This window comes from Tomitella biformata AHU 1821 (assembly GCF_000524475.1).
GTDB lineage: Bacteria > Actinomycetota > Actinomycetes > Mycobacteriales > Mycobacteriaceae > Tomitella > Tomitella biformata.
Genome location: NZ_BAVQ01000007.1, coordinates 55660 through 163162 on the forward strand (window position 1 = coordinate 55660; position 107503 = coordinate 163162).

A 107503-nucleotide genomic window follows, 5' to 3' on the forward strand; every position below is an offset into this window, starting at 1 on the left:
GCCAGGTAGGCGCCCACCCCCGCGGCGGCGGTGTTGGGGGAGTCGAGCAGGGCGCCGGCCGTCGCCGCGGCGATGCCTGCCAGCAGGATGCCCAGTGCCGGCAGTGCGCGGCCCCGGCCGGGGACCTCCGCCCGGAGCAGCCGCGGATACACGATTAGAAGGGTGCCCGCCGCGGCTAGGCCCAGAAAGCCGAGCAGGTTCATCGCCTGATGCGCGAGCAGGAACCCCGCCTGTGTGGTGTCGGTGAACCCGTAGGCGAGAGCGGCGCCGAAACCCGCCCCAACGGGGAGTAGGAAGGCCGATCCCACGTAGAACCACACCCCGGCGCGATTCCAGCCGCCTTTGGCCGCGCTGATCTGCTGGAGCAGCCCGACACCATGCCACGCGACCGCCGCACCGATGATCACGGAGCCGGAGACGGTGACGTGCCACCAATCGGCGAGCACTCCGACGATGGCAGCCACGATGCCAAGGTTCAGCACATAGATCCGGATCAACTGCGTGCGTCGGCGGCTCTCTGGCAGGGGCGAGCCGAGGAAGCCCTCGGTGAAGTGCTGGGACCACACCACGACCGAGTTCGTCACCGCGCCCAGGGTGAACAGGTGCACCAGGAGCCAGCGGGAGTCCGGCAGGTATCGATGGAAGATTCCGGCCAGGATGATCAGCCCGAACCAGACTCGGACGGGCTTGCCTGCACGCTGATGCCAGGTGGGTGGGCGCCTCGTGGGTTTTGGCTGCACAGCAGTCATGTTATAGCGCAGCGGCCCACCCGCCGTCAGCGCCGCAGAGAAGTTCGGTTAATTCACAGGCTGGTAGGCGCGGCTGGGACGTCGCGGCACGCAGAGGGTGAATGCGATGGCGGCGAACGACGCTACGAGCGAGATCGCCGCGGCCGCCCGGAACGCGCCGATCGTGGGGAACTCGAGGACACCGACGGTGACCGTCATGCCCGCGAGCACCGCACTGGTGACCGCCGACGAGGTGGAGGTGCCGATAGCCCGCATCAGCGAGTTCAGGCTGTTGGCGGCGGCCGTCTCCGCGTTCGGCACTGCGCCCATGATGAGCGATGGCATCGAGGCGTACGAGATGCCGATACCGGTGCTGACGATGAGATTCGCTGCGGTGATCTGCAGGATCGACATGGGCACGGCCATCACGACGGCGTAGCCGAGGCCGATGACGGTGGAGCCGGCGACCAGCGTGATGCGGGCGCCCAAGCGGTCGATCAGGCGCGCGGAGATCGGCGAGCACATCAGCATGATCAGGCCGCCCGGCGCGAGCAGAAGGCCGGTCTGAGTCATCGTCAGGCCTAACCCATATCCGGTGTCGGTGGGCGCCATCATCACCTGTGGGGGGATCAGCGCCATGCCGAACATGCCGAAGCCGACGGCGATGGAGGCGAGGTTGGTGAACAGCACCTGTGGGCGGGCGCTGATCCGCAGATTGACCAGGGGGTTCCGGGCGCGCATCTGATACCAACCCCAGCCCAGGAACAGCGCGAGCGAGGCGACAAGCAGGGCGATAGTGAGCGGGCTGGCCCACCCCCATTGACCGCTCTTGGTGATGGGCACCAGCAGCGCCAGGAGGGCCAGCGCCAGCCCCAGCGCGCCCACATAGTCGAATCGGCCCCCGCTGCGCACGGCAGACTCCGGGACGACGGCTAGGACGCACGCCAGCGTGGCCAACGCGAGCGCCGCGACGACGATGAACACCACATGCCAGTCGGCGTACTCGGAGATGATGGCGGAGACCGGCAGGCCCACGGCGCCGCCGACACCGAGCGTCGCGCTCATGACGGCGATCGCCGCGGTGAACCGCTCGGCTGGCAACTCGTCTCGCATGATGCTGATGCCAATCGGGATGATGCCCATTGCCAGGCCCTGCAGGGCTCGGCCCGTTGTCATCGGGACCAGGGTGCTGCTGGCCGCGCAGACGGCGGAGCCGATGGCCAGGGCCGCCAGGCTGATCACGAGGATGCGCCGCTTGCCGTACATGTCGCCGAGCCGGCCCGCGATCGGCATGATCGCCGCGCCGGCGAGCAAGGTCGCGGTCACGGCCCAGGCGGCGTCGGACGGCGTTGTGCTCAAGATCGTGGGCAGCAGGGGGATCAGCGGGATGATGATCGTCTGCACCAGCGCGGCCATGATGCCGGACAAGCAGAGCACTGCGATGAGGAGTGCGGGCCGGCGCGCGGACACGTGCGCCGGCTGCGCGAGCGCCGGGCCCAGACGTCGGGTGAAGGTCACGGTCTTCCCAGCGTCCTTCCTGGCGTTGGGTGTGCCCGCCGTCTCGCATCCGAGTGGGTGAGGGGGCGGGTCACACGTAGGATTAGCACGTTACACATCCCCTTGTGCATCATGCACAAGGGCCTGGCGCAGCGAGTTGTGCCGGACGGCGGGGCATCGATCGGAAGGTGGGACGTGTGGAGAGCCAGGAGTTGATCCCTCGGCGGCCGGGGGACGGGCGCGACGACGAGCGCGACGTGTCCAGCCTGGAATACGAGCTGATCCTGCTCTCCCGGCACTCCTTGCAGCGCGGGCGACTTCAGGAGATGGACCGTTCGGCCTACATTCTGCTCGGGCGGCTCGAGCTGGCGGACGCGATGAGCCTGAAAGAGCTTGCCGTCGCCTGCAGGGTGGACGTCTCCACGATCAACCGTCAGGTGGGGATGCTAGAGCGCAAGAGCCTCGTGGAGCGCGTCAAAGACCCGGACGGCGGAGTGGCGAGGAAGGTCCGGCCGACGCGGCTCGGTCTGGAGCGCCTGCGCGCCGACCGGGAGATCAGTTGCGACGGTGTGCGCAAGGTGGTGCGTGATTGGCCAGACGAGCGGGTGGGGCAACTCCGACAATTGCTGCGGGAGTTCAACGGTGGCATCGAGCACCTCGAGGGGCAGCGCTGGCCCCGGCCGGGGGACTCGTAGTGCAAATGGCCCCGGGCCCGCTGTGTGCGGGCCCGGGGCCATTTGAGCACCTGCAGTCAGGCGGCGACCTTCACGCGGCGGCGGGACAGGATCGAGCGCTTCGAGTTGCGCAGCGCGGTGGCCAGGCCCTGGCGGCGGCCGGTGGCGGGATCGATGGTGGTCGTGGTGTCGACGAACATGGCCTCCGAGCGGGTCTCGGGCGCGTTGTCCCGGCTGTCCTTGAGATACTTGTTCGGCAGCGACATCTTGGCGATGGTGCGCCACGTCTGCCCGTACTGGACCAGCATGGGGCCGGTGGTGTACGGCAGGTCGTACTTTTCGGCGAGCTCGCGCACCCGCACCGCGATCTCGCCGTAGCGGTTGCTCGGCAGGTCCGGAAACAGGTGGTGCTCAATCTGGTAGCTGAGGTTGCCGCTCATGAAGTGCATGGCCTTGCCGCCGGAGATGTTGGCGCTGCCGAGCATCTGGCGCAGGTACCACTCGGCCTGAGTCTCGCTGTCGACATCAGACTTCGTGAACTTCTCCGCGCCGTCGGGGAAGTGGCCGCAGAAGATGATGGCATTGGTCCAGACATTGCGGATGACGTTGGCCGTCAGGTTCGCGGTCAGCGTGGTCTTCCACCGCGGGCCCGTCAGCGCCGGATACATCACGTAGTCCTTGAGGATCTGCTTGCCCATCTTGCGCAGTGCCGGCTTGGACTTGGCGCGCAGCTCACCGTCGGCCAGCCGGCCCTGGGCGGCCTTGCCCAGCTCCAGGTCCTGAATAGCGACGCCCCACTCGAACAGCGCCTGGAGAATAGCGTTGTAGGCGATGTTGCCGAGGTAGAAGGGCTTCCAGCGCTGGTCGCGCGTCACCCGCAGGAGTCCATAGCCGACATCGCCGTCCATGCCCAGCACGTTGGTGTACTTGTGGTGCATGTAGTTGTGGGTCTGCTTCCAGTTGTCGGCGGTGCCGACGATGTCCCACTCCCAGTTGGTGGAGTGGATCTCCGGATCGTTCATCCAGTCCCACTGGCCGTGCATGACGTTGTGGCCGATCTCCATGTTCTCGATGATCTTGGCGACGCCCAACATGCCGGTGCCGAGCCACCACGCGGTCCGCTTGTTGCTGGCGACAAGGGTGGCGCGGGCGGCAAGCTCGAGGGCCCGCTGGGCGCGGATCGTGTTGCGGATATAGCGCGCGTCGCGCTCGCCGCGAGAGTTCTCGATGTCCCGGCGGATCGCGTCGAATTCGCGGCCCAGGGCCTCGATGTCCTCTGCGGTCAGGTGGGTGTATTCCTGCACGTCCGAAATTGCCATAGCCCTACGATACCGTAAGTTACGGTCCGGTAGGTTGGTGTTTTAGAAGTGATCTACGCCACTTGACGTCAGCTCGGGCCTCTGTCACAATTCGCCGAAATCGCAGCCGCTATGGCGTTGACCAGTCTATTCGCAGGCGATCCCATCTTTATCCCCGTCCATCTGCGGGCGATAGCCAGGCTCGCCCACATGAAGCGGCGTGACGCCGGCGGCGCGGGCGGCCGCGCAATTGGCGTAGTAAAGGTCGGGATTGGCGGGTAGCGGCGCCGTCCTGGTCTCTGGCGCCGCAGCCGGGGCGGGGCTCGGCTCGGCGGGTGCCAAAGGAGCGGGAGCGGGTGGCCCGCAACTGAGCAGGACACGCTCGATGGCATCTCGCTCGGCGGCGGTCACCCACAGCCCATACGCCGACTTCACCTCCACCTGCCGCGCCACGTAGGTGCACCGGTAGGCGTTGTTCGGGGGCAGCCAGGTGGCGGCGTCGCCGTCGCCCTTCTGCTGATTCGCCCGGCCCTGGGTCGCCTGCAGGTTGCGGGGATCATTCGCGAAGTCCTGGCGGGTGGCGGCGTCGAGCTGCTGGGCGCCCTTCTGCCATGCGTCCGACAGCGCCACCACATGGTCGATCTGCACCTCCGACGAGGTGGCGGCGCCGCGCTGGAAGGCGATGGTGGTCCCGGTGTACGGATCCGCCAGCACGCCCGTGAGCACGGCGCAGTCACGCGAGCCCGGCTTGAAGGTCAGCTCGGTCAGATCCCGGCGCAGGATGTCGTTACGAGTATCGCAGCCGTTGCGGCCACCCTCGACGGAGACGGCGTCCGTCCAGGCCGAGCCGAACAGGTCGCGGCTGTACCCGGTTTTGGGTGCGCGGCCCTTGACCGCCAGTGTCGAGAGCTGGGCGAGGGCGGCCGCCGCTGATGCCGCGGGCGCAGGCTCGACGGTGGGTGGCGCATCGGTCGGCGGTGCTGCGGGGCTCTCCGCCGCGGCCGCGGGAGGGCTCGCCGACGGCGGGGCCTCGGAGACGATGGCGGTGGCGCCGGACGTGGTGTGGGCGGTGGCGGTGCTGGTGGGTTCGGGTGTGGAGCACGCTGCGCCGAGGCTGGCAGCCAGGAGCACCACGGGGAGGGTGCGAGCAAGGACCACTAGACGGCGGCGCGCCCCTCGGCCGATGGCAGAGGGGCGCGACGAGAGAGAATTCTGGGTTACGGCAATGCCTGCTTCGCTAGTGGACTACGCCAAGGCCGACGGTCGGCAGGATGGTGCAGCTGATCGGCGCTGCGCCGTCATCGCCCTGGCTGACAATCGAGCCGTACATCGTGGAGACGATGCGGCCAGAGCCGGTGTTGGCGATGGTGCTGAGCGTGGTGGGGCCTTCGGCCGCGTTCATCCCCGCCTCGTTCGTCATGGCCTGTGTGCCCTGCGCGCCGGTGTCGAGGTTGATCCACGAGACCATGAGCTGCTCGGCCGGGTTGGGCTGAGCGGGGTTGGTGCCCAGCGCGGTGAAGACGTACCCTGCCTGGCCGCCGGGGACGCCGGGGGCTGGCGCCTCGGTGGGGCCGGAGACCATCAGCGCCATGCCGACGGAGTCCTGATCGCCGCCGATGCAGCCCTTGCCGATGGTGGGGTAGAGGAACTGCTGGATGGGAACAGCGCCAGACTCGGGGATATCGGGTCCGCCGCCGCCGCTGCCATCGAGGAAGGTGATGACACGATCGAGCGTGCCCTTCATCTCCTCGGACAGGCTGGAGTCCTGGAGCATCTGCTTGGCCTGGGCCAGCAGGTCATTGTTCGTGCCAGCGGCCGGCACCTGCGCCTGGCTCGCGATGGCGCCGATGATGGCGGGCAGGAACGACTGCATTGCAGCGAGTTCCTCATTGGAGGGCAACTGTGCGTCACCGTTCAGGATGCCGGCGAGGAAATCCTCGCTGACGGCGGGAACCGGGGCGGGCGACTCGTCGGCCGCGGCGGTGGCAGGCAGAATAATGGCGGCTGCGGAGGCGAGCGCCAGGGCCATCATGGGCTTGCGTGATCCTCGGAAACTAAGCACCGGTTAATCCGTTCTGGTCGGTTGTGCACGTGCCAGGCATACATGTAGTCGCACGGCCAGTTGGTTAAGTTACGTGAACGGGTGGCCAACTCGCCAATCGCGGCGCGCCGCAACTGCACCTATTGACCTCACAATGTCACAGCACTGTGGCGCTGACCCTACCTGGGCGGGTGACTTTGACCAGGGGTGGTGATGCAAATGTTACAAATGTATACGCGAGGGGCCTGTGGTGCTGAAGTGACTGCTGAGACTTTTACGGCTGACTGCTATCCTTTGCCGGTCAAAGCTGGGGCATCCCGGTAAGTGTGAGCGGGAATGTGCGAGCGGGAGTTTACGCATGATGTCAGAGCGACTGCGTGGAATTTTGCTACGCCATGCAGCACTGTTCTGGACTCTGCTGGGGATATCGGTGGCTGTGCGAATGGTCCTCGAGCTGGTCTTGCCCAATGGTTTCGACCTGATCGACCTGCATGTCTATGTGGACGGCTCGGCGTCACTGTCCGGGGGCGGGCTATATAGCTTCGCCTACGACGGCGCCTCGGCCGACTTCCCGCTGCCCTTCACCTATCCGCCGTTCGCCGCCTTCGTCTTCTACCCCCTGCATTGGCTGCCTTTCACCCTCGTCGTGATCGTGTGGCAGCTCCTGACGATCGCGGCGCTGTACGGCGTCGTCCGGCTCTCGCAGCAGCTCCTGTGGGGCACAGCGGCCACCGGGCCGGAGCTGCGTGTCGCCGCGGCACTGTGGACTGGCGTGGCCATGTGGATGGAGCCCGTGCGGGCCACCCTGGATTTCGGCCAGGTCAACATGTTCCTGGTGTTGGCGCTGATGTGGGCCGTCAAGAGCACACGCTGGTGGGTCTCGGGGCTCCTGGTGGGCCTTACCGCGGGCATCAAACTGACCCCCGCGATCACCGGAATGTACTTCCTGGCGCGCGGGCAGTGGCGTGTGGTGATCTCCTCGGCGCTGGCCTTCGGCGCGACGGTACTTTTGGGCTGGGCGCTGATCGGGGATCAGGCACGCAGCTACTTCACCGACCTGCTGGGCGACACCGCGCGGGTCGGACCTATCGGCTCGGTGAACAATCAGTCGCTGCGCGGTGCGCTGAGCCGGCTCGCAGGCCACGACGTGGGCTCCACCGCTGTCTTCGCCGTCGCAATGCTCGTGGCGGCGGTGTTGTGTGTGCTTGCGTGGCGGGCGATCGACGCCGAGGACCGGCTGGGCCAGCTTCTCATCGTGCAGTTCTTCGGCCTGCTCGCGTCGCCGATCTCCTGGGAGCACCACTGGGTGTGGGTGGTGCCGCTACTGATCTGGCTGGTCCACGGACCACTGTGGTCGAAGCTCGGTACCAAGATCCTGTGCGGGCTGTGGGCCCTGTCGATGTTCGTGGGCGTCTCGACGGTGCTCTTCCGGGTGCAGCCGGATCCGCTGGAGTTCAGCCGACCGGCCTACCTGGCCTGGCTGGGCACGGTCAATGCCCTGCTCACGTTGAGCACGCTCGTGTGGGTCGCGCTGACAGGTCGCCGCCGTTCGTCTTTGCCGGCCGGGCCCGAGGCTGTCGCCGCGCCGCGTGGGGGCCAGGCTAACGCGGAGCCGCAAGCCGGTTGATCTCCCGCGCTAGCAGCACATCGAGCTCGGTGACGCCGCCTGCGGAGTGCGTGGTGCAGTTGTAGGTGACCTTCCGCCACCGGATATCGATATCTGGATGGTGGTCCAGGTGCTCGGCGGCCTGTGCCACCCGCTGCACCAGCACGATCGCTGCGGGGAACGATGCCGACTCGATGGTCCGGCGCAGGCCAGACTCGGTCAGCTGCCAGCCGTCGAGATCCATCAGCGCGGTGGTGATGTCCGCGACGCCCATGAGTTCCGACATGCCTCCATGGTGCCATCGGATCGGCCTTTCGGCACGCATTGCCCAACGGGATAGGGTTTGCAGGGCGCTGCGGCCAGCAGTGGTCCTCGAGAGGAAGACACACATGTCGAAGGTGCAGTTGGGTTTCGCGGGAATTGCGATGATGGTCGCGGCGGGCTTGGCGCTCTCGTCCTGCTCGGCGGGCGCGGGGGGCGGAGACGCGAAGGCGGACGTCATCCTGGTCACCCATGACTCCTTCGCACTCTCCGACGAGGTGTTGGCGCAGTTCACCGAGCAGACGGGACTCACCGTCGAGGTGCGCGGCAGCGGCGACGCCGGAGCACTCACCAGCCAGTTGGCGCTGACGAAGGAAAACCCGTTGGGGGATGTCGCGTTCGGCGTGGACAACGCCTTCGCGTCGCGGGCCATCGAGGAGGGCGTGTTCGCGGACTACACCTCCCCGGCCGCGGCCGGGGGGTCGGCGGACTACGCCTATCCGGGCTCGTCCGCGCTCACGGCCGTCGACTACGGCGACGTGTGCCTGAACATCGACACCCGCTACTTCACGGAGCGCCAGCTTGCTGAGCCGGCGACGATCACTGACCTCATCAAGCCCGAGTACAAGGACCTGACGGTGGTGGAGAGCCCCGCGACGTCCTCGCCCGGCCTGGCGTTCCTGCTGGCCACGATCGCCGCGGATGGCGACGGCTGGCAGCAGTACTGGAAGGCGCTGGCGGACAACGGGGTCCAGGTCACCGATGGCTGGACGCAGGCCTACAACGTCGAATTCTCCGGTTCGGCTGGCGCGGGCAGCCGGCCGATTGTCGTGTCCTACGCGTCGTCGCCGCCGGCGGAGGTGGGCGCCGATGGCTCCGCGCCGCCCACGAAGGCGTTGCCGGACACGTGCTTTCGGCAGATTGAGTATGCGGGGGTGCTGACCGGCGCGGCCAACCCCGAAGGCGCGCAGAAGCTGATCGACTTCCTGCTGAGCCCCGCGGTCCAGGCGGACCTGCCCGGCCAGATGTATGTGTTCCCCGTGCAGCGGGACACGCCGTTGCCCGACGCGTTCGCGCGGTACGCGGCCAAGCCGGAGGCACCGCTCACCCTGGCGCCGAGCGTGATCGGCGAACATCGCGATGAGTGGATCGCAGAGTGGCGCACTCTCGTCCAAGGCTGATGCCCAGGACCAGCCGAATCTCTAGTCCTGCCCGGGCCAGGGGGCCACTGCTGCTCGGCGCGCTGCCGATTCTGTTCATGCTCGTATTCTTCGCGTGGCCGGTGCTCGCCATCCTGCGGCGCGGACTGCTAGATAAGAGCGGCGCCTTCGACCCGCTGGGGACCCTGGCCCTGTGGTGGAGCCCCGAGGTGGGCTCGCTGGTCGCTTTCACCCTGGGACAGGCGGCGGCCTCGACGGCGCTGACCCTGGCCGTCGGCATGCCGATCGCCTGGTTGTTGGCCCGCGTCGAGATCCCCGGGCGCACCCTGCTGCGGGTGGGGGTGACGGTTCCGTTCGTACTGCCGACGGTGGTGGTGGGGGTGGCGTTCCGCCTGCTCCTGGCCGAGGGCGGCCCGTTCGCCTGGACCGGGCTCGACGGGACCGTGTGGGCGATCCTGCTGGCGCACGCGTTCTTTAACGTCGCGGTGGTCGCCCGCACCGTCGGCGGCGTCTGGGCGCACCTGGATCCGCGGGCCGAGCAGGCGGCCCGGACCCTGGGGGCCGGCCGGGCCCGCGCGTTCGCGACGGTGACGCTGCCCGCCCTGGCGCCGGCGATCGCTTCCGCGGCGGCTGTGGTGTTCCTGTTCTGCGCCACCAGCTTTGGCGTGGTCCTGGTGCTGGGCGGCACCAGGTACCGGACTCTGGAGACCGAGATCTACCTCCAAACTGTGCAGGTGTTCGACCTGCGGATGGCGGCCGCTCTCTCCATCCTGCAGATGCTGGCGGTTGCCGCGGCCCTGGCCGTGGGCGCAGTGGCCCGGCGTCGCCGCCAACACTCGATGACGCTCAGCCCGGCTGCGGTGACGGCGGTGCGCCCCAGTGGTTGGCAGTGGCTGCCGGTGGGCGCCGTGCTCGCGCTGATCGCCGCGCTGCTGCTCACCCCGCCCATGGTGATGGCGCTCAAGTCGGTGCGCGTCGACGGGCGCTGGACCCTGGCCGCCTATCGGCTGCTGGGCACGACGATCGAGGGGGTGCGACCGGTCGATGCCGCGCTCACCTCGCTGCGCACGGCCAGCGACGCGGCGGCCATCGCCCTCGTGTTGGGGCTGCTCGCGGCGGTGGCGTTGAGCCGAGCACGGGGGCGGGCGGCGGGCGTCGCAGACGCGTTCATGATGCTGCCGCTGGGCGTCAGCGCTGTCACCGTCGGCTTCGGACTGCTGATCACGATGGGTTCGCTGCCCGGTGATCTCCGCAGCTCGCCGATGCTGATCGCGTTCGCGCAGGCGCTGGTCGCGTTTCCGCTGGTGGTGCGGACCCTGCTGCCCGCGTTGCAGGCCATCGACCAGCGGCTGCGTCAGGCGGCCGGGGTGCTGGGCGCTGCGCCGCTGCGGGTCTGGTGGTCGGTGGACCTGCCGTTGATCGCGCGCTCGCTGGCCGCGTCGGCGGGCTTCGCGTTCGTGGTGGCGCTCGGGGAGTTCGGGGCCACCTCGTTCCTGGCCCGCCCCAACAACCCCACGCTGCCGGTGTTGATCGGGAAGCTGATCGGCCGCCCGGGCGCGGACAACCTGACCGCGGCCCTGGCGTGCTCTGTGCTGCTGGCACTGGTCACGGCGGCCGTCGTGGTGATCATTGAGACTGTGCGGTTGGGAGATATCGGTGAGTTCTGAAAGGACCGTCGCGGTGGGCGGCGTGTTGACGGTCAAGGCCGCCAGCGTCGATTACGGGCAGACCCGGGCGGTGGACGAGGTGACCCTGGCGGTGGGTGGGCCAGGCAATCAGGTGCTGGCGCTGCTGGGCCCCTCGGGCTGTGGCAAGTCCACGCTGCTGCGCGCGGTCGCGGGCCTGGAGCCGCTCGCCGCCGGCCGCGTGCTGTTCGACGGCGCGGACTTGGCGCGGGTGCCCACACACCGCCGGGAGTTCGGCCTCGTGTTCCAGGACGGCCAGCTGTTCCCGCACCGGACCGTGGCGGGGAATATCGGGTATGGGCTGCCCGGCCCGGGCCTCGCTCGCGGCAGGGCAGCCCGGGCCGCCCGGATGGAGCGGATCGAGGAGCTGCTGGTCCTGGTGGGGCTGGAGGGCTTCGGGGAGCGGCGGGTGCGGGAGCTCTCCGGCGGGCAGGCTCAGCGTGTCGCGCTGGCCCGGGCCCTGGCCCCGCGGCCCCGGCTGTTGCTACTCGATGAGCCGCTGTCGGCCCTGGACCGGGAACTGCGGGATCGGCTCACCGTGGACATCGCCCATGTGCTGCGGGTGACGGGCACTCCGGCGCTGTTGGTGACCCATGACCATGGCGAGGCCGCGGCGCTGGCGGATCGGATCGCCGTGATGCAGGACGGGCAGATCGCGCAGACGGCCACGGCGCGCGAGCTGTGGCGGCACCCGCGGGACGAGCGCGTGGCCGCCTTCCTGGGCTACCCGGTGGTGCTGCCCGGGCGAGTGCGAGCAGGGCTGGCGGAGTGCGAGCTCGGCACGCTGCCCCTGGCGCGTCCCGACGGGCCCGTGCGGCTGGGACTACGGCCGGAATCGGTGCTGGCCCACAAGGACCCAGACGGGACGGCCGAGGTGGTGTCGGTGACCGAGCTGCCCGCCGAGGTCCGGCTGCTGGTGCGGCCTGACTCTGCGCCAGACTCAGGGCGGGCCGGCGTGGCGGCGATCGCGGCCATCGCGGAGGCAGGCGCGGACCTCGTGGTGGGGGACCGCGTCAGAATCGCGCTCATCTCTGGACAGGTCGCAGTGCTCGAGCCCCGTGAGGTGGCCGCGGCGGCCATCCTCCGGGGCGGGCGGCTGCTGTTGGCCCAGCGCCGGTACCCGCCGGAGCTGGCCGGGCAATGGGAACTGCCCGGCGGCAAGCTGGAGCCGGGGGAGACGCCGCAGCGCGGCTTGGCACGGGAACTTCGCGAGGAGCTCGGGGTCCGGGCCGAGGTGGGTTCCCGGGTTGGGGCGGAGGTGCCGCTGCCGGGCGGCATGGTGCTGCGGGCATATGAAGCCCAGATCGTGGGCGGCGCCGGTGCGGGGGACCGGGGCGGGGAGCCGACGGCGCGCGAGCACGCGGCGCTGGAGTGGGTCGACGCCCAGGGCCTGCGCGACGCGATCCTGGTCGCCAACGACCGGGCTTGGGAGCCGCAACTTGTGGCGCTGCTGGAACGGTCGCGGCCCGGCGCTGACTGCGATGGGGGAGACCTGCCGCACACAGATGGGGAAAAATAGGCGCGAGCGAGTAGCCTAGTACAGGCTGCGTGTATTTTGCGTGCGAATCTGAACATTCTTAGACGGGTGCTCCGATCGTGTGAATGCCGCGGCCGCAGCGTTCGGCAACCCGATCGTTGACCACCATGCACGTCCGTCGCCGTCGAACACGGCAGCGCCGGCCGCAGTATCCAGCCAGGAGTACGCCCCGCGTGACCACGCCCCGCATCGATTTCCGTAACGTCGCCATTGTCGCCCACGTCGACCATGGCAAGACCACCCTCGTCGACGCACTGCTGCGTCAGTCGGGTGCCTTCGCGGAGCGTGCGGAGCCAATAGACCGGGTGATGGACTCCGGTGACCTCGAGCGCGAGAAGGGCATCACGATTCTCGCGAAGAACACCGCAGTCCACAAGATGCACGAGGACGGCTCCATGACCGTCATCAACGTCATCGACACCCCCGGCCACGCCGACTTCGGCGGCGAGGTCGAGCGCGCGTTGTCGATGGTCGAGGCCGTCGTGCTGCTGGTCGACGCGTCCGAGGGCCCGCTGCCCCAGACCCGCTTCGTGCTGCGCAAGGCGCTTTCCGCCATGCTGCCCGTGATCCTGGTCGTCAACAAGACGGACCGCCCGGACGCCCGCATCGCCGAGGTCGTCGAGGAGAGCCACGACCTCCTGCTGGACCTCGCCTCGGACCTGCCCGAGGAGGCCGCGGCCGCCGCCGAGCTGGTCCTGGACCTCCCGGTCCTCTACGCCTCCGGGCGTGAGGGCAAGGCCTCCTGGAACCGCCCCGAGAACGGCCAGGCTCCCGACCGCGAGAACCTGGACGACCTGTTCGAGGTTCTCCTGGACAAGGTGCCCGCGCCCATCTCCAACTCCGAGGCCCCCCTGCAAGCCCACGTCGTCAACCTCGACGCCTCCGCCTTCCTCGGCCGCCTGGCGCTTGTCCGCATCTACGCGGGCGAGCTGCACAAGGGCCAGCAGGTCGCCTGGATGCACGAGGACGGTGTTAAGCAGGTCAAGATCACCGAGCTGCTCCGCACGGTTGGCGTCTCCCGCGAGCCCGCGGAATCGGCCATCGCCGGCGACATCTGCGCCGTGGCCGGCATCCCCGAGATCATGATTGGCGACACCCTCGCCGACCTTGAGAACCCGGTGGCGCTGCCCCGCATCGACATCGACGAGCCCGCCATCTCGGTGACCATCGGCACCAACACGTCGCCGCTGGCCGGCCGTGTCTCGGGCCATAAGCTGACCGCCCGCATGATCAAGGCCCGCCTGGACGCCGAGCTCGTCGGCAACGTCTCGCTCCGGGTCCTCGACATCGGCCGCCCCGACGCGTGGGAGGTCCAGGGCCGTGGCGAGCTGGCACTGGCCATCCTCGTCGAGCAGATGCGCCGCGAGGGCTTCGAGCTGACCGTCGGCAAGCCGCAGGTGGTTCTGCGCAAGGTCGACGGCAAGACCCACGAGCCCTACGAGGACCTGACCGTCGACAGCCCCGAGGAGTACCTCGGCGCGATCACCCAGCTGCTCGCCGGCCGCAAGGGCCGCATGGTCGAGATGACCAACAACGGCCACGGCTGGGTCCGCCTCGAGTTCCACGTCCCGTCGCGCGGCCTGATCGGCTTCCGTAATGAGTTCCTGACGACCACGCGCGGCACCGGCATCGCCAACGCGGTGTTCGCCGGCTACGAGCCGTGGGCCGGGGAGATCCGCGCCCGCCACACTGGCTCGCTCGTCTCGGACCGCTCCGGCTCGGTCACCCCGTATGCGATGATCCAGCTCTCGGACCGCGGCACCTTCTTCGTCAACCCCGGCGCCGACTCGTACGAGGGCATGGTCGTGGGCATCAACCCGCGCTCCGAGGACCTCGACATCAACGTCACCCGCGAGAAGAAGCTCACCAACATGCGCGCCGCCAGCTCTGACACCACGGAGACCCTGGCCAAGCCCATCGAGCTGGACCTCGAGGCGGCCATGGAGTTCTGTGCCGTCGACGAGTGCGTCGAGGTGACCCCCGAGATCACCCGCGTGCGTAAGCTCCACCTGAACGCGAACGAGCGCGCACGCGAGCGCTCGCGCAGCAAGTCGCGGGACCAGGCGTCGGTCTAGCGGCCTGCCTTAGGCGACACACTCGCGGACCCGAGGGGGAGTGCGAGCACCGGACTCGGGAGGGTGAGTGGATCGACCGTTGAGAACTCGTCGGATCGTCGGCGGCCGTGCTGGCCGCCGGCGATCCGCCGTTTTTGCCACCTACGGCGCCGCGTGCGGGCTCGTCGCCGTGCTGCTCGCGGGCTGTGTCGCGAATCCGCCGTCGGCGGTGGAGAACCCCACTGAGGCCCAGCCGGCGACGCCCGCGCGGACCGCCACCACGGTCACTGTCGCGATGGACGGCATCGGCCGGGGATTCAACCCGCATCTGCTGGCCGACCAGTCGCCGACCACTGCCGCAGTGGCGAGCCTCGTGCTGCCGAGCGCATTCCGGTACCAGCCCGACCCGGCGGATCCGGCGATCGCCACGCTCATGATGGACACGTCGGTGCTCGAGTCCGCGCACGTCGTCTCCGAGTCGCCCTTCGCAGTGGAGTACCAGCTGCAGAACGCGGCCCAGTGGTCCGACGGCGCGCCCATCGCCGTCGAGGACTTCCGCTACCTGTGGCAGCGCATGATCAGCGAGCCCGGCGTTGTCGACCCGGCGGGGTACGCGTTGATCTCCGATGTGGCCGCCTCCGGCGAGGGCGGCAAGACAGTCAAGGTCACCTTCGACGCGCCGTACCCCGCGTGGGAGGAGTTGTTCACGAACCTGGTGCCCGCACACCTGGTGAAGGACTCCCTGGGCGGTTTCGCCAACGCGCTCAAGGACAAGATCGCGGTCTCTGGCGGCCAGTTCAAGGTCACCACCGTCGATCGCGGCCGCAACGAGATTGTGCTGGACCGCAACGACCGGTTCTGGGGCGATGTGGCGACGCCGGACCGCCTCGTGTTCCGGCGCGGTGGGGGATCCGGCCCCGTGACGAGCTCGCTGCGGGTGGGCGACACCCAGCTGACGGCGATGCGCGGCGGCGGCGCGCTGCTCGCGCAGCTGTCCACCATCCCCGGCGTGCAGGTGGCCCGTGAGCTGCAGCCGCGAGTGCTGGCGTTGACCCTGAACTCCCGCGACCCGCAACTCGCCGACCCTCGGGTTCGAGAGGGCCTGCTGGGGCTGCTGGACCCGGAACTGCTCGCGGTGATCGGCGCACACAGCGAGTCGGCCGTCATCGCGGTGCGTGCCCAGCTGCTGGCCCCGTCCGATCCCGATTACGCGGAGACCGCGCCCGCCCGGATCGGCGGCGCCGCGGCGCTGGCCCTGCTGACCGACGCCGGATATCAGATGGGCGCCGGCGAGACGGGGAAGCAGTTGTCCCTCGTCATCGCCGCACCCGCCGGCGATGACAGCGGCACCTCGGTCGCCAACGCCGTCGCGGATACCTGGCGCGCGGCCGGCGTGGATGTGACGGTCTCCGGCAGCACCGACTCCGACCAAATTTACGGCGCAGGCCTCCTCGACGGCTCGATCAGCGCAATCGTGGGCTGGCAGAGCGTGGGCGGAGATATCGCGACGGGGGCCGCGTCGCGGTTCGGCTGCGAGCGCCCCCCGGAGTCCGGCACCGTGCCCACTGAGACCGCAACGCCGAGCCCGACCAGTACTGAGGGCGAGACTGCCAGCGCACCCGATGAGCGGCCCCCCAGCAACCTGGGCGGAGTCTGCGATCCTGCCGCGCAGGAGCTGCTCGACGGCGCGCTCTCCGGCGACCCGCAGGGCACGGCACTGGCCCGCGAGTTGGAGCCCCGGCTCTGGGGCCTGCACAGCACCCTGCCGATCCTGCAGGATAGCGCGGTCGTCGCGATCGGGGACACCGTCACCGGGGCGGTGGCGCGACAGCCGATCGTCGCGGGGCTGTTCGTCAATGTCGGCGGCTGGGCCCGCCAGCCCGAGTAACAGGAGACACGGATGAGCACGACGGCAGCTGCTAGGCAGCACGGCGGCGGACGGCGACGGATGTTGCTGGTGCACGCCCACCCCGATGACGAGACCATCACCACTGGCGGTGTCATCGCCCGATATCTCGCCGAGGGCGTGGAGGTCACTGTGGTGACCTGCACGCTGGGGGAGGAGGGCGAGGTCATCGGCCGGCGGTGGGCCGGTCTGGTCGTGGCGGAGGCGGACCAGCTGGGCGGGTACCGCGTCCTCGAATTGACGAATGCGCTCGCGGAGCTGGGCGGCGTCGAGCCGGTGTTCCTGGGCGGTGCGGGCCGCTGGCGGGACTCCGGCATGGCCGGCACCCCGGCGGCCGCCAACCCGCGCGCGTTCGTGAACGCGGACCGGGCCCAGGCCGAGGAACAGCTGGCGGAGATCATCAGAGAGCGCCGCCCGCACGTGGTGATCACCTACGACGCGGACGGCGGCTACGGCCACCCCGACCACATCGAGGCGCATCGACTAACGATGGCGGCCCTCGAGTCTGCGGCCGTGGGCCCCGGCAGTTGGCAGACGCCCAAGGTGTATCTGACCGTCACGGAGGACGACGCGCTGGCCGCAGGGCTGGCCCGGATGGGAGAGCTGCCCGCGGGCTGGACCACCCCGGCCGCGGCCGAGCTGCCCGCCCACCCCGCCGCCACGATCACCACGGAGGTCGATATCTCGGTCGCACTGAATGGCAAACTCCGTGCCCTGGCCGCGCACGCCACCCAGGTCGAGGTGGCGCCGGGCGGGCGCGCCTTCACCCTGTCGAACCTCGTGGCGCAGCCGGTCCTGGATCGCGAGCACTTCATCCTCGTCCGTGGCGCACTGGGCGAGCGCGACGCGAGGGGCCGGGAGTCCGACCTCTTCGGCGGACTCGAGTTCCCCGCCGCCCCGTGAATCCCGTTAGAGTGTGACGAGCGACACGACGTGCATGCCGGGGGTCTCGGGGGACTGACTCGGGTGACGCGGCGCGCGACGTCGGCTGGAACTCCCCGGCCGGCAATGAGCATGGGAGGCAGCTCGTGGTTGATCCAGTGACCCAGATATTGCGAATGATCTATCCGAACGACGACGCGATCAGGTCCGCGTACATGGGCTCGGTCGTGGGGATCGCGGAAAGTCAGTCGCATCTGTTGACGCTGCTCGGCTACCCGCCGGTCCCGTGATGCCGTGCCGTCAGGCCCCGGGAACTACCGGCCCGACGGCGTGCGCCAGCGGGGACCTGCCGTGGCTCGGGCCCAGTGGATAGCGCATTATCGACCTATGAAATTCGGCCAAGAGGTGTGGGACCGCCTGGTGCTGGCGCTGCTGATCGTCGACGGCGCGGCGGTGGGCATCCTGTCGGTGTTCTTCCTGCCGCTGACCCTGGGATCGGTGCCCTTCCCGATCTCCGCATTCATCGCTGGTGGCGTGAACCTGCTGCTGGTGCGCACCGCGGCTCGGGACACCCAACAGACCATGCTGATCGCGGCCCCGCTGATCGCCTGGGGCGCTGTGTACCTCGTCTTCGCGCTCGGCCGGATCGGTGGCAGCGGTGTGGTGCCGGGGGATTGGCGCGGCGCGCTACTGGTGTTCGTGGGCGCGATGCCAGCCGTGATGTGGCTGACCACGTCCGCGATGGGCCGGGCGGCCGCGCGCGGCACCGCCTAGCCCACCGTTTACGCGATGTCGATGGGCGTTCCGCACCGAGGGCACGTGGGTGCGGTCATGTCCTCCAGAAACAGCCCGCACTCGGTGCACACTCGGTTGAGCCAGCAGACTGGGTCACCGCCCTCGTCCTTCGCGCTTGATTCCATGCTCATGGCTCCATGATGCCCCTTCCAGCGGCGTGCAGGGCGGGTCTCGCGGCTAGCCCCGCACCCAGATGTCGCCGGCGCCGGGGGTGACCCGCTCGATCAGGCCCCAGGCCTGCTCGACGGGAAGGTCGTGCACGTCGTATCGCCCATTCCCCGCAGGTGTCGCCGCGATGATGGTGGCCAGGCCGGCGCGGCGTTGGAAGATCGTCTGGCGCACCGTCCAGCCGACGATTCCGTTGGCGACGAGGTGGTCCTGGCTGCGGTTGAGGGAGCCCGATCGGGTAATAAGCCAGCCCGGGGGAGTCGCGTGGCCCAGTGACCGGGCACGGTCGACTGCGACGGCGAGCATCGCGGCGGCCAACGCCGCCATGATGGCCCACGTCCACCTGGGCCAACCGGGGACCACCACGTGCAGGACCGTCAGGGCGACCGCGAGCCCGGCGACGGGGACCAGGGCGCGGAAGTAGCGTCGGCGGGTGGCGGCGGCGCCATGGCTTCGCAAGGCGGTACCGGTCGGCAATGACGGCAGCACCTGGGCCAGCACCCGGCGGGCGTGGCGAGCGGGGGACTGCGGGAGGAGGATCGCGTCGCCAGTCAGGCGTCGGCGGCGCACGCCGGTCATGATGGCGATCGTCTTGGCTCCGCCGACCAAGCGCAGCAACAGCGGATCCTGCAGTGATGCGCCGCGCAGGCGAGCCCGGTCGTAGGAGCGCTGGGTGCGCTTGAGCAGGCCGGACTCGACATAGAGCACGGGGCCGGTGTCCAGTAGTTGGAACCGCGCATAGGCCAACAGGTAGCCGAACACGGCCAGCACGCTCGACACCGCCAGCGACACGACGCCGACAGTCGCGATCACCTCGAGAGGGTTGGCGTGGCTGGCCCACCGATAGGCTTCCCCGGGGGCGTCGGAGCGCAGAACCCGAGTGGCGGTCGGTCCCATCGCGCCGGCCATGGCGGCGAGGGCGACCACGCCCATGAGTGAGAACGGGGCGAAGCGCACCCAGCGCGCGGACCAGCGGGCAAGATCGACCGCGCCTTCCATCTGCTCGGAAGCGACGGGACCCTGGGCATGCGGTGCCCGGCCGCGGGCCGCGGACAGCACTGCGTCCCGCAGTTCGGCGGCCGCGGTGGCGTCCAGGCCGTCCAGTTCGAAGCCAGACCGGCCGCCGTCGCCGTGGGCGGCCGGCTGCCCGGTCCCGATGCGCAACAGGGAGATGTGCAGGATGCGGTGCAGCGCGTCCGCGTCGACCTCCACGGACCGCACCCGGGCTAAGGGCACCGAAAGCAACCGGCGGCGCAGCAGGCCGCGGCGCAACTGCACGTGCAGCGGCCCAATCCGGTACTGCGTGGTCAAGTAGCGCAGCGCCGCCGCAGGCACCACGAGGGCGAACGCGTAGAGGCTGTAATAGGACGCGCCGGTGGCGGTGCCGATGAGGACGGTGAGCACGAGGAATGGCAGCAGCCGGATGGCCTCCTTCACCGGATAGATCAAGAGCATCCGGCGATCCAGTCGCTGCCACGGCAGCGCCTCCTCGGCCGCTAACACAGGGTCCACCACCACAGGGTCTGTCTGAGCAGGATCGGCCACCTCGGCGGAGTCGATCATGTGGCGTCGTCTGACAGCTCGCCGACGATCACGGCCAGCTGAGCGGCCATGGCGTCGGCCACCGGCTTGTCGAGAGCGCTGATGCGGACCTTCCCCGCGGACGACGCGGTGGTGATGGTGACAGTGGACAGGCCCAGAAGCTGTTCTACCGGGCCGCGTTCGGTGTCGACAGTTTGGATCCGTGCGATCGGTGCGATGCGGCGCTCCTGGGTGAGCCAACCACTGCGGGTGTAGATGGCGGTGGCGCCGATCTCCCAGCGGTGGATCTGGTAACGCCACGCCGGCATGATCAGCAGTCCGGCCACGCCGAGGGCCGCCAGCGCGGCGACGGCGACCCACCGCCAATCTCGAGCCGGACCGTGGAAGAAGACAAACCACACCACGATGCTCAACGGGATCCACCACAGCGTCGACGTCAGGGCCCACGCGTACGGTGCCTTGGCGCTCGGCCGGTGCCCGGGATCGAGGATCGTCAGCCGCGTCTCGGGGGCGTCGGCGGCAATGGGTTCGGGCATTGGGTGAGCGTAGCGAACGGCCGGCGGAGGCCGCGCGACCTCAGTGTCGGGGAGTGCGGTGGCAGCGGCGGATGCCGATGGCGCATGATCGGGTGGTGACCCCTTCGCCAGAGCGTTTGCCTGATCTCGCTGTGCACGTCGCCTCCGCACCTGCGTCCGACGTCCACACCCCGACGCCCCACATCCCGGCCCCGCAGCCCACACCAGCGGCGATGCGACGGGCCCTGCGGCGGGCACACGACGGCGTCACGCTGAATGTGGACGAGTCCGCGGTGCTGCTGCAGGCCACCGGCGCGGATCTGGACTCGCTGTGCGAGGCCGCGGCGCGGGTGCGCGATGCCGGGCTGCTCGCCGAGGGGCGCGTCGGCGCGTCGGGCATCGGCCTCATCACGTATTCGCGAAAGGTGTTCATCCCCCTGACGCGGCTATGCCGGGACAAGTGCCACTACTGCACCTTCGTCACCGTGCCGGGCAAGCTGCGCGCCGAGGGCCACGGCATGTACCTGGAGCCCGACGAGGTGCTGAAGATCGCCCGCGACGGCGCGGCACTCGGCTGCAAGGAGGCGCTGTTCACTCTGGGGGACCGGCCGGAGGATCGCTGGCCCGAGGCCCGCCAGTGGCTCGACGAGCGCGGCTACGACTCGACTCTCGACTACGTGCGCGCCATGGCGATCCGCGTGCTCGAGGACACCGGGCTGTTGCCACACCTGAACCCCGGTGTCATGAGCTGGGAGGAGCTCTCCCGGCTCAAGCCTGTCGCGCCGTCGATGGGCATGATGCTCGAGACCACGGCGACGCGGCTGTTCACCGACAAGGGGGAGGCGCACTACGGCAGCCCCGACAAGGATCCGGCCGTGCGCCTGCGCACCCTGACCGACGCGGGCCGGCTCACCGTGCCGTTCACCACCGGCATCCTCGTGGGCATCGGGGAGGACGCGGCCGAGCGGGCGGACTCCATTCACGAGATCCGCAAGTCGCACAAGGCCTTCGGCCATATCCAAGAGGTCATCGTCCAGAACTTCCGGGCCAAGCCGGACACCGCGATGCGGACCACGCCGGACGCGGGGCTCGAGGAGTACCGTGCCGCGATCGCCGTCGCCCGCCTCGTCCTCGGCCCCGCCATGCGGATCCAGGCGCCGCCGAACCTCGTCTCCGCGCAGGAGTGCGCGGCACTGCTGCGCGCCGGCGTCGACGACTGGGGCGGCGTCTCCCCCCTGACTCCGGACCACGTCAACCCCGAGCGGCCTTGGCCGAACCTCGAGGCCCTCGCGCAGATCACCGCGGACTCGGGCTTCGAGCTCGGCGAGCGGCTCACCGCCCAGCCGAAGTACGTTCTGGCCGGCCAGCCGTGGATCGACCCCCGCATCGCCCGGCACGTCGCCGCCCTAGAGGACCCGGCCACCGGACTGGCCCGGCCCGACGCGATGCCCGTCGGCCTGCCCTGGCAGGAGCCCGACGCGGAGTGGGTGTCCTCCGGCCGCGTGGACCTGAACACCGAGATCGACACCACCGGCCGCAACACCGAGACCCGCAGCGACCTGGGTAGCGCGTTCGGGGACTGGGACACGGTCCGCGAGCAGGTCCTGGAGCTCGCCGGCGCGCCGGAGCGCCTCGGCGGCGACGTGCTGGCGGCGCTGCGCAACGCTGAGAAGGACCCGGCGGGCTGCTCCGACGCGGACTACATCGCCCTCGCCAACGCAGACGGCGCCGGCCTGGAGGCCCTCGTCGCTCTCGCGGATCGGCTGCGCCGGGACGTCGTCGGCGACGACGTCACCTACGTCGTCAACCGCAACATCAACTTCACCAACATCTGCTACACCGGCTGCCGGTTCTGCGCGTTCGCGCAGCGCAAGGGCGACGACGACGCGTTCACGCTCTCCACGTCCGAGGTCGCGGACCGGGCCTGGGAGGCGCACGTCGCCGGGGCCACCGAGGTCTGCATGCAGGGCGGCATCGACCCCGAGCTGCCCGTCACCGGCTACGCGGACATCGTCCGCGCGGTCAAGGAGCGGGTGCCGAGCATGCACGTGCACGCCTTTAGCCCCATGGAGGTCGTCAACGGCGCCTCGCGCGGCGGCGAGAGCGTGCGGGATTGGCTTCTCGCGCTCAAGGAGGCGGGCCTGGACACCATTCCCGGCACCGCCGCGGAGATCCTCGATGATGAGGTCCGTTGGGTGCTGACCAAGGGCAAGCTGCCGACGGCGAGTTGGATCGACGTCATCACCACCGCGCACGAGGTGGGCCTGCCGTCGAGCTCGACGATGATGTACGGCCACGTGGACCAGCCGCACCACTGGGTGGGCCACCTCAATGTGCTGCGCGGCATCCAGGACCAGACGGGCGGGCTCACGGAGTTCGTGCTGCTGCCGTTCGTGCACCAGTCCTCGCCGCTGTACTTGGCCGGCGCGTCGCGGCCCGGGCCGACCCAGCGGGAGAACCGCGCCGCACACGCGCTCGCCCGTGTCATGTTGCACGGGCGCATCGACAACATTCAGACCAGCTGGGTCAAGCTCGGTGTCGCCGGGACCCAGGCGATGCTCCAGGGCGGCGCGAACGACCTCGGCGGTACGCTGATGGAGGAGACGATCTCCCGGATGGCGGGCTCGCAGCATGGCTCCGAGAAGACGGTCGCGGAGCTGCGGGAGATCGCCGAGGGCATCGGGCGGTCGGTGCACGAGCGGACCACGCTGTACGGTCGGCCGGAACGTTCGGGCATCCCCGTAAGCCAAGTTTGCACACCCTGACTAGGCCGCGGCTACGCTCAGCGGCATAATTGAATGACCATGCGCATTTTGCGTGAGCTTTCCGGTGCCTCGCACCGGAATCCGCGCGGGTGGCACGGCAGATCTGGCTGCAAAGCCGACATCGAATAGGGAGGGCACGCGGCAGTGACCTACGTGATCGCTGAACCATGCGTAGATGTGTTGGACCGGGCATGCGTCGAAGAATGTCCCGTTGACTGCATCTATGAGGGCAAACGAATGCTCTACATCCAGCCGGATGAATGCGTGGACTGTGGCGCGTGTGAGCCCGTCTGTCCGGTTGAGGCCATTTTCTACGAGGACGACGTCCCGGATGAGTGGGAGCGTTATACCGTCGCCAACGTCGAGTTCTTCGACGAGCTGGGATCTCCGGGGGGCGCCTCCAAGGTGGGCGCCACCGAGCACGATCCGGACTGGATCAAGGCGCTCCCGCCCATGGGCGAGGAGTAAATTGCCCCGCATCCCGGTGGCGCGCAAACTGCCCGACTTCCCCTGGGATTCGCTCGCGGCCGCCAAAGCGGTGGCCGCGGCGCATCCCGGGGGGATCGTCGACTTGTCCGTCGGCACCCCAGTGGACCCTGTGGCCCCCGTGATCCAGGCTGCGCTGTCCGCGGTGGCTGCGGTCCCGGGCTATCCGCTAACCGCTGGCACCGATGAGCTGCGGGCGGCGGCGGTCTCCGGACTTGCCCGGCGCTACGGCATCCGCGGCATCGACGAGTCGGCGGTGCTGCCCGTCATCGGCACCAAGGAGCTCATCGCGTGGATCCCGACGCTGCTTGGCCTTGGCGCCACTGAGACCGTCGTGATCCCAGAGCTGGCGTACCCCACCTATGAGGTGGGGGCACTGCTCGCAGGCACGAATGTGCTCCGCGCCGACGGCACCGCACAGGTCGGGCCGGCCCGAGTCGACTTGGTCTACATCAACTCTCCGGCCAACCCCAGCGGCAAGATTCTCGGGGTGGACCACCTGCGCAAGGTCATCGAATGGGCCCGTCACCGCGGCGCCATTGTCGTCTCGGACGAGTGCTACCTGGGCCTGGCCTGGGATGCCGAGGCGATCTCGGTGCTCGACGAGCGGGTCAACGGCGGCAGTTTCGACAACCTCCTTGCTGTCCACTCGCTGTCGAAGACCTCGAGCCTGGCCAGCTACCGGGCTGGCTTCGTCACCGGTGATCCGGCGCTCGTTTCCGAACTACTGGCGGCGCGCAAGCACGCCGGCATGATGGTGCCGCTGCCGATCCAGGCCGCCATGACCGCGGCGCTCTCCGACGACGAGCACGAGAAGGTCCAGCGGGAGCGCTACCGCGCGCGCCGCGAGGTCCTGCTGGCCGCCGTTCAGCGGGCGGGCTTCACCGTCGAGAACTCGGAGGCCGGGCTGTACCTGTGGATCACCCGCGGTGAGGCCTGCCGGGACACCGTGGACTGGTTCGCCGAACGCGGCATCCTCGTCGCGCCCGGCGAGTTCTACGGACCGCGGGGCCACGAGCACGTGCGGATGGCGTTGACGGCGACCGACGAGCGGATTGCCGCGGCGGCCGCGCGGCTCTGACCGGTTGGTTCGACCGAGTCGCCGCGGTTTCGCAGCGCCACCGCGATTGCAACCGCGGTGGCTCTGCGTAGCCGCAGCGAACTTGACCTCGCCCTGGAACTCGAACTCGAACGTGAGTTAGCCGAGGTCGATCCGCAGGATCCGCCCCGACCGGTGCTCGCGTGAGGTTGCGGGATCCCAATGCTCCGACGCGCAGACATACAGGTGCTCGCCCGCCTCTCCGCCGAGTGCCACGGCGAACGGCCGGGGCGCGGACAGCGTGCGGATCGTGTGCCCATCCCGCCCATCGATGAGGATCACCTCACTGGTGGCGGGGGAGGCCACCCAGATGTTGTCGTCCGTGTCGACCGCGATGCCGTCGGGGAACACCATGGACCCGAACTCGCGCAGAGTCTGCCGGCCGGAAAGGGCACCGTCCGCCGCGACCGCGAAGGTGCTGATACGGCCCGGGGCCGAGCGAGTCTCAGCGACGAAGAGCCGCCTCCCATCGCGGGTGGGCGCGATGCCATTGGCGAACAGCAGCGGGTCCCCGACGGCGCGGGCGCTGCCGTCGGGCTCGATCAGCACCAGGCTCGCCGGGCGCGGGGGCGTCGGCATCGACGAGGCATCGCCGTAGTTGCCGACATACGTCCGGCCCAGGTGGTCGGTGAACATGTCGTTGAGATGCCAGGTCGCGAGGTCGGCCAAGTCCGCGTGGACGCTGAGTGTCCCGTCCGCAGTGCGACGGTAGACCTTGCGGTCCTTGACACCGGCGATGAGCAGGTCGCCGTCTGGGAGGAATCCGAGTCCGCCGGGGCCACCGGGGATATGCGCCATCTCCGCCGCCTCGCCGGTGCGCGGGTCGAGCCGGATCACCTTCTCGCCGAAGATGTCTGAGAACCACAGGGCGCCGTCCCGCCAGCGCGGGCATTCGGGGAAGCAGAGCCCGTCGAGGACGGTCTGAGGTGATGTCGTCATGGCTCCGAGTATCGCCGTCCACCCGGCCTTGCGTATAGCTCTGGGCTCGTTGGGCGGTAGCGGGGTCGGCCAGATGGCTCAGGCGGCGGTGCTCCCGTGGTCCGCGGGCAGAGTCCCGAGCAGATGCCCCCGGCCGGCGGCGACCTCCGACTCCAACATGATGAGCGCGGCCTTCGCCTCGAGCCCGCCGGGATATCCGCCCAGTGCCCCGTCGAGCCTGTGCACCCGATGGCACGGCAGCACGATGGGCAGTGAGTTCGTGGCACACGCGACGTCCACAGCCAGGACCGTTTTGGGGCTGCCGACCAGGCGCGCGAGCTGTGGATAGTTGGCGGTGTGACCGTACTCGATCAGCGGCAGGTGGTCCTGGACCCTGCGCTGAAACGGTGCGGACAGCGATAGGTCGAGGGGCAGCGCAATGCTCTGACGCCGCCGGGCGAAGTACTCGTCGAGCTGCCGGCGCGCGGTGTCGAGAAGGCGGCGGGGTCTCCTTAGCGGAGCTGCACCGAGCGCGGCGGACACGGTCTCGAGGACCAGGGCGTGATTCTCCGACTCGAAGGCGACCCGGATCAGTCCGCGACTGCTTGCGGCAATCAGGAGGGGACCTAGCGGACTCGCGGTGACCGCATAGCTCCAGTCGCGGCTGTCGGTGGCGGATGGGCCGGAATCGGATGGAGACACAGGCTCAGCCATACCTGCGGGGGCGGTGCTGGTGGCGATCATCTGGGGCTCCATTCCATGCGGGACTCTGACACTGTGCAGACGTCCCGGCGGGCCGGAATGTGAGGTGCCGTGCCGCGGGGCGCTAACCTGACGGGCAATCAACGATGGATACAGGAGCGCGGATGTCGACAGTGGTGGGCCAGAAGCCGAGGATGCCGATCGTGGCCAGGACCGGGCGCGATGAGCATGAGGCGCTCCGCATTGGGGACACGGTGTTCTCCGAGCGGGACCTGCTCGCGGCCGCCACCTCGGTGGCGGAGCGCATCCGCGGGGCCGCACGGGTGGCGGTGTGGGCCGAGCCGACGCCGGAGACCGTGTTGGCCGTGCTGGGCTGCCTTATCGGCGGGGTCACCGTGGTGCCCGTGCCGCCGGACTCCGGCCGGGCCGAGCTGCGCCACATCCTCGCCGACTCGGGCGCGCAGGCCTGGCTCGGCTCGGCGCCGGACAGCCACGCCGGGGCAGGGCTGCCGGAGCTGCCGGTGATCCCCGTCCGCCGCCATTCCCGCTCCTACCATGTGCTGCCGCAGCCGCACCCGGACTCGGCAGCGATGATCGTCTACACCTCGGGCACCACCGGCGCGCCCAAGGGCGTGGTGCACAGCCACCGGGCGATCGCCGCCGATCTCGACGCGCTCGCCGACGCCTGGGCATGGACTTCCGAAGACGTGCTGGTGCACGGGCTCCCGTTGTTCCACGTGCACGGCCTGGTCCTTGGCATCTTGGGCCCGCTGCGCCGCGGCGGGCGGGTGGTCCACACCGTGCGGCCAGACCCCAAGGCCTATGCGGCCGCGGCGGGCACCATGTATTTCGGGGTGCCGACGGTGTGGTCCCGTGTGGTCGCCGACCCCGAGTCGGCGGCGGCCCTCTCGGGCGCCAGGCTGCTCATCTCTGGCAGCGCGCCACTGCCAGTCCCGGTGTTCGACGGGCTGCGGGCGCTGACCGGACTGGCGCCGGTGGAGCGCTACGGCATGTCGGAGACGCTGATCACCATCTCCACCCGCGCGGACGGCGAACGCCGCCCCGGCTGGGTGGGGATGGCGGTGGCGGGAGTCCAGACGAGGCTGCGCGATGAGGCCGGGGCCGAGGTGCCCGCGGACGGCGAGAGCATCGGCCGGCTACAGGTGCGCGGCGCGACGTTGTTCAGCGGCTACCTGAACAACCCGGAGGCGACGGCGGAGTCGTTCACCGAGGACGGCTGGTTCAACACCGGCGACATCGCGATCCTCGACGCCGAGGGCTTCCACCGGATCGTCGGCCGCGAGTCGACGGACCTGATCAAGTCCGGCGGCTACCGCGTCGGCGCGGGTGAGGTCGAGACGGTGCTGCTGGGGCACCCTGGCGTCGCGGAGGCGGCGGTGATCGGGGTGCCCGATGCGGACCTCGGACAGCGGATCGTGGGCTGCGTCGTTGCCCGTGAGGGCCTGCTCAGCGCGGACGGTGGGGAGCTGATCGACTTCGTGGCCGCGGAGCTCTCGGTCCACAAACGACCCCGGGAGATCTGGGTGCTCGACGCGCTGCCGCGCAACGCGATGGGGAAGGTGCAGAAGGCACAGCTGGTGCGGCCGCGGTAAACCCACTCAGGGGCGCAGGACCGCGCTGAGGGCGGCGTGTGGCCTCCTGCCGGGATCTTGGCGTGTCTGCACGGCGAGGACTGCGAACCCAGATTCGTTGAGCAGACGGCCCAGCTGCTGGGCGGACCAGCAGTAGGCGGTCGTGACCACGGGTGGGAAGGCCTCCGCCGCGACTCCGTCGAAATAGCCGATGAGTAGCCGCCCGCCCGGGGCGAGGGCACGGGCGAACTCCGCGAGGATGGCTGGCAGCTCGTCCGGGGGGACGTGGATCAACGAGTACCAGGCCAGCACTCCGCCCAGTGTCCCATCGGGGACGCTGAGGTCCCGAAGCGACGCGACTCGAAAGGGCACCTCGGGGAAACGATCTTGCGCGCCCGCGATGAATTCAGGCACGAGGTCGATGCCCTCGATGTTGACACCGCGCTGATGCAGGAAATTCGTCCAGTGCCCGGGTCCACAGCCTGCGTCGAGCAGATAGCCGCAGACCTCGTTGGACCAGCTTTCGACACAGCGCCGATCGAGCGGATGCAGGTCCTCGAGGGAGCCGAGCAGACGCGTGTACTCGTCTGCTCGCTGTGCGTATGCGGCGCGGATGTGCCAATCGGCCATGTTCACCAGAATTCGGGGACTCGGTTGTGCGGTGGGCTCATTCGTGAACTCGGGGTGAGAACAGCCGCGGGAAAGTACCGTAGAATTATGAGCCTTAATTTTCAGCGGCAACTCGAGGAGTTGTTCCACGATCAGGGCATCGGCACGCTGGTGACCTTGAAGGACGATGGCCGCCCACAGGTGTCGAACGTGCTCTACTACTTCGACCGCGGGCAACAGAAGTTCTTGATCTCGGTGACGGACACCAGGGCCAAGACCAAGAACATCCGCAGAGACAATCGTGTCAGCATGCACATCAACGGCAAGGACGGCTGGTCGTACGCGGTGGCCGAGGGGCGGGCTCTGCTGAGCACCATCGCCGCGGACCCGCACGACGGCACGGTGGGCGCGCTGGTCGAGCTCTACCAGCGGCTGCAGGGGGAACATCCGGACTGGGATGAGTTCCGCATGGCGATGATCCGCGAGCGGAGGGTCCTGCTGACCGTGCAGATCGAGCGGGTCTACGGCATGTCTGGCGACTAGGGTTTGCCTACTCCCGAGCCTCGAGGACGAAGACTGGGATCAGCCGGTCCGTGTTCTCCTGGTATTCGGCATAGGGCGGGTAGGCGGCGACGGCGCGCTCCCACCACAGCGACCGCTCGTCGCCGGTGATCTCCCGTGCGCGATAGGCCCTGCGTTCGGTGCCGTCCTGCAAGTCTAGGTCAGGGTTGGCGACCAGGTTGTTGTACCAGACCGGGTTGGTCGGGGCGCCGCCCTTGGAGGCGACGGCGGCATAGGCGCCGTCGTGCTCGACGCGCATGAGGGGCACCTTGCGCAGTTTGCCGGTCTTGGCACCGAGCGTGAACATCAAGATCACCGGCATGCCCATCAGCACGGTGCCGTCGGTGCCGCCCGAGGTCTCGATCAGCTCGACTTGGTCCCGCACCCATTTGGTTGGGCTGGGCGCGTATTCGGGTTGCTGTGTGGTCATCGGTCTATCTCCTCAATTTCGCATCACGGTCTGGAAGATTTGCCGTTATCAGCGTAGGCCGAATCGGGGTGGTGGTGGTTGCGTCGCCATCTCGCGTTGACTTGCGAGAGCGCGATGATGATCAGGAACAGCACGAATGTGGAGATGAGCTGGTTGCGTGCCGTCTCATTGGTGAGCATCAGCGCGATCAGGCCACCGAGTCCGGCGAGCGTCGCCCACGTCAGGTACGGGAACAGCCACATCTTGAGCTTGAGCTTGTTCTCCGCGACGAGGATGGGGCGCAGCCGCAGTTGCGAGACGCACACGAAGATCCACACGACCAGCAGCACAGAGCCGACGGCGTTGAGCAGGAGCGAGAGCAGCTCGTCTGGTAGCAGCCAGTTCAGCAGCACCGCGACGAAGGCGAAGAAGACCGACACGAGCACTGCGGTGCGCGGGGTGCCGTTGGGGGCCACTTGGGTCAAGGCCCGCGGCCCGTCGCCGCGCTTGGCGAGCGCGAACGCCATCCGGGTGGAGCCATAGATGTTCGCGTTGAACGCCGAGAGCAGGGCGATCACGACGACCAGCTCCATGAAGCCCGACGCCAACGGGATCGCGGCCTCGTCCAGCACCGCCACGAACGGGCTCTCGTGCAGCACCGACGACGTCCAGGGCAGTGCCAAAACCATGATGGCGACCGAGCCGACGTAGAAGATCCCGATCCGCCAGATGACGTTGCGCACCGCTATGACGATCCCGCGCTCCGGCTCGGCGGACTCCGCGGCCGCGATGGTGACGATCTCGATGCCGCCGAAGGCGAACGCCACCACCAGCAGGCCGGCCGCGACGCCGCCGATGCCGTTGGGCATGAACCCGTCCCCGTCCCCCCTGAGATGGACGAGCCCGACGGGGTCCGTGCCGGGGAGCAGGCCGAAGACCAGCAGGACGCCGAGGATGATGAACGCGACGATGACCGTCACCTTGATGGCGGCGAACCAGAACTCGAACTCGCCGAAATTTGCCACCTTGGACAGGTTGACCACGGCGAAGAAAGTCACGAAGACGAGCGCTATCACCCACTGCGGCACCCCGGGCAGCCAGCCCTGCACGATCTGCGAGGCCCCGGTGATCTCCGCGCCCAGCACCATGATCAGCATCGCCCAATAGATCCAGCCCATGGTGAAGCCGGCCCAGTTGCCGATGCCCATCCGCGCGTACTCGGCGAACGAGCCGCTGGACGGGATGGCGGAGCCCATCTCGCCGAGCATCCGCATCACGAAGATGACGATGATCCCGGCGATCACATAGGACAGCAGGACTGCGGGCCCGGCCTCCTTGATGCCCTGGCCGCTGCCGAGGAACAGGCCGGCGCCGATGGCGCTGCCGAGTCCCATCATGGTGATGTGGCGAACCTTCAGCCCATTGCCGAGGACACTCCCAGGCGAGTCGGCCTTCTCGCCCTGATCTACTGGCTCGCTCGCCATTGCTGGTCCCGCCTCTGTCCCGCCGCTGGATGTGGTCACGTGTTAATTCGCATGCAACTGGGCGTTCAAGGCGACGCCCGCCCCGCTGCGTGGGACCACCTCGACTGCTCCGCTGGTGGAGTTGCGGCGGAACAGCAGCCCGTCGACCCCGGACAGCTCCGCGGCCTTGACGACCTCGCCGCCGGGCAGCCGCGTCACCTTGGTCCCGGCGGTGACATACAGCCCGGCCTCGATCACGCAGTCGTCCCCTAGGGAGATGCCCGCGCCGGAGTTCGCGCCCAGCAGGCAGCGCTCGCCCAGCGAGATCACCTGTGTGCCGCCACCGGAGAGCGTGCCCATGATCGACGCGCCGCCGCCGACGTCCGTGCCGTCGCCGACAACGACGCCCGCAGAGATCCGCCCCTCCACCATCGAGTCGCCGAGGGTGCCGGCGTTGAAGTTCACGAAGCCCTCGTGCATGACCGTGGTGCCGCTGGCCAGGTGCGCGCCGAGGCGCACACGGCCGCCGTCGGCCACCCGGACGCCGGACGGGACCACGTAGTCGAGCATGCGTGGGAACTTGTCGACGCCGTAGACGGTGACCGGGCCGTGCTGGCGGAGGGCGGCCCGGACCAGCTCGAAGCCCTCGACGGCGCAGGGGCCGAAATTGGTCCAGGCCACGTTGGCGAGCAGGCCGAAGAGGCCGTCGAGGTTGGCCTGGTGGGGCTGGATAAGGCGGTGGGAGAGCAGGTGCAGCCGCAGGTACGCGTCGTGGGTGTCGGCGGGCGGGGCAGCGAGGGACGCGATGGTGGTGCGCACGGCCACCGTGTGCACCTGCCGGCGTGCGTCGGGTCCGGTCAGCGCGGCGAGCCCGGCGGGCGCGTCGTCTGTGGACAGCGCCACGGTGCCCGGGTCGTCGAACTCGCCCAGCGCAGGATTAGGAAACCACGTGTCCAGGACGACGTTGGCGGAGTAGATGGTGGCGAGGCCGTATGCCTGGGCGCCTGCGTTGAGATACGTCACGATTGTCCAGGCTACCGAGGGCCTGCGCTGGCCGTTGGACTACCTGGCCCCTAGCCTGGGTGGGTGAGTGATCAACTGGACCTTTTCGCAGACGTGGTGACTCTGGCCGCGGCGCTGGTGGACATCCCCAGCGTCTCGCGGGACGAGCGCCGCCTGGCCGACGCGGTCGAGTCCGCGCTGCGCCGGCAGGCCCCGCACCTGGAGGTGCTTCGCCACGGCGACGCTGTGCTGGCGCGCACGAGGCTGGGGCGGGGCCGGCGCGTGCTGCTGGCCGGGCATCTCGACACGGTGCCGATCGCGGACAACGTGCCGAGCCGCCTACACGACAGCGAAGACGGGGAAGGCCCGATCCTGCACGGTTGCGGGACCGTCGACATGAAGTCCGGCGACGCGGTGTTCCTGCACCTGGCCGCGACCATCGCCGAGCCCGTCCACGACCTGACATTGATTTTTTACGACTGCGAGGAGATCGCCGCCCGGTACAACGGACTGGGCCGCATCGAGCGGGAGCTGCCGGAGTGGCTCGAGGCCGATGTGGCCATCCTCGGGGAGCCGACCGGCGGACTCATTGAGGCCGGCTGCCAGGGCACGCTGCGGATGCGGATCAGCGCCACCGGAGTGCGGGCGCACTCGGCCCGGTCGTGGCTGGGGGACAACGCGATCCATCGGCTGGGCGCCGTGCTGGACCGGCTGGCCGCATACGACGCCCGGGCCGTGGATATCGACGGCTGCCGCTACCGGGAGGGCCTGCAGGCGGTGCGCATCGAGGGCGGGGTGGCGGGCAACGTCGTGCCCGACGCCGCGGAGCTGGAGGTGAACTTCAGGTTCGCGCCCGACCGCACCATCGCCCAGGCGGAGGAACACGTGCGGGAGGTGTTCGCGGGCCTCGCCGTGGAGTGCGAGGTGACGGACTCGTCGGCGGGCGCGTTGCCTGGCCTGTCGGCGCCGGCCGCAGCAGAGCTGGTCGCGGCGGCGGGCGGGCAGTTCCGGGCGAAATACGGGTGGACGGACGTGTCTCGGTTCGCCGCGCTGGGGATTCCCGCCGTGAACTACGGCCCCGGCGATCCCAACCTGGCGCACAAGCGCGACGAGCGGGTGCCGGTCTGCCAGATCCATCTCGTGGAGCGGGTGCTGCGCGGATATCTGAGCAGCTAACCTTGGCGCCATGATCAGTAAGAGAGCATCGGCGCGTCGCGAGCGCCTCATGGGCCCAGTGACCGTCCGTGGCGAGTGGCAGGGCGACCAGCAGACCACCGATCAGCGGCTGCTGGACCGTCGCGGCGCGGGCGACTGGGTGCACACCGACCCGTGGCGGGTGCTGCGAATCCACAGCGAGTTCATCGAGGGCTTCGGCGCGCTCGCGGAGCTGCCGAAGGCGGTGTCGATTTTCGGCTCGGCGCGCACCGGCCCCGAGACGGAGGTCTATCAGAAGACCGTGGAGATCGCGAAGCTCCTGGCAGACGCCGGCTACGTGATCGTCACCGGCGGCGGTCCCGGCGTGATGGAGGCCGGGAACCGTGGCGCGTTCGAACAGGACGGCTATTCCGTGGGCCTAGGCATCGAGCTGCCCCACGAGCAGGGCCTGAACAGCTACGCCGACCTGGGCATCAATTTCCGGTACTTCTTCACCCGCAAGGTGATGTTCATCAAGTACTCGCAGGCGTTCGTGTGCATGGAGGGCGGCTTCGGCACCCTCGATGAGCTGTCCGAGGCGCTGACCCTGGTGCAGACTGGCAAGATCACCCGCTTCCCGATCATCTTGTTCGGATCGAAGTTCTGGGGCGGCCTCGTGGACTGGTTCCGCGACACGCTGGTGGAACAGGGCACGATCTCGCCGGAGGACATGGACCTGTTCCACGTGACGGACTCACCGGCGGAGGTCGTCCGGATCATCGCCGAGGCCGAATCCGCAGCGGCCATCGCAGACAGGCCCGGGAAGCCATGAGCAGGCGCGAGGTCGCCGGCAACGGACACGACATGCTCGAGGGACGCTGGAATAAGTTCGCCGTGTGCGTCTACTGCGCGTCCGGCCCGGTGGCGCCGGAGTTCGAGGCGCTGGCCGCGGAGGTGGGGGCCGAGATCGGCCGTCGCGGTTGGACGTTGGTCTCCGGCGGCGGCCGCGTCTCGATGATGGGCGCCGTCGCGCGGGCGGCACGCGAGACGGGCGCGCGCTCCATCGGAGTGATCCCGAAGGCCCTGATGGACCTCGAGGTCGCGGATATCGAGGCGGACGACCTGCTGATCACCGATAACATGCGGGACCGCAAGGGGCTCATGGACGCGCACGCGGACGCGTTCCTGGCGCTGCCCGGCGGCCTCGGCACCCTCGAGGAGCTCACCGAGGTGTGGACTTCGCTGGGCCTGGGCATGCACAACAAGCCCGTCGTGCTGCTGGACCCAGCGGGGCACTACACCGGCTTGCTCGACTGGCTGTCCGGGATGGTGGCAACGGGATTCGTCAGCCAGTCGATGCTCGACGTCCTGCCGGTGGCCACCACTGTGGAGGATGCGCTGAACCTGTGCGCCGATGGGACGCGGTTCCCCGGCGTGGACACGGGGGAACCCCGCACCTGAGGCCGGTGCGGGCGGGCGCCCGTGCCACGATGGAGACCATGCACCCGCCGTGTGAGCCTCATCGCCCCCCAGCGCCTGCGGCAGGACCAGCGCCTGCGGCGGGATCACCAGCTGCGGCCACTCTGTGCGGGCGGCCAGTGACGACCGCGCGGGCCCTGGTCATGGCGATCATCAACCGCACCCCGGACTCGTTCTACGACCAAGGCGCGACCTTCACCGACGGGGCCGCGATGGATGCGGTCCGCAAGGCCGTCGACGATGGCGCGGACGTGGTCGATATCGGCGGCGTCAAAGCTGGGCCCGGCGACGAGGTGGACGAGGCGCAGGAGATCGAGCGCGTTATTCCGTTTATCGCGTGGGCGCGAGAAGCGTTCCCGGGCTTGCTGATCAGCGTCGACACCTATCGTCCCGGCGTTGCGCGGCGCGCCCGCGCGGCGGGCGTGGACCTGATCAACGACACCTGGGGTGGGTCCAACCCCGAGCTGTTGGAGGTCGTCGCGGAGATCGGCGCGGGCCTGGTGTGCTCGCACACCGGCGGCGCGGTGCCGCGTACCCGCCCGCACCGGGTCCGCTACGCCGATGTGGTGCAGGACGTCGTGGAGAAGGTCGTCGGCGACGCGGAGCGCGCTGTCGCGGCGGGCGTCGCGCGGGACTCGATCTTGATCGATCCCACCCACGACTTCGGCAAGAACACCTTCCACGGGTTGGCGCTGCTGCGCCATGTCGATGTGCTGGTGGACACCGGTTGGCCGGTGCTGATGGCGCTGAGCAACAAGGACTTTATCGGGGAGACACTGGGTGTGGGATTGCAGGAGCGCCTAGAAGGGACGCTGGCGGCCACCGCGCTGGCGGCCGCGGCCGGCGCCCGGGTCTTCCGGGTGCACGAGGTGGCGCAGACGCGCCGCGTGCTGGAGATGGTCGGCGCAATAGTGGGCACGGCGTCGCCGGCCCGAACAGTGAGAGGCTTGGCATGAGCGACGGCGGCGTTATCCGCACCTGGCATGATCCGAATTGGACTGTGCCACAATTAATTTCCGCCAAACGTGGTCGCACCGTATCGGTTGTGCTCCCCGCGTTGAACGAGGAGGCCACCGTCGCCGGGGTCCTGGACACCATCCGCCCGCTGCTCGGCGGCTCGGCGGGCGAGGGTCTGGTGGATGAGCTGGTGGTCCTGGACTCGGGCTCCACCGACCGCACCGCGGAATGCGCGCGGATGGCCGGCGCCCGGGTGATCAGCCGCGAGGAGGCCGTGCCCGGGCTCGAGCCGGTGCCGGGCAAGGGCGAGGCGCTGTGGCGCTCAATCGCGGCCACCACCGGGGACTTCATTGTGTTCATCGACTCCGACCTGATCGACCCGGACCCCAACTACGTCCCCAACCTCCTGGGCCCGCTGCTCACCGAGGACGGGATCCACCACGTCAAGGGCTTCTACCGCCGGCCGCTGCGGATCAACGAGACCGAGGACCCCCGCGGCGGCGGCAGGGTCACGGAGCTCGTGGCGCGGCCCATGCTCGCGGCGCTGCGGCCCGAGCTCCGGGGCATCGTGCAACCGCTCGGCGGGGAGTACTCGGGAACTCGGGAGCTCCTGGCCAGCGTGCCCTTCGCCCCTGGCTACGGCGTCGAGATCGGGCTGCTGCTCGACACCTACGCCCGCTACGGCGCGGCGGGGTTGGGGCAGGTGAACCTGTCCGTGCGCAAGCACCGCAATCGCGACCTGATGGAGCTGGGCGTGATGAGCCGCCAGATCATCGGAACCATGCTGCGCCGCTGCGGGATTGACGATCAGGGCGAGGGTCTGACCCAGTACTACGCCAAGGAGGGCTCCTTCGCGCCGCGCACCAGCGACGTGGACCTGGTCGACCGCCCGCCGATCGACAGCCTGACGCGCACGCACGCGCCCATGTGAGGATTGGGGCATGATCACCGCGCTGCTCTACATCGTTGTGCTGGCCGTGGTCGCGGGGGCGCTGTTCTTCCTCGCCTCTGCGATCTTCGGCCGCGGCGAGGAACTGGACCCTCTGCCCAGGGGGCTAACCCTGGCGACCCTGCCGGCCGCGGACCTCGCGGGTGAGGATGTGCGGGCGCTTCGGTTTCAGCAGGTGGTGCGGGGATATAAGACGAGTGAGGTCGATTGGGCTCTGGCCCGGCTTGCCGCGGAGATCGACCGTCTGCGTGACCTCGCCGGGCAGGGCGAAGGGGGCAGTGGCCAGCCAGAATAGCCCTCCCCGCCACAGACACCCGTCCTGTTGGGAGTGGGTCGAATAACGGTTTCCCCCTCCGATAGGGAAGAATGGTGATGGTCGGCACTAGTTTTGCCGCGCAACACTGATTCGGACGCGGACCGGCAGATGCCCGGTCCGAGAAGATCTGGAGGGAGCACACGATGGCGGCCATGAAGCCCCGGACCGGGGACGGTCCCCTCGAAGCAACCAAAGAGGGACGCGGAATTGTAATGCGGGTTCCGCTTGAGGGTGGCGGGCGTTTGGTCGTAGAGCTGACGCCAGATGAGGCGGCTGCACTCGGCGAAGAGCTGCGTGGAGTCACCGCTTAGCTCTCTGAGGAGGGGATTCTGCGGCGAGTAGTTCGCTGGCAGTATGCCCCGTACAGCTGGAAGATCGAGAACCCCGCCTGTCGACCTGACACGGCGGGGTTCTGTTTTGTGCGCGGGTATGGGCGAGAGAGGTGCGAGATGGCGGATCACACCGCTGCGGGGATGACGGCGCTCATCGAGGTCGCGGACGCACTGCGCTGCCCGGTCTGCGAGGGCCAGGTGTCCGTCGAGGGGCGGGCCGTGCGCTGCGCAGCGGGGCACAGCTTCGACATCGCGCGGCAAGGCTACGTTGGATTGACGGGCGGGGCGCTCAAGTTCACGGGGGACTCCCCGGACATGGTCGCCGCGCGGGAGCGCTTCCTTGGCGCCGGCCACTTCGAGGCGCTGCTGGCAGCGGTCGCTGAGACCTCGGCGCGAGTGCTGCCCCACTGGGGCGCGGAGGGCGTGCCGGGCCCGGTCGTCGTCGAGCTTGGGGCGGGCACCGGCCACTATCTCGCGCGGGTCCTAGATGGCGCGCCGTCGGCCCGCGGCGTGGCAGTCGACGCCTCAAAGCCTGCGGCCCGACGCGCCGCGCGGGCACACCCGCGGGCTGCGTCCGTGTTGACCGACGCGTGGGCGCGGCTGCCCGTGGCCGATGGCGCTGCCGACTTGGTCATGTCGGTGTTCGCGCCCCGCAACGCGGAGGAGTCCGCCCGGATGCTCCGACCCGGTGGCACGGTGCTGGTCCTCACCCCGGGGCCGGGCCACCTGGGCGAGTTGGTGGGGCCACTGGGCCTGGTCAACGTGGACGAGCGGAAGGCAGAGCGACTTGAGGCCACCATGGCCGGACACTTCGAGGCCGCCGAGATGGTGCACATCGAGAGCCGGATGAACCTGTCCCACAAGGACATCGAGAACGTGATCGGAATGGGTCCATCTGCCCGGCATGGCGACCCCGCACAGCGCGCCGCGGCGATCGCGGCGCTGCCAGAGCGCGTCACGGTCACCGCGGCGGCGATCGTGACTGTGTTCAGAAGCGTCTAGGCCTTCGCCGCGCAGACCAAGCCGCCGCCGAGCGGCAGCAACACGGGGATGAGAGTCGGATCCTCGGCGATCGCGCGCAGGGCGTCGCGAGCCGAGACCGCGGCCAGGTCCCGGCGGCCGGCCTCCGGGGGCGCGCCGTTGGCCAGGACGCCGTTGAGGACGATCACGCCGCCCGGGCGCAGCAGCCGAACTCCCTCGGTGAGGAAGCTCAGGTGGTCTACGCCAGCGGTGTCGATGAAGACGAGGTCATAGGAGGCGTCGGCCAGCCGGGGGAGCACCTCGAGCGCGCGGCCGTTGATCAGCCGAGTGCGGGAGGGCGCGATGCCCGCGGCAACGAACGCCTGCTTGGCGGCCCGCTGGTATTCGGGCTCGGTGTCGATAGTGGTGAGCACGCCATCGGAGCGCATGCCGCGAAGCAGCCACAGTCCGCTGACGCCGGCTCCCGTGCCGATCTCCACGATCGTCCGCGCGTCGAGCATTCGGGCGAACATGCTCAGGGCCGTGCCCACGGACGGCGCCACGGCGTCGACGCCTAGGTCGCCAGCCCGCTCCCGGGCGGCGGCCAGGCCAGAGTCGCCGCCAACCGCGGCTGCGGAGTCCATCGCGAGGTTGGTGATCCAGTCGGTGGCAAAGGCCTCGGCCGTGGATTCAGAGTTGCGGGCATCAGGAGTCACGCTGTGAAGACTATCGCTGGTGCCTGCCTACGGCGGCTAGGCGCACCGGATCGACATTCTCAGGTGCCGCTCAGGTATCTCATACAGTCGGCACATTCGACTGCGAAAGAGTAAGGGCACTGAATCTCGGGAAGTCGCGCTTCGGGGGTCGGGAACATAAAATGGTGCACGGGTGTTATCAGGGCTGTGTTGTAAGGACAGCAGGCCTGACGAGCCCGACGGCACGCAATGGTGGCGATGCAGGATCAGGAGGCTCGAGAATGAACAATGTGCGGACTCGCGCAGGATCAACTGACGGCGCCCCTGTCGGCGAACCCCAGGGCACGGCGGCGTTCGACGAGACGGGCGACCGCTCGGCCATGCCCAGCTGGGACAACTTGGTCCGTGAGCATGCCGACCGCGTCTACCGACTGGCCTACCGACTTTCCGGCAACGCACAGGACGCCGAGGACCTGACCCAGGACACCTTCATCAGGGTCTTCCGGTCGCTGTCGAACTACCAGGCGGGGACGTTCGAGGGCTGGCTGCACCGCATCACCACGAACCTGTTCCTGGACATGGTGCGCCGCCGGAATCGAATCCGGATGGAGGCGCTGCCGGAGGACTACGACCGGGTGCCATCCAACACGCCCGACCCGGAGCAGATCTATCACGACGCGCGCCTTGATCCCACGCTGCAGCTGGCGCTGGACTCGCTGGCCCCGGATTTCCGGGCCGCGGTGGTCCTGTGCGATATCGAGGGCCTTTCCTATGAGGAGATCGGCACCACCCTCGGCGTGAAATTGGGTACCGTTCGAAGCAGGATCCATCGTGGCAGGCATGCGATCCGCGAGTATTTAGCGGCAGCACCGGATCATGAACTGGGACGGAACTGAGGGAGCGGCACGTGGTGAACGGGGACGAGTCATGACCGAACAGATCGGGCCATTTCGCGGGCGCGGCACCGATTCCTCCTTCTCGCTGGGCAGCGCACGCATGACCAGCGTCGGCCACCTCACCACGGAGGCTGTGGCCGCGTATGCGGACGGCGAGTTGCGGATGGGCCCGCATCTGCGCGCGTCCGCGCATCTCGGCAGCTGCCCGCAGTGTGCCGCGGAGGTCGAGGCACAACGCCGGATCCGCGCAGACCTGCAGGGCTGCGCAAAGCCCGCGATGTCGGACTCCCTCCTGAGCACCCTCCGCTCCATCCCGCTGTCTCCGTCGGGGGCGTCAGACACCACCGATCGCCCGGCCGAGCAGGCAGGCGGGCATGGGGGACTCGAGGGGCGGGGCAAGCTGCGCTGGCGGTGGCCGTTCTAACGCCACCCCGCAACTCGCGCTGGCCCGCCCTACCCGCCGACGCGCGGTAGGCTCCTGCACGGCGTTCATTGCGACGGTCTCTACTGTGGGGTGAATACTGCGGGGTGTGAATACCGTGCGGTGTGAATACTGAGGGGTGCCAATCCAGTCGCCAGTGAGGGGAACTAAGTGAATCCGGAGACGCCCGGCCCGGGGGAGGGCCAGCCGCGGATGGCACCACGCCCCGTGCGACGACCAACTGTGGATCCCGCCGCAACGCAGGTGTTCGGGCGGCCCACCGGTGTGGAGGGCTCCTTCACTAAGGGCACCGGAATCGAATCGGAGTTCAATCCTGTTGCGGCCCCGCCCAACCCGGTTTTCGAGCAGGCCTTCGGCCGTCCGCTTGGGGCAGAGGGAGATCTGCAGCGCGGCCCAGACGACACTCGCCGAGATCCGGCGACTACCGGGTCCACTGGCACAGTGCCCCCGGGTGGCGTGCCGGTCGACCCGTGGCGGGATCCGGGCTCGCAGGCGAGCCTGACCCCTGCGGAGCCCCAGCCGACTGCACGCGATCGCCCGGCCGCGACTCCTCTGGGCGTGCGCGACGTGCTCTTCGGCCGCAAGGTCGCGCCGCGGGCCCTCGCTGTGCTGGGCGTCCTGGCCCTGCTGGTGGGCGTCTCCGGCGGCGTTATCGGGCGGGTCACCGCCGAGGTGAGCCAATCCCTGACCAGTTCCAAGGTGCGCCTGGTGCAGCCGGATGAAACGCCAGACCAGCCCACCAACGAGTCCGTAGAGGTCGCTTCGGCGGTGCTGCCGGCAGTGGTCTCCATCGAGGTGCAGTCGAAGGACCAGATGGGGTCGGGCTCCGGCGTGGTCATCGACGGCCGGGGCTACATCGTCACCAACAACCACGTGGTCTCTTCGGCGGCCAACAACCCCGACACCCAACTCCGCGTCACGTTCTCCGATGGCCAGACGGTCCCGGCACAGATCGTGGGCCGGGATATCAAGACCGACCTCGCCGTCCTCAAGGTTGAGGGGGTCGACAACATGAAGGTCGCGAACCTCGGCAATTCCGACTCCATCCAGGTGGGCGAGGACGTGGTGGCGTTCGGCTCCCCGCTGGGATTGAACCGGACGGTCACCAAGGGCATCGTGAGCGCTCTGAATCGCCCGGTGCGGCTCGCTGGGGAGGACTCCGACACCAACGCCGTTATCGATGCGGTGCAGACGGACGCGGCCATCAACCCCGGCAATTCGGGCGGGCCGTTGATCAATGCCCGCGGTGAGGTGATCGGTATCAACTCCGCGATCCGCTCCGAGAGCGGCGGGTCGGTGGGGTTGGGCTTCGCCATCCCGGTCAACACCGTCGCCGAGGTCGCAGGCCGACTCATCGAGAGCGGCGAGATGCACCACCCGGAGATCGGCGTCAACGCGCGGACGGTCAGCAACGACCAGGTCACCGGCGCCGAGATCGCGAACGTCATCGCTGACGGACCCGCGCAGAAGGCTGGCATCATCGAGGGCGACGTGGTGGTGCGGGTCGGCGACAGGGCGGTCACCAGTGCGGACGAGCTCGTGGTCGCCGTGCACGCCCTCGATATCGGCCAGGAGGCCCCGGTCGAGATCGTCCGCGCGGGCCAAACTATCGGTGTGAATGTGACCCCGCAGACCGACTAACGGCCCTTCCGTGCGGGGGAATTCCCGCGTGGCCGGGCAGGCACGTACTCTGTCACTGTGTTCAGCAACATTGGATGGGGCGAGATGGCGATCCTGGTGATCGCGGCCCTCATCATTTTGGGACCCGAGCGGCTACCGAGCGCGATGTCTTGGGTGGCCAAGGCGTTGAAGCAGGCCCGCGAGTACGCGACCGGCGCCCAGACTCAGCTCAAGGACGAGCTGGGTCCGGAGTTTGAGGAATTCAAGAAGCCGTTCGAGGAGTTACGCGGGATGCGGGGGATGACGCCGAAGGGTGTCATCACCAAGCATCTGTTCGACGGCGACGACTCCATCTTCACCGGCAACTTCGACTCGAAGCCCAACCCTCCAGCACCGCTGCCCCCCGCCCAGAGCCCCTCAGCCCAGAGCCCCTCAGCCCAGAACCCGCCGGCCCAGATCCCTTCGGCTGGACCCGATCCTGCCCCGGGCGCGCCCACGCGGTACGACTCCGAGGCGACCTGACCACAGACCACAACGCCGGGCCTCCCCTCAGGGCGGCCCGGCGTTGTGGTCTGTTCAGGTCGGTGGGCTAGCCGCCCGCGGGATTGATGTTCAGTGACATGCCCACGAGGCCCTTGCGGCGGACGGCGAGCTTGTCCGCCACCGCGATCAGTGCGGCTCCGGCTGGCGACTCGGGTGCGCTGAGCACGATCGGAACACCGGCATCGCCGGACTCGCGGACCGCGGTCTCGAGGGGGATCTGGCCGAGCAGGGGCACGTCCGCGCCCACCGCCCTGGTCAGGCTCGCCGCCACGGCCTCGCCGCCGCCGGCGCCGAAGATCTCCATGCGGGTGCCATCGGGCAGCTCCAGCCAGGACATGTTCTCGATGACGCCAGCGATCCGCTGACGGGTTTGCAGCGCGATCGCCCCGGCCCGCTCGGCGACCTCGGCGGCCGCCTGCTGTGGCGTGGTGACCACGAGGATCTCCGCGCCCGGGATCAGCTGTGCGACGGAGATGGCGATGTCGCCGGTACCCGGCGGCAGATCCAGCAGCAACACGTCAAGATCGCCCCAAAACACATCAGCCAGGAACTGTTGCAGCGCGCGGTGCAACATCGGGCCGCGCCAGACCACCGGCGCGTTGCCGGTGGTGAACTGGGCGATCGAGATCAGCTTCACCTCATGCGAGATGGGCGGCATGATCATCTTCTCGACCTGAGTCGGCTTGGCGTCGGTGCCGAGCATGCGAGGCACCGAGTGGCCGTAGATATCCGCGTCGAGGACGCCGACGTTCAGGCCCTTGGCCGCGAGCGCGGCCGCCAGGTTGACCGTCACGCTGGACTTGCCCACGCCGCCCTTGCCGGAGGCCACCGCGTACACCCGGGTCATGGACCCTGGCTGTGCGAACGGGATGATCGGTTCCTCGGAATTGCCGCGCAGGCTGCGGCGCAACTCGGTGCGCTGCTCGTCGCTCATCACGTCGAGCTCCACCTTGATGGCGCTCACCCCGGGCACATCGGCGACAGCCTTGGTGACCCGCTCGGTGATCTCAGAGCGCATCGGGCACCCGGCAATGGTGAGGTAGATACCAATGTCGACGCTTCCATCGGGATGGATATCGACACTTTTAACCATCCCGAGTTCCGTAATTGGCTTGCGGATCTCAGGATCATCGACACGGGCTAACGCCGTTCGGACTGCGGAATCAGTGAGCTCAGACATCGCTTCCGATCATAGGCTGAGCGATCTTGCCACGCGAACCTCGCAGCCGCATCGCTTAACGGGAATGAACATACAGCTTATGTCTACCCCACGCCCCGGTCATTGGCTTGCGGTGGCCTTCAGGCGGGTGGCGCGGGGCAATCGATAAAGCACGGCAGTTCGGGGATGGGGATGCTGATCCCGGGTGCTATGTCGATGTGTTTGACGTCGTCGACCGTGGGCGCGGGCGTGTCCTCCGGTGGCGGCAGCACGTCGGGCGTCGGGGCCGGTGTGAGGTCGGGCTGCGCGTCGATGGACTTCTCGCCCTCGCCGATCGGCGGAAGGTCGGATTCGGTCGGGTATGCCCCGGTACCATAGCCGATGGCCCAGGACTGCACGTTCTGGACGTATGCGGCGGAGTGGTTGTAGCGGAGGATCGCGGCCGCGGTCTGGCCGATATCGGACAGGTTGATGCCGGCCGAGCACAGGAGGCGGCCCGCCGCGAACGCCGCGTCGTAGACGTTGTTGGGGTCGACGATCCCGTCGTTATTGCCGTCGGCGCCGAAGGTGGACCAGGTGCCCGGCATGAACTGCATGGGTCCGACAGCGCGGTCAAAGGCGGCGTCGCCGTCGAGAGCGCCGCCGTCGCTGTCGGTGATGACCGCGTTGCCCGGGAGATGTCCGTCCAGGACTGGGCCGAGGATGCGGGTGGTCGTGTTGCCGTTGATGTCCGCCCGGCCGCCGCTGGCATGGCCGGACTCGACCTTGCCGATACCCGCGAGCAGGTTCCACGGCAGCGCGCAGACGGGCTGGACCGTGGCCATCAGGTCGGCGGCGTGCTGATAGGCGTGCATTATGATGCCCGGGATGCCGAGGGGTCCGGGGGCGAGCTGCGCCAGCGGGCCAGGCAGGGCGGCGGGATTCGCCGAGCCGGCGGCGACAACTGGCACAGCGGCAGTCCGATATTCCGGGATGGGCCGCAACGCCGACGGCACGATGCCCACGTGCTCGGTGACTGCGGGCTCGGTGACTGTGGGCAGGGCGATGAGGGGGCCGGCGCTCCCGGAGGCTGGAGCGCTGAGCAGCTGCAGCAGATTGACCGGCTGCTGCTGGGCGCCCTCGGAGGCGACGGGAGCGGCCGCAGCCAGGCCCGTCAGGCCCAGGGGCAACAGTGCGATCAGCGCGAGAGTGGACGTGCGTCGACCAAAAGTGAACAACCAGGATTTGGCCACCGGCACGACCCCCAAGCATCGATGTGAAGCGACTGTCACTCAACTGTGACTGAGGATACATACCGGCGCGGCGGCGCGGGGCCCTATCCCGGAGCCGGGGCTATTCGTGTGCGCTCGGCGGGGCCGAGGCCGGCGGGGGACCAGGATTGTTCTGAGCTACCAGCAGCTCGCGAATCTCGTCGAGCTCCCGGCGCAGATAGTCGCGGGTGGCGACCTCGCCCACCGCCAGCCGCAGCGCCGCGAGCTCGCGGGCCAGGAACTCGGTGTCGGCCTTGGTTTGGGCCGCGCGGGTGCGATCCTCCTTGAGGGAGACCTTGTCCCGGTTCTCCTGCCGGTTCTGCGCCAGCAGGATGAGCGGGGCGGCGTAGGCGGCCTGGGTGGAGAAGGCCAGGTTGAGGAGGATGAACGGGTACGGGTCCCAGCGGAGGGTGACCGCGAAAACGTTCAAGAGGATCCACACGATCACGATCACGGTCTGGATCGCCAGGTAGCGGACGGTCCCGAAGAAGCGGGCCACCCCCTCGATGGTGCGGCCGGCGGCCTCGGGGTCCAGGTGCAGCTGCAGCCGGTGGCGATCGCGCGGTGTATCCAGGCGCTGGGAGGTGGTGCTGACCTTCTTCTCAGCCATTGATTGCGCCTCCGCTCTTGATCTCGTGCACCGTCGGGTCATCTTGGCGCTCGCGCCAATCCACGGGGAGCAGGTGGTCCAGCACGTCGTCGACGCTGACGGCGCCGAGGAGATGGTTCTGGTCGTCGAGCACGGGCCCGCACACCAGGTTGTAGGTGGCGAAATACCGGGTGACGGCTGCCAGGGTGTCGGCCGGGTCCAGGCGTGGCAGATCCGCGTCGAGGACGCCCGCGACGAGTTCCGCAGGGGGCTCGCGCAGCAAGCCCTGCAGATGCACACAACCGAGGTAGCGCCCGGTGGGTGTGGCGGTGGGCGGGCGGACCACGAAGGCCATGGATGCGAGCGCCGGGGTGAGGTCCGGGTTCCGGAGCCGGGCGAGAGCTTCGGCGACCGTCGTGTTCGGGGTCAGGACGACGGGCTTCGGGGTCATCATGCCGCCGGCGGTGTCGGGCGAGTGCTCTAGGAGGCGGCGCACCGGCTCCGAGTCCTCAGGGTCCATCAACCGCAACAGGGCCTCGGCCTCGGGCGCCGCCAACTCGCCCAGCAGGTCGGCGGCGTCATCCGGATCCATCGCCTCGAGCAGGTCCACCGCGCGCTTCTCCCCAAGGTGGGTGAGCACGTCGGTCTGGTCGTCCGCGGGGAGCTCCTGCACCACGTCGGCCAGCCGCTCGTCGTCGAAGGCGTCCGCGAGCTCGTGGCGGCGCTTGTCTGGCAGATCCCGCATCGCCCGCGCGACGTCCGCGGGGTGCATCCCCTCGAACTGCGCGAGCAGCTGGGTCGTGCCCTGGCCGGGCAGTGTGAGGGAGTGCTGGCTCAGCCCCTGGACGTTTTTCCACTCCGTGACGTGGATTGCACCGCGCCGGGCCAGCCGATGCCGGTGCCGGCGGACGGCCACCCGGGCGACCATCCAGTCCCGGCTGCGGGTGCGTTCCAGGCCGAGGTCGACCACGATGGCGTCGACATCGGCCAGCTCGGGTATCCCAGGATCGCGGATCTGGACCTTCGAGTCCAAGACCTGCGCCACGACGAGGGTCTCGGAGGGGCGCTGGTTGAATTGGCGCAGTGACACCGTGCCGGTCGCCAGGGTCACGGACGTGATGTCCATCGAGGTCACCCGCAGGATCGGCACGAAAATGCGCCGCCGCGTCAGCATCTCGACGACCAGGCCCAGCACGCGTGGGGGAGCGGCCCCCAGGCGGAGGCTGATCACCACGTCACGGACTCGCCCGATCGACTCGCCGTCGGGACCCAGGACCGCCAAGCCGACCATTCGCGCCGCGAACACCTTGCTCACCTGTCCCATGGCTGAAAGGCTAGAGGCTGTGGGCTGGCGATGTGCGGTTCGGTCCAGTAAAACTTTCCCCGAGGAGTGGTGTTCGCAGTGGACAACGTTCGTGACCGGCCCAGACGCTCAGTGCTCGCCGTGCCCGGCAGCAGCGCGAAGATGATCGCCAAGGCCAAGACGCTGCCGGCCGACGCGGTCTTCCTAGATCTGGAGGACGCCGTCGCGCCGCTGGCCAAGGAGGAGTCGAGGCAGCGGATCGTGGAGGCCCTCAACTCCGACGGCTGGGGCGGGCAGATCAAGTCGGTGCGGGTAAACGACTGGACGACGCCGTGGACCCACGCCGACGTCATCGCGGTGGTCGCCGGCGCAGGGGCGCGACTGGACGCTATTCTGCTGCCCAAGGTCACCGACCCCGTGCAGGTGCAGGCGCTCGATCTGCTGCTCACCCAGTTGGAGCAGTTGCATGGCCTCGAGCGTGGGCGCATCGGGATCGAGGCTCAGATCGAGGATGCTCGGGGCCTGCTGGCCATCAACGCGATTGCCGCCGCCAGCCCGCGACTGCAGACGCTCGTGTTCGGCCCGGCGGACTTCATGGCGAGCCTGAACATGCGGACGCTGGTCGTCGGAGAGCAGCCGGACGGCTATGACACCGGCGACGCCTACCACCATGTGCTGATGTCGATCCTCGTCGCGGCGCGGGCACACGGGTTGCAGGCCATCGATGGCCCGTACCTGCAGATCAAAGACTTGGATGCGTTCCGGCGCTCGGCGGCCCGCACGGCGGGCCTCGGCTTCGACGGCAAGTGGGTGCTGCATCCGACGCAGATTGACGCCGGCAATGAGGTTTTCAGCCCGCGGCTGTCAGACTATGACCACGCGGAGCTGATCGTCGCCGCATATGAGCACCACACCTCCGCCGCGGGCGGCGCTCGTGGCGCGGCCATGCTCGGTGATGAAATGATCGATGAGGCGAGCAATAAGATGGCGAGGGTGATCGCCGCGAAGGGCCGGGCCGCGGGGATGGCTCGTACCGTGGAGTTCACACCGCCCGACAGCACAGGAGCCAAGAGCACATAATGACTAATCCCATTGGGGGCGTCGGTTCGCCGCGCAGGCAGGGACTGCCGACGCCGCCGACCGGCTGGCCGATCGGCTCGTACAAGACCTACGCCGAGGCGCAGCGCGCGGTGGACTTTCTGTCCGACGAGCAATTCCCCGTCCAGCACGTGACCATCGTGGGCGTGGACCTGATGCAGGTTGAGCGCGTTTTGGGCCGGTTGACCTGGCGCAAGGTGATCGGCGGCGGGCTGGTGTCCGGCGCCTGGCTCGGCGTGTTCTTCGGGTTGCTGCTCGGCATCGTCACCGGCGGCTTCGTGCAGCCGCTGCTACTGGGCCTGGTGGGCGGGCTCATCTTCGGCGTTATCTCCACCTCGGTGCCGTATGCGGCGACGAAGGGCCAGCGAGACTTCTCGTCGACGATGCAGCTGGTCGCCGGGCGCTACGACGTGCTGTGCGAGCCCGGTCAGGCGGAGCAGGCGCGGGATATGCTCGCGAAATTGGCGCTGTGACGTTTTAACGTTCAGCCCGGCTGTTGGCCCAAGCGGGTCAGCAGCAGGGTCTCGGCTACGGCGCAGCGCTCGATCTCGCCGGGGTCCACGCTCTCGTTGGGCGCGTGGATGGCGCAGGACGGCTCCTCCACGCCGATCAACGCGATCTCGGCCTCGGGGTGCGCAGTGGCCAGCGCGGTGCACAGTGGGATTGAGCCGCCCTGGCCGCTGGTCACGACAGGCCGCCCGAACGCGTCGGCCAGCGCCTGCGTGAGCACCGCATAGCCGGGGCCGTCGACGCGGGCCTGGAACGGCCGGCCGACGGGTTCCCGCTCGATGGTCAGTCGCGCGCCCCACGGCGTGTGCGCAAGCAGATGGGCCGCCAGCGCATCCTGGGCCGCCACCGGGTCCATGCCGGGCGGGACGCGTAGGTTCAGCCGGGCCTCGGCGTTGGGCTGCACGGCGGCGGCGGATCCGAGGACGGATGGGCAGTCGATTCCGAGGACGGTCAACGCCGGTCTGGCCCAGACCATCTCGGCGACCTCCCCAGATCCGGTGAGGGCGACGCCATCGAGCACGCCGGCGTCGGCGCGGAAGCGGGACTCGGGATAGGTGACCCCGTCCCAACCCTGTGCGGCCTCGAGTCCATCGATGGTGGTGTCGCCGTTGGCATCCCGCAGCGAGGCGAGCATCGAGATCAGGGCGGCCAACGCGTCGGGCGCGGCGCCGCCGAACATCCCCGAGTGCACCTCGCCGCGCAGGGTCTCAACGCGCACATCGACATTCGCGATTCCGCGCAGCGTGGTGGTCAGAGTCGGCTCGCCGACTGCCACGTTGCCCGAGTCCGCGATGACGATCAGGTCGGCAGCGAACAGCTCTGGGCGCTTCGCCACCAGGTCCTCGAGCCCGCCGCCGCCAGTCTCCTCCGAGCCCTCCGCAACGATGCGGACACCCACGGGGAGCGGGCCATCCGCCGCCAGGGCGCGCAGCGCGGTCAAGTGCATGACGAGATTGCCCTTGCAGTCGGCGGCGCCGCGTCCGTACCAACGGCCGTCCCGATCGGTTAGCGTCAGCGGTTCCGAGTCCCAGAGCGCCAGATCGCCCAGCGGCTGAATATCGTAGTGGCAGTAGAGCAATACCGTCGGGGCGCCGGCCGGCGCGGGGTGGTGGCCCAGCACCGCGTCGCTGCCGTCGGAGGTGCGCACCAGCGTGGTGTCCGTGATGCCCGCAGCGATGAACGCGTCCCGCACCCACACCGCCGCCCGTTCGCACTCCGCCGGCGGTGCCTGCAGCGGGTCGGCGATCGAGCGGATCGCGACCAGCGCAGCGAGGTCCGCACGGGCCGCCGGCATCAGCGCGCGCACCCGGTCTCGAATCTGTTGCGTTGGGATCATCGGATGCGTTGGCGACATTGCGCGGCCTCTTCCCGAGTAGGCATGAGCATTTGCCGTCCACTTTGCCACCCGGGTGCCGCACTGCGCCCGTTCGCCGGTCGGCCGGGCCGACTCGGGTTAGATGGGCACCATGGCGCAGAACGTGGCAGCAACGGTAAAGGCACACCTGGTTGAGCGATTCGGCGAGCCGTCGGCCAGCGCGTCGGTGACATTCCTCGGGCTCGAGGCGGTGGATGTGCTGTGCTTCGCGGACAACGGGGTAGTCCGGTACGCGTCGGTGGGCTGCGCGCGAACCCCGATGAACGACCCGACGCAGATCCTCAATGACCCCCACCTGGGCCCACGCGCGGAGGTCATCATCTCGATCCGCAACGTGGGCGTGCACCCCAACGGTCTGCACCGGCGCGTCGCGGTACTGGCGGCGGCCCCGGCGGTCGAGGGTGTGGTCCTGGCGGCCGACGGGCTGATGGACTTGGGCGAGCCGCTCTGGGACGGCTCCCGATTTTCCGCGGTGCTGCTCGGCCCGTCGGACGTGCCGGACTTGGCGCTGGCCGCGCCCGCCGATGCCGAGCCGCGCGACCCAGTGCAGTTCCTCGAGGCCGTGCCCATCACCGCCACAGAAGCCGCGTGGGTGCGGGTGCGCGGCGCGGAGGCACTGCGCGAGGCCTGGGCCGAGGCCAAGATCGACGTCACCGACCCCACTCGAGGGCCCGTGACGCTCTGAGCTGGGGTGGGCGCCCCACTTCGGCGGGCTGGGGCGGCGCGCTGACAGAATAGTCGGGTGCGCATCGACCTTCACACGCATTCCACCGCCTCCGACGGCACCCTGAGCCCGGCGGAGATCATCGTCGCGGCCGGGGCCGCAGGCCTCGACGTGGTGGCGCTGACCGATCATGACTCCACCGCCGGCTGGGACGAGGCGGTGGCGGCCCTGTCCAGCGGCGGCCCCGCGGTCCGGCTGGTGCGCGGCATGGAGATGTCGACCATCGCACGCGGCGAGGACGGCCGGCCGGTGCCGGTTCACCTCCTGGCCTATCTCTTCGACCCCGCCCACGAGGCGTTTGCCGCCGAGCGGCGACGTTTGCGCGCCGAGCGTGGAACCCGGCTGCGCACAATGGCCGAGCGGATGGCGGCGGATGGGCTGCCGGTGGACGCGGACGAGATCATGGCCGCCGCGGGACCGTCGGCGGGCCGGCCGCATCTGGCGCGTGCGCTGCTGGAGGCAGGCGTCGTCGTGAGCATAGGGGAGGCTTTCGAGAGCATCCTCGCGCCGAGCAGCCCCTACTACCTGGACAAGGCGGACACCGACATCGCTGACGCGATCACGCTGATCGACAGGGCGGGCGGGGTGAGCGTGCTGGCGCACCCGCTGGCTCGGGCCCGCGGCCGCCTCATCGATCTCGACCATGTACGCGAGCTGGCGGCTCCTGCGCGGCTCGGCGGCACGCTGGCGGGCATCGAGGTGGACCATCCCGACCACAACAGCGCGGACCGTTCCGCGCTGCGGGAGCTGGCCTCCGAACTGGGGCTGATCACCACCGGATCGTCCGACTTCCACGGCGAGAACAAGAGCACGAGGTTGGGTGAGAACACGACGTGCCCGGACCAGTACGCTGCGCTAGTCGGACAGGCCACCGGGATCTCGGTGCTCGGAGGGAGGGACGGCGATGGCGCGGCGTGAGAGTTGGGTGCCGGAGGGGACCGCGGGTGAACCTGGGTCGGCCGACTATTACCGGGACGACTACCCGGATGACTACTACGCAGGGGACTATTACCAGGATGAGGACCCCGGCAGCCCGTTGTCGGCGGGGATTCTCGTCCGCGCGCTGCGCGCCCTGAGCGGTTCGGTGGTGGCTGGGCTGGCCTTGCTCGCAGTGGTGGTGATCGTCGTGGGGGTCCTCGGGGGCCAGCGGGGATTCCCCGGTCCTGGCGCCGTGTCGATCAGCGTGCACGTGGCGGGCACCGTCGTGGCGGTACTGTGCCAGCGGTTCGCTGACCGGCGACGCGATATTCTTGCGGCCCTCGCCTCGCTCGCGGTGTTCGCCATCGCGGGCGCGGTGCTGTGGACCCAGTGGTGGAACTAAGCAGTCTAGAGCTCGACGCTAAGCTGTATAACAACACTTGGGCACCTCCAGTGTTGCGACGGCCACACCAAGCAAGGTCGCAACTTTGGTGATCTCCAGACCCAGATCGATTGACAACGACACTGCAGGAGTTAACACGTGACCGCCGATTCGACCGCCAGCAACAGCAACCAGGCGCAGCTGTCCGCGCTGACCTCGGACGAGATTTTCACGGGCCACCTCGGTGGCAAGCTCTCCGTGGAGACGACGACGGCGCTGGACAGCCAGCGCGCCCTGTCGATCGCGTACACGCCTGGTGTTGCCGAGGTGAGTCTGGCGATTGAGAAGGACCCCGAGCTCGCCAAGCTCTATACCTGGACCGACCGCCTCGTCGCGGTCATCTCCGACGGCACCGCGGTCCTGGGCCTCGGAGACATCGGCCCGCGGGCCTCGCTGCCCGTCATGGAGGGCAAGGCGGCCCTGTTCAAGGCGTTCGCCGGGCTGAACGCGATTCCGATTGTCCTGGACACCCAGGACCCCGACGAGATTGTCGAGACCATCGTCCGGATGCGCATGAGCTTCGGCGCGGTCAACCTGGAGGATATCTCCGCCCCGCGCTGCTTCGAGATTGAGCGTCGCGTCATCGAGGCGCTGGACTGCCCCGTCATGCATGACGACCAGCACGGGACCGCCATCATCGTGCTCGCCGCGCTGAAGAACGCTGCCCGAGTGCTGGGCCGCGACTTCGCCACCCTGCGGGTGGTCATCTCCGGCGCCGGCGCCGCCGGAGTCGCCTGCGCGAAGATCATGCTCGCGTCGGGTATCGAGGACCTCACTGTGTTGGACTCGGCCGGAATCGTTGAATCGGGCCGCGCGAACCTCAACGAGAGCAAGCGCGAGCTGGCTGCCCTCACGAACCAGAAGGGCCGCTCCGGCGGCCTCGCTGAGGCGATGGACGGCGCGGATGTCTACGTGGGGGTTTCCACCGGCACCGTCCCCGAGGAGGTCATCAAGACGATGGCGGCCGACCCGATCATCTTCGCGCTATCGAACCCGACGCCCGAGGTGCACCCGGACATCGCGCGCAAGTACGCGGCGGTGGTGGCCACGGGGCGCAGCGACTTCCCGAACCAGATCAACAACGTGCTGGCCTTCCCCGGCGTGTTCAAGGGTGCACTCGACGTGGGCGCCACCAAGATCACCGAGGGCATGAAGCTCGCGGCGGCGAACGCCATTGCGGACCTGCTCACCGACGATCTCGCAGCAGACCACATCGTGCCCTCTCCCTTGGATGCGCGCGTGGCGCCGGCCGTGGCCGCTGCAGTGGCCGCGGCGGCTATCGCGGAGGGCGTGGCGATGGGGTCCGGGCCTACCCCGTTGGCGACAACCACCGCGGCAGTGTGACCGTGTCGGGGGTTGGGCGGGCCGCACACGCGCGCAGGCTGGCGGTGGTGGCGCCGATCGTGGCGCTGACGCTGGGGCTGGCCGCGTGCGGTGGCGGCACGATCGGTGGTGACTTCGTTGCGACCAACGCGGTGATTGGCTCCGACGACTCGACGCAGAGCAGGATCACCGCGGAGATCTACGCGGCGGCGCTGCGCGGTACGGGGAAGACGGTGACGACCGACCTGGCCGTGGGGGACCGCGCGGACACGCTCCGGGCGCTCGGGTCCGGCCGGGTGAGCCTGGTGCCCGACCACTCCGGCGCTCTCATCGACTACTTTCAGCCGGATGCGCGGTTCACTTTTAGCCCTCCCGCCGACGCGCCCGTGCCGGACCCCGCCGCGGTCACAGAGGAGACGTACCGGCAGCTCAGCAGTGTGCTGCCGGAGTACCTGCGGGTGGCCGACCCCGCGCTGGCACAGCACCAGTCCGCGCTGGCGATGACTGCGGAGAATGCGAGTCGGCTGCAGATCTCCACCGTCGCGGAGCTGGGGCCCCAGTGCGCCACCATGACTCTGGGGGTGGAGCCCGGCATGCTCGACCAGGCGATGGCGCTGCGTTCGCTGGCGGAGGTGGACCAGTGCCAGTTCGCGCGCGTCGTGCAGGTGGGCTCGGCGGCAGAAGCGCGAGAGAAGTTGGCGGCCAATGAGATTCAGGTGGCTGGCACCTTCGTCGGTGCGCCCGGAATGGACGACGACGGAGTCATCGCGCTGAGTTTCCCGGTGGGCCAACTGCCGGCGCAGAACGTGATCCCGCTGTTTCGGAACGGCGAGCTGACCGATGATGAGATCCGAGCGCTCAACAAGGTTGCCGGCGAGCTGACCACCGAGGACCTGCAGGACATGGTGGGACAGGTTGACGCGGGCGGCAGTCAGATCGGCACTGTCGTGGGGGACTGGCTGGCCGCGCACAGCTTTTAGGGGAGGAGTAGCGGGCGCAGACGGGCAACCGTCCGCGCCCGCCTTCTCCTAGGCCAGGTGGGACCGGATGAATGCGCCGATGGCGGCCACGGACTCCGCGGCGGGCTTGACCAGGGAGGCCTGCAGTTGCGCCACATGCCACAGCACGTCCGACCTCACGAACTCCACCTCGACGCCGCCGTCGCGCAGGCGCTCCACATAGGCGCAGACCTGGTCATGCAGGACCTCCGCGGTGCCCACGGTGACGAAGGTCGGCGGCAAGCCCTCGGTGGGGGCGTACATGGGCGCGAAGCCCGGATCGTGCGGTGCCGCGGAGCCGCGGTAGGCGTCGGCCGCGGGGTATACCCAGGCCGTGCGCACCACCACGTCAGCGGCCTGGCGGGTGTCGCGGTTCGCCGGATCCACCGACGGCGCGATCAGCGCGAGCGCCCCCGGGACGAGGCCGTGCTCATCGATGGCCCGTCGTGCTGTCGCCGCGGCGATCCCCCCGCCGGCGGAGTCTCCCGCCACAGCGACCTGGGCAGCTGACGAGCCCCGTCGCGACGCCAACTCCACGAACGCCGCCACCGCGTCGTCGACCGCGGCCGGATAGGGATGTTCGGGCGCGAGCCGGTAGTCCAGCGTGAACACCTTGGCACCGGCCGCCAATGCCAGGTGCGCTGCCAGCGAGCGGTGCGTGCGCGGCGAACCCATTGTGAAGGCCCCGCCGTGCAGGTACAAGATCGCGCGGGGTGACTCAGCGCCGGGCGCGCCCTTTATGGGGGTGTGCTGCTCGGCGGGGCGGCCGCCGAGCAACACCTGTTTCCGGTCTACCCCCTTGGGCACTGTCTGGATCACTGCGGCCGCGTCCATGATCCGGCGCTGCAGATGCCACGGCAGGCGCGGATTGAGGACCGCCCAATAGAACGGGCGGAGCGCCGTCGCGACCAACCGCGGCGGCAGGTACGGGGGCCAGCCACCCCGGCGAGGGTCTGCCATCGCCTTAGAGAACGCTTCCGGTGGTCGGCGCGGGGGCCTTCGGCTTGGGCATCGCGAGGCCGGTGACCGTCGACACGATCCGCTGGTAGCCGGAGCCGGTGATGCGGACGAAGAGGTCCAGGACGCGGGCGTCCATGCCGATCAGCACGCGGCCGCGGTTGCCGGTCACGCCCTTGAGGATGCGCTTGGCCGCCGCGTCCGGGCTGGTGTGGGCCAGGTAGCGGTCGAAGAACTGCGCGAGGTCGGCCTGGTCTTGGGAGTCCGCGGTGGTGGAGTTGCGGGCGATCGCCGTCTTGATGCCGCCCGGGTGCACGCAGGTGACCTGCACCGGCTGCTTGCTGATCATCATCTCCTGGCGGAAGGACTCGGTGAACCCGCGCACCGCGAACTTCGCGGCGTTGTACGCGCTCTGGCCGGGGATCGAGAGCAGGCCGAACAGGCTCGAGACATTGACGACGTGCCCGTCGCCGGACTCGATCAGGTACGGCAGGAAGGCCTTCGTGCCATTGACCACGCCCCAGAAATCCACGTCCATCACGCGCTCGATGTCCTTGAACTCCGAGACCTCGACATCCCCGGTAAAGGCGATGCCAGCGTTGTTGAAGATCATGTTGACGACGCCGAAGTGCTCGTGGACCGCCGCCGCGTAGTCGAGGAACGCCTCACGCTGGGTCACATCGAGGGGTGCCGAGTGGACCTGCGCGCCGAGGAGCTCCGCCTGCCGCACGGTCTCTGCGAGGCCAATGGTGTCCATGTCGGAGAGCGCAAGCTTCGCGCCGCCCTTTGCCAGGTTCAGCGCGAGCGCGCGGCCGATGCCGGACCCCGACCCGGTGATGACGGCTACTTTTCCAGCGATTTCAGTCATGATGCGGAACCCTCCAGGGCGGTCTTGGTGCTGGTGGCCAAATCCCGGCGGGAGGTGGCGTGATAGGCGTCGAGGTCGAATTTCTTGGTGAGCTTGCGAAACTCGAAGGTGTGTCCGGGCCAGAGGGTGGTGTTGTTGCCGTGCTTATCGAGGTACCAGCTGGCGCAGCCGCCGGTCATCCACACGGTCGGCTTGAGCCGCTCCTGCAATTCCCGGTTGAAGTCCGCAGACACGTCCCCGCGGACCTCGACGCTGGACAGCCCGTGCCGCTTCAATGTGGCGACGGCCTCGACGGCGTAGGTGATCTGCGACTCGATCATGTAGACCATCGAGCTGTGGCCCAGGCCTGTGTTCGGCCCCACGAGGAAGAACATATTGGGGAAGTCCGCCACGGCGGTGCCCTTATAGCCCTGCATGCCGATGCGGTCCCAGGTCTCGGAGAGCGTCGTGCCGGTCTTGCCGCGGATGACCTCGAACACGGGGGAGTCGGTGACGTGGAAACCGGTCGCCACGATCAGCGCGTCGATCTCCCGGACGGTGCCGTCCTTGGTGACGATGGAGCCGGCCCGGACCTCGGAGATGGGGTCGGTCACCACGTCCACATTGGGCTGGGCCAGCGCTGGGTAGTAGTTGTTCGAGATCAGCATGCGCTTGCAGCCCATGCTGAAGTTCGGGGTGACCTTCGCGCGGAGGACGGGGTCCTTGATGGCCTTGCGCAGGTGCATCGTCGCGCTCAGCTGCAGCGGCTTGAGCAGTGCGGGCAGCTTGGTCAGTCCGACGACCTGCGTCTCGCGCAACGCATAGACGCCGGCACGGGCGAGGCGTTGGAAACCAGGGACGTGCTTATAGGCGAACCGCTCGACCGCGCTGTACTCGCGGTCCGCACGCGGCAGGATCCACGGTGCGGTGCGCTGGTACACGTCCAGGTGCGAGACCTTGCCCGCGATCGCCGGCACGATCTGGATGGAGGAGGCACCGGTGCCGATGACGGCGACGCGCTTGCCCGTCAGGTCCACATCGTGGTTCCAGCGGGAGGAATGGAAGATCTCGCCCTCGAAGTCGCCAATGCCCTTGATGTCCGGCAGCGCGGGCTCGCACAGCGCGCCGACCGCGGGGATGACGATGCTCGCGGTGAACTCACCCTGGTTGGTGGTGATGCGCCACAGTGCCGCCGCGGCGTCCCATCGCGCGCCGAGGAGCTCGGTGCTGAACAGGTGGCGGTCCAACACGCCGCTGGCGGCGGCGACGTTGCGGATATACGCCTGGATCTCGGGCTGCTTGGAGAAGGAGCGGCTCCAGTCTGGGTTCAGCGCGAACGAGTACGAGTAGAGCTGCGAGGGCACATCGCACGCCGCGCCGGGGTACGAGTTGTCCCGCCAGGTGCCGCCCACCTCCTCGCCGCGCTCGAGCACGAGGAAGTCCGTGTGCCCCGCCTCGTTGAGTTTGATCGCGGCGCCCAAGCCTGCGAACCCGCTGCCGATGATGATGATCTCGGCGTGCCGGGCCTTGCTGGGGGCGGTGTCCTTCGGCTGTGTGGCTGTGGTCATGACTCAAGAGTAAGTTGCTATTGAACATCAGTCAATAGCCGCGGGGAGGTATTTGCGAACTAATTGACTCAGAGTCAGTACGATGTGGGGGTGGAAGAGAAGAGAACTCGCCTAAGCCCGCAGGCGCGGCGTGCGCAGTTGGTGCACTTGGGGACGCAGATGTTGGCGATCCGCTCCATTGACGCGGTATCGGTGGAGGAGATCGCCGATCAGGCGGGCGTCTCCAGGGGGCTGATTTTTCACTACTTCGGCTCGAAGCAGGGCTTTCTGCTGGCCGTCGTGCGCCATCTGAGTCAAGAGATGATCGACGCCACCGAGCCGGATCCCAATCTCGAGCCGCTGGCACAGCTCAGACACTCGTTGACGGCCTACCTGGACTACGTGACGGAGAACCGTGACGGCTACGTCTCCCTGCTCCGTGGCTCGGCCACCGGGGACGCCGACATGCGCTTGGTGTTCGAGGAGACCCGCACCGCGCTGACCGTCCGAGTCCTCGAGCGCGTGCCCCTCATCGGAATTCCACGCTCCGCGCGGGTAGAGCTGGCGGTACGCGGCTGGATCGCCTTCGTAGAGGAGACCGTGATCACCTGGCTGCGCGAGCCCGAGCTCTCCCGCGAAGAGCTCTTAGAGTTGCTGAACTGGGCCCTGCCGGCCGTCGCGCTCAACCCCCAGGACGCACTGGCGCTGGTGGCGGCCACGGCCCACACCTAGGCTCCCCGGACAGCAGTTCGCCCCCGTTCCTTGACCTAGCTCCCGTGGCAACGGGGGTTGGGCCAAGAAACGGGGGCGAACCCGTCAATCAGGTGCTGAGCGCTAGGCGAACGCCGCCTCGATCAGGTCATGCTGCTCGACCGCGTGCACCTTGCTCGAGCCCGAGGACGGTGCCGACATAGCGCGACGCGAGATCCGCTTGATCCCCGCGAGCAGGTCCGGCAGCAGCTCGGGCAGCGCCAGGCCGATGGTCGGCCACGGGCCCTGGTTCGCCGGCTCCTCCTGGACCCAACGGTATTCCGTCGCGTTCGGGAAGTGCTCGAGAGCCTCGCGGATACGGCGGCTCGGCAGCGGGTAGAGCTGCTCCAGGCGAACGATCGCCGTGTCGGTGATGTTCTCCTTGTCGCGCTTGGCGGCGAGCTCGTAGTAGAGCTTGCCCGCGACAATGAGCACCTTGGTGACCGCGTTGCGGTCGGCGGCGGAGTCGGTGAAGCGCGGATCCCACAGCACCGAGCGGAACTTGTTGTTCGTGAAGTCCGAGACGGGGCTGACCACGGCCTTGTTGCGCAGCATCGACTTCGGCGTGAACACCACCAGCGGGCGGTGGATGCCGTCGTTCGCGTGCCTGCGCAGCAGGTGGAAGTAGTTCGCCGGGGTCGACGGCATGGACACCGTCATCGAGCCCTCCGCGCACAGCTGGAGGAAGCGCTCGATGCGGCCGGAGGTGTGGTCTGGCCCCTGGCCCTCATGCCCGTGCGGGAGCAGCAGGACCACGTTGGAACGCTGGCCCCACTTCGCCTCGCCGGAAGAGATGAACTCGTCGATGATCGACTGCGCGCCGTTGACGAAGTCGCCGAACTGCGCCTCCCAGAGCACCAGCGCGTCGGGGTTGCCCACCGAGTAGCCGTACTCGAAGCCCAGTCCCGCGAACTCCGTGAGCGCGGAGTCGTAGATCAGGAACTTGCCGCCCTTGTCCCCGCCGGTGTTCGCCAGGGGGGTGTACTCGTCCTCGTTCTGACGGTCGATCATCACCGAGTGGCGCTGGCTGAACGTGCCGCGGCGCGAGTCCTGGCCCGAGAACCGCACGAGGCGGCCGTCGTGGACCAGCGAGCCCAGCGCGAGCAGCTCCGCGAACGCCCAGTCGACGTCGCCCTCGCGGGACATCTTCTGTCGACGCTCCATGACGGGCTTGACGCGCGGGTGCGGGTGGAAGCCCTCCGGGTAATCCACATGGGCGTCGCCGATGCGCTCGAGGAGCGTCTGGTCGATGGCGGTGACCAGGCTGGTGCGCAGCGTCTGGTCCTCCACCACGGACTGGCTGGCCTCCGGCGTGAACTTCTCCAGCTCGCGCACCTCGTTGAAGACCCGCTCGAGTTGGCCCTGGTAGTCGCGCAGGGCGTCCTCGGCCTCCTTCATCGAGATGTCACCGCGGCCGATCAGGCCCTCGGTGTAGCTCTTGCGGACGCTGCGCTTGGTGTCGATCAGGTCGTACATGCTCGGCTGCGTCATCGAGGGGTCGTCGCCCTCGTTGTGCCCGCGACGGCGGTAGCAGATCATGTCGATGACGACGTCCTTGCCGAACTGCTGGCGGAAGTCGACGGCCAGCTTGGCCACCCACACGCATGCCTCGGGGTCGTCGCCGTTGACGTGGAACACGGGCGCGTCGATCATCTTCGCCACATCGGTGCAGTACTCGGAGGAGCGCGAGTACTCCGGGGCGGTGGTGAAGCCGACCTGGTTGTTCACGATGATGTGGACGGTGCCGCCGGTGCGGAAACCGCGCAGGAGGGACAGGTTCAGCGTCTCCGCGACGACGCCCTGACCCGCGAAGGCCGCGTCGCCGTGCAGCAGCATCGGCAGGACGGTGAAGCCCTTTTGGCCCTTGTCCAGGATGTCCTGCTTCGCGCGGACCAGGCCCTCGAGGACCGGGTCGACGGCCTCCAGGTGCGAGGGATTGGCGGTCAGCGAGACGGTGATGTCGTTGTCGCCGAACATCTGGATGTAGGTGCCCTCGGAGCCGAGGTGGTACTTCACATCGCCCGAGCCATGCGAGGCCTTCGGGTTCATGTTGCCCTCGAACTCGGTGAAGATCTGCGAGTAGGGCTTGCCCACGATGTTCGCGAGCACGTTCAGGCGGCCGCGGTGCGGCATGCCGATGACGACCTCGTCGAGGGCGTACTCGGCGGCCTGGTCGATGACGGCGTCCATCATCGGGATGACGGTCTCGGCGCCCTCGAGCGAGAAGCGCTTCTGCCCGACGTACTTGGTCTGCAGGAACGTCTCGAACGCCTCGGCGGCGTTGAGCTTGCTCAGGATGTACTTCTGCTGTGCCACCGGCGGCTTGACGTGCCGGATCTCGATGCGGTCCTGGAGCCACTTGCGCTGCTCCGGGTCGAGGATGTGCGTGTACTCGATGCCCATCGTGCGGCAGTACGCGTCGCGCAGCACGCCGAGGACGTCGCGGAGCTTCATCCGCTCCTGGCCGGCGAAGCCGCCAACCGTGAACTCACGGTCCAGGTCCCAGAGGGTCAGGCCGTGGCTGAGCACGTCGAGGTCCGGGTGGCTGCGGAACTTCTCCGGGTTCACGCGCAGCGGGTCCGTGTCGGCCATGAGGTGGCCGCGGCTGCGGTACGCCGCGATGAGCTCGAGGACACGGGTGTTCTTGTCGATCGGACCCGTCGCCTCGTCCCGGCGCCAGCGGACCGGCTCGTACGGCACGCGCAGGTCCGTGAACAGCTCGTCCCAGAACTCGTCGGACAGCAGCAGGGTGTGGATGCGGCGCAGGAACTCGCCGGACTCCGCGCCCTGGATGACGCGGTGGTCGTACGTCGAGGAGAGCGTCAGGAGCTTGCCGATACCGACCTCCGCGAGACGCTCCTCGCTGGAGCCCTGGAACTCTGCCGGGTACTCCATGGCGCCGGCGCCGACGATCGTGCCCTGGCCCTCCATGAGCCGCGGCACGGAGTGCACGGTGCCGATGGTGCCCGGGTTCGTCAGGGAGATGGTGACACCGGTGAAGTCGTCCATCGTCAGCTTGCCGTCGCGGGCGCGCCGCACGACGTCCTCGTAGGCGCCCCAGAACTTCGAGAAGCCCATGGCCTCGCAGTTCTTGATCGCCGCGACGACGAGTGAGCGCTCGCCGTTCTTGCCGGGGAGGTCGATCGCCAGGCCGAGGTTGGTGTGCTCGGGAGTGACGATGTTCGGCTTGCCGTCGATCTCCGCGAAGTGGCGGTTCATGCCGGGGTAGCCGTTCACCGCGCGCACGATGGCGAAGCCGAGGATGTGGGTGAACGAGACCTTGCCGCCGCGGGTACGCCCGAGGTGGTTGTTGAGCACGATGCGGTTGTCGATCATCAGCTTCGCCGGCACGGCGCGGACGCTGGTGGCCACAGGGATGCTCAAGGATGCGGTCATGTTGCGCGCGACCGTCGCGGCGATGCCGCGAAGCACCTTCGCGCCAGGGGTGGGTCCAGCGGTCTTGGCGGGCTGCGTCACAGCAGGTGCTTTCGTCTCAGGTTTTTTCGGCGCAGGTTTTGCGGCCGAGGAAGGCTGGGGTGTGTTAGCCGACTTGGCTGCGGCGGGATTGGCGGGAGCCGGTGTGGCTGTGGCCTGGTTCGCTGGAGCCGCCGGGGGGTTGACAGCGGGCGTGGCGGGGGTAACCGCGTCGGCGCTCTGCTTGGTTGTGGGTGTGGGTTTCGCCTGGCCGTTTTCGCCCCCACCGGGCGAGTAGTCGGCGAGAAAATCGTGCCAACTGGCGTCCACGGAGGACGGGTCCTCCTGGAAGCGCTGGTACATTTCCTCGACCAACCACTGGTTTTGGCCGAACTGCGACGTCGAACTGCTGGTCACGGCAGGAATTCGCCTCGTTTCATTTCACTCACCGATCAGCGTGCATGCCAGTACAGGCTAGCTTGTCTCTCGCACGGGCGGGTGGCCCCGATCCCAATAGTGTGTCAAATCAGAGAATTGCTCGTAACCGGATGGGAAACGACGGCTAAAGCGCGCAGCCGGGCATAAGCCCCGCCGGCCGCCTGGAGTTCGGCGGTGGGGCCCGCTTCGATGATCTGACCATCTTCAACCACCACGATAATGTCTGCCTGCTCGGCGGTGGCGAGCCGGTGTGCGACGAGAACCGACGTGCGTCTTCGCATAATCTGCCGATTGGACTCGAGAACTGTGAGTTCCGTCACCGGGTCGAGGGAGGCGGTGGCCTCGTCGAGCAAGAGCACGTCGGGATCGACCAATTCCGCTCGGGCCAAGGCGATCAATTGCCGCTGGCCGGACGAGAGCCCCTGGCCGCGCTCGCCCACGGGCTCGAGCATGCCGGCGGGCATCGCGGCGATTGTGTCGAGTGCGCCGACGGCGGCTGCGGCGGCCTCGATCTGCGCGCGGGTGGCGGCGGGCCGGCCGAAGGCGATGTTCTCGGCGACAGTCCCCGTGAACAGGTGTGCCTCCTGCGGCACGACGCCCAGGCGGTGGCGATAGTCGGCCAGCGGATAGCGCCGCAGGTCGACGCCGTCCACGAGCACGCTGCCGGCCGTCGGATCGTAGAAGCGGGCGAGGAGCTTCACTATGGTGGACTTGCCCGCACCGGTGCGCCCGACCAGCGCCACGGTGGACCCGGCGGGGATGCGCAGGTCAATTTTGTGCAGGGCGGGGGCGGCGGCGCCGGGGTACTGGAAGTCGACCCCGCGCAGCTCGAGTTCCCCCCGTAAGCGTCCGGAGAAGGGGACAGGGGCGCCCGCCGCGGCATCCGCAGTCTCGATGGTGCTCTTGGTCCGCAGGAGGTCGCCGATGCGCTGCAGGCCCACCCGGGCTTGCTGATAGCCGTCGAACACCTGGGACAGCTGTTGGATGGGGCCGAACAGCAAGCCCAGGTAGAGCACGAAGGCGACCAATGTGCCCGTGGAGGTGGCGCCAACCGCCACCTGATGGGCTCCGACGAGGATCACCGCGGCCAACACCAGGTCCGAGAGGAGGGTGATGAGCGGGAAGTAGATGGAGATGGCGACCTGTGCGCGCAGCCGGGCCCGCCGGTAACTGTCGGCCCGCTGCGCGAATCGCATCGCGGCGTGCGGCTCACGGCGGTACGCCTGGGAGGTTCGAAGCCCGGCGATGTTCTCCTGGAAATCCGCGTTGACGGCCGAGACGCGCTCGCGGGAGAGCGAATACGCGGCCGAGGACACCCGGCGGAAAATGAGGGTCGCGAGCAGTACCGGTGGCAGCGCGGCGAGGGCGACCAGGCCCAGCGTGGTGTTGGTCAGCAGCAGGGCCCCGGAGACCCCGACGATGGTCAGGAAGCTGACGATCGCCGTGGACAGGCCCGTCTGGAGGAACGACGACAGTGCGTCCACGTCCGTCGTCATGCGGGTCATGATGCGACCGGACAGCTCCCGCTCGTAGTAGTCGAGGCCGAGCCGCTGCAGATGGCTGTAGCTGCGCACGCGGAGCCCGTACAACACCCGCTCGCCCGCACGGGCGGTCAGCACCGCCATCCACGCGAGCACCAACCAGTTCGCGAACACCACCAACACGCCCACGGCGACGGCCGCGAAGAGCGCGGGACTGTGGCGTGGGAGTACGCCATGGTCGATGGCGTAGCGAATGATGATCGGGAACACGAGCCCCGCCACGGCGTCCAGTGCCACCAGCGCGACGACGGTGGCGAGCAGCCAACGCACCGGCGCCAGCAGGCCCGCCAATCGGAAACTCGGATCGGGGCGGCGCAGTTCCCGCTCGTCCAGCCCCGGCTCCTCGGTGGCGGGGCCGAGCGCGGCGACCGCGGCCTCAATCTGCGGGGTCGCCGGCATAGAGCCCAACGCGCCGGCTCCGGGTCCGCCGCGGACGGGAGATCCCGGGGCGGCTGAGGATTCGGCCCGTGCGGGGCCACGCTCGGGGGCCGCAACTTCCGGCCACAGCCGCTCCTGCGACGGCCTGTCCGACGCCGGGTCGCACGATTCCACGACCTTGTCGCGGGGTTGTGGCGACAGCAGTTCGCGAAAGAGCCCGCAGCGGGCCTCGAGCTCAGCCTCTGTGCCGACGTCCACCACCCGGCCGCCGTCGAGCACGGCGATGCGGTCCGCGAGCAGCAGCGTCGAGCGGCGGTGCGCCACGGCGATAGTCGTCCGGTCGGCCCGGCCTGCCTGCAGCGCCCGGAAGATCCGGGCCTCCGTCTCTGCGTCCACGGCCGAGGTGGCGTCGTCGAGGATGAGCAGCCGCGGGTCCCCGAGGATCGCGCGGGCTAGCGCGACCCGCTGACGTTGGCCGCCCGAGAGGGACAGCCCCCGTTCGCCGACCACCGTGTCGTAGCCGTCGGGTAGCCGGGTGATGAACTCGTCGGCGTCGGCGGCGATCGCGGCGGCGCGGATCTGCTCGGCCGTCGCATCCGGTGCTCCGAGGGCGATGTTCGCGCCGAGGGTGTCGGAGAATAGGAAGGGCTCGTCGAAGACGAGGGCGGTGACCTCCCGCAATTGCTCGCGGGCCAGGTTGACGATGTCGATGGTCGTCCCGCCTGCCGTCAGGGCGATGCTGCCCGCGGCTGGCGCGTAGAAGCGGGGGAGCAGCAGGGACAGCGCGGTCTTGCCGGAGCCCGCGGGGCCGACGAGGGCCAGCGTCTCCCCGGGGCGGACGTCGAGGTTCACCTCGTGCAGGACGGGCCGGGCGGGGTCGAATCCGAAGGTGACCCCGCGCAATGACACACCGACGGGACCCTCCGGCAGGCGGTGGGGGTCGGCGCTGTCCGCGATGGTCGGCTGGGCGTCGATCACGTCGTACACCCGCTCGACGGCTGCGCGGGAGAGCTGGGCCATCACGATGATGCTGGACACGATTCGCGCGACGGCCGCGATCATCGTCACGTAGGAGGCGAAGGCTAGAAAGGTGCCGACGGAGATCGAGCTGCGTAGCGCCAGATAGCCGCCGAGTCCGATGATGCACACCAGTCCCAACTGCGGCAGCGAGGCGAGGATCGGCGCGTATCGGGCGTTGACGTGGGCGGCTCGGATGCGGCGGGCGTACAGGGTGCGGCTGAGCGATTCCAGGGTGGCGATGGCCCGTGATTCTTGCCCGAAGCCCTTGACGACGCGGACCCCGGTGACAGTCTCCTCCACGTGCTGGGCGATGTCGGCGGCGCTCTGCTGGGCGGACCAGGTGGCGGCGAACAGCGAGCGGCGGCTGAGATACGCGGTGTATGCGACCGCCGGCGCGATGACCAGTGTCACCACGGTGAGCAGGGGAGACAGGTAGGCCATCACCACCAGGCTGAGCACCAACTGCAGTGCGGCGCCCGCGACCATCGGCAGCATGGCGAGTAGGCCCTGGACCATCTGCAGGTCCGAGATGGACCGGGACACCACCTGGCCGGTGCGGATCGAGTCCTGACCTTGGCCGTCAAGCGCCTGCAGGGAGGTCAGCAGGTCGAGGCGTAGGCGGTGCTGCACGTCGAGGGAGAGCTTGCCGGCCAGGAGCCGACGCCCGAACTGGCAGGCCCAACGCACCAGGCCGAGGCCCGCGATAGCTATCGCGATGGCCGCAATCGCGGAGGTGCGGCCCGCGCTGGCCCCGTCGATCGCCGCGCGCGTGAGGAGGGGGAAACTGACGTCGATGATGGTCGCCAAGGCGGACATGCCGAGGGCGCCGAACAGCAGGCCGCGGTGCAGCATGCAGGTGGCGGCGAGCCGACGGATCCAACCGCGCTGCCTCTCAGCGCTCAACTTGTCAGCGCTCAAGCAGCCACTCCTTGAGGACCACAGCCTGGTTGTGGGCGGTGTCTTTCGCGGAGAACAGCAGCCGTACCGGGCCGTCTGCGAGCGCGTTGAGGATGGGGGCCGCAACTGCGGGGTCGGCGTCGAGCTCAGCGCGGTAGCGAGCTCGGAATTGGTCGAATTTCGCCGGGTCGTGGCCGAACCACGTGCGCAGTTGGGTGCTGGGTGCAATGTCCTTGAGCCAGCTGTCGAAGGCGAGCTCGGTCTTGGCGATGCCACGGGGCCACAGGCGGTCGACGAGGAAGGTGCGGCCCGGCCCCGATTCCTGCGAGTGGCGCGCGTCGTAGGTGCGCATGAGTTCTATTGCCGCCATGACCCGATATTAGACCTGCTCAGTCGCTGGCACCGGCCGCGAGCACGACAATCGAGCCCGCGGTGGTGAAGCCGAGGGCGGACGCGAGCCGTCCGCCGGCGACGCTCGCGGGATGATGCCGGCCCTGCGCGATGAGGCCGGCGTCTAGGGCGTCCTCGAGCGCCAACTCCGCGAGCAGCACGGCGTGGCCTTGGCTGCGGTGGTCCGGATGGGTCAGCGTGCGCACGTCCGCCAACAGCCCGTGTTCAATCCGGTACGCGGCGGCGGCGAGTGGGCGGTGCTCGTGGTCGTCGAGCATGGTGAATGCGATGTCGAGGCCGCGTAGGTCCGCGTCGTTCACGTCGTCGACTGCGCAGCGGGAGAGGAGGGTCTCTAGATCCCCTGGATCGTGGCTGACAAGCGGGCCCTCGTCCTCGTCCTCGGCAGAGGCCGTGGGCAGCGCGTACTCGTCGCGATAGCTGAGCACCTCCCGGGCCATCTCGCGCGCGCCGACTCCCAGCGCGGAGAGTGCCGCTGCAAGATCCCACTCGCCAGTGGCGAGACTGGGACCGACGCGGTCGGCGATCTGCTCGACCATCCAGGCCGGACCGACGATCGCGGACGAGTCGAAGAGCGAGAGGATCCGCAGCGGGGCGCTGTCCGGGGTGGCAACCACGATCTGGCTGCCGGGTGCGGCGAGGGCGTCGTCGGGTAGACCGAGCGCACGCGCCCAGCACAGGCGGACGATGGCTTCTGAGTTGGCTTCCACGCGGCACACGGTAGCGCGGCGCCCGTCCGGGCCGAGGTGCGGTTCAGCGGGAGGGCGGATCGGGAGAGTTCGCGGGGCGCCGCGCATTCCGCGTACGATCCGCGAGGAGCGATTTCTCGAACGTCGCCGTGCGCGGAACCTCCGAGACTGGACCATCTAGGGCTCTGTGGCCCGAATACGAACCGAGGACTCCCGCGTGAGCGATCAAATCCGCCCATGGCCTGCACTTTGGGCCTTGTGCCTGGGCTTTTTCATGATCCTCGTGGACACCACGATTGTGTCCGTGGCGACGCCCGCGCTGATGAGCGGGCTGAACGCGGACATCAACGCCGTGATCTGGGTGACCAGCGCCTACTTGCTGGCCTATGCCGTGCCGTTGCTGATCACGGGTCGGCTGGGCGACCGTTTCGGGCAGCGTCGCCTCTACCTGATCGGGCTCGTCGTGTTCACCGCCGCCTCGGCGTGGTGCGGGTTGTCCCAGGGCATCGAGATGCTGATCGTCGCGCGGGTGTTCCAGGGTCTGGGCGCGGCGTTGATGACGCCTCAGACGATGGCCGTGATCACCCGCATCTTCCCGCCAGAGCGCCGCGGCCAGGCGATGGGCGCGTGGGGCGCAGTGGCCGGCGCGGCGACGCTGGTCGGACCGCTGCTGGGCGGCGTGCTCGTGGACTCGCTCGGGTGGGAGTGGATCTTCTTCGTCAACATCCCCGTGGGCGTGGTCGGTTTTATCCTCGCCTGGAAGCTCGTTCCGAAGCTGCCGCTGCGCTCGCACAAGTTCGACATCCTCGGCGTGGTGCTCAGCGGGATCGGCATGTTCCTGGTGGTCTTTGGCCTCCAGGAGGGCTCGAAGTACGACTGGGGCACCATCACCGGCATTATCTCGGTGCCACTGTTGATCATTGTGGGGCTGGTGTTCTTCGCCGCCTTCCTGTTCTGGCAGGCCAAGAACACCGGCGAGCCGCTAGTGCCGCTGCGGCTGTTCAAGGACCGGAACTTCACTGTTGCCAATATCGGCATCGCGGCTATGGGCTTCGCCATCACCGGGCTGGTGCTGCCGCTGATGCTGTTCACCCAGTTGGTGCTCGGCTATTCGCCCACGCAGTCCGCGCTGTTGATGACGCCGATGGCAGTGCTGACGGGCGTGCTCGCGCCGTTCGTCGGCCGGCTGGTGGACCGGGTCCATCCGCGCTATATCGCCGGTCCAGGCCTGATGTTGCTCGCGGTCTCCGTTGTCTGGTTGGGGATGATCATGCAGCCCGGCGCCTCGGTGCCCCTGATGCTGATTCCCATCGCCTTGATGGGCGTCGCGAACGCGTGCATCTGGTCGCCGCTCTCGGCGACCGCCACCCGGAACTTGGCGCAGGACGTCGCGGGTGCTGGCTCCGGGGTCTACAACACGACGCGGCAGGTCGGCGCGGTGCTGGGTAGCGCCGCCATCGCCGCGGTGATGGCGGCCCGCTTGACGGCCAACGGCATGCCGTCAAGCGGCGGCGACGGTGGGGACGCGTCCGGGCACGTGGAGCGGCTGCCCGAGGCCCTGTGGGATGGCTACGCACACGCCATGGGCGAGTCCATGTACTTGCCCGCGGCAGTCCTCGTGGTCGGCGTGGCCGCCACCATGTTCTTCGTCCGGCCCACCCACGCCGGGATGAGTTCCGCGGCAGCGCCCGTTACCACCACTGCGCCCGCTACCACCAACGGGGCGGCGGCGGACCAAGGATCGCCCGCGAGTTCTTGATCAGCCGGCGGCCGATGACCCGGTTGCCGCTTGCGCCGATGACGGCGCCGATGCCGAAGGGGGCGATCTTGCCGATCGTCACCAGGCCTTGTTTGGTGCCGGCCTTGACGAGGAACTTCTTCGTCAGCGTGGAGTTGAGGATCTTCAGGCTGGACGCGGACATGTCCTTGGCCATGAACGAGGCCCAACTCTTGCCCGTCTTGCCCAGCAGGCCGCGGACCAGGTAGAGGGCGCCGTCGCCGACTGCGATGGACAGCACCAGCGTGCGCCGCTTCTCCATGTCGGTGAGCGGGATGCCGTAGACCTCGGCGAGCGAGAGCGCCAGGACTGCCGCGGCGGAGAGGACCAGCGCGGTCTCGCCGCCCACGGCGGCGATCGCCGTCCCAGTGCCCGCGGCGGGGATGGCGGCGGCCATGCCGACCGCGGCCCCGCTGGTGGTCACGGTGCGCAGGAAGCGGCGCTCCAGGCGGGCGATGATCTGCGCGGGGCTCTCCTCCGGGTGTGCACGGCGCATTTTCGCCACTGACTCGACTATCACCGGGGTCGGCACTGACAGGCCGCGGTCTAGTGCGGACATCAGCGGCGACGGCAGGTCGGGGATATCCAGCTCAGCGGGTACCGCAACGTCCGTCTTGGCGCGTCGGGATAGCTTTGCCATTGCTCGCCTCCGTAAGTGCTGCTTCCGGGTGGCCGGGCTCAGACCCGGCGCGGTGTACTCGGTGCAGGTTACGGGTAAATCGGGCGGGCAACGAGCCGAGGTGACGTTCGTGACTCACACAGGCTCGGCGGGAATACGATAGTCGAGCACCTTTGCCAGGTAGTCGTTGCCGAAGAGGTGCTGGGGGTCGTGCTTTTCGCGGATCGCGGAGAACGCGTCGAAGTGCGGGTACACCTCGCGCAGGTCCGCGGCGGTACGCCAGTGGATCTTGCCCCAGTGGGGCCGCCCGCCAGCGGCGACTGCGATCTCCTCCACTGCGCGGAAATAGGCCTCGTAGTCCTGTCGCCAGTACTTATGCACCGCGATATAGGCGGAGTCGCGGCCATTTGCCGTGGACATCCACACGTCGTCTGCCGCAGCGAATCGCACCTCCACCGGGAAGCTGACCAGCTCGCCGCTGGTGTCGATCATCTTCTCCAGGTCGGCGAGGACGCCGGGGAGCGCGTCGACCGGAATGGCGTACTCCATCTCGCGGAAGCGGACTCGGCGGGAGGAGACGAACACCCGATAGCTGCGGTCGGTGTACTCGCGCTCGCTCAAAAGGCGGGCGGCCACCCAGTTCATGCGCGGGATGATGGCGGGGACGCGGGTGCACAGCCGGCTCGTCTGCTCGAAGACCAGGTTCGACAGGAACTCGTCACTGATATAGCCGGTGACCTTGCCGACGGGTTTGAGCGGGGTGTCCAGTGGCAGCCGGGTGTTGCGCTTGGTAAGGACTCGGCGGGTGTGGGGCCACCAATAGAACTCGAAGTGGTCGACGGTCTCGCAGATGTGCGGGAGGTCGCGGAGCACGTTGTCGAGCGTGTCGGGGGCCTCGTGGGCATGCATCGCGAAGGCGTGGGGACAGTCCAGGATGATCTTGCTGAGGATGCCGATGGCGCCGAGTCCCAGGCGGGCGGCGTGGAAGAGGTCTGGGCCCTGGTCCCTCGAACAGTCGACGACGGAGCCATCGGCCAGCACCACCTGCAGGCCCACGACCAATCCAGCGAGGCCGCTGAACGCACTGCCGGTGCCGTGGGTGCCCGTGGAGATCGCGCCGGCGACGGACTGCGTATCGATGTCACCCAGGTTCTGCATCGACAGGCCGCGGGCCCACAGCAGCTCGTTGAGCTGGTGCAACGGTGTGCCGGCCAGCACGGTGACGTGTGCGCCCGTCGCGGTGGGCACCACAGATTCGATGCCGGACATCCGTCGGAGATCGACTAGCACCCCGTCGGTAACCGCGATCGGGGAGAAGGAATGCCCCGCGCCAACGCATTTGACCTGCAGTCCAGTATTCGCTGCCGCGGTGACGAGGCGTGTCAAATCATGAACATCGGCGGGAAGCTGGGTACTGTGCGGGTTACTGTGAGCGCTGTCGGCCCAATTTCTCCAAGTTGGCTCGGTCACATTTACATTATGGGCCTGGACGAACGTTCAGGTCAAAACGTGCGAATAATTAGGTGTCGAAGTGACTACTCGCGAAGTTAATTCTCGTCTGCCCGCAGAAGAGCGACGGGCGCAGCTTGTGCGTGCCGCCCTGACGCTCGCGGAGCAAGAGGGGTTCGGCTCTGTGACGATCCGTCGCGTGGCCGACACAGCTGGCGTCTCGCTCGGGGTGGTGCACTACTGCTTCGAGAACAAGGAAGAGCTCATGGGCGCCGCGATCTCGAACGTGGTCGCCTCGCTCGGCGAGGCGACGCAAGCCGTCTATGCCCAGTCCGCGGAGGGTGTCGAGCACACCCAGGGCATCGAGGGCCTCCGGGAGATGATCCGCAACGGCCTGGCCGCCATGTGGGTGTTGATCGAGGAGACCCCCAACGTTCAGCTGTTGACGTACGAGATCACCACCTATGCGCTGCGGCTGAGGCCGCACGACCACGACGGCTCGAAGACTCTCGCTGGCCGGCAGTACGTGGTCAGCGACACGGTCGCGACGGATTTCCTGGTCAACTCGGCGGCGTTCACCGGCACCGAGTGGACCGAGTCGCCAGATTACCTGGCGCGTTTGAGCGTGGCGATGATCGACGGCGTGGTGCTGCGGTGGCTGGTCGACCGCGACTCCGAGTCCGCGAACCGCCAGCTCGTGGACTTGGTCGACTTCTTCGTCGGCAAGGCCGTGGCGAAGGGCTGATCCTGCGCGTCAGAGTCAAATAGCTCGGGGCGGTACCGATTTCGCGGTACCGCCCCACTTGCTGCCTGCGCGGGCTACTTCGTGTAGAGCGCCTCGATGGTGTCCGCGTAGGTCTCGTGGACGACATTGCGCTTGAGCTTGAGCGTCGGCGTCAGCTCGCCGGACTCGATGGTGAAGTCGCTATGCAGCACCTGGAACTTCTTGATCGCCTCGGCCTTGGAGACCTGCGCGTTGGCGGATTTGACCGCGGAGTCGACCTCGGCGATGAGGTCGGGATCCACCGCGAGCTGCTCGATGGGCATGTCCGCGGCCTTGCCGTTGCGCTGCAGCCAGCCGGGGATGGCCTCCGGGTCGAGGGTGATCAGCGCTGCGATGAAGGGCTTCGCGTCGCCGACAACTATCGCCTGGCTGATCAGCGGATGCGCCCGGATGGTGTCCTCGAGCCCGCTGGGTGCGACGTTCTTGCCGGCGGCCGTGACGATGATCTCCTTCTTGCGGCCTGTGATGAACAGGTAGCCGTCCTCGTCGAGCCGTCCGATGTCGCCGGTGTGGAACCAGCCGTCGCGGATCGAGTCGGCCGTGGCGGCGTCGTTCTTCCAGTACCCGTTGAAGACCACCGAGCCCTGCACCAGGACCTCGCCGTCCTCGGCGATGCGCACGCCGCTGCCGTCCACCGGCTGGCCGACGGAGCCGACCCGCTGGGCGCCCTCGCGGTTGACGGTGACAGCCGCGCTGGTCTCCGTGAGGCCGTAGCCCTCGTAGATGGTGACGCCGACGCCGCGGTAGAAATGCCCGAGGCGGGCGCCCAGCGGCCCGCCGCCGGACACCGCGGCCTCGCAGCGTCCGCCAAGCGCGGCCTTGAGCTTGGAGTAGACGAGCTTGTCGAAGATGGTGTGCTTGAGGTTCAGGAGGAAGCTGGCCCCTCCGGTGTCCTGGGCCTCGCTCCACTCGATGGCCGTGGCCTCCGCTGCGGCGAAGATCTTGCCCTTGCCGCCGTCTTCGGCCTTCTGCTTGGCGGTGTTGTACACCTTCTCGAACACGCGCGGCACCGAGAGCACGAATGTCGGCTTGAACTTACCGAGGTGCTCCACGAGGTTCGGGATGTCGGAGGTGTGGCCGATGGTGAGCTTGGCGGCGAAGCCGGCGACCGAGATGGCGCGGGCGAAGATGTGCGCCATCGGCAGGAAGAGCAGCGTGGTTTTGCCCTCGACCATCATCGATCCGAGGGCTTGGGTCGCCGCGGCGGCTTCGGAGAGCAGATTCAGGTGGGTCAGCGCGGCGCCCTTGGGCCGGCCGGTGGTGCCGGAGGTGTACACCAGGGTCGCGGGATCGGTGACCACGACCTGGTGGCGGCGGGCATGCAGCACCTCGTCGGTGACCGACTTGCCTTTCTCGGTGAGCTGTTCGACCGCGCCGGAGGCGCCGTCGAACTGCAGGACCGTCTCGACAGTGCCCAGGCTCTTGACGATCGGCGCGACCAGCGCGGTGTGCTGGTCGGTCTCGAAGACGAGCATCTTGGTACCGGAGTCTTTGAGAATCCACTCGACCTGATCGGCCGAGGAGGTCTCGTAGATGGCAACGGTGACCGCGCCCGCCGTCCAGATTGCGAAGTCCAGGGCCACCCACTCGTACCGGGTGCCGGACATGATGGCCACGCGGTCGCCGTACTCGATGCCGGAGGCGATCAGGCCCTTCGCGAGAGCGGAGACCTCGGCAGCGAACTGGGCTGCCGTGACGTCCATCCACGCGCCGTTGGCGTTCCGCTGGAATGGCACGAAATTCGGCGTCTTCTCGGCGAACTCGAAGACGTTATCGGAAAGTGTCGCGTCATCTTTGATGGTGTAGGACGCAGGAACAACATATTCGCGCACGGAAACCCCCTCATAGGCTTTGTAGTGACCATAGTCACTTTGCGGATCTGGTGAGACAATATCCGATGCGTTTGGCCAGGGCACGTGGGGGACGCCCTTGGTTACTCGTCGGTACGAAAATTCTCCGCTGAGATCTGGGGCACAATCGGCGTATGGCGTTCTATGAGGGGGTCTCGGGGGCGGTCTTCTACCGGCATTGGGCCGTTGTCGCGGGCCCGGTCCGGGGCACCGTCGTGTTCCTCCACGGACTGGGCCAGCACAGCGGCGACTATCACCATTTCGCGGGGGCTTTGAACAAGGCGGGAATCTCCGTGTGGGGGCTGGACCATGTGGGGCATGGGCTGACCGAGGGGGCGCTGGGCACACCAGGCCCCATCCCCGACCTGGCGGAGAACGCACAGCGGCTCATCACCCGGGCGGTGGCGGCCGGGGAGACTTCGCCGCTGGTGCTGATGGGGCACTCGTTGGGGGCGGGGGTGGCGTTATCGCTGGCCACCACCGCGCCCCGCTGCGCGGACGGTCTGATCCTGTGCGGCGCGCCCCTCGGCCCAGGCCGGCGGGCGGGGGCGGGCGCGACGGCGGAGAGCGGCACCCGTGCGCGGCACTGGCAGGACATGCGGGAACAACTCGCCGTCCGTCTGGCGGCAATGCCGGTGCTGGCCCTGCACGGGGAGGATGACCGCATCATCCCGTTGGCCGGGGTGCGGGCGACGTTGGACGAGCTGGTGGGCGTGAAGCTGGTCACCTACCCGTCCGCAGGCCACGACCTGCTGCACGAGCCCGTGCGAGACGAGGTCGCCGCACGGGTCGTGCAGTTCGTGCTCAGCCTCGGCTGAGTTTGCGTGTGGTCAGGCCGCGGCGAGGATTGCGGGCCGCAGGGCTGGGATCTCAGCCGGCTCTGCGAGGTTGAGCTCCCAGCGCCAGATCGCGTGCTCCAGTTCCACCAGGGACACGGCGATCCCATCGGCCACCGCGCTGAGCAGTCCGCGAACAGCGTCGATGCCCGGGTCCTCGCCCAGAGTCTCGATGACGAAGCGGGAGCTGAGCGACTGCGGCTGCACCCAGGACACCCCGACGAGCATCAGCAGGTAGGTCCAGTTGATCTCGTCGGTGGCGGCGGAGGCGGACATCCACGCGTCGCGCGCCGCCTGGTAGCGGGTGGGGTCGGTGACGACCGCCCGCAGGTCCGCCGCGGAGTCGATGCGCAGGGCGTGCAGGCTCTCGGCCGCCTCCTGGATGGCATTCGCCCGCAGGGACAGTGAATCGGAGTAGGAGCGCTTGTAGTTCCCGATCTTGCCGCTCCACGTGAGCGCGCCGCCCACCTCCTCGAAGGTGCGCAGCAGGGCGCGGGTGCCGTCGACGACGTCGGCTTGCCCCTGGGCGCTGCGGTAGGCGCGGTAGCGGTCGACGGCCCGGACGGATTTGCCGTATTCGGCCGCGGTGGACTGGATCGCGTCAATTACCGCGAGGGCCAGGCTGTCGTGGAAGCGGTCCGGCCGCGTCCACTCCACCGGGTTGCCCAACAGGTCCTGCGCGGCGGCTAGCAGGAGGTCTAGATCTTTCGTGCCAACGTGCGTGCCCACTTCGGGGAACTCCTTCGTGACGGTGTGATAAATCCCTCACTTGAGCATCGGCGTCTGTGACGGAAGTGTTACAAACCCCGAAGTGGGCTATGTGCCGCTGGTAGCGGCCGCACGGGAATTGTTAGGAGGTGGCCTCCAGGTCGCCGTCCAGGTAGGCCTGGTAGGCGGGCAGGTCCAGCTGCCCATGTCCGGACAGGCCGATCACGATCACCTCGGGCTTGGTCAGCCCCCGGGCGTACTCGGCCGCGGCGGCGATGGCGTGGGCCGCCTCAGGGGCGGGCACGATGCCCTGGGTGCGGGCGAAAAGCACTCCGGCGGCAAAGGCTTCGCGCTGGTCAATGGCCTGACCGGTGACATAGCCGAGCTCTACTGTGTGGCTCAGCATCGGTGCCATGCCGTGGTACCGGAGGCCGCCCGCGTGGATCGGGTCGGGAATGAAATCCTGGCCCAGGGTGTGCATCTTGAGCAGCGGGGTGAAGCCGGCGAGGTCGCCGTGGTCGTAGCGGTACTCGCCCTGGGTGATCGACGGGCACGCGGCGGGCTCGACGGCGATGACGCGTGTTTTGGCCCTACCGTGCAGTACTTCACGGATGAACGGGAATGCGAGGCCGGCCAGGTTCGAGCCGCCGCCCGCGCAGCCGAACACGATATCGGCGTTCTCCTCGCCCGCGTTGCGAAGCTGCTCCACGGCCTCCTGGCCGATCACAGTCTGGTGCAGCACCACGTGGTTCAGCACGCTGCCCAGCGCGTAGCGGGTGTTCGGCTCGCTGGCCGCGATCTCAATAGCCTCGCTGACCGCGATGCCGAGGCTGCCAGGGGTGTCGGGGTCCTCGGCGAGGAGCTTTCGCCCGGTCTCCGTCAGTGGGGACGGGCTGGGGTGGACCTTGGCCCCGTACGTCTCGATCAGGTGCCGACGGTACGGCTTGGTCCTATAGGAGGCAGCGACCTGCCAGACGTCCAGCTCGATGTCGAACTTGGCGCAGGCGAAGGCCAGCGCGCTGCCCCACTGGCCGGCGCCGGTCTCGGTGGTGAGCTTGGTGACACCGTCGATCGAATTGTAGTAAGCCTGCGCGACGGCGGTGTTGGTCTTGTGGCTGCCGACGGGGCTGACGCCCTCATATTTGACATAGATCCGGGCGGGGGTGCCAAGTGCGCGCTCGAACTCGTACGCGCGGATCAGCGGCGCGGGACGCCAGGTGGCGTAGGCCTCGCGGATGGGCTCCGGGATCTCGATGTACTGCTCCGTCGCCGCTTCCTGCGCGATGAGCTCGGAGGGGAACAGCGCCGCGAGGTCCTCAGGGGTCACCGGCTCGCGGGTGCCCGGGTGTAGATGGGGCGGCGGCGGTACGGGCAGGTCCGCGGTGATGTTGTACCAGTGGGTGGGAATGGGGGTCGGCTGGATCACAGGCGCTGTCCTTCACGAGGTCGGGTCGGGGGAGCGGATGAGTTCGAGAATCTGATGTGCGAGACACACTATCGGGGGCTGCGGGCGGCCTCGCGGGGCGCGCGCAGGGTCTGGGGCGGTCAGCCCGCAGTCTTGCCGTTGTCCGCAAGGTGCACCGAGCCGTGGATCGCCGCCGCGTCGTCCGACGCCAGGAAGCAGATCAAGGCCGCGACGTCCTCCGGCCGCATCAGCCCGCGCGGCGCGGCCGAGCGCAGCACCAGATCGAAGTCGACCCCCTCTGGGAAGGTGAAGCCTGCGACCAGCGGTGTCGTCATACCGCCCGGGCAGACGGCGTTCACCCGCAGTGTCGAACCGCTGTACTCCACGGCGAGCGCGCGGGTCAGGCCGATCAACGCGTGCTTGGCGGCGCAATACCCCGCCGAGTACGCCTGGCCCTGCACGCCGGCGATCGAGGCGACATTGACGATGTTGCCGCGGCGTTCGAGTAGGTGGGGGATCGCCGCGCGGGAGAGGTAGAACGGGCCGTTGAGGTTGACCGCGAGGTCGTCGGCCCACTCCTCGTCGGTGACCGAGTGGGAGTGTCGCAGAGTGTGCGCGCCGGCGACATTGATCAGCAGATCCAGACCGCCAAACCGGGCCACACACGCTGCGACGGCGTCCGCGCACGCCTCAGACGAGCCGATATCGGCGGCGAAATACCGATTATCCGACGGATCGCCGGTGATATCGGACATAGCCGAGGCCAGCGCGCTGGCGTCGCGTGCCACGCCCAGAACTGTCGCGCCGCGACGGTGCAGGAGCTCGGCCACGGCGCGGCCGAGGCCGGAGGACGCCCCGGTCACCAGTGCTACCTTGCCGGTCAGGGCATCGCGGGGCGCTTCGGGCCGGGTGTGATTGACGGTGGGCACAGTTGTGGGGCTCCATTCTGGCCGCGCGTGCGATGCCAGGTTGATAACGAGGGTTCTGCGGCCGCGGCGACGGCGGCGCGGCAGTATGCCACCACATGATCGCACTAGGCCTTCGCAGCTCCTCTGCGGTGGTATAAACTGCTGGTCAAATGAGTGAAATTGACAGTGAAACTGAGCCAGTATCCGCTAATCTCGAAGGCGTGGAGCCCACCTTCGCAGAATTAGGCATTGACGAACGGGTGCTGCGCGCACTCAATGACGTCGGCTATGAGACCCCGTCGCCCATCCAGGCGGCGACCATCCCCCTGCTCCTCGAGGGCCGTGACGTTGTGGGCCTCGCCCAGACGGGCACCGGTAAGACCGCCGCGTTCGCCGTGCCGGTCCTGAGCAATATCGACGTCACCCAGAGGACGCCCCAGGCGTTGGTCCTGGCGCCCACCCGTGAGTTGGCGCTCCAGGTTGCCGAGGCGTTCGGCAGCTACTCGGTGCACCTGCAGGGCGTGAACGTCCTGCCGATCTACGGTGGCCAGAGCTATGGCGTCCAGCTGGCGGGGCTGCGCCGCGGCGCGCATGTCGTCGTCGGCACCCCCGGTCGCGTGATCGACCACCTGGAGAAGGGCACACTCGACCTCACGGCGCTGAAGTACCTGGTGCTCGACGAGGCCGACGAGATGCTGAAGATGGGCTTCCAGGAGGATGTCGAGCGGATTCTGCGCGACACCCCCAAGGACAAGCAGGTCGCGTTGTTCTCCGCGACGATGCCGTCCTCGATCCGCCGGCTCTCGAAGCGCTACTTGAACAACGCCGAAGAGGTGACGATCAAGGGCAAGACCGCGACGGCCACGAATATCACCCAGAAGTGGGTGTCGGTCTCCAACAACCGCAAGCTCGACGCGATGACTCGCATCCTCGAGGTCCTCGACTTCGACGCGATGATCATCTTCGTCCGCACCAAGCAAGCCACCGAGGAGCTCGCAGAGCGCCTGCGCGCCCGTGGCCTCTCGGCCGCCGCCATCAACGGCGACATCGTGCAGGCCCAGCGCGAGCGGACCATCGGCCAGCTCAAGGACGGTCGCATCGACATCCTGGTGGCGACGGACGTCGCCGCGCGCGGCCTAGACGTCGAGCGCATCTCCCATGTCGTCAACTACGACATCCCGCACGACACCGAGGCCTACGTGCACCGCATCGGCCGCACCGGCCGCGCGGGCCGCTCCGGCGAGGCGCTGCTGTTCGTCTCCCCGCGGGAGACCCGCCTGCTCAAGGCGATCGAGCGCACCACCCGTCAGCCGCTGGTCGAGATGAGCCTGCCGTCGGTCGACGACGTCAACGCACAGCGTGTGACGAAGTTCGGGGACGCGATCACCGCGAGCCTCGAGGGCAACACCGTCGACCTGTTCCGCAAGCTCATCGAGGACTACCACGCCGAGCATGACATCCCGATGGTGGATATCGCCGCGGCGCTGGCGAGCCAGTCCGTCGAGGGCGACTCCTTCCTCCTCAAGCCAGAGGCCGATCGGCCCAGACGCGAGGAGCGCGAGCGCGGGCATGACAAGTTCGGTGCTGATCGTCCTGCACGCCAAGAGGGCAACCGCGGCCGCAAGGGCGGCGGGGACCTGGCGATGTACAAGATCCAGGTGGGCCGACGCCACGGCGTGCAGCCGGGAGCCATCGTCGGGGCCATCGCGAACGAGGGTGGGCTGAACCGCGGCGACTTCGGGCACATCAGCATTAAGCCGGACTACACGTTGGTGGAGCTGCCCGCGGAGCTGTCCCGCGAGACCATGACCGCGCTGCGCAGCACCCGCATCTGCGGCGAGCTGATCGAGCTGAAGAAGGACGACGGCCCGCCGAGCGGACGCCCGGGAAACTACGGCGACAAGCCGAAGTTCGCGGACAAGAAGTTCGGTGATAAAAAGTTTGGCGACAAGAAGTTCGCCAGCAAGAAGCCGACTTTCCAGAGCGGCGGCTATAAGGGCAACAGCTCGGCCAGTGGCCGGGACAGTGCGCCGCGTGAGGGCGCACCCCGTGAGGGCGGCGCCGGACACGGGACCTTCCGTGACCGTGCGGCGAAGACCGAGGGCTATAAGTTTAAGCCGAACAAGTTCTAGTTTGACGGGGTTTTTCGCGAATCCCACACAGTGAGCATGCCTCTGGCCACCGGTTTCCGGTGGCCAGAGGCATTTCTGCAACACGTTCCTGTGTCGCCCTTCACAACCGGGCTCAAACCGTTTAGGTTCCTTGTAGAAGGGTGCGCTCTGCAGAACGCACCATGGCTCCATGAAAGGCGACATCCGAAGATGAAAACCAAGGGCGCGATCCTCCGTGGAATCAACCAGCCGTGGAGCGTGGAGGAGATCGAGGTAGGGGATCCGCGCGCAGGGGAGGTCATGGTGGAGCTCGGCGCGTCGGGCATGTGCCACTCGGACCATCACCTGGTCACCGGCGATACCCCGATGCCGTCCTACCCGGTCATGGGCGGGCACGAGGGCGCCGGCAAGGTGATCAAGGTCGGCGAGGGCGTCAAGGACATCAATGTGGGCGACCACGTCGTGCTGTCCTTCATCCCGTCCTGCGGCAAGTGCGAGTCGTGTGTGACCGGGCATTCGAACCTGTGCGACCTGGGCATGTACCTGCTTACGGGGCAGACCATCAGTGACGGCACCTACCGGGTGCAGACGGCCAAGGGCGAGGACGTGATCCCGATGGTCCTGCTGGGGACCTTCTCCCCGTATGTGACCGCGCACGAGACCGCCGTCATCAAGATCGACGAGTCCATCCCGTTCGAGGTGGCCTGCCTCGTCGGTTGCGGCGTCACCACCGGCTGGGGCTCGGCCACCAACGTGGCGGAGGTCAAGGCGGGCGAGACGGTCATCGTCGTGGGCGCCGGCGGCGTCGGCATGAACTCCGTCCAGGGTGCTGCGGTCTCCGGCGCGGAGCGGGTCATCGTCATCGACCCGTCCGAGTTCCACCGCGAGCAGTCGAAGAAGTTCGGCGCCACCCACACTTTCAACTCGATGGCCGAGGCAATCGTGCCGATCATGGAGCTGACGCACGGCAAGATGGCCGATAAGACCATCATCACGGTGGGCCGCATCAAGGGCGAGGACATCGACCCGGCCATGACGCTGACCCGCAAGGGCGGACGTGTGGTGGTGGTGGGCATGGGCGGCATGGGCGACATGGACGTCACCCTGAACCTGTTCATGTTCACGATGCTGCAGAAGGAGTTGCGCGGCGCGATCTTCGGCGGCGCGAACCCGCGGGCGGAGATCCCCAACCTGCTGTCCATGTACAAGGCGGGCAAGCTCAACCTGGACGACCTGGTCACCAAGGAGTACCAGCTGGAGCAGATCAACGAGGCCTACCAGGACATGCTGGACGGCAAGATCATCCGCGGCGTCATCAAGTACACGGACGCCGACCGGTGACCGCGTCTGACGCGGTTATGGACCGCACGAGCATCTATATCGATGGGGCCTGGACCGCGTCAGACGGCACTGGCGTGATCGACGTCGTCAACCCCGCGACCGAACAGGTCATCGCCCGGGTGGCCGACGGCACGGCTAAGGACGCGGACCGCGCGGTGGAGGCCGCCCGACGGGCGTTCCCCGCGTGGTCCGCGCTCAACGGCGCGGAGCGCGGGGACTACCTGCAGCGCGCCCATGAGCTGCTGATGGAGCGGATTGAGGACCTTGGCGCGCTGGTGGCGAAGGACATGGGTATGCCCCTCGCGCTCGCAAAGCCGGTGCAGGTGGGGATGCCCGCGGCCAACCTCGCCGCATTCGCCGAGTTGGCGCGCACGTATGAGTTCGACGCCAGCGAGATCGGCAACTCCCTCATCGTGCGCGAGCCCATCGGCGTCGTCGCCGCCATTACCCCGTGGAACTACCCGCTCCACCAGGTGGTGCTCAAGGTCGGCGCCGCACTCGCTGCGGGCTGCACGGTGGTGCTGAAGCCGACGGAGGTCGCGCCGCTCATCAGCTGCGCGCTCGCCGATATTTTCCACGAGATCGGTTTGCCTCCAGGCGTTTTCAACCTTCTCAGTGGGACCGGACCGGTGGTGGGCGAAGCCCTGGCCGGGCATCCGGAGGTGGACATGGTCTCGTTCACCGGCTCGACCCGCGCGGGAAAGCGGGTCGCGGTGGTGGCGGCGGAGACAGTCAAGAAGGTGGCGCTGGAGCTGGGCGGCAAGTCGGCGAACATCATCCTGGACGACGCGGATCTGAACGCCGCCGTCGCGAACGGGGTGTTCAAGTGCTTCCTGAACTCCGGCCAGACCTGCACGGCGCTCACCCGGATGCTGGTCCCGCACGACAGGCTCGCCGAGGCGACCGAGATCGCGGTCGCCATCGCCCGCAGTTTTGTCCCCGGGGACCCGTTCGACCCGGCATCGCGGCTCGGTCCCCTGGTCAACGCCACCCAGCTCCAGCGGGTGCGCGGCTTCATCGACCAGGGCGTCGCCGAAGGCGCGCAGCTCGCGCTCGACGGTCGGGAGTCCGGCCTGGCGCAGGGCTACTTCGTCGGCCCGACGGTGTTTTCTGGAGTTGGCGAGGACATGGCCATCGCCCGCGAGGAGATCTTCGGCCCGGTGCTCTCGATCATCGGCTATACCGACGAGGACGACGCGGTGCGCATCGCCAACGACTCCGATTATGGCCTAGCCGGCGGTGTGTGGGCGGGCGACTCCGAGCGGGCGACCGCGGTGGCGCGCCGGTTGCGCACTGGGCAGGTCGAGGTCAATGGGGGAGCGTTCAACACGAATGCGCCGTTCGGCGGCTATAAGCAGTCCGGCATCGGCCGTGAGGGCGGGACGATGGGCCTCGAGGAGTTCCTCGAGACCAAGGCTATCCAGCGGTAGTCCTCCGACCATCGAAGACGAGACGCGCGCGTCCCGGGGATGTTCCCTGGGACGCGCGCTTTCCTATGCGGGGCGCGGTCCATATGATCTAATCGGAGTTGACGTCAAGTTCAACTATGGGGTTGTGGCGCGCGGTTCTCGAATCTCGTGAACTGGCTGGGCAGGCCGCCTAACGTGGTGTCTGCCGACGAGCGGCGCAGCTATCCCGACTTCGAGGAGAGGAACCACATGCAACTCGCGTTGTCCGATGAGGAGGCCACATTCCAGCAGGAGATGCGGGACTTCTTCACCACGAAAATTTCGGCGAGCATGCGCGAGGCACTGGCCAACGGCGGCGACGTCACCCCCGATGACTTCCGGGCAGCCCAGCGGATCCTCAACGAGGCCGGCCTGGCCGTGCCGCACTGGCCCGTGGAGTGGGGCGGCCGTGATTGGACCCCCGTGCAGCGCCACCTGTGGCTCAACGAGATGCAGCTGGCGTCTGTGCCGGAACCGCTCGCGTTCAACGCCATGATGGTCGGCCCGGTCATCGCGGCCTTCGGTTCCCAGGAGCAGAAGGAGCGCTTCCTGCCGGCCACTGCGAATCTCGACATCTGGTGGTGCCAGGGCTTCTCGGAGCCCGAGGCCGGCTCCGATCTCGCATCGCTCAAGACCAAGGCGGTGCGCGATGGCGAGGACTACATCGTCAACGGCCAGAAGACGTGGACCACCCTGGGCCAGCACGCTGACTGGATCTTCTGCCTGGTGCGCACGGACCCGAGCGCGCCGAAGAAGCAGGCCGGAATCTCGTTCATCCTGATCGACATGACGACCCCGGGTGTCACGGTCCGCCCGATCAAGCTCATCGACGGCACCTACGAGGTCAACGAGGTCTTCTTCGAGGACGTCCGCGTCCCGGCCGCGAACCTGGTGGGCGAGGAGAATGCCGGCTGGGACTACGCGAAGTTCCTGTTGGGCAACGAACGCGCTGGCGTCACACGTGTCGGCGCGTCGAAGGTGCGAGTCGCGCAGGCGAAGGCACAGGCGGCGGCTATCACGGTGGGCGCCGGCACGCTGCTCGACGACCCGCTGTTCGCGGCGCGCGTCGCCGAGTTGGAAAACGACCTCTTGGCACTCGAGCTCACACAGCTCCGGGTGGTGGCGGACTCCGCGGACGGCAAGCCGAGCCCGGTCTCGTCCCTGCTGAAACTGCGCGGGTCGGAGCTGCAACAGGCGGCGACAGAACTGCTGATGGATGTCGGCGGCTACGACACACTGCCGTTCCGGGCCCCCGCGGACGTCGAGTCTCCGGGCTGGGCGCAGCAGAGCACCCCCCGCTACCTCAACTACCGCAAGGTCTCGATCTACAGCGGCTCGAACGAGGTACAGCGCACCATCATCGCCAAGTCGATTCTGGGATTGTGAGATAGCCATGGACTTCAAATACACAGATGAGCAGCAGATGCTCTCCAGCGCCGCCCGCGACCTGTTCGGCAAGGCGTATGACCCCGAGTCGCGCAACACCGTCGTCGCCACGGAGCTCGGGTGGAGCCGGGACGTGTGGGCGCAGTGCGCCGAGATGGGACTGCTGGGCCTGCCATTCGCCGAGGGCGACGGGGGTATGGGCGCGGGACCGATCGAGGTGATGGGAGTGATGACCGAGATCGGCCGTCGCCTGGCCCCCGAGCCGTTCCTGGATGCGGTGGTGGTGGCCGGCGGCCTGGTCGCGGAGTGCGGCTCCGCCGAGCAGCGGGCGGACCTGCTGCCCAAGCTGGCCGAGGGTGAGCTACTCCTTGCCTTCGCCCATCATGAGCCGGGCATGCGCTGGCCTGTTCGGGCGGTAGCGACAACGGCCACCCCGGACGGCGACGTCTGGGCGATTACAGGCGTGAAGAACCCTGTGCTGCACGGGGATTGCGCGGACCAGGTGATCGTCAGCGCCAACCTTCCAGGTGCTGCCGGTATTGGGTTGTTCCTCGTCGCGGCGGACGCCCCCGGTGTCACCCGCACGGCCTACGCCACTCACGACAGCCTGCGCGGTGCGCAACTTCAACTCACGGCGGCCCCCGCGACCCTGCTGGGCGAGGCTGGGCAGGTGGAGGCTGGGGACCGCACTGCCGCGATCGACGCCATCGAGGTGCGGGCGCAGGCCGCGCTGGCGGCGGAGGCAGTCGGCGCGATGGAGGAGGCACTGCGCCTGACCACCGAGTACCTGAAAACCCGCAAGCAGTTCGGTGTGCCGTTGGCGACATTCCAAACCCTGACGCACCGTGCGGCGGACATGTATGTGCTGCTCGAGTTGGCCCGCGGCATGAGCCTGTACGGTTCCATGGCGCTGGCTGATGGCGATTACTCGCCGGAGATCGCGGCGCGAGTCCAGCTGCAGATCGGCCGCTCGGCCCGCAAGATCGGGCAAGAGGCCATCCAGCTACACGGCGGTATCGGCGTCACCGCGGAGTATCCGGTGAGCCACTACGTGAGCAGGCTGCTGGCGATCGAGCACACTCTCGGCGGCACGGAGGAGCACCTGCACACCCTCATGTCGGGTCTGCGGGACCACGAGATCGTCTCCCTCTGAGCAACCGCTAGGCCAGCGATAGGATGAGCCTCGGTTCCCGTCCCGCCGGACGGGAACCGAGGCTTTTCTTTGGGAGGGAACTACGTGACAACGCCCAGTCTGGGACACCCGCCGGTGCGCCGATCCTGGATGAGCCGGGCCTGGTTGGTCTGGGGGGTGGGGCTATTCGCCTACATTGTCGCGGTGCTCCAGCGCACCTCGCTCGGCGTCGCGGGCCTGGATGCGACGGAGCGGTTCTCCGTGGGCCCCAGCATGCTGTCGATGTTCGTGGTGTTGCAGATAGTGGTCTACGCGGGTATGCAGATCCCCTCCGGCGTGCTCTTGGACCGGTACGGCTCTCGGGCGCTGTTAGTTTGCGGCGCACTGATTATGGCGGCCGGCCAATTCACCCTCGCGTTCACTGAGTCCCTGCCGATCGCGATCGGGGCGCGGGTGCTCGTCGGTATCGGCGATGCGCTGACGTTCCTCTCTGTGTTGCGGCTGGTGCCGCGGTGGTTCGAGATCCGGCGGGTGCCGCTGATCACGCAGTTGACGGGCATCCTGGGGCAGACGGGGCAGATCCTCTCCACGGTGCCGCTGCTCGCGTTGATCAGCGGGGCGGGCTGGTCGGTGGCCTTCGGCTCCGCGGCGTCGATGGCGCTGCTGTCTTTCTTCCTAGTGGCCCTGTTCGTCAAGGACTCTCCGATACCGCTGGGAAAGGTGGCCACGCCGCTGCGGCTGGCGGAGATCGGTGGTCAACTCAAGGCAGTGTGGCTGCGTCCCGGCACGAGACTTGGCTTCTTCGCCCACATGGGCACGCAATTCTCGGGGATGGTGTTCGCGTTGCTCTGGGGGATGCCCTACCTGGTCACGGCGCAGGGCCTGTCCGCGGTTGCTGCGAGCTCCATGTTGACGCTCTTCGTCCTGGCCACCATCGTGATCGGACCGCTGATGGGTGAGTTCACCGCCAGGCATCCGCTCCGCAGGTCGTGGCTGGTGCTGACGGTGATCGGCGCGAATATCGTCGTGTGGACCGTGGTGCTCGCGCTGCCCAGCACGGCACCGCTCTGGCTGCTGGTCGTGCTGGTGGTGGTGACGGCGGCCGGCGGTCCGGGCTCGGTGGTGGGATTCGACTACGCGCGGACTTCCAACCCCCATGCCAATCTGGGCTTGGCCCAGGGCATGGTGAACCAGGGCGGGTTCTTGGCCTCGTTGGTGGTCCTGGCCGCGGTCGGCGGGGTGCTGGGGGCAAACGGCGGCTACAGTTTCGAATCATTCCGGCTGGCGTGGCTGGTCCAGTACCCGATTTGGATCTTCGCCGTCGTTGCCATCCTGATCACTCGAGGCAAGGCACGCCGCTATGAGCAGGTGCAGTTACGGCCGCTTCGAGAGGTCTTCTCCCCACGGGGCGGTTGGCGGCGAAGTTCCTAGCCGGCCAATGGTCTGGTAGTCGTCAGGCCACGAGGTCGTTGTACTCCGGGTGGGTGTCGATGTAGCCGCGCACGAATGAGCAGGAGGTGACGATCTTGCGTCCCTCGGACCTGGTTTGCGCCAAGGCGAAACCGATCAACTCGGTGGCCAGCCCGTGGCCCTCGAATCGTTGCTTCGTGACGGTGTGGTCGAAGTTCCGCGTGTCTCCGATATCCATGTAGTCGGCGTACGCGCCGACATCGTCCTTCACATAGATTTCAAACCGCTCTAGATCGGTGTTGTGGACAATGCGCTTAGTCACCTGAGCCCGCCCTTCTCCGGTCGGGTTTGTGCACGGCCGGTTTATCAATGATACGCCAAGGGGCGGGCGCAGGGGAGTGCTCTCGCAGACCTGTCTGGGGTGGTCGGGAACCACCTCGATGGAGGGGGAGCGCCGACTGAAGTGAGATGCGACACGCCGGAAAGCTAGCCGAACCCAGTTCGCAACTACCGTAATGTCCAGGCCAATGTCAGCCGGAGTTCAGTCGGAGAATCAGGTGCAGCATGGACATGCGAGTTCCCCAGGCTAGGCGCAGCCCACTGGCCAAATTCGTCGCCTGGACAATTCTGATTCTGGGATTGGTGGGCACCGTCGCCGCCGTCGCGGAACTGCACGTGGTCTATGCCGTGTATTCGTTGATCGCCATGTCCCTGGCTGGCATCTACTTGCTCAAGCAGAAGTCGCTCGACGCGAACCGCGTGGAGCGGCCTCGGGATCTATTCACCGGCCGCTGAGCTGGGCCGGGGACGTGAGGGGGGCTTGGCCCTAGTGCGCAGCGTATTGCTGGGCGAATCCGACAACGTCGTTGACGTACGCCTGCGAGTTGTTGTAGCGCAGCACCGCTGCCGCGATGTCGGCCGCGTTCCGCAGGTCGAGGTTGCCGTGGCAGAGATAGTTGCCAGTGGTCAGCGCCGCGTCGAAGAGGTTCTGCGGATCGGCTTCGCCGTCGCCATTGCCGTCGCCCGCGTAAGCCTGCCAGGTCTCGGGGAGGAATTGCGTGGGCCCGACGGCCCGGTCGAAGCTGGCGTCTCCGTCGAGCTCCCCGCCGTCGGTGTCCTTGATCACCGCGTTGCCCCGCAGGCTGCCGTCGAGCACCGGTCCGAGGATGGGGGTGAGCAGGTTGCCGTCTGCGTCGGCGGCGCCGTTGTTCGCGTGCGTGGACTCGACCCGGCCGATCCCCGCGATGAGCGTCCAGTCGATGCCGCACTGTGGCTGCTGGGTGAACAGCAACTCTGCCGCGTGCCTGTAGGCCGTGTAGTTGATGTCGGGCACGCCGCCGTGTCGCACGTCGGAGGGCAGGCCGGCTGGGCGCGCCGGGGTGCTCGAGGGCGCGGTGGTCTCCACAGCGGGTGCAGCGAGGGCTGGTTCGCCGGACGTGGCGGTGGCGTCGACTATGGGCGCATCGGTTGCGGTGGGATCGATCGTGGTGGCGTCGGAGAGCAGCTGCGCGCTGGTGTCCTCCGCGGGTACTGCCGCAGGTGCCGCCGCCGGGCCGCTCGGGAGAGTGCTGGCCGCCCCCAGCAGTAGCGCCGGAGCGGCGAGCGAGGCCGCCCAGACGCTGCGGCGGCGAAGGGTGGACGTGCGCTTCGTTCGGGGGCCTGCCAAGATTCTTCCTCACTGTCGACCTGGGGTGTCGTCGCGTTGCCGCGAACCGGAGGCGACAGTACGCCAATTCGTGACCTGTCCGTTACATAAACGTGACCAAGCGTGGGTGGCGGGGCTCATGTGACTGCTGTGGCGGGCGTGTCGATCGCCTGCGGTGGTGAGAAGGTCTCGTGCACCGCCTCGGCCGCGAATGGGCGCCTGGGGCATTTGTGCTGGTTATCGTGCCGCGGGGGGATGGGCGGGGCGGCGTGGGCCTAGCGCCGCTGACAATCCTGGAGGTCCGGTCGATATCGAGTGTTAGGCCAGTCACAGCGGAGATGGACGAGGCGCCGCGGGGTGCCTGTCGCCACCGCACTCATGCCAGTTCACCGCGGATCGAATTGCGACCATGCCATCGTTTGCGGGTGTCGATAACCGGCTGGCTCTGCCCCGTCCGTGATTGTGGTGGAGGATGGACCACGACACGGTGCCGATACGGCAGGTTGGCTGGGGGTATCGGACGCGCACGCAATGTTGGCAAGGAGTACGTGATGGGCAAGCCCATGATCAGCAAGTCCCAGGTGGACCTTCATGGCGCGGAGATCGTCTACCGCCATGGCGGCGACGGGCCGGAGACCCTGCTACTGGTACACGGGATCGCGGGCAGTTCGCGGGTCTGGCGGCAGGTTATGCCGGAGTTGGCTCGCACCTATCGGGTGATCGCGCCAGACCTGCCAGGGCATGGGCTGTCGTCGAAGGGCCGGGGCGACTACTCGCTGGGCGCGTTCGCCGCCGTGCTTCGGGACCTGCTGCAGGAATTGGATGTCGACCGGGTCACTGTGGTCGGCCATTCGCTCGGCGGCGGGGTGGCTCTGCAGCTGGCCTACCAGCACCCCGAGTTGGTTGGCCGGATTGCGCTGATCTCAAGCGGCGGGCTGGGTCCGGAGGTTGGTTGGCCGCTACGCCTGTTGGCCGCGCCAGGCGCCGAGCTGGTGCTGCCTGTCATCGCGCCGCCGTTTCTGCGGCCGCTCGGGGACAAGATTCGAGAGTGGGTGGGCGGCAAGGGGGTTCGCGCCGATAACCTAGAGGAGATGTGGCTCGCCTACGCCTCGTTGTCCGATAGCGAGACCCGCAAGGCGTTTCTCCGCACTCTGCGGTCGGTGGTGGACACCCGCGGCCAAGCGGTGAGTGCCAGCAGCAGACTGCACCTGGCCAACGCGATCCCATCCCAGCTGATCTGGGGCGACGCGGACCCGATGATCCCGGTGGCGCATGGGCTGGGCGCGCATGAGGCGATGCCTGGCAGCCGCTTGCGAGTCCTGCCTGGCGTCGGCCACTTCCCGCAGACCGAGCGGCCGGAGGAGGTCGAGCAGATCTTGACCGAGTTCATCAGTCAGACGCGGATGGTCGAATTGCCTCCGCGCTCCGCCCTTGGCGCAGGCTGAGGGCGCCCAGATGCCACACCGACTGAGCGTCCAGACCCTGTCCGGCCCGGTGCGGGGGTTTGCGGCAGAGGGGGTCCACGTGTGGAAGGGGATCCCCTTCGCCGCTGCGCCGGTGGGCGAGCGACGATTCCGGTCCCCTGCCCCGCCCTTCCCGTGGACGGCCCCGATGGATTGTCTGGAGTTCGGCCCCGTCTGCCCGCAGGCGGAGGGCATGGCGATGGAGGCAGTGCTCCAACCCGACGAGGACTGCCTGAACTTGAATGTGTGGCGCCCCGCGACGGAGGGCCCACCGCGGCCGGTCATGGTGTGGATCCATGGCGGCGCGTACTACATGGGCGCCGGCTCGCAGGGCGTCTATGACGGTGCGGAACTCGCCCGCCACGGCGAGGTCGTCGTGGTGACGTTCAACTACCGGCTGGGAACTCTGGGGTTCGTGGACCTGACCTCGCTCGCCACGCCGGAGCACCCCTTCGAGTCCAACCTGGGGCTGCGGGATCAGATCGCCGCGCTGGGTTGGGTGCGGGACAACATCGCTGCCTTCGGTGGGGACCCCGGCAATGTGACGGTGTTCGGCGAGTCCTCCGGCGGCGGCTCGGTGACGACGCTCATGACGGTCCCGTCCGCGGAGGGCCTGTTTCACCAGGCGATAGCGCAGAGTTCCCCCGCAACGTCCATCTACGGGCGCGACCGCGCCGCCACGGTCGCGCGGCTGCTCCTGGACCGGCTGGGGTTGACCCCGGATCAGGTGGGCGAGCTCCGGCGGATCCCGGTGGATCGGCTCGCCCGGGCCAGCGCGGAGCTGGCGACGGAGGTCTTCGGCAGCGTGCCGGGGACCCTGGCGATCGCCCCGGTCGTGGATCGTGACCTGATCCCGTACTACCCGGTGGCCGCGTTCCAGAAGGGCAAGCAGCACAAGATCCCGCTGCTGATCGGCACCAACCGGGATGAGGCGACGATCTTCCGTCTGCTGCGGCTGCCAATGATGCCGGTAACGCCGGACTCCGTGTATCGGATGCTTGCCAAGATCATCGGGGACAATCCGGAGGTCTCGCCTGAGCAGATCGCCGCGGTCATCGCCGGCTATCCGGACTTGCCGAGGGCGAAGGGGGCCATCGCGATCTCCCAGGACGCGGCCTTCCGGATGCCCGCGCTATGGATCGCCAGCGCGCACAGCAAGGCCGCCCCGACCTGGTTGTATCGCTTCGATTTCGCGACGCCCATGCTCAGGGCGGCGCGGGTGGGCGCAGGCCATGCGATGGAGATTCCCTACATCTTCGGGACCTTCGGGGCGATCCGGCGCGACCCGACGTTCCTGCTGGGCGGCCGGGCGGCGGCGATGGCTGTATCCGAGCGCATTCAGGCGAGGTGGGCGGCGTTCGCGCGAGACGGGAAGCTCGACTGGCCGGCCTATGACCAGGACGGGCGCCACACGCTGCTGATCGGCCGCGAGGAGTCCGTGGCCGCAGACCCGGACCGGGAGATGCGGCTGCTGTGGGGCGAGGACGTGGTGGGCTTCAGCTAGTGGGTCAGCTGCCCATGGTGCTGCGGGCGTACTGGACCGCCTCTCGTGCGATCTGCGCGATGCGCTGCTCGGACTCGGATGCTGCTGGCGCGGGCGCTGAGGTGGCGGCCGGGACCACCGCCGGGCTGGCCGCTGGCGCCCCTGCTGTGGACCACTGGCCGTAGTCGGCCTTGAGGATGGAGTTCAGATCGACCCCGATGCCGTCGATCTTGTCCTTGTCGATCCGGGTCTGATGAATGTGCGCGGCCGGGTGCACTCGGCCATCACTGCCCCAGTTGTGCTGCCAGAAGTACGCGCCGAGGCCGGCGGCGATAGCCCAGTCGATGGTGGGCGCGTTGGCGTAGATGCCAGTGCCAGCATGGCCGAGGACTGATTCACAGCCTTGCAAGAAGGGCAGCACCTGGGTGTCGAACTGCTGACGACTCGGGTTGGAGTCGATGGACATGTAGATCGGCCGGTCGGCGGGCCCGCCCGCGGCGCGGTGCAACTCGAGCCCGCGCCGGGCATGCTGCACGCCGGCGTCGAAGCCTCCATGCCAGTCTGAGGTCTCGTCCTTGCCGTACTGGTAGCAGGAGACGACGGCTAGACCCGCTGCGTGCATGGCGGCCGCCTCGTCGGCGCGCATCGGCTTCGCCATCCAGGGGGCGCGGGCCTCGGAACAGTAGCGGATCACGCCCTTGTGGCCAGCCTCGCGGATCGACGCGGGGGACGGGATCCCCGCCGAGTAGTCGACCAGGGTGCCCAGGCCGCCGGGCGCCGCGTGCGCCGCGCCGCCGCCGAATGCCGCTGCGCCGGCCACAGCTGCGGCTCCGGTGGCGAATGCCTTGATCGCGTCGCGACGGGAAAGCTGCACGGTGTACCTCCAAGGGCGGTGCTCGAATGCGGCCGGGCGATGGTGCCAAAGGGGCGCAAGTTACGAGAAGTCAACTACCGATACGCGTGTGTTGCAAGTTATTGGTGGGATTGGTGGGACTTAGCCCATCCTGGCCGAGCGCCCGGTACGGCTAACCTCGAGGGGTGGGCGCAATGGCGGATGACGATGATATTGGGGAGCTGCTGCCGCATCCGGGCACGGGCGCGCTGTTTCCCTCGCCGGTGCCTCCTGGCTCCGGCTGGCCCGAGGACCCCGCTGACGCGAACACACCGGTGTCGCGCACGGCGACCGAGGCCGTGCAGCTTGCCGCGTCGGCCCAGGGGCTGGCCGCGCTCGACGCGAGGATCAGCGTGTGCCGCGCCTGCCCGCGACTGGTGGACTGGCGCGAGGACGTGGCGCGCACCAAACGGCGATCATTCGCGGATCAGCCCTATTGGGGCCGCCCGGTGCCGGGATTCGGGGATACACACCCGAAGCTGCTGATCGTGGGGTTGGCGCCGGCGGCGAACGGGGCGAACCGCACGTCGCGGATGTTCACGGGGGATCGCGCGGGGGACTGGCTGTTCGCCGCGTTGCACCGGGCGGGCCTGGCGGCGCTGCCCGGCAGCGACCACGCCGGCGACGGCCAGCAGCTCTATGGGGTCCGAGTCGTCTCGACCGTGCGTTGCGCGCCGCCCCTGAACAAGCCGACCACGCTGGAGCGAGATACCTGCGCGCCGTGGCTGCACGCCGAGCTCGCGATGTTGCTGCCGCAGACGAGCGTGATTGTGGCGCTGGGCCACTACGGCTGGGACGCCACGCTGCGGACTGTGCGCGAGATCGGCGGCCGGGTGCCGGTGCCAAAGCCCCGGTTTGGCCACAATGCGCTCGCGGTGGTCGTCATGCCCGGCGGCGCGGAGATCACGGTGCTCGGTTGCTTCCATCCCAGCCAGCAGAACACCTTCACCGGCCGACTTACGGCGCCGATGCTCGACGAGGTCTTCACGTTAGGGCGGCAGCTCGCCGGCCTGTGAGCCGGTAACGGGCCCAAAATTGTTGGACACGTGTAACAATCCCGAACATGGTGATCGCACTCCCCGAACAACCCCACCTGGCGAACACCCACGAGAAGAACGTGTGGCAGGCGCTCCTGAACCAGGCCGGCGACGGCGACTTGGTGATCGCCAGCCAGCGGGTTGCGCACCGTGCGAAGGACTACGAGATCGACTTCGTCCTCGCGATGCCGGGCGCCGGCATCGTGTGCCTGGAGGTGAAGGGCGGACGGGTCTGGCATGACGGCACCTCGTGGATGCAAGCCCAGCGCAGCGGCGACGCCCCCATCGACCCGGTCCGGCAGGTCCGGGAGGGGACCTACGCGCTGCGTGAATACGTGGAACGGGACCCGCGGTGGACGGGCCGGCGCGTCCGGTGGGATCACATGGTGGTGCTGCCGGTAGTTGAGCTGCCAGAGGACTTCGCGCTCCCGGATTGCCCGCGATGGAAGGTTATCGACCGCACCCAGTTGGACCGCATCGTCACCACCGCCTACCAGGAGCTGCACAAGCAGGAGCGGGACCACCGTTTCCTCGACGATGAGGACGTGGCGGTGCTCCGGTCGATACTCAGCGGCCGGGGCCTGCCCCAGCGCGACGTGGTGGCGCAGTCGAACGAGAATGAGGACCATTCGTCGGTGCTCACCGCGCAGCAGGGCGCGATCCTCGACGCCACGCGAAACCTGACCCGGGTGGAGGTCCGCGGCGGCGCGGGCAGCGGCAAGACCTACCTGGCACTGGAGAAGGCCCGGCGGTTGACGGCGGAGGGCCAACGGGTCGCCGTGCTCTGCTACTCCCACGGGCTCGCGTCCTACCTGCGGCGGATCACCGACGGCTGGAGCTGGCGGGATAAACCCGCATATGTCGGGGAGTTCCATGCGCTGGGCATGATCTGGGGCGCCAAGCGCGGCCCCGACGAGTCCGTGCGCGGTCCCGCCGCCGTGGAGTTCTGGGAGCACGACCTGCCCAGGGAGATGGCCGAGCTGGCCGCCGCGCTCGACGACAAGGCGCGCTTCGACGCGATCGTGATCGACGAGGCGCAGGATTTCGCGGACGACTGGTGGCGGCCGATCCTCGGTGCCCTGCGTGACGAGGAGTCCGGCGGGCTCTATCTATTCAGCGACGAGGGGCAGCGGGTGTTCGACAGGGAGGGGGTGCCCCCGGTGACGCTGGTCCCGCTGGTACTGGACAGCAACTTGCGCAACACCAGGCAAATCGCAGAGGCCTTCAAACCTCTTGTGGGACAGCGCATGCGACTGCGAGGCGGGGAAGGGCCAGTGGTGCGATACGTGCCCTGCCGCCACGACGAGGCGCTGGGTATCGCAGACGATCAGGTCGACGCGTTGCTGGATGAGGGGTGGCGGCCGGGCGATGTGGCGCTGTTGTCCACGTCGAGCCGGCATCCCGAGCAGATCAGCCGCCAGAGACTGGGCGTCGAGGCCTACTGGGACTCGTTCTGGGACGACGAGCAGGTGTTCTACGGGCACGTCCTGGGGTTCAAAGGCCTCGAGCGCAACGCACTAGTGCTGGCGATCAACGAGAGCGAGGCGCGGGACCGGTCCCGGGAGCGGCTGTACGTCGGACTCTCCCGAGCCCGGGACATGCTGGTGGTGTGCGGCCCGCCGGACCTGATCCGGCAGGTGGGCGGCGACGAGCTGGCACGCCGCCTGGGCATCGACACGAGCGGCTCCGCGGTCTAGCCCAGAAAACGCAGCACCGAGAACATCGCGTTCTCGTCCATCTTCTCGTCTGGTCCTGACACGCACCGGGCCAGACCGTCTGTCAGCGCACTCGCGTCGATTCCCGCGCCAATGGCGACAAGTCGCGTCATGGGGTCCCGCGGGCGTGGGCTGCGTCGGACAGTGATGTGGCGGCCCACGGTCTGGACCTCGAACGCCTCCGCCGCGGCCGCATCCCCCAGGGAGACCAGCCCCTTCACCCGGTAGAGCCCGGCGGGGGAGTTCTGCAGCAGGTCCATGAGCCGTCGCGGATGCAGTGGCTGTGGGCTCTCGAAGCTGATCGAGTCGAAGTCCGTGTGCAGGTGGCTGTGAATGTCTGCGCTGGTGGACTCGGCCTCGATCTCGGCGAGGATCTCGTCGATGGTCATCTGCCGCGGCCCGTCGGGCAACGTGAGCTCTCGCTCGTCGAAGAGCAGGGTGGGATCGAGTCGGCCGTGCGCTGTCGTCACGATGGGTACGGGCCCGCACAGGGGCTCCAGCTCTGCGCGCAGCTCGGCCAATGCGTCCGGGGTGAGCCGGTCTGCCTTATTTAGCACGACGAGGTCGGCGAGCCGCACGTGCTGATCCAGTTCCGGGTGGGCGATCCGGTTCGCCGGGTACTCCGCGGCGTCCACCACCTCGATGAGTCCGCCGTAACGGATGCGGTCGACGGTGCTGCCGGCGATCATCCGAATCAGCTCCCGCGGCTCCGCCAGACCGCTGGCCTCGATGATGATCGCGTCGATGCCGGCGCCGCGCTGGGAGAGCCGGTCCAGCATCGCATCGAGCTCGGCGACGTCCGAGACGCAGCAGACGCAGCCGTTGCCAATGCTGATGGCGGAGTCGACCTGGCCCGCGACCAGCAGCGCGTCGATGTTGACTGCGCCGAAGTCATTGACGATCACGCCGATCCGGACGCCGATCTGATTGCGCAACAGGTGGTTCAGCATCGTGGTCTTGCCAGAGCCGAGAAAACCGGCGAGGACCAGGGTGGGGATGCGGGGGTCGGCGCTAGTCATGACGCGCACATCCGGGGCACGTCGAGCCAGCAGGGCGTCGTCGATTCGGCGTCGAGACCGGCCGCGCTCGCTCGTGCCCAGTCGCACAGCTGGGGCACGGCAATCTGGTGCGGGGGTCGAGCCGCATAGGGGCCAAGATTCGTGGCGGCGCGCTCGAGCACCGCGACGGCGCCGCGGATATTGCCCCGGGCGGCATGGGTGATGCCCACCGCTAGTTGGGCGAGGGCGCGCCACAGGTCGCGTTCGGGGCCGGTGGTCTGCTTCCACTGGTCCTCGAACACATCGTGGGCATGGAAGGGCTTGCGGTCGTCCAACAGCGTCTGGGCGACGTAGAGGGTCTCGGCCGGCGTGCGGCGGATCCCCTCCGGCTGGCGGGGCACGCCCGCGGCGCCGGGCGGGAGGGGGCGGCCCAGTCCGTCCCGGGGCCGATCGTTGAGGGCACGGCCATCAGCGTCGCGGGAACGGTCGGCGCGGGAGTGGTCGGGGGGCATACCGCCACTATGGCAGGTCCGCCCGGCCGCGGCTGACGGCCCGCGCTAGCGACCACACGAGCATCGAGGCGAAGACGAAGAGCCAGACGGCGAACGCGAGCCACGCCTCGTAGAGCCCGATGTCCTCGAGCCACGTGGTGCCGCGGATCTTGCCGACCTGACGGCTAGCCTCGCCGTACATGCCGATGGGGAAGACCATCGACCACATCGCGGGCCGGAATCCGGTACGCCCGCCCGGGCGGATCCGTTGCCAGAGCGAGAGCGCCACGATCAACGGGATCAGCCACGTGGAGAACGACCACATGACCATCGAGATGGTGGAGATGGCCGGTTGCTCCAGCAGGGTTTGCTCCGACCGCAGGTTCATCAACTCGGCGCCCGCGAGGACGATGATCGACGCGGAGCCCATGAACACCCAGTAGGGCGCGGCCTCGGCGTCGGGCGGCAGCGGGGTCAACAGGAGCCGCGCGAACGCCACCGAGGCGATCAGCAGAAACTGCAGCACGCCGATCGACCATGCGACGGCGGCGATGGAGGCGAAGACGGGGCTGCTGTAGGCCACGGCATAGGAGCCCGCGGCCACAGCGACGACCTGGGTGCCGACCACCCACAGGAACCACGTCCCGTCCACGCCCTCCAACCCGCTGCGGGCGGAGGTGCGGACCAACTTGTCGATGATGACGGCATAACTCAGTACCAGCCAGGACACACCCGCGACCACCGTCAGCGTGAGCGCGGCCCAGCGCACGTCGAGGACCGCGAACCGCGCGCCCAGCACCCCCGCGGCCGCGGTGAAGGTCAAGCTCTCGAACCCGGCGGGGTGGCGGTCCCCGCCCGGCGCGCGTCCGCGTCCGACCAGCCGAAGAAGGTAGTCCGCGACCAGGGCGAGGAAGCTGACGAGTGCGATCCAGAACAGGATGGCGGCGATGAGGATCGCGCCGGTGTTGTGCAGCGAGATCGACACGATCGCGCTTGCCATCACGAAAGTGAAGCCGCCGCTCCGCAAGCCAGGTAGGCGAAAGGTGGCGGCAGACGTCGTCGCGGGTGGTCCTGGTGCGCCGAGCATGCCGCCAAGTCTAGGGCCGGAGGGCGGCGCTGCCAGGCGATTTGACCGAATTATGGACGTACGACTTCGAGAGTGTCCGGTTCCCAGATGATGGGATATCGGAACACCGCATGGGATAGGCCCCAAACAGCCTGTAATACTTGCGATTCGGTGCTATTGCGGGTCCCTGTGGACAGTAGGTTTGCGCGAGAGTGGCATTCCTTAGTTATAGTCACCCGATCCCCTGGCCAATGTCGGGCTAGTCCCGCACTCGTGGCGCGACCGCCACAGTTGGGGACGAGACAGGTTGCACTTCGAATCGCAGAAAGTTCGGACACTTGGAAACAGCACAGAGCGCAAAGGCTCAGGGCTGCACGGTGGGCGTTGTTCGGGAAACGAACGACGGCGAGCGCCGCGTGGCCTTGGTACCTAAGGTTGTCGAGAAGCTCACCCGCATGGGAGTCGACGTCATTGTCGAATCCGGTGCCGGGCTGGGCGCACTCATCCCAGACGATGCGTATACCCAGGCGGGCGCCAAACTTGGCGACCCCTGGTCCGCGCAGGTGATCGCGAAGGTGGCGACGCCGAGCAAGGACGAGGTCTCTCGCATGCGCTCCGGGCAGACGCTGATCGGGTTCCTGAACCCGCGCGGCGACGCCGAAGGCATCGCGGCCCTCAAGGCCGCCGGCGTGCAGGGCTTCGCTATGGAGGCGATCCCGCGCATCTCGCGCGCCCAGGCGATGGACGCGTTGTCCTCACAGGGCAACGTCTCCGGCTATAAGGCCGTGCTCCTCGCCGCCTCGGAGTCCACCCGCTTCTTCCCGATGCTCACCACCGCCGCGGGCACCGTCAAGCCCGCGACCGTGCTGATCCTCGGCGTCGGCGTGGCCGGCCTGCAGGCTCTCGCCACGGCGAAGCGCCTGGGCGGGCGGCCCACCGGCTACGACGTGCGACCGGAGGTGGCCGATCAGGTCCGCTCCGTCGGCGCGCAGTGGCTCGACCTCGGGATCGACGCGGCGGGCGAGGGCGGTTATGCCCGCGAGCTCACCGATGCCGAGCGCGACGCGCAGCAGCAGGCCCTCGAGAACGCCATCAAGAGCTTCGACGTCGTCATCACCACGGCACTGGTGCCCGGCCGGCCCGCGCCGCGCCTGGTCACCGCCGCGGCGGTCGAGGGCATGAAGCCCGGCAGCGTCATCGTCGACCTCGCCGGTGAGACCGGCGGGAACTGCGAGCTCACCGAGCCCGGCCAGACCGTCGTCAAGCACGGGGTGACGATCTGCTCGCCGCTGAACCTGCCCGCGACGATGCCCGAGCACGCCAGCGAGCTGTATTCGCGCAACGTGCAAGAGCTCCTGCAGCTGATGCTCGACGACAACGCCCAGCTGGCCCCGGACTTCGATGACGAGATCATCGCCGGCGCCTGCGTGACCTGCGAGAAGGAGGCGAACTGATGTACGGCGATCTACTCGCGAACATTGCGATCTTGGTCCTGTCCGGATTTGTCGGCTTCGCCGTCATCTCCAAGGTGCCCAACACCCTGCACACCCCGCTGATGTCGGGCACCAACGCCATCCACGGCATCGTCGTGCTCGGCGCGCTGGTCGTCCTCGGCCACCTGCCCGATGAGTCCCCGTGGGGCGTGAAGGTGATCCTGTTCATCGCGCTTGTCTTCGGCACGCTCAACGTGGTCGGCGGCTTTGTCGTCACCGACCGCATGCTGGCCATGTTCAAGACCAAGCCCGCCGCCGCTAAAGCCTCTACCGCCGTGGCCGCCGACGCAAAGAAGGGTGACGCCTGATGAACAACCTCGTCACCATCCTGTACATCATCGCGTTCTCGATGTTCATCTACGGCCTGATGGGCCTGACCGGCCCGAAGACGGCGGTGCGCGGCAACTACATCGCCGGCTGGGGCATGGTCCTGGCCATCGTCGCCACCCTGATCGACATCCGCGACACCAACAACTGGTGGATCATCATCGCCGGACTGGTCGTGGGCTGCGTGCTCGGCATCCCGCCCGCCCTGCGCACCAAGATGACGGCCGTGCCGCAGCTGGTCGCCATGTTCAACGGCGTCGGCGGTGGCACCGTCGCGCTGATCGCGTGGTCGGAGTTCGTCACGTCCTCGGGCTTTAGCAACCTCGACGACACGCCGAACGTGCACATCATCGTCGGCTCGCTGTTCGCGGCGATCATCGGCTCGATCTCCTTCTGGGGCTCGGTCATCGCGTTCGCGAAGCTCCAGGAGCTCATCGGCGGGCACTCGATCAGCTTCGGCCGTGCGCAGCAGCCGCTCAACGCGCTGCTGCTCATCGCCGCGATCGCCTTCTCGGTGGTCATCGGCATCGGCGCCGGCACCGGCGGGGTCTCCCAGTGGTGGATCGTCGGCGTGCTCGTCGCCGCGGGCGTCCTGGGCCTGATGGTGGTGCTGCCGATCGGCGGCGCGGATATGCCCGTGGTCATCTCGCTGCTCAACGCGCTGACCGGCCTTTCCGCCGCAGCCGCGGGTTTGGCTTTGAACAACACGGCGATGATCGTCGCCGGCATGATCGTCGGCGCGTCGGGCACCATCTTGACGAACCTGATGGCGAAGGCCATGAACCGCTCGATCATCTCGATCGTCGCCGGCGGGTTCGGCGGGGGCAGCGGCGAGGCCGGCCCCGCCAGCGCCTCGGGCGGCACTGTCAAGGCCACCAGCGCGGCGGACGCGGCGATCCAGATGGCGTACGCGAACCAGGTCATCGTGGTACCGGGCTACGGCATGGCCGTGGCGCAGGCGCAGCACGCGGTCAAGGAGATGGCGGGCATGCTCGAGGCCAAGGGTGTTGAGGTCAAGTACGCGATCCACCCGGTCGCTGGCCGTATGCCCGGGCACATGAACGTGCTGCTGGCGGAGGCCGAGGTCTCCTATGACGCGCTCAAGGAGATGGATGACATCAACGGCGAGTTCGGCCGCACCGACGTGGTGCTGGTCATCGGTGCCAACGATGTCACGAACCCGGCCGCGCGCAGCGATCCGAACTCGCCGATCTTCGGGATGCCGATCCTGAACGTGGACCAGGCGAAGTCGGTCATCGTGCTCAAGCGTTCGATGTCGTCGGGTTTTGCCGGTATCGACAACCCGCTGTTCACCGCGACAGGCACCTCGATGCTGTTCGGCGACGCGAAGAAGTCGGTCGGCGAGGTCACCGAGGAGCTCAAGGCCCTCTAAACGGGCGGTAGCGCTTCACGTTTCCACCGCAATCATCCCCGTGTCTCCCGCCAAGGGAGACACGGGGATGATTGCTATGGCTCGACTAAGAATGGCCCGACGACGACTGGACTGTGCATTGAACCCGAAACCCGCCCGTGTGCCTGTGCCCAGGTCCATCTGGGTGTTGGTGGCCGCGGCTTTCGTTATCGCGATCGGCTACGGACTGATCGCGCCGGTGCTGCCCGCATACGCTGCGAGTTTCAACGTGGGCGTGACGGCCGCGACCGTCATCATCAGCGCGTTCGCCTTCTTCCGGCTGATCTTCGCGCCAGCCAGCGGCAAGCTGGTCTCCAAGCTGGGGGAGCGGCCGGTCTACCTGATCGGGCTGTTCATCGTCGCGGTGTCGACGGGCGCCTGTGCGTTCGCGGACTCCTACTGGCAGCTCCTGGTCTTCCGCAGCCTCGGCGGTATCGGCTCGACCATGTTCACGGTCTCCGCCATGGGATTGCTGGTGCGGCTCGCCGATCCCGGCGCCCGCGGCCGCATCAGCGGGCTGTACGCGTCAGCGTTTCTGATCGGCAATATGTTTGGCCCCGTCCTGGGCGGAGTGCTGTCCGAGTTCCTCGGCATGCGGGTGCCGTTCGCGATCTACGCGGTCGCCCTGTTGGTGGCGATGGCCGTGGTGTGGACGATGCTGCGGGACGCTCACCCGAGCGGGGGCGCGCAGGGCGGCTCGGAGCAACCGCCGATGCGGCTGCGAGAAGCGTTGGGTAACAGCGCGTATCGCGCCGCGCTGGGCTCGAGTTTCGCCAATGGCTGGGCGTCGTTCGGCGTGCGGGTGGCTGTGGTCCCGCTGTTCGTGGTGGCGCTGGGGGGTAGCGGCCTGCTGGTCGGCATCGCGATGGCAGTGTTCGCGGTGGGCAACACCATCGCGCTGATCCCCGCCGGGCGGCTGGCAGATCAGCGGGGGCGTAGACCGCTGGTGATCGCCGGCCTGGCAGTGGCCGGCATGGGGACGATCTGGCTCGGATTCGTCGCGGACAACATCACCTTGCTGCTTGCCTGCCTGGTCGCGGGCGCGGGCACCGGACTGCTCAACGCCCCGCAGCAGGCGTCGGTCGCGGACATCATCGGGTCCCATCGCCGAGGCGGCCCAGTACTGGCAACATTTCAGATGGTCTCCGACGTCGGCGCGATCATCGGCCCCATCCTGGCCGGACTACTGGTGGAGCACCTGTCCTATCGGGCAGCGTTCGCGTTCACCGGGATCATACTTCTGCTGGCGCTGCTGCCGTGGCTGCGGGCACAGGAGACACTGCCAAAATCTGCGGTGGAGGACGAGCGGGTCGGCTAGCGGCCCACCCTGGGCTACCGTGGAACTCGGTGCTGGCGCGAGCACCACGAGGAGGCGAGATGACCACGGCATTCGTATTGTCGGGCGGCGCGAGCCTGGGATCTATCCAGGTGGGGATGCTGAAGTCATTGGAGGCGGCCGGCATCATTCCGGACGTCATCGTGGGGACGTCGGTGGGCGCTGTCAACGGGGCCTGGATTGCGGGTGAGTACAGCGCCGCGAGCCTAGACGGCCTCGCGGGGCTCTGGCGGTCTATGTCCCGCGCAAAGGTCTTCCCCGCGGATCCGCTGACGGGGATCGCCGGGGTATTGGGGCGACGCGACCATCTGGTTCCGCCGCGCCGGTTCCGCCGGCTGATCCGCGAGCACATCAAGTTCCCCGATCTTGAACTCGCCGGGATCCCATTCCACACGGTGTCCAGCGATGTCTTGACCGGCCGCAGCGTGCGGCTGTCCGCGGGCCCGGCGGTCGACGCGATAGCCGCGAGCGCCGCCATTCCCGGCATCTTCCCGCCGGTGCCGGTTGGCGGACGGCTGCTCATCGATGGCGGGGCGGTGCAGAACCTCCCGATCCGGGAGGCGGTGTCCTTGGGCGCGAACACCGTCTGGGTTCTGCCGACCGGGGCCTCCTGCCCGATCAGCCGGCCGCCGCACTCGGCGCTGGAGATGATGCTGCGGGGCCTGCAATTGGCGCTCAACGCCCAGATGGCTGCGGAGATCGAGTCGTGCCAGGGGCTGGTGGATCTGCGGCTGGTGCCGCCTCTGTGCCCTGTCGCCGTCAACCCGGCGGACTTCTCGCAGGCGGCGGACCTGATGCGGCGGGCGGAGCAGGAGACCGCGGACTGGCTGGCGGGCGAGGCGGGATTCGCCGGGCAGGAGCGACTACTGGTGCCGCATCGGCATCCGGTGGGTGGCGACAACTAGCACCGGGCCGCGACGGAGCGGAGCACGGTCTCGTCGGCGTCGGTGATCGGCAACCGATAGGCAACCGCCGCAGACAGGTATTTGCCGGCGTAGAAGCAGCGGTACGCGGGGTTGGCTGGCAGCCATTCGGCGGGGGTGCCGTCGCTCTTGCGCTGATTGTCTGGGCCGTTGACGGCCAGGAGATTGATGGCCACATCATTGGCGAACCGCTGGCGCAACTCCAGCGGCCAGTCATGGGCGCCGAGGTCCCAGGCGGCCGCCAGCGGGATGACATGGTCGATCTGCACCGCGCCAGCGTCCTGCTTGGTGAACTCCAACAGTTGACCCGAGTACGGGTCGGCCAGCACCCCAGCGACCACCACGCAGTCCCTGGCCCCGGGCCGGTACTCGACCTGATCGAGCGTCCTGGCCAGCACGTCGTTGCGGGTGTCGCAGCCGTTGCGGCCCGCCTCGGCATCCGTGTCGTCCGACCACGCCGGGCCGAACACACACCCCTCGCCCGCCCCGCAACCCCGCTGATACCCGGGCGCGCGCACCCGTTCCGGGACCCGCTCCGCGGCGGCCAATAGCACCTCGATGGCCGCCCGGTCGGGGCTGCCCGGAGCGGGTAGATCGGCGCGGAGCGGCACGCGATCGCAGCGCGCAATCAGGATCACCAAGAGGACCAGCAGGCCCAGGCCCGCTGCCCTCGTCGCGAACTGCCCACCCGTCGTGACTCGGTCTGCCGTAGCCCTGTCCGCCATTGCGCATCCCCCCCGGATTGCCGTGGGGACAGTGTGCCAGAGCCCGCTTCACCCCAACAGTCGCAGCGGATTCTCGAGCCCGGCGCCGATCGCCGCCAAGAACCGGGCGGCCTGCTCGCCGTCCGCGAGCCGATGGTCGAAGGTCAATCCGAGCGTGGTCACTTGCCGGACGGCGACGGAGTCGTGGTGCACCCAGGGGCGCTGGGCCACGGCCCCGAGACAGAGGATGGCCGCCTCTCCGGGATTGAGGATGGGGGTGCCGGTGTCGATGCCGAACACACCGACGTTGGTGATGGAGATCGTGCCGTCGGTGAGGTCCGCCAGTGGCGTGGTGGCCGCCCGCGCGGCTTCGGTGAGGTCCTCGATGGCCCGCGCCAGCCCGCGCAGGCGCAACTGGTCCGCGTCCTTGATATTGGGCACGATGAGTCCGCGCGGGCTTGCGACCGCGATGCCGAGGTTCACGTAGTGCTTCTCTATCACCTCCTGATTGTGCGCATCCCAGCTGGAGTTCAGCTCCGGATTGCGGGGCAGAGCGGTGAGGAGGCTGAGTGCGGCCAGCGTCAGCGGTGTGAGCTTGAGGTCGCGAAAATCATTGTTGGCCTGCAGTTCTCGGAGCAGGTCCACCGAGGCGGTGACGTCCACGGTGAGGAACTCGGTGACCTGCGGAGTAGTGCTGGCGCTCAGGCTGACGGCCTCGGCCATGGCCCGGCGGACCCCGTGGACGGGGCGGCGGGTCTGTCTGTCCTCGGTCCCGCCGGATGCCCGGACGTCGTCGATGGTGACAACCCCGTCGGCCCCCGATCCCTCGAGGGTCGTCACGTCGATCCCCATCTCCTGGGCGAGCTTTCGCGCCGCAGGTTTGGCGCTGGCCCGGCTTCCCCCTACTTCGGACCTAGACGGATAGTCGGCCCGGCGCAGGCGGCTGGGACGGTGTGGGAGGGGGCCCGACCCCACGAGGATGCCCTTGTCCGAGCCGGTCGGCGCCGTCGGGGTGGCCGCGATCTCGATGAGCGCGTCGCCCACCTGGGCGGTCTCGCCTTCCTCGACCAGCAGCGCCGACACAGTCCCAGCGAACGGGGACGGCAACTCCACCAAGGCTTTTGCGGTCTCCACCTCGCACAAGGGCTGGTTCAGCTCCACCACCTCGCCCACCTGCACCTGCCAGCTCACGAGCTCGGCCTCCGTGAGGCCCTCGCCGAGGTCGGGCAGGCGGAACTGCTGCGCCGCGCTCATAGCGCCGCCACTCGATAGACGGCGTCGAGGATACGATCGGTGTCCGGCACGTAGTGTGATTCCGCGCGCGAGGCTGGGTAGGGGATGTGGAAGCCGCCGACCCGCAGGACCGGGGCCTCCATCTGGAAGAAGCAGCGCTCGGTGATCCGGGCCGCGACCTCCGCGCCCAGGCCGAGGAACACGGGCGCCTCATGCGCGATGACCAGCCGGCCAGTACGGCGCACGGACTCCTCGATGGTGTCAAAGTCGATGGGGGATAGGGACCGCAGGTCGATGACCTCCACGCTTAGCCCGTCTGCGCCGGCGTGGGCAGCCGCGGCCAGGGCGGTGGCGACGAGGGCGCCGTACACCGCCAGCGTCACGTCCCCGCCCGGGTGCGCGATGCGCGCCTGGTGCAGGGAGATATCCGGCGCGGTAACCGTGTCCACGGGACCCTTCTCCCAGTAGCGGCGCTTGGGCTCAAAGAACAGCACCGGGTCGTCATCCGCGATGGACTCCTGGATCATCCAATACGCGTCCGACGGGGAGGACGGGGTGACCACCCGCAGTCCGGCGGTGTGGGCGAAGTAGGCCTCGGGGGATTCCGCGTGGTGTTCCACCGCGCCCAGACCGCCGCCATAGGGGACGCGAATGGTCAGCGGCATCTGCACGGCCCCGGCGGTGCGGTAGTGGATCTTGGCGACTTGGGCCACGATCTGGTTGAACGCGGGGTAGATGAAGCCGTCGAACTGAATCTCGCATACTGGCCGGAAACCGCGCAGGGCCATGCCGAACGCGGTGCCGATAATGCCGGACTCGGCGAGCGGGGTGTCGATCACCCGCTTCGCGCCGAAATCTTTCTGCAGGCCCTCGGTCACGCGGAAGACGCCGCCGAGGCGGCCGACGTCCTCGCCCATCAGCAGCACGGTGGGATCCGCGTCGAGTGCGCGGCGCAGTCCTGCCCCGATGGCGGCGCCCATGGCCATGGTGGTTGGTGTCGCGGTCATGGCCGCACCCCCTCTAGACGCTGTTGAAAGGCGAGATAGTCGGCGCGCTCCTCCTGGAGCAGCGCGTGCGGCCCGGCGTAGACGTGCTCGAACAGGCTGGCCGCGGTGGGATCCGGCAGCGATAGGCACGCGCTCCGCAACTGCGCTGCGGCAGTGTCGATCTCGTCCTCGATACGCGAGGTCGCGGCATCGTCGAGGTGGCCCTGCGCCTGGAGGTGCCGGCGCAGCCTGTCGATGGGATCGCGCTCCGCCCAATGCGCTGTCTCCGCGCTGGAGCGATAGCGGCTGGGGTCGTCGTTGGTGGTGTGCGGGCCCATCCGATAGGTCACAGCCTCAATGAAGAAGGGGCCATGGCCGCCGTGCACATGCGCCGCCGCCTGCCGGCTGACGGCAAGCATCGCGAGCACGTCGTTGCCGTCCGCTTGGACCGCCGGTATCCCGAACCCGCTCGCGCGTTGCACCGGCGGCACCGCAGATTGCTGGTCGACGGGGACACTGATCGCGTACTGGTTGTTCTGGCAGATGAAGATCACCGGGGCGATGTGCACCGCCGCGATGTTCAGGGCCTCGCTGAGGTCGCCCTGGCTGGTGGCTCCGTCGCCGAAGTAGGCGACCGCTGCCACGTCGGCGCCCTGCAGGCTGGCCGCCATCGCGTAGCCGGTGGCGTGCAGGCCCTGAGCCCCCACGATGATGCTGGGGTTCGTCGTGTTGATCTCGTCTGGCGCCCAGCCGCCCAAGGCGCTGCCCCGCCACATCGGCAGCAATTGGGCGGGCGTCGCGCCCCGCAGGTAGGCCAGGGTCGCCTCGCGGTAGCTGATGAAGAGGTAGTCCTGTGCTGGTAGTCCCCGCAGCGAGCCGACGAGTGTCGACTCCTGGCCCGCGATCGGGGCCCACAGGCAGAGCTCGCCCTGGCGGGCCAGCGCCATGCACTCGTTGTCGACCCGGCGCAGGAGCAGCAGATCGCGGTACAGGCCCAATAAGGCGGGACCGTCCACGTCGGCGATCAGCCGCGCGTGCTCACCGGAGTCGAGGCGGACTCCGTCCGGCCGCAGGATCTCGATGGTCTCGGCACGTTCTTGGCCGGGCGGGGTGCTGCGCATCTCGCCGCCTCCCTTCCGCCAGTGGACTGCTCGTGAGGGCCGGCGGCGGCGGAGACGCCCGCGCTGGGGCCATCGATCGAACGTGAACATCCGTGACTCCAGGATGCCCCAAATTGGCCGCGACGCAAGGCCCTCGGGAATCTCCGGTCTTTCGCCTCCGGTGAAATCGGAGTAGATAAAGATCACATGAGGTCGCACAACGGAGAGGGAGGCCATGGATCTTCCACGTTCACGCTCATATCCCGCACAGGCTGCAGCCTTCGTCATCGCGCCGCTGGCGGTCGCGGCACTGGCACTCAGCGCGGGTTGCGCGAGCAGCAGCTCCCCGAGCTCGTCGACCCCGCCTGGCACCGTCAGCTCCACAGCGGCCCCGACCCCCGGCTCCGACGCGGCGACGGGGTTGTCCGCCGACGATGAGCAGGCGATCACCACGGCTTTCACCACCTTCTTCGCCGGGGCGTCGCCCGCGGGGACCAAACTGGAATATCTGCAGGACGCGCCCAATTTCACCGCCACGGTGGATGCACAGGCCGGGTCGGGCCTGGCGACGGCGACCACGGCGACCGTCTCTGGTCTCCTGAGCACCGACCCCGGGCAGGCGTCGGTCACCTATTCGATCCTGATGGACGGCAAGTCGGTCCTGGCCGACCAGACCGGAGTAGCGGTACAGGAGGACGGCACGTGGAAAGTCTCCGCGGCGACCTTCTGCGACCTCCTCACCCTGGAGAACGGCGGCACACCGCCAGCGGAGTGCGTCGGCGTTCAACTGCCGGGGGCCTCAGGAGAGTCGACTACGGGCGCGGTAACCACCAACTGAGGTCTGGACTGAGGCCTCAGCTGGAGCGGGGTGAGTCGGATGGGCACTGTGGAGCGGGTGGGCGGCCGGGCGAAATCCTCGGGTATCGCCTTGACCACGGTCTGCCTGGTCCTGTTCCTGACCTTCCTCGACACGACGATTGTGAGCGTCGCCCTCGGCAATATCCAGAGCGAACTCCACGCCGGAGTCATCTCGCTGCAGTGGGTGGTGAACTCCTACACGCTGGTTTTCGCGAGCCTGATGCTCACGGCCGGGACGCTCGGGGACCGGTGCAGGGTGCCGTCAAAGTCGTCTAGATAGCGTGTGAGCTGGCGGTTTGGGGAGAGACACGCCAATAGTCGTAGA

Annotated in this window: 98 protein-coding genes and 1 pseudogene (1 of these 99 cut by a window edge); 56 read left to right on the forward strand and 43 right to left on the reverse strand. The window is 68.4% G+C overall.

From position 1 onward, the window contains the following. Both TBIF_RS05085 and TBIF_RS05090 read right to left on the reverse strand, forming a co-directional pair. Positions 1-740, reverse strand: the start of a protein-coding gene (locus TBIF_RS05085) for a multicopper oxidase domain-containing protein (RefSeq protein WP_024793774.1). The gene continues 1918 nt to the left of window position 1, outside the view; only the first 740 of its 2658 coding nucleotides appear in the window; its start codon is at positions 738-740; the stop codon falls past the left edge of the window. A 57-nt stretch (positions 741-797) separates the two neighbouring features. Next, complete coding sequence (locus tag TBIF_RS05090; protein WP_024793775.1) at positions 798-2246, reverse strand: MFS transporter; 1449 nt, start codon at positions 2244-2246, stop codon at positions 798-800. Between the two features lie 176 nt (positions 2247-2422). Here TBIF_RS05090 and TBIF_RS05095 point away from each other — a divergent pair, with 176 nt between their 5' ends. Continuing rightward, positions 2423-2920, forward strand: a complete 498-nt coding sequence (locus tag TBIF_RS05095; RefSeq protein ID WP_024793776.1) for a MarR family winged helix-turn-helix transcriptional regulator — start codon at positions 2423-2425, stop codon at positions 2918-2920. Between the two features lie 56 nt (positions 2921-2976). Here TBIF_RS05095 and TBIF_RS05100 read toward each other — a convergent pair whose 3' ends face one another. From TBIF_RS05100 to TBIF_RS05110, 3 genes are all read right to left on the reverse strand, one after another. Then, a complete protein-coding gene (locus TBIF_RS05100) occupies positions 2977-4218 on the reverse strand; it encodes a fatty acid desaturase family protein (RefSeq protein WP_024793777.1) in 1242 nt (413 codons plus the stop codon). A 126-nt stretch (positions 4219-4344) separates the two neighbouring features. After that, positions 4345-5331: a GmrSD restriction endonuclease domain-containing protein gene (locus TBIF_RS05105; protein WP_024793778.1), complete on the reverse strand. Its 987-nt coding sequence runs from the start codon at positions 5329-5331 to the stop codon at positions 4345-4347. 103 nt (positions 5332-5434) lie between these two features. Further along, the gene (locus tag TBIF_RS05110) at positions 5435-6229 is read right to left on the reverse strand and encodes an Rv1157c family protein (protein ID WP_038169857.1); all 795 of its coding nucleotides are present in this window, start codon (positions 6227-6229) and stop codon (positions 5435-5437) included. 370 nt (positions 6230-6599) lie between these two features. Between TBIF_RS05110 and TBIF_RS05115 the strand changes: the two genes are divergently transcribed. Beyond that, positions 6600-7865, forward strand: a complete 1266-nt coding sequence (locus tag TBIF_RS05115) for a mannosyltransferase (RefSeq protein WP_024793780.1) — start codon at positions 6600-6602, stop codon at positions 7863-7865. Here the strand turns inward: TBIF_RS05115 and TBIF_RS05120 are convergent. Continuing rightward, complete coding sequence (locus TBIF_RS05120) at positions 7840-8130, reverse strand: 4a-hydroxytetrahydrobiopterin dehydratase (protein WP_024793781.1); 291 nt, start codon at positions 8128-8130, stop codon at positions 7840-7842. The genes TBIF_RS05115 and TBIF_RS05120 overlap by 26 nt on opposite strands. Before the next feature lie 103 nt (positions 8131-8233). On the opposite strand from TBIF_RS05120, the gene TBIF_RS05125 reads away from it, so the two are divergent. The 8 genes from TBIF_RS05125 (at position 8234) to TBIF_RS05160 (ending at position 18103) form a co-directional block, all read left to right on the forward strand. After that, entirely contained in the window at positions 8234-9286 is a 1053-nt protein-coding gene (locus TBIF_RS05125) for a thiamine ABC transporter substrate-binding protein (RefSeq protein ID WP_038169860.1), read from the forward strand. Then, entirely contained in the window at positions 9286-10932 is a 1647-nt protein-coding gene (locus TBIF_RS05130; protein WP_024793783.1) for an ABC transporter permease, read from the forward strand. Before TBIF_RS05125 ends, TBIF_RS05130 begins: the two co-directional genes overlap by 1 nt. Further along, positions 10922-12469, forward strand: a complete 1548-nt coding sequence (locus TBIF_RS22905; protein ID WP_158506315.1) for an ATP-binding cassette domain-containing protein — start codon at positions 10922-10924, stop codon at positions 12467-12469. The genes TBIF_RS05130 and TBIF_RS22905 overlap by 11 nt, the downstream gene beginning before the upstream one ends. Positions 12470-12660: 191 nt before the next feature. Then, positions 12661-14562: a translational GTPase TypA gene (gene typA / locus TBIF_RS05140; protein WP_024793785.1), complete on the forward strand. Its 1902-nt coding sequence runs from the start codon at positions 12661-12663 to the stop codon at positions 14560-14562. 79 nt (positions 14563-14641) lie between these two features. Continuing rightward, a complete protein-coding gene (locus TBIF_RS05145) occupies positions 14642-16429 on the forward strand; it encodes an ABC transporter family substrate-binding protein (RefSeq protein WP_024793786.1) in 1788 nt (595 codons plus the stop codon). A 12-nt stretch (positions 16430-16441) separates the two neighbouring features. Next, the gene (gene mshB / locus TBIF_RS05150) at positions 16442-17350 is read left to right on the forward strand and encodes an N-acetyl-1-D-myo-inositol-2-amino-2-deoxy-alpha-D-glucopyranoside deacetylase (RefSeq protein ID WP_024793787.1); all 909 of its coding nucleotides are present in this window, start codon (positions 16442-16444) and stop codon (positions 17348-17350) included. Positions 17351-17475: 125 nt separating this feature from the next. Continuing rightward, the gene (locus tag TBIF_RS25625) at positions 17476-17619 is read left to right on the forward strand and encodes a hypothetical protein (RefSeq protein WP_158506316.1); all 144 of its coding nucleotides are present in this window, start codon (positions 17476-17478) and stop codon (positions 17617-17619) included. 97 nt (positions 17620-17716) lie between these two features. After that, positions 17717-18103, forward strand: a complete 387-nt coding sequence (locus tag TBIF_RS05160) for a hypothetical protein (protein WP_024793788.1) — start codon at positions 17717-17719, stop codon at positions 18101-18103. Between the two features lie 198 nt (positions 18104-18301). Here TBIF_RS05160 and TBIF_RS05170 read toward each other — a convergent pair whose 3' ends face one another. Next, complete coding sequence (locus tag TBIF_RS05170) at positions 18302-19804, reverse strand: PH domain-containing protein (protein WP_235174504.1); 1503 nt, start codon at positions 19802-19804, stop codon at positions 18302-18304. Positions 19805-19851: 47 nt separating this feature from the next. Further along, complete coding sequence (locus tag TBIF_RS05175; protein WP_024793790.1) at positions 19852-20370, reverse strand: PH domain-containing protein; 519 nt, start codon at positions 20368-20370, stop codon at positions 19852-19854. 77 nt (positions 20371-20447) lie between these two features. Here TBIF_RS05175 and TBIF_RS05180 point away from each other — a divergent pair, with 77 nt between their 5' ends. The 3 genes from TBIF_RS05180 (at position 20448) to dapC (ending at position 24681) form a co-directional block, all read left to right on the forward strand. Continuing rightward, positions 20448-23114, forward strand: a complete 2667-nt coding sequence (locus TBIF_RS05180) for a bifunctional FO biosynthesis protein CofGH (protein ID WP_024793791.1) — start codon at positions 20448-20450, stop codon at positions 23112-23114. Between the two features lie 144 nt (positions 23115-23258). Next, the gene (fdxA, locus tag TBIF_RS05185; RefSeq protein WP_024793792.1) at positions 23259-23582 is read left to right on the forward strand and encodes a ferredoxin; all 324 of its coding nucleotides are present in this window, start codon (positions 23259-23261) and stop codon (positions 23580-23582) included. A gap of 1 nt (position 23583) precedes the next feature. Beyond that, the gene (dapC, locus tag TBIF_RS05190) at positions 23584-24681 is read left to right on the forward strand and encodes a succinyldiaminopimelate transaminase (RefSeq protein ID WP_024793793.1); all 1098 of its coding nucleotides are present in this window, start codon (positions 23584-23586) and stop codon (positions 24679-24681) included. 117 nt (positions 24682-24798) lie between these two features. On the opposite strand, the gene TBIF_RS05195 is transcribed toward dapC, so the two are convergent. Beyond that, positions 24799-25638: an SMP-30/gluconolactonase/LRE family protein gene (locus TBIF_RS05195; protein WP_024793794.1), complete on the reverse strand. Its 840-nt coding sequence runs from the start codon at positions 25636-25638 to the stop codon at positions 24799-24801. A 78-nt stretch (positions 25639-25716) separates the two neighbouring features. Beyond that, positions 25717-26361 carry a methylated-DNA--[protein]-cysteine S-methyltransferase gene (locus tag TBIF_RS05200; protein ID WP_024793795.1) on the reverse strand — a complete coding sequence of 215 codons (645 nt, stop codon included), beginning with the start codon at positions 26359-26361 and terminating at the stop codon, positions 25717-25719. A gap of 152 nt (positions 26362-26513) precedes the next feature. On the opposite strand from TBIF_RS05200, the gene TBIF_RS05205 reads away from it, so the two are divergent. Further along, entirely contained in the window at positions 26514-27932 is a 1419-nt protein-coding gene (locus TBIF_RS05205; RefSeq protein WP_038169926.1) for an acyl-CoA synthetase, read from the forward strand. A 6-nt stretch (positions 27933-27938) separates the two neighbouring features. On the opposite strand, the gene TBIF_RS05210 is transcribed toward TBIF_RS05205, so the two are convergent. Next, positions 27939-28541 carry a class I SAM-dependent methyltransferase gene (locus TBIF_RS05210; protein WP_024793797.1) on the reverse strand — a complete coding sequence of 201 codons (603 nt, stop codon included), beginning with the start codon at positions 28539-28541 and terminating at the stop codon, positions 27939-27941. 87 nt (positions 28542-28628) lie between these two features. Between TBIF_RS05210 and TBIF_RS05215 the strand changes: the two genes are divergently transcribed. Beyond that, positions 28629-29063: a PPOX class F420-dependent oxidoreductase gene (locus tag TBIF_RS05215; RefSeq protein WP_024793798.1), complete on the forward strand. Its 435-nt coding sequence runs from the start codon at positions 28629-28631 to the stop codon at positions 29061-29063. A gap of 7 nt (positions 29064-29070) precedes the next feature. Here TBIF_RS05215 and TBIF_RS05220 read toward each other — a convergent pair whose 3' ends face one another. Genes TBIF_RS05220 through dapD form a run of 3 tightly spaced genes read right to left on the reverse strand, consistent with a single transcriptional unit; the run spans position 29071 to position 31976 of the window. Then, positions 29071-29511, reverse strand: a complete 441-nt coding sequence (locus tag TBIF_RS05220) for a nitroreductase family deazaflavin-dependent oxidoreductase (protein WP_024793799.1) — start codon at positions 29509-29511, stop codon at positions 29071-29073. Between the two features lie 23 nt (positions 29512-29534). Continuing rightward, positions 29535-30974: an amino acid permease gene (locus TBIF_RS05225; protein WP_024793800.1), complete on the reverse strand. Its 1440-nt coding sequence runs from the start codon at positions 30972-30974 to the stop codon at positions 29535-29537. Between the two features lie 42 nt (positions 30975-31016). Beyond that, the gene (gene dapD, locus TBIF_RS05230; RefSeq protein WP_024793801.1) at positions 31017-31976 is read right to left on the reverse strand and encodes a 2,3,4,5-tetrahydropyridine-2,6-dicarboxylate N-succinyltransferase; all 960 of its coding nucleotides are present in this window, start codon (positions 31974-31976) and stop codon (positions 31017-31019) included. A 63-nt stretch (positions 31977-32039) separates the two neighbouring features. Here dapD and dapE point away from each other — a divergent pair, with 63 nt between their 5' ends. From dapE to TBIF_RS05270, 8 genes are all read left to right on the forward strand, one after another. Then, positions 32040-33131 (forward strand): succinyl-diaminopimelate desuccinylase, encoded by a 1092-nt coding sequence (dapE, locus tag TBIF_RS05235; RefSeq protein WP_038169863.1) that lies wholly within the window; start codon positions 32040-32042, stop codon positions 33129-33131. 10 nt (positions 33132-33141) lie between these two features. Then, positions 33142-33921 carry an LOG family protein gene (locus TBIF_RS05240; RefSeq protein WP_038169865.1) on the forward strand — a complete coding sequence of 260 codons (780 nt, stop codon included), beginning with the start codon at positions 33142-33144 and terminating at the stop codon, positions 33919-33921. Between the two features lie 32 nt (positions 33922-33953). Further along, a complete protein-coding gene (locus TBIF_RS05245; RefSeq protein ID WP_024793804.1) occupies positions 33954-34550 on the forward strand; it encodes an LOG family protein in 597 nt (198 codons plus the stop codon). Between the two features lie 38 nt (positions 34551-34588). Beyond that, entirely contained in the window at positions 34589-35524 is a 936-nt protein-coding gene (gene folP / locus TBIF_RS05255; RefSeq protein WP_084611555.1) for a dihydropteroate synthase, read from the forward strand. Next, a complete protein-coding gene (locus tag TBIF_RS05260) occupies positions 35521-36456 on the forward strand; it encodes a glucosyl-3-phosphoglycerate synthase (protein WP_024793806.1) in 936 nt (311 codons plus the stop codon). The genes folP and TBIF_RS05260 overlap by 4 nt, the downstream gene beginning before the upstream one ends. Positions 36457-36466: 10 nt before the next feature. Further along, positions 36467-36769 (forward strand): DivIVA domain-containing protein, encoded by a 303-nt coding sequence (locus TBIF_RS05265; protein ID WP_024793807.1) that lies wholly within the window; start codon positions 36467-36469, stop codon positions 36767-36769. A gap of 164 nt (positions 36770-36933) precedes the next feature. Then, positions 36934-37101, forward strand: a complete 168-nt coding sequence (locus TBIF_RS24820; protein WP_084611546.1) for a DUF3117 domain-containing protein — start codon at positions 36934-36936, stop codon at positions 37099-37101. A 138-nt stretch (positions 37102-37239) separates the two neighbouring features. Further along, positions 37240-38124: a putative RNA methyltransferase gene (locus TBIF_RS05270; RefSeq protein ID WP_235174506.1), complete on the forward strand. Its 885-nt coding sequence runs from the start codon at positions 37240-37242 to the stop codon at positions 38122-38124. Here TBIF_RS05270 and TBIF_RS05275 read toward each other — a convergent pair. Beyond that, positions 38121-38726 carry an O-methyltransferase gene (locus TBIF_RS05275; RefSeq protein WP_051461368.1) on the reverse strand — a complete coding sequence of 202 codons (606 nt, stop codon included), beginning with the start codon at positions 38724-38726 and terminating at the stop codon, positions 38121-38123. The two genes, TBIF_RS05270 and TBIF_RS05275, sit on opposite strands and share 4 nt — an antisense overlap. 332 nt (positions 38727-39058) lie before the next feature. Here TBIF_RS05275 and sigE point away from each other — a divergent pair, with 332 nt between their 5' ends. The 4 genes from sigE to tatB all read left to right on the forward strand — a co-directional run bounded on the left by sigE (position 39059) and on the right by tatB (position 42257). Beyond that, complete coding sequence (gene sigE / locus TBIF_RS05280) at positions 39059-39673, forward strand: RNA polymerase sigma factor SigE (RefSeq protein ID WP_024793810.1); 615 nt, start codon at positions 39059-39061, stop codon at positions 39671-39673. Between the two features lie 31 nt (positions 39674-39704). Then, positions 39705-40097 (forward strand): zf-HC2 domain-containing protein, encoded by a 393-nt coding sequence (locus TBIF_RS24350; protein ID WP_024793811.1) that lies wholly within the window; start codon positions 39705-39707, stop codon positions 40095-40097. A gap of 225 nt (positions 40098-40322) precedes the next feature. Next, the gene (locus tag TBIF_RS05290; protein WP_235174508.1) at positions 40323-41756 is read left to right on the forward strand and encodes a S1C family serine protease; all 1434 of its coding nucleotides are present in this window, start codon (positions 40323-40325) and stop codon (positions 41754-41756) included. Positions 41757-41813: 57 nt separating this feature from the next. After that, positions 41814-42257, forward strand: coding sequence for a Sec-independent protein translocase protein TatB (gene tatB, locus TBIF_RS05295; protein ID WP_024793813.1), 444 nt, complete (start codon positions 41814-41816; stop codon positions 42255-42257). 67 nt (positions 42258-42324) lie between these two features. Here the strand turns inward: tatB and TBIF_RS05300 are convergent, their stop codons facing one another. The 4 genes from TBIF_RS05300 to TBIF_RS05315 form a co-directional block, all read right to left on the reverse strand. Further along, a complete protein-coding gene (locus tag TBIF_RS05300; RefSeq protein WP_024793814.1) occupies positions 42325-43458 on the reverse strand; it encodes an Mrp/NBP35 family ATP-binding protein in 1134 nt (377 codons plus the stop codon). A gap of 119 nt (positions 43459-43577) precedes the next feature. Continuing rightward, the gene (locus TBIF_RS24355; protein ID WP_235174510.1) at positions 43578-44669 is read right to left on the reverse strand and encodes a lytic transglycosylase domain-containing protein; all 1092 of its coding nucleotides are present in this window, start codon (positions 44667-44669) and stop codon (positions 43578-43580) included. Between the two features lie 100 nt (positions 44670-44769). Then, a complete protein-coding gene (locus TBIF_RS05310; RefSeq protein ID WP_024793816.1) occupies positions 44770-45297 on the reverse strand; it encodes a DUF1003 domain-containing protein in 528 nt (175 codons plus the stop codon). Then, positions 45290-46600, reverse strand: coding sequence for a magnesium transporter MgtE N-terminal domain-containing protein (locus TBIF_RS05315; RefSeq protein WP_024793817.1), 1311 nt, complete (start codon positions 46598-46600; stop codon positions 45290-45292). The genes TBIF_RS05310 and TBIF_RS05315 overlap by 8 nt, the downstream gene beginning before the upstream one ends. A gap of 78 nt (positions 46601-46678) precedes the next feature. Between TBIF_RS05315 and TBIF_RS05320 the strand changes: the two genes are divergently transcribed. Next, positions 46679-47659, forward strand: coding sequence for an HpcH/HpaI aldolase/citrate lyase family protein (locus TBIF_RS05320; RefSeq protein WP_024793818.1), 981 nt, complete (start codon positions 46679-46681; stop codon positions 47657-47659). After that, complete coding sequence (locus TBIF_RS05325) at positions 47659-48150, forward strand: YflT domain-containing protein (protein WP_024793819.1); 492 nt, start codon at positions 47659-47661, stop codon at positions 48148-48150. Before TBIF_RS05320 ends, TBIF_RS05325 begins: the two co-directional genes overlap by 1 nt. An 11-nt stretch (positions 48151-48161) precedes the next feature. Here the strand turns inward: TBIF_RS05325 and TBIF_RS05330 are convergent, their stop codons facing one another. Continuing rightward, positions 48162-49523 (reverse strand): dipeptidase, encoded by a 1362-nt coding sequence (locus TBIF_RS05330; RefSeq protein WP_148302167.1) that lies wholly within the window; start codon positions 49521-49523, stop codon positions 48162-48164. 130 nt (positions 49524-49653) lie between these two features. On the opposite strand from TBIF_RS05330, the gene TBIF_RS05335 reads away from it, so the two are divergent. From TBIF_RS05335 to TBIF_RS05355, 5 genes are all read left to right on the forward strand, one after another. After that, complete coding sequence (locus TBIF_RS05335) at positions 49654-50247, forward strand: suppressor of fused domain protein (protein ID WP_024793821.1); 594 nt, start codon at positions 49654-49656, stop codon at positions 50245-50247. 57 nt (positions 50248-50304) lie between these two features. Further along, on the forward strand, positions 50305-51204 hold the full coding sequence (locus tag TBIF_RS05340) for a PHP domain-containing protein (protein WP_024793822.1): 900 nt from the start codon (positions 50305-50307) through the stop codon (positions 51202-51204). Continuing rightward, positions 51191-51607, forward strand: coding sequence for a hypothetical protein (locus TBIF_RS26155; RefSeq protein WP_235174512.1), 417 nt, complete (start codon positions 51191-51193; stop codon positions 51605-51607). The genes TBIF_RS05340 and TBIF_RS26155 overlap by 14 nt, the downstream gene beginning before the upstream one ends. A 138-nt stretch (positions 51608-51745) precedes the next feature. Then, the gene (locus tag TBIF_RS05350) at positions 51746-52990 is read left to right on the forward strand and encodes an NAD(P)-dependent malic enzyme (protein WP_024793824.1); all 1245 of its coding nucleotides are present in this window, start codon (positions 51746-51748) and stop codon (positions 52988-52990) included. 47 nt (positions 52991-53037) lie between these two features. Next, positions 53038-53949 (forward strand): glycine betaine ABC transporter substrate-binding protein, encoded by a 912-nt coding sequence (locus tag TBIF_RS05355; protein ID WP_158506317.1) that lies wholly within the window; start codon positions 53038-53040, stop codon positions 53947-53949. Between the two features lie 48 nt (positions 53950-53997). On the opposite strand, the gene TBIF_RS22920 is transcribed toward TBIF_RS05355, so the two are convergent. Genes TBIF_RS22920 through TBIF_RS05370 form a run of 3 tightly spaced genes read right to left on the reverse strand, consistent with a single transcriptional unit; the run spans position 53998 to position 57339 of the window. Next, positions 53998-54927, reverse strand: a complete 930-nt coding sequence (locus TBIF_RS22920) for an alpha/beta hydrolase fold domain-containing protein (RefSeq protein WP_038169876.1) — start codon at positions 54925-54927, stop codon at positions 53998-54000. 4 nt (positions 54928-54931) lie between these two features. After that, positions 54932-55792: an SDR family NAD(P)-dependent oxidoreductase gene (locus TBIF_RS05365; RefSeq protein WP_024793826.1), complete on the reverse strand. Its 861-nt coding sequence runs from the start codon at positions 55790-55792 to the stop codon at positions 54932-54934. Then, positions 55789-57339, reverse strand: coding sequence for a flavin-containing monooxygenase (locus tag TBIF_RS05370; protein ID WP_024793827.1), 1551 nt, complete (start codon positions 57337-57339; stop codon positions 55789-55791). Before TBIF_RS05370 ends, TBIF_RS05365 begins: the two co-directional genes overlap by 4 nt. Before the next feature lie 90 nt (positions 57340-57429). On the opposite strand from TBIF_RS05370, the gene TBIF_RS05375 reads away from it, so the two are divergent. Then, complete coding sequence (locus TBIF_RS05375) at positions 57430-58050, forward strand: TetR/AcrR family transcriptional regulator (RefSeq protein WP_038169879.1); 621 nt, start codon at positions 57430-57432, stop codon at positions 58048-58050. Between the two features lie 102 nt (positions 58051-58152). Here the strand turns inward: TBIF_RS05375 and TBIF_RS05380 are convergent, their stop codons facing one another. From TBIF_RS05380 to TBIF_RS05395, 4 genes are all read right to left on the reverse strand, one after another. Then, positions 58153-61899: a multifunctional oxoglutarate decarboxylase/oxoglutarate dehydrogenase thiamine pyrophosphate-binding subunit/dihydrolipoyllysine-residue succinyltransferase subunit gene (locus TBIF_RS05380; protein ID WP_084611548.1), complete on the reverse strand. Its 3747-nt coding sequence runs from the start codon at positions 61897-61899 to the stop codon at positions 58153-58155. Positions 61900-62003: 104 nt separating this feature from the next. Then, entirely contained in the window at positions 62004-65711 is a 3708-nt protein-coding gene (locus TBIF_RS05385) for an ABC transporter ATP-binding protein (protein WP_084611556.1), read from the reverse strand. A gap of 55 nt (positions 65712-65766) precedes the next feature. Then, positions 65767-66126 (reverse strand): DUF488 domain-containing protein, encoded by a 360-nt coding sequence (locus tag TBIF_RS05390; RefSeq protein ID WP_024793831.1) that lies wholly within the window; start codon positions 66124-66126, stop codon positions 65767-65769. Between the two features lie 19 nt (positions 66127-66145). After that, on the reverse strand, positions 66146-66874 hold the full coding sequence (locus TBIF_RS05395; protein ID WP_038169880.1) for a GNAT family N-acetyltransferase: 729 nt from the start codon (positions 66872-66874) through the stop codon (positions 66146-66148). Positions 66875-67127: 253 nt separating this feature from the next. Between TBIF_RS05395 and TBIF_RS05400 the strand changes: the two genes are divergently transcribed. Next, complete coding sequence (locus tag TBIF_RS05400) at positions 67128-68612, forward strand: DHA2 family efflux MFS transporter permease subunit (protein ID WP_207165452.1); 1485 nt, start codon at positions 67128-67130, stop codon at positions 68610-68612. Here the strand turns inward: TBIF_RS05400 and TBIF_RS05405 are convergent. Beyond that, on the reverse strand, positions 68563-69270 hold the full coding sequence (locus tag TBIF_RS05405) for a hypothetical protein (RefSeq protein ID WP_038169886.1): 708 nt from the start codon (positions 69268-69270) through the stop codon (positions 68563-68565). The two genes, TBIF_RS05400 and TBIF_RS05405, sit on opposite strands and share 50 nt — an antisense overlap. A gap of 114 nt (positions 69271-69384) precedes the next feature. Next, a complete protein-coding gene (locus tag TBIF_RS05410; RefSeq protein ID WP_024793835.1) occupies positions 69385-70719 on the reverse strand; it encodes a D-arabinono-1,4-lactone oxidase in 1335 nt (444 codons plus the stop codon). 61 nt (positions 70720-70780) lie between these two features. On the opposite strand from TBIF_RS05410, the gene TBIF_RS05415 reads away from it, so the two are divergent. Continuing rightward, positions 70781-71443: a TetR/AcrR family transcriptional regulator gene (locus TBIF_RS05415; protein WP_038169887.1), complete on the forward strand. Its 663-nt coding sequence runs from the start codon at positions 70781-70783 to the stop codon at positions 71441-71443. 74 nt (positions 71444-71517) lie between these two features. Here the strand turns inward: TBIF_RS05415 and TBIF_RS05420 are convergent, their stop codons facing one another. Continuing rightward, positions 71518-73314, reverse strand: coding sequence for an AMP-dependent synthetase/ligase (locus TBIF_RS05420; RefSeq protein ID WP_024793837.1), 1797 nt, complete (start codon positions 73312-73314; stop codon positions 71518-71520). A 152-nt stretch (positions 73315-73466) separates the two neighbouring features. Here TBIF_RS05420 and TBIF_RS05425 point away from each other — a divergent pair, with 152 nt between their 5' ends. After that, entirely contained in the window at positions 73467-74150 is a 684-nt protein-coding gene (locus tag TBIF_RS05425) for an alpha/beta hydrolase (protein ID WP_024793838.1), read from the forward strand. Between the two features lie 12 nt (positions 74151-74162). Here the strand turns inward: TBIF_RS05425 and TBIF_RS05430 are convergent, their stop codons facing one another. From TBIF_RS05430 to TBIF_RS05440, 3 genes are all read right to left on the reverse strand, one after another. Beyond that, a complete protein-coding gene (locus tag TBIF_RS05430; protein WP_024793839.1) occupies positions 74163-74897 on the reverse strand; it encodes a DUF8548 family protein in 735 nt (244 codons plus the stop codon). Positions 74898-75018: 121 nt separating this feature from the next. After that, positions 75019-76302: a TrpB-like pyridoxal phosphate-dependent enzyme gene (locus tag TBIF_RS05435; RefSeq protein ID WP_024793840.1), complete on the reverse strand. Its 1284-nt coding sequence runs from the start codon at positions 76300-76302 to the stop codon at positions 75019-75021. Positions 76303-76421: 119 nt separating this feature from the next. Beyond that, positions 76422-77210, reverse strand: a complete 789-nt coding sequence (locus TBIF_RS05440; RefSeq protein ID WP_024793841.1) for an SDR family NAD(P)-dependent oxidoreductase — start codon at positions 77208-77210, stop codon at positions 76422-76424. 149 nt (positions 77211-77359) lie between these two features. On the opposite strand from TBIF_RS05440, the gene TBIF_RS05445 reads away from it, so the two are divergent. The 6 genes from TBIF_RS05445 (at position 77360) to TBIF_RS05470 (ending at position 86038) form a co-directional block, all read left to right on the forward strand. Further along, positions 77360-79321: a DEAD/DEAH box helicase gene (locus TBIF_RS05445; protein WP_024793842.1), complete on the forward strand. Its 1962-nt coding sequence runs from the start codon at positions 77360-77362 to the stop codon at positions 79319-79321. A 189-nt stretch (positions 79322-79510) separates the two neighbouring features. Beyond that, positions 79511-80641 carry an NDMA-dependent alcohol dehydrogenase gene (locus tag TBIF_RS05450; protein WP_024793843.1) on the forward strand — a complete coding sequence of 377 codons (1131 nt, stop codon included), beginning with the start codon at positions 79511-79513 and terminating at the stop codon, positions 80639-80641. A 17-nt stretch (positions 80642-80658) separates the two neighbouring features. Further along, on the forward strand, positions 80659-82071 hold the full coding sequence (locus TBIF_RS05455) for an aldehyde dehydrogenase family protein (RefSeq protein ID WP_038169889.1): 1413 nt from the start codon (positions 80659-80661) through the stop codon (positions 82069-82071). Positions 82072-82299: 228 nt separating this feature from the next. Continuing rightward, on the forward strand, positions 82300-83475 hold the full coding sequence (locus TBIF_RS05460) for an acyl-CoA dehydrogenase family protein (protein WP_024793845.1): 1176 nt from the start codon (positions 82300-82302) through the stop codon (positions 83473-83475). A gap of 7 nt (positions 83476-83482) precedes the next feature. Next, entirely contained in the window at positions 83483-84628 is a 1146-nt protein-coding gene (locus tag TBIF_RS05465; protein WP_024793846.1) for an acyl-CoA dehydrogenase family protein, read from the forward strand. A 129-nt stretch (positions 84629-84757) separates the two neighbouring features. Further along, positions 84758-86038, forward strand: coding sequence for an MFS transporter (locus TBIF_RS05470; protein WP_024793847.1), 1281 nt, complete (start codon positions 84758-84760; stop codon positions 86036-86038). Positions 86039-86060: 22 nt separating this feature from the next. Here TBIF_RS05470 and TBIF_RS05475 read toward each other — a convergent pair whose 3' ends face one another. Further along, a complete protein-coding gene (locus TBIF_RS05475; protein WP_024793848.1) occupies positions 86061-86339 on the reverse strand; it encodes a GNAT family N-acetyltransferase in 279 nt (92 codons plus the stop codon). 242 nt (positions 86340-86581) lie between these two features. On the opposite strand from TBIF_RS05475, the gene TBIF_RS25295 reads away from it, so the two are divergent. After that, the gene (locus TBIF_RS25295) at positions 86582-86812 is read left to right on the forward strand and encodes a hypothetical protein (protein WP_148302168.1); all 231 of its coding nucleotides are present in this window, start codon (positions 86582-86584) and stop codon (positions 86810-86812) included. A gap of 31 nt (positions 86813-86843) precedes the next feature. On the opposite strand, the gene TBIF_RS05485 is transcribed toward TBIF_RS25295, so the two are convergent. Continuing rightward, positions 86844-87683, reverse strand: coding sequence for a lytic transglycosylase domain-containing protein (locus tag TBIF_RS05485; RefSeq protein WP_024793849.1), 840 nt, complete (start codon positions 87681-87683; stop codon positions 86844-86846). Positions 87684-88225: 542 nt separating this feature from the next. Here TBIF_RS05485 and TBIF_RS05490 point away from each other — a divergent pair. Both TBIF_RS05490 and TBIF_RS05495 read left to right on the forward strand, forming a co-directional pair. Beyond that, entirely contained in the window at positions 88226-89107 is an 882-nt protein-coding gene (locus TBIF_RS05490; RefSeq protein ID WP_024793850.1) for an alpha/beta fold hydrolase, read from the forward strand. A 10-nt stretch (positions 89108-89117) separates the two neighbouring features. Continuing rightward, entirely contained in the window at positions 89118-90629 is a 1512-nt protein-coding gene (locus TBIF_RS05495; RefSeq protein ID WP_038169948.1) for a carboxylesterase/lipase family protein, read from the forward strand. A 142-nt stretch (positions 90630-90771) separates the two neighbouring features. Here the strand turns inward: TBIF_RS05495 and TBIF_RS05500 are convergent. Continuing rightward, positions 90772-91482 (reverse strand): annotated as a pseudogene (locus TBIF_RS05500) (DUF1906 domain-containing protein); the annotation flags it as partial. A gap of 173 nt (positions 91483-91655) precedes the next feature. Here TBIF_RS05500 and TBIF_RS05505 point away from each other — a divergent pair. Continuing rightward, positions 91656-92516, forward strand: coding sequence for a uracil-DNA glycosylase (locus TBIF_RS05505; protein ID WP_024793853.1), 861 nt, complete (start codon positions 91656-91658; stop codon positions 92514-92516). Positions 92517-92563: 47 nt separating this feature from the next. Continuing rightward, entirely contained in the window at positions 92564-94234 is a 1671-nt protein-coding gene (locus tag TBIF_RS05510) for a nuclease-related domain-containing DEAD/DEAH box helicase (protein ID WP_024793854.1), read from the forward strand. Here the strand turns inward: TBIF_RS05510 and TBIF_RS05515 are convergent. From TBIF_RS05515 to TBIF_RS05525, 3 genes are read right to left on the reverse strand one after another with little or no spacing between them, the layout of a single operon-like run. Beyond that, positions 94231-95271, reverse strand: coding sequence for a CobW family GTP-binding protein (locus TBIF_RS05515; protein WP_024793855.1), 1041 nt, complete (start codon positions 95269-95271; stop codon positions 94231-94233). The two genes, TBIF_RS05510 and TBIF_RS05515, sit on opposite strands and share 4 nt — an antisense overlap. Beyond that, on the reverse strand, positions 95268-95762 hold the full coding sequence (locus TBIF_RS05520) for a DUF309 domain-containing protein (RefSeq protein WP_024793856.1): 495 nt from the start codon (positions 95760-95762) through the stop codon (positions 95268-95270). Before TBIF_RS05520 ends, TBIF_RS05515 begins: the two co-directional genes overlap by 4 nt. 7 nt (positions 95763-95769) lie before the next feature. After that, positions 95770-96741, reverse strand: coding sequence for a tellurite resistance/C4-dicarboxylate transporter family protein (locus TBIF_RS05525; RefSeq protein ID WP_158506318.1), 972 nt, complete (start codon positions 96739-96741; stop codon positions 95770-95772). Positions 96742-97145: 404 nt separating this feature from the next. Between TBIF_RS05525 and TBIF_RS05530 the strand changes: the two genes are divergently transcribed. The 5 genes from TBIF_RS05530 to TBIF_RS05550 all read left to right on the forward strand — a co-directional run bounded on the left by TBIF_RS05530 (position 97146) and on the right by TBIF_RS05550 (position 102279). Continuing rightward, positions 97146-98261 carry a Re/Si-specific NAD(P)(+) transhydrogenase subunit alpha gene (locus TBIF_RS05530; RefSeq protein ID WP_024793858.1) on the forward strand — a complete coding sequence of 372 codons (1116 nt, stop codon included), beginning with the start codon at positions 97146-97148 and terminating at the stop codon, positions 98259-98261. Beyond that, complete coding sequence (locus TBIF_RS05535; RefSeq protein WP_024793859.1) at positions 98261-98608, forward strand: NAD(P) transhydrogenase subunit alpha part 2; 348 nt, start codon at positions 98261-98263, stop codon at positions 98606-98608. The genes TBIF_RS05530 and TBIF_RS05535 overlap by 1 nt, the downstream gene beginning before the upstream one ends. Continuing rightward, positions 98608-100020, forward strand: coding sequence for an NAD(P)(+) transhydrogenase (Re/Si-specific) subunit beta (locus tag TBIF_RS05540; protein ID WP_024793860.1), 1413 nt, complete (start codon positions 98608-98610; stop codon positions 100018-100020). Before TBIF_RS05535 ends, TBIF_RS05540 begins: the two co-directional genes overlap by 1 nt. A 91-nt stretch (positions 100021-100111) precedes the next feature. Then, on the forward strand, positions 100112-101356 hold the full coding sequence (locus TBIF_RS05545) for an MFS transporter (protein ID WP_051461363.1): 1245 nt from the start codon (positions 100112-100114) through the stop codon (positions 101354-101356). A 59-nt stretch (positions 101357-101415) separates the two neighbouring features. Then, positions 101416-102279: a patatin-like phospholipase family protein gene (locus tag TBIF_RS05550; protein WP_024793862.1), complete on the forward strand. Its 864-nt coding sequence runs from the start codon at positions 101416-101418 to the stop codon at positions 102277-102279. Here TBIF_RS05550 and TBIF_RS05555 read toward each other — a convergent pair. From TBIF_RS05555 to TBIF_RS05570, 4 genes are read right to left on the reverse strand one after another with little or no spacing between them, the layout of a single operon-like run. Next, positions 102276-103022, reverse strand: a complete 747-nt coding sequence (locus tag TBIF_RS05555; RefSeq protein ID WP_084611551.1) for an HNH endonuclease family protein — start codon at positions 103020-103022, stop codon at positions 102276-102278. The genes TBIF_RS05550 and TBIF_RS05555 overlap by 4 nt on opposite strands. Positions 103023-103070: 48 nt before the next feature. Next, positions 103071-104255: a dihydrolipoamide acetyltransferase family protein gene (locus TBIF_RS05560; protein ID WP_024793864.1), complete on the reverse strand. Its 1185-nt coding sequence runs from the start codon at positions 104253-104255 to the stop codon at positions 103071-103073. Further along, positions 104252-105214 (reverse strand): alpha-ketoacid dehydrogenase subunit beta, encoded by a 963-nt coding sequence (locus TBIF_RS05565; protein ID WP_024793865.1) that lies wholly within the window; start codon positions 105212-105214, stop codon positions 104252-104254. Before TBIF_RS05565 ends, TBIF_RS05560 begins: the two co-directional genes overlap by 4 nt. Before the next feature lie 23 nt (positions 105215-105237). Then, positions 105238-106341: a thiamine pyrophosphate-dependent enzyme gene (locus TBIF_RS05570; RefSeq protein ID WP_024793866.1), complete on the reverse strand. Its 1104-nt coding sequence runs from the start codon at positions 106339-106341 to the stop codon at positions 105238-105240. A 214-nt stretch (positions 106342-106555) separates the two neighbouring features. Here TBIF_RS05570 and TBIF_RS24360 point away from each other — a divergent pair, with 214 nt between their 5' ends. Together TBIF_RS24360 and TBIF_RS25965 are read left to right on the forward strand one after the other, a co-directional pair. Beyond that, the gene (locus TBIF_RS24360) at positions 106556-107158 is read left to right on the forward strand and encodes an MTB12 C-terminal domain-containing protein (protein ID WP_024793867.1); all 603 of its coding nucleotides are present in this window, start codon (positions 106556-106558) and stop codon (positions 107156-107158) included. Positions 107159-107197: 39 nt separating this feature from the next. Continuing rightward, positions 107198-107458 (forward strand): hypothetical protein, encoded by a 261-nt coding sequence (locus tag TBIF_RS25965; protein ID WP_024793868.1) that lies wholly within the window; start codon positions 107198-107200, stop codon positions 107456-107458. The last annotated feature ends 45 nt before the right edge of the window (positions 107459-107503 follow it).

Excerpts from the sequence above, each read along its gene's own strand:
- TBIF_RS05100 (WP_024793777.1), bottom strand. The coding sequence starts at position 4,218 with ATGGCAATTTCGGACGTGCAGGAATACACCCACCTGACCGCAGAGGAC.
- TBIF_RS05110 (WP_038169857.1), bottom strand. The coding sequence starts at position 6,229 with ATGATGGCCCTGGCGCTCGCCTCCGCAGCCGCCATTATTCTGCCTGCC.
- TBIF_RS05115 (WP_024793780.1), top strand. The coding sequence starts at position 6,600 with ATGTCAGAGCGACTGCGTGGAATTTTGCTACGCCATGCAGCACTGTTC.
- TBIF_RS05120 (WP_024793781.1), bottom strand. The coding sequence starts at position 8,130 with ATGTCGGAACTCATGGGCGTCGCGGACATCACCACCGCGCTGATGGAT.
- TBIF_RS05125 (WP_038169860.1), top strand. The coding sequence starts at position 8,234 with ATGTCGAAGGTGCAGTTGGGTTTCGCGGGAATTGCGATGATGGTCGCG.
- TBIF_RS05130 (WP_024793783.1), top strand. The coding sequence starts at position 9,286 with ATGCCCAGGACCAGCCGAATCTCTAGTCCTGCCCGGGCCAGGGGGCCA.
- mshB (WP_024793787.1), top strand. The coding sequence starts at position 16,442 with ATGAGCACGACGGCAGCTGCTAGGCAGCACGGCGGCGGACGGCGACGG.
- TBIF_RS05160 (WP_024793788.1), top strand. The coding sequence starts at position 17,717 with ATGAAATTCGGCCAAGAGGTGTGGGACCGCCTGGTGCTGGCGCTGCTG.
- TBIF_RS05175 (WP_024793790.1), bottom strand. The coding sequence starts at position 20,370 with ATGCCCGAACCCATTGCCGCCGACGCCCCCGAGACGCGGCTGACGATC.
- TBIF_RS05180 (WP_024793791.1), top strand. The coding sequence starts at position 20,448 with ATGGCGCATGATCGGGTGGTGACCCCTTCGCCAGAGCGTTTGCCTGAT.
- TBIF_RS05195 (WP_024793794.1), bottom strand. The coding sequence starts at position 25,638 with ATGACGACATCACCTCAGACCGTCCTCGACGGGCTCTGCTTCCCCGAA.
- TBIF_RS05200 (WP_024793795.1), bottom strand. The coding sequence starts at position 26,361 with ATGATCGCCACCAGCACCGCCCCCGCAGGTATGGCTGAGCCTGTGTCT.
- TBIF_RS05205 (WP_038169926.1), top strand. The coding sequence starts at position 26,514 with ATGCCGATCGTGGCCAGGACCGGGCGCGATGAGCATGAGGCGCTCCGC.
- TBIF_RS05210 (WP_024793797.1), bottom strand. The coding sequence starts at position 28,541 with ATGGCCGATTGGCACATCCGCGCCGCATACGCACAGCGAGCAGACGAG.
- TBIF_RS05215 (WP_024793798.1), top strand. The coding sequence starts at position 28,629 with ATGAGCCTTAATTTTCAGCGGCAACTCGAGGAGTTGTTCCACGATCAG.
- TBIF_RS05220 (WP_024793799.1), bottom strand. The coding sequence starts at position 29,511 with ATGACCACACAGCAACCCGAATACGCGCCCAGCCCAACCAAATGGGTG.
- TBIF_RS05225 (WP_024793800.1), bottom strand. The coding sequence starts at position 30,974 with ATGGCGAGCGAGCCAGTAGATCAGGGCGAGAAGGCCGACTCGCCTGGG.
- TBIF_RS05240 (WP_038169865.1), top strand. The coding sequence starts at position 33,142 with ATGATCAGTAAGAGAGCATCGGCGCGTCGCGAGCGCCTCATGGGCCCA.
- TBIF_RS05245 (WP_024793804.1), top strand. The coding sequence starts at position 33,954 with ATGCTCGAGGGACGCTGGAATAAGTTCGCCGTGTGCGTCTACTGCGCG.
- folP (WP_084611555.1), top strand. The coding sequence starts at position 34,589 with ATGCACCCGCCGTGTGAGCCTCATCGCCCCCCAGCGCCTGCGGCAGGA.
- TBIF_RS05260 (WP_024793806.1), top strand. The coding sequence starts at position 35,521 with ATGAGCGACGGCGGCGTTATCCGCACCTGGCATGATCCGAATTGGACT.
- TBIF_RS05265 (WP_024793807.1), top strand. The coding sequence starts at position 36,467 with ATGATCACCGCGCTGCTCTACATCGTTGTGCTGGCCGTGGTCGCGGGG.
- TBIF_RS24820 (WP_084611546.1), top strand. The coding sequence starts at position 36,934 with ATGGCGGCCATGAAGCCCCGGACCGGGGACGGTCCCCTCGAAGCAACC.
- TBIF_RS05270 (WP_235174506.1), top strand. The coding sequence starts at position 37,240 with ATGGCGGATCACACCGCTGCGGGGATGACGGCGCTCATCGAGGTCGCG.
- TBIF_RS05275 (WP_051461368.1), bottom strand. The coding sequence starts at position 38,726 with ATGGACTCCGCAGCCGCGGTTGGCGGCGACTCTGGCCTGGCCGCCGCC.
- sigE (WP_024793810.1), top strand. The coding sequence starts at position 39,059 with ATGAACAATGTGCGGACTCGCGCAGGATCAACTGACGGCGCCCCTGTC.
- TBIF_RS24350 (WP_024793811.1), top strand. The coding sequence starts at position 39,705 with ATGACCGAACAGATCGGGCCATTTCGCGGGCGCGGCACCGATTCCTCC.
- TBIF_RS05300 (WP_024793814.1), bottom strand. The coding sequence starts at position 43,458 with ATGTCTGAGCTCACTGATTCCGCAGTCCGAACGGCGTTAGCCCGTGTC.
- TBIF_RS05310 (WP_024793816.1), bottom strand. The coding sequence starts at position 45,297 with ATGGCTGAGAAGAAGGTCAGCACCACCTCCCAGCGCCTGGATACACCG.
- TBIF_RS05315 (WP_024793817.1), bottom strand. The coding sequence starts at position 46,600 with ATGGGACAGGTGAGCAAGGTGTTCGCGGCGCGAATGGTCGGCTTGGCG.
- TBIF_RS05325 (WP_024793819.1), top strand. The coding sequence starts at position 47,659 with ATGACTAATCCCATTGGGGGCGTCGGTTCGCCGCGCAGGCAGGGACTG.
- TBIF_RS05330 (WP_148302167.1), bottom strand. The coding sequence starts at position 49,523 with ATGATCCCAACGCAACAGATTCGAGACCGGGTGCGCGCGCTGATGCCG.
- TBIF_RS05335 (WP_024793821.1), top strand. The coding sequence starts at position 49,654 with ATGGCGCAGAACGTGGCAGCAACGGTAAAGGCACACCTGGTTGAGCGA.
- TBIF_RS26155 (WP_235174512.1), top strand. The coding sequence starts at position 51,191 with ATGGCGCGGCGTGAGAGTTGGGTGCCGGAGGGGACCGCGGGTGAACCT.
- TBIF_RS22920 (WP_038169876.1), bottom strand. The coding sequence starts at position 54,927 with ATGGCAGACCCTCGCCGGGGTGGCTGGCCCCCGTACCTGCCGCCGCGG.
- TBIF_RS05365 (WP_024793826.1), bottom strand. The coding sequence starts at position 55,792 with ATGACTGAAATCGCTGGAAAAGTAGCCGTCATCACCGGGTCGGGGTCC.
- TBIF_RS05370 (WP_024793827.1), bottom strand. The coding sequence starts at position 57,339 with ATGACCACAGCCACACAGCCGAAGGACACCGCCCCCAGCAAGGCCCGG.
- TBIF_RS05385 (WP_084611556.1), bottom strand. The coding sequence starts at position 65,711 with ATGCTGCACCGCGGCCTGCTGTTCGGCGCCCTCGGCATGTCCGCCTTG.
- TBIF_RS05390 (WP_024793831.1), bottom strand. The coding sequence starts at position 66,126 with ATGGCGGCAATAGAACTCATGCGCACCTACGACGCGCGCCACTCGCAG.
- TBIF_RS05400 (WP_207165452.1), top strand. The coding sequence starts at position 67,128 with ATGATCCTCGTGGACACCACGATTGTGTCCGTGGCGACGCCCGCGCTG.
- TBIF_RS05405 (WP_038169886.1), bottom strand. The coding sequence starts at position 69,270 with ATGGCAAAGCTATCCCGACGCGCCAAGACGGACGTTGCGGTACCCGCT.
- TBIF_RS05425 (WP_024793838.1), top strand. The coding sequence starts at position 73,467 with ATGGCGTTCTATGAGGGGGTCTCGGGGGCGGTCTTCTACCGGCATTGG.
- TBIF_RS05445 (WP_024793842.1), top strand. The coding sequence starts at position 77,360 with ATGAGTGAAATTGACAGTGAAACTGAGCCAGTATCCGCTAATCTCGAA.
- TBIF_RS05450 (WP_024793843.1), top strand. The coding sequence starts at position 79,511 with ATGAAAACCAAGGGCGCGATCCTCCGTGGAATCAACCAGCCGTGGAGC.
- TBIF_RS05455 (WP_038169889.1), top strand. The coding sequence starts at position 80,659 with ATGGACCGCACGAGCATCTATATCGATGGGGCCTGGACCGCGTCAGAC.
- TBIF_RS05460 (WP_024793845.1), top strand. The coding sequence starts at position 82,300 with ATGCAACTCGCGTTGTCCGATGAGGAGGCCACATTCCAGCAGGAGATG.
- TBIF_RS05465 (WP_024793846.1), top strand. The coding sequence starts at position 83,483 with ATGGACTTCAAATACACAGATGAGCAGCAGATGCTCTCCAGCGCCGCC.
- TBIF_RS05470 (WP_024793847.1), top strand. The coding sequence starts at position 84,758 with ATGAGCCGGGCCTGGTTGGTCTGGGGGGTGGGGCTATTCGCCTACATT.
- TBIF_RS25295 (WP_148302168.1), top strand. The coding sequence starts at position 86,582 with ATGGACATGCGAGTTCCCCAGGCTAGGCGCAGCCCACTGGCCAAATTC.
- TBIF_RS05490 (WP_024793850.1), top strand. The coding sequence starts at position 88,226 with ATGATCAGCAAGTCCCAGGTGGACCTTCATGGCGCGGAGATCGTCTAC.
- TBIF_RS05495 (WP_038169948.1), top strand. The coding sequence starts at position 89,118 with ATGCCACACCGACTGAGCGTCCAGACCCTGTCCGGCCCGGTGCGGGGG.
- TBIF_RS05505 (WP_024793853.1), top strand. The coding sequence starts at position 91,656 with ATGGCGGATGACGATGATATTGGGGAGCTGCTGCCGCATCCGGGCACG.
- TBIF_RS05510 (WP_024793854.1), top strand. The coding sequence starts at position 92,564 with ATGGTGATCGCACTCCCCGAACAACCCCACCTGGCGAACACCCACGAG.
- TBIF_RS05515 (WP_024793855.1), bottom strand. The coding sequence starts at position 95,271 with ATGACTAGCGCCGACCCCCGCATCCCCACCCTGGTCCTCGCCGGTTTT.
- TBIF_RS05520 (WP_024793856.1), bottom strand. The coding sequence starts at position 95,762 with ATGCCCCCCGACCACTCCCGCGCCGACCGTTCCCGCGACGCTGATGGC.
- TBIF_RS05525 (WP_158506318.1), bottom strand. The coding sequence starts at position 96,741 with ATGGCAAGCGCGATCGTGTCGATCTCGCTGCACAACACCGGCGCGATC.
- TBIF_RS05535 (WP_024793859.1), top strand. The coding sequence starts at position 98,261 with ATGTACGGCGATCTACTCGCGAACATTGCGATCTTGGTCCTGTCCGGA.
- TBIF_RS05540 (WP_024793860.1), top strand. The coding sequence starts at position 98,608 with ATGAACAACCTCGTCACCATCCTGTACATCATCGCGTTCTCGATGTTC.
- TBIF_RS05545 (WP_051461363.1), top strand. The coding sequence starts at position 100,112 with ATGGCCCGACGACGACTGGACTGTGCATTGAACCCGAAACCCGCCCGT.
- TBIF_RS05550 (WP_024793862.1), top strand. The coding sequence starts at position 101,416 with ATGACCACGGCATTCGTATTGTCGGGCGGCGCGAGCCTGGGATCTATC.
- TBIF_RS05555 (WP_084611551.1), bottom strand. The coding sequence starts at position 103,022 with ATGGCGGACAGGGCTACGGCAGACCGAGTCACGACGGGTGGGCAGTTC.
- TBIF_RS05560 (WP_024793864.1), bottom strand. The coding sequence starts at position 104,255 with ATGAGCGCGGCGCAGCAGTTCCGCCTGCCCGACCTCGGCGAGGGCCTC.
- TBIF_RS05565 (WP_024793865.1), bottom strand. The coding sequence starts at position 105,214 with ATGGGCGCCGCCATCGGGGCAGGACTGCGCCGCGCACTCGACGCGGAT.
- TBIF_RS05570 (WP_024793866.1), bottom strand. The coding sequence starts at position 106,341 with ATGCGCAGCACCCCGCCCGGCCAAGAACGTGCCGAGACCATCGAGATC.
- TBIF_RS24360 (WP_024793867.1), top strand. The coding sequence starts at position 106,556 with ATGGATCTTCCACGTTCACGCTCATATCCCGCACAGGCTGCAGCCTTC.
- TBIF_RS25965 (WP_024793868.1), top strand. The coding sequence starts at position 107,198 with ATGGGCACTGTGGAGCGGGTGGGCGGCCGGGCGAAATCCTCGGGTATC.